The 115343-nt window shown below is 51.4% G+C and carries 101 protein-coding genes, 1 tRNA gene and 3 riboswitches (2 of these 105 cut by a window edge); of the genes, 29 read left to right on the forward strand and 73 right to left on the reverse strand.

Going from position 1 to position 115343, the window contains the following annotated elements; genetic code table 11:
• From CCY01nite_RS00230 to CCY01nite_RS00280, 11 genes are all read right to left on the reverse strand, one after another.
• Positions 1–1621 carry the 5' portion of an ABC transporter permease gene (locus tag CCY01nite_RS00230; protein WP_146857297.1) on the reverse strand. 749 nt of this gene lie to the left of the window's left edge, so only the first 1621 of its 2370 coding nucleotides appear in the window; the start codon lies at positions 1619–1621; the stop codon falls past the left edge of the window.
• 132 nt (positions 1622–1753) lie between these two features.
• Positions 1754–2158 (reverse strand): septal ring lytic transglycosylase RlpA family protein, encoded by a 405-nt coding sequence (locus CCY01nite_RS00235; RefSeq protein ID WP_222614287.1) that lies wholly within the window; start codon positions 2156–2158, stop codon positions 1754–1756.
• A 265-nt stretch (positions 2159–2423) separates the two neighbouring features.
• Positions 2424–3467: a cytochrome-c peroxidase gene (locus tag CCY01nite_RS00240; protein WP_146857299.1), complete on the reverse strand. Its 1044-nt coding sequence runs from the start codon at positions 3465–3467 to the stop codon at positions 2424–2426.
• On the reverse strand, positions 3464–4204 hold the full coding sequence (locus CCY01nite_RS00245; RefSeq protein WP_146857300.1) for an MbnP family protein: 741 nt from the start codon (positions 4202–4204) through the stop codon (positions 3464–3466). The genes CCY01nite_RS00240 and CCY01nite_RS00245 overlap by 4 nt, the downstream gene beginning before the upstream one ends.
• A gap of 86 nt (positions 4205–4290) precedes the next feature.
• On the reverse strand, positions 4291–5586 hold the full coding sequence (gene fucP / locus CCY01nite_RS00250; protein WP_146857301.1) for an L-fucose:H+ symporter permease: 1296 nt from the start codon (positions 5584–5586) through the stop codon (positions 4291–4293).
• A 31-nt stretch (positions 5587–5617) separates the two neighbouring features.
• Entirely contained in the window at positions 5618–6400 is a 783-nt protein-coding gene (locus CCY01nite_RS00255; protein WP_146857302.1) for an L-fucose dehydrogenase, read from the reverse strand.
• 9 nt (positions 6401–6409) lie between these two features.
• Positions 6410–7240 (reverse strand): amidohydrolase family protein, encoded by an 831-nt coding sequence (locus CCY01nite_RS00260; RefSeq protein WP_146857303.1) that lies wholly within the window; start codon positions 7238–7240, stop codon positions 6410–6412.
• Positions 7237–7566, reverse strand: a complete 330-nt coding sequence (locus CCY01nite_RS00265) for an L-rhamnose mutarotase (protein WP_146857304.1) — start codon at positions 7564–7566, stop codon at positions 7237–7239. The genes CCY01nite_RS00260 and CCY01nite_RS00265 overlap by 4 nt, the downstream gene beginning before the upstream one ends.
• Positions 7567–7571: 5 nt before the next feature.
• A complete protein-coding gene (locus CCY01nite_RS00270) occupies positions 7572–8426 on the reverse strand; it encodes a fumarylacetoacetate hydrolase family protein (RefSeq protein ID WP_146857305.1) in 855 nt (284 codons plus the stop codon).
• Positions 8427–8537: 111 nt separating this feature from the next.
• A complete protein-coding gene (locus CCY01nite_RS00275) occupies positions 8538–9275 on the reverse strand; it encodes a hypothetical protein (protein ID WP_146857306.1) in 738 nt (245 codons plus the stop codon).
• A complete protein-coding gene (locus tag CCY01nite_RS00280) occupies positions 9276–10058 on the reverse strand; it encodes an SDR family NAD(P)-dependent oxidoreductase (RefSeq protein WP_246129810.1) in 783 nt (260 codons plus the stop codon).
• Between the two features lie 114 nt (positions 10059–10172).
• On the opposite strand from CCY01nite_RS00280, the gene CCY01nite_RS00285 reads away from it, so the two are divergent.
• Together CCY01nite_RS00285 and CCY01nite_RS00290 are read left to right on the forward strand one after the other, a co-directional pair.
• On the forward strand, positions 10173–10847 hold the full coding sequence (locus CCY01nite_RS00285; RefSeq protein ID WP_146857307.1) for a M15 family metallopeptidase: 675 nt from the start codon (positions 10173–10175) through the stop codon (positions 10845–10847).
• A 33-nt stretch (positions 10848–10880) separates the two neighbouring features.
• A complete protein-coding gene (locus CCY01nite_RS00290; RefSeq protein WP_246129811.1) occupies positions 10881–11717 on the forward strand; it encodes a 3-keto-disaccharide hydrolase in 837 nt (278 codons plus the stop codon).
• A gap of 9 nt (positions 11718–11726) precedes the next feature.
• Here the strand turns inward: CCY01nite_RS00290 and CCY01nite_RS00295 are convergent, their stop codons facing one another.
• Positions 11727–12725, reverse strand: coding sequence for a helix-turn-helix transcriptional regulator (locus tag CCY01nite_RS00295; RefSeq protein WP_186830832.1), 999 nt, complete (start codon positions 12723–12725; stop codon positions 11727–11729).
• Between the two features lie 179 nt (positions 12726–12904).
• Between CCY01nite_RS00295 and CCY01nite_RS00300 the strand changes: the two genes are divergently transcribed.
• The 4 genes from CCY01nite_RS00300 to CCY01nite_RS00315 all read left to right on the forward strand — a co-directional run bounded on the left by CCY01nite_RS00300 (position 12905) and on the right by CCY01nite_RS00315 (position 17773).
• Positions 12905–15244: a TonB-dependent receptor gene (locus tag CCY01nite_RS00300; RefSeq protein WP_146857309.1), complete on the forward strand. Its 2340-nt coding sequence runs from the start codon at positions 12905–12907 to the stop codon at positions 15242–15244.
• Entirely contained in the window at positions 15241–15918 is a 678-nt protein-coding gene (locus CCY01nite_RS00305) for an HmuY family protein (protein WP_146857310.1), read from the forward strand. The genes CCY01nite_RS00300 and CCY01nite_RS00305 overlap by 4 nt, the downstream gene beginning before the upstream one ends.
• A gap of 81 nt (positions 15919–15999) precedes the next feature.
• On the forward strand, positions 16000–16749 hold the full coding sequence (locus CCY01nite_RS00310; protein ID WP_146857311.1) for an SGBP N-terminal domain-containing protein: 750 nt from the start codon (positions 16000–16002) through the stop codon (positions 16747–16749).
• A gap of 4 nt (positions 16750–16753) precedes the next feature.
• On the forward strand, positions 16754–17773 hold the full coding sequence (locus tag CCY01nite_RS00315) for an SGBP N-terminal domain-containing protein (protein WP_146857312.1): 1020 nt from the start codon (positions 16754–16756) through the stop codon (positions 17771–17773).
• 17 nt (positions 17774–17790) lie between these two features.
• Here the strand turns inward: CCY01nite_RS00315 and CCY01nite_RS00320 are convergent, their stop codons facing one another.
• Complete coding sequence (locus CCY01nite_RS00320) at positions 17791–18942, reverse strand: PepSY-associated TM helix domain-containing protein (protein WP_146857313.1); 1152 nt, start codon at positions 18940–18942, stop codon at positions 17791–17793.
• Positions 18942–21365 (reverse strand): TonB-dependent receptor, encoded by a 2424-nt coding sequence (locus CCY01nite_RS00325; protein ID WP_146857314.1) that lies wholly within the window; start codon positions 21363–21365, stop codon positions 18942–18944. Before CCY01nite_RS00325 ends, CCY01nite_RS00320 begins: the two co-directional genes overlap by 1 nt.
• Positions 21366–21517: 152 nt before the next feature.
• Between CCY01nite_RS00325 and CCY01nite_RS00330 the strand changes: the two genes are divergently transcribed.
• On the forward strand, positions 21518–22042 hold the full coding sequence (locus CCY01nite_RS00330; RefSeq protein WP_146857315.1) for a hypothetical protein: 525 nt from the start codon (positions 21518–21520) through the stop codon (positions 22040–22042).
• Positions 22043–22127: 85 nt separating this feature from the next.
• Here the strand turns inward: CCY01nite_RS00330 and CCY01nite_RS00335 are convergent, their stop codons facing one another.
• Genes CCY01nite_RS00335 through CCY01nite_RS00345 form a run of 3 tightly spaced genes read right to left on the reverse strand, consistent with a single transcriptional unit; the run spans position 22128 to position 27989 of the window.
• Positions 22128–23354 (reverse strand): alkaline phosphatase family protein, encoded by a 1227-nt coding sequence (locus CCY01nite_RS00335; RefSeq protein WP_146857316.1) that lies wholly within the window; start codon positions 23352–23354, stop codon positions 22128–22130.
• Between the two features lie 17 nt (positions 23355–23371).
• The gene (locus CCY01nite_RS00340; RefSeq protein ID WP_146857317.1) at positions 23372–24850 is read right to left on the reverse strand and encodes a SusD/RagB family nutrient-binding outer membrane lipoprotein; all 1479 of its coding nucleotides are present in this window, start codon (positions 24848–24850) and stop codon (positions 23372–23374) included.
• A 34-nt stretch (positions 24851–24884) separates the two neighbouring features.
• Positions 24885–27989: a SusC/RagA family TonB-linked outer membrane protein gene (locus CCY01nite_RS00345; RefSeq protein WP_222614288.1), complete on the reverse strand. Its 3105-nt coding sequence runs from the start codon at positions 27987–27989 to the stop codon at positions 24885–24887.
• Between the two features lie 356 nt (positions 27990–28345).
• Between CCY01nite_RS00345 and CCY01nite_RS00350 the strand changes: the two genes are divergently transcribed.
• Positions 28346–28978 (forward strand): TetR family transcriptional regulator C-terminal domain-containing protein, encoded by a 633-nt coding sequence (locus CCY01nite_RS00350; RefSeq protein WP_146857319.1) that lies wholly within the window; start codon positions 28346–28348, stop codon positions 28976–28978.
• On the opposite strand, the gene CCY01nite_RS00355 is transcribed toward CCY01nite_RS00350, so the two are convergent.
• From CCY01nite_RS00355 to leuC, 5 genes are all read right to left on the reverse strand, one after another.
• Positions 28929–29201, reverse strand: coding sequence for a CBU_0592 family membrane protein (locus CCY01nite_RS00355; RefSeq protein WP_146857320.1), 273 nt, complete (start codon positions 29199–29201; stop codon positions 28929–28931). The two genes, CCY01nite_RS00350 and CCY01nite_RS00355, sit on opposite strands and share 50 nt — an antisense overlap.
• A 127-nt stretch (positions 29202–29328) precedes the next feature.
• On the reverse strand, positions 29329–30834 hold the full coding sequence (locus CCY01nite_RS00360) for a 2-isopropylmalate synthase (RefSeq protein WP_146857321.1): 1506 nt from the start codon (positions 30832–30834) through the stop codon (positions 29329–29331).
• Positions 30835–30867: 33 nt separating this feature from the next.
• Entirely contained in the window at positions 30868–31947 is a 1080-nt protein-coding gene (leuB, locus tag CCY01nite_RS00365; protein ID WP_146857322.1) for a 3-isopropylmalate dehydrogenase, read from the reverse strand.
• Positions 31948–31968: 21 nt separating this feature from the next.
• A complete protein-coding gene (gene leuD, locus CCY01nite_RS00370; protein ID WP_186830833.1) occupies positions 31969–32568 on the reverse strand; it encodes a 3-isopropylmalate dehydratase small subunit in 600 nt (199 codons plus the stop codon).
• A 107-nt stretch (positions 32569–32675) separates the two neighbouring features.
• Positions 32676–34073, reverse strand: a complete 1398-nt coding sequence (leuC, locus tag CCY01nite_RS00375) for a 3-isopropylmalate dehydratase large subunit (protein WP_146857323.1) — start codon at positions 34071–34073, stop codon at positions 32676–32678.
• A 162-nt stretch (positions 34074–34235) separates the two neighbouring features.
• On the opposite strand from leuC, the gene CCY01nite_RS00380 reads away from it, so the two are divergent.
• From CCY01nite_RS00380 to CCY01nite_RS00390, 3 genes are all read left to right on the forward strand, one after another.
• Positions 34236–35789 (forward strand): hypothetical protein, encoded by a 1554-nt coding sequence (locus CCY01nite_RS00380; protein WP_146857324.1) that lies wholly within the window; start codon positions 34236–34238, stop codon positions 35787–35789.
• Between the two features lie 178 nt (positions 35790–35967).
• A riboswitch (cobalamin riboswitch) is annotated at positions 35968–36173 on the forward strand.
• A gap of 140 nt (positions 36174–36313) precedes the next feature.
• A complete protein-coding gene (locus CCY01nite_RS00385) occupies positions 36314–37288 on the forward strand; it encodes a ribonucleoside-diphosphate reductase small subunit (protein ID WP_146857325.1) in 975 nt (324 codons plus the stop codon).
• 62 nt (positions 37289–37350) lie between these two features.
• Positions 37351–39726 carry a ribonucleoside-diphosphate reductase subunit alpha gene (locus CCY01nite_RS00390; RefSeq protein WP_146857326.1) on the forward strand — a complete coding sequence of 792 codons (2376 nt, stop codon included), beginning with the start codon at positions 37351–37353 and terminating at the stop codon, positions 39724–39726.
• Between the two features lie 82 nt (positions 39727–39808).
• Here the strand turns inward: CCY01nite_RS00390 and CCY01nite_RS00395 are convergent, their stop codons facing one another.
• The 4 genes from CCY01nite_RS00395 to CCY01nite_RS00410 form a co-directional block, all read right to left on the reverse strand.
• The gene (locus CCY01nite_RS00395) at positions 39809–40402 is read right to left on the reverse strand and encodes a response regulator transcription factor (protein ID WP_146857327.1); all 594 of its coding nucleotides are present in this window, start codon (positions 40400–40402) and stop codon (positions 39809–39811) included.
• 1 nt (position 40403) lies between these two features.
• Positions 40404–41402, reverse strand: a complete 999-nt coding sequence (locus CCY01nite_RS00400; protein ID WP_186830834.1) for a sensor histidine kinase — start codon at positions 41400–41402, stop codon at positions 40404–40406.
• 352 nt (positions 41403–41754) lie between these two features.
• Positions 41755–42228, reverse strand: coding sequence for a TlpA family protein disulfide reductase (locus CCY01nite_RS00405; protein ID WP_146857329.1), 474 nt, complete (start codon positions 42226–42228; stop codon positions 41755–41757).
• A 2-nt stretch (positions 42229–42230) separates the two neighbouring features.
• Positions 42231–42824: a TrmH family RNA methyltransferase gene (locus tag CCY01nite_RS00410; RefSeq protein WP_146857330.1), complete on the reverse strand. Its 594-nt coding sequence runs from the start codon at positions 42822–42824 to the stop codon at positions 42231–42233.
• 90 nt (positions 42825–42914) lie between these two features.
• Here CCY01nite_RS00410 and CCY01nite_RS00415 point away from each other — a divergent pair, with 90 nt between their 5' ends.
• Both CCY01nite_RS00415 and CCY01nite_RS00420 read left to right on the forward strand, forming a co-directional pair.
• Positions 42915–45614, forward strand: coding sequence for an AsmA-like C-terminal region-containing protein (locus tag CCY01nite_RS00415; RefSeq protein WP_146857331.1), 2700 nt, complete (start codon positions 42915–42917; stop codon positions 45612–45614).
• Between the two features lie 70 nt (positions 45615–45684).
• Entirely contained in the window at positions 45685–46071 is a 387-nt protein-coding gene (locus CCY01nite_RS00420) for an SdpI family protein (RefSeq protein ID WP_146857332.1), read from the forward strand.
• A gap of 105 nt (positions 46072–46176) precedes the next feature.
• On the opposite strand, the gene CCY01nite_RS00425 is transcribed toward CCY01nite_RS00420, so the two are convergent.
• The 13 genes from CCY01nite_RS00425 to CCY01nite_RS00485 all read right to left on the reverse strand — a co-directional run bounded on the left by CCY01nite_RS00425 (position 46177) and on the right by CCY01nite_RS00485 (position 63481).
• The gene (locus CCY01nite_RS00425; RefSeq protein ID WP_186830835.1) at positions 46177–47109 is read right to left on the reverse strand and encodes a phosphodiester glycosidase family protein; all 933 of its coding nucleotides are present in this window, start codon (positions 47107–47109) and stop codon (positions 46177–46179) included.
• A 135-nt stretch (positions 47110–47244) separates the two neighbouring features.
• Entirely contained in the window at positions 47245–47463 is a 219-nt protein-coding gene (locus CCY01nite_RS00430; RefSeq protein WP_146857334.1) for a hypothetical protein, read from the reverse strand.
• A 113-nt stretch (positions 47464–47576) separates the two neighbouring features.
• Positions 47577–50972 (reverse strand): hypothetical protein, encoded by a 3396-nt coding sequence (locus tag CCY01nite_RS00435; protein ID WP_146857335.1) that lies wholly within the window; start codon positions 50970–50972, stop codon positions 47577–47579.
• A gap of 515 nt (positions 50973–51487) precedes the next feature.
• The gene (locus tag CCY01nite_RS00440; protein ID WP_146857336.1) at positions 51488–52420 is read right to left on the reverse strand and encodes an RHS repeat-associated core domain-containing protein; all 933 of its coding nucleotides are present in this window, start codon (positions 52418–52420) and stop codon (positions 51488–51490) included.
• A 541-nt stretch (positions 52421–52961) separates the two neighbouring features.
• Positions 52962–53426: a hypothetical protein gene (locus tag CCY01nite_RS00445; protein ID WP_146857337.1), complete on the reverse strand. Its 465-nt coding sequence runs from the start codon at positions 53424–53426 to the stop codon at positions 52962–52964.
• A gap of 32 nt (positions 53427–53458) precedes the next feature.
• Positions 53459–54298, reverse strand: a complete 840-nt coding sequence (locus tag CCY01nite_RS00450) for an RHS repeat domain-containing protein (RefSeq protein WP_262713297.1) — start codon at positions 54296–54298, stop codon at positions 53459–53461.
• An 11-nt stretch (positions 54299–54309) separates the two neighbouring features.
• Entirely contained in the window at positions 54310–54867 is a 558-nt protein-coding gene (locus CCY01nite_RS00455; RefSeq protein ID WP_146857339.1) for a hypothetical protein, read from the reverse strand.
• Between the two features lie 16 nt (positions 54868–54883).
• A complete protein-coding gene (locus tag CCY01nite_RS00460) occupies positions 54884–59443 on the reverse strand; it encodes a DUF6443 domain-containing protein (protein WP_146857340.1) in 4560 nt (1519 codons plus the stop codon).
• 636 nt (positions 59444–60079) lie between these two features.
• Positions 60080–60568 (reverse strand): DUF6984 family protein, encoded by a 489-nt coding sequence (locus CCY01nite_RS27060; RefSeq protein WP_371863609.1) that lies wholly within the window; start codon positions 60566–60568, stop codon positions 60080–60082.
• A complete protein-coding gene (locus tag CCY01nite_RS00470; protein ID WP_146857341.1) occupies positions 60555–61130 on the reverse strand; it encodes a hypothetical protein in 576 nt (191 codons plus the stop codon). Before CCY01nite_RS00470 ends, CCY01nite_RS27060 begins: the two co-directional genes overlap by 14 nt.
• Before the next feature lie 31 nt (positions 61131–61161).
• Positions 61162–61626 (reverse strand): hypothetical protein, encoded by a 465-nt coding sequence (locus tag CCY01nite_RS00475; RefSeq protein ID WP_146857342.1) that lies wholly within the window; start codon positions 61624–61626, stop codon positions 61162–61164.
• Positions 61627–61728: 102 nt separating this feature from the next.
• Positions 61729–62622 (reverse strand): lipoyl synthase, encoded by an 894-nt coding sequence (gene lipA, locus CCY01nite_RS00480; protein WP_146857343.1) that lies wholly within the window; start codon positions 62620–62622, stop codon positions 61729–61731.
• Positions 62623–62650: 28 nt separating this feature from the next.
• A complete protein-coding gene (locus tag CCY01nite_RS00485; protein ID WP_146857344.1) occupies positions 62651–63481 on the reverse strand; it encodes a hypothetical protein in 831 nt (276 codons plus the stop codon).
• Positions 63482–63645: 164 nt separating this feature from the next.
• On the opposite strand from CCY01nite_RS00485, the gene CCY01nite_RS00490 reads away from it, so the two are divergent.
• Positions 63646–64053 (forward strand): OsmC family protein, encoded by a 408-nt coding sequence (locus CCY01nite_RS00490; protein WP_146857345.1) that lies wholly within the window; start codon positions 63646–63648, stop codon positions 64051–64053.
• Here the strand turns inward: CCY01nite_RS00490 and CCY01nite_RS00495 are convergent.
• Complete coding sequence (locus CCY01nite_RS00495; RefSeq protein ID WP_146857346.1) at positions 64043–65323, reverse strand: DUF2851 family protein; 1281 nt, start codon at positions 65321–65323, stop codon at positions 64043–64045. The genes CCY01nite_RS00490 and CCY01nite_RS00495 overlap by 11 nt on opposite strands.
• A 119-nt stretch (positions 65324–65442) precedes the next feature.
• Positions 65443–65556, forward strand: a riboswitch (SAM riboswitch).
• A 145-nt stretch (positions 65557–65701) separates the two neighbouring features.
• Between CCY01nite_RS00495 and CCY01nite_RS00500 the strand changes: the two genes are divergently transcribed.
• Positions 65702–66880, forward strand: coding sequence for a trans-sulfuration enzyme family protein (locus CCY01nite_RS00500; protein ID WP_146857347.1), 1179 nt, complete (start codon positions 65702–65704; stop codon positions 66878–66880).
• Positions 66881–66882: 2 nt separating this feature from the next.
• Positions 66883–68067, forward strand: coding sequence for a homoserine dehydrogenase (locus CCY01nite_RS00505; protein ID WP_146857348.1), 1185 nt, complete (start codon positions 66883–66885; stop codon positions 68065–68067).
• A 73-nt stretch (positions 68068–68140) separates the two neighbouring features.
• Here CCY01nite_RS00505 and CCY01nite_RS00510 read toward each other — a convergent pair whose 3' ends face one another.
• The 6 genes from CCY01nite_RS00510 to CCY01nite_RS00535 all read right to left on the reverse strand — a co-directional run bounded on the left by CCY01nite_RS00510 (position 68141) and on the right by CCY01nite_RS00535 (position 72853).
• The gene (locus CCY01nite_RS00510) at positions 68141–68968 is read right to left on the reverse strand and encodes a hypothetical protein (RefSeq protein ID WP_146857349.1); all 828 of its coding nucleotides are present in this window, start codon (positions 68966–68968) and stop codon (positions 68141–68143) included.
• 19 nt (positions 68969–68987) lie between these two features.
• Complete coding sequence (locus CCY01nite_RS00515; protein ID WP_146857350.1) at positions 68988–69800, reverse strand: hypothetical protein; 813 nt, start codon at positions 69798–69800, stop codon at positions 68988–68990.
• An 81-nt stretch (positions 69801–69881) separates the two neighbouring features.
• A complete protein-coding gene (locus CCY01nite_RS00520; protein WP_146857351.1) occupies positions 69882–70451 on the reverse strand; it encodes a Maf family protein in 570 nt (189 codons plus the stop codon).
• Positions 70451–71395 (reverse strand): geranylgeranylglycerol-phosphate geranylgeranyltransferase, encoded by a 945-nt coding sequence (locus CCY01nite_RS00525; RefSeq protein ID WP_146857352.1) that lies wholly within the window; start codon positions 71393–71395, stop codon positions 70451–70453. Before CCY01nite_RS00525 ends, CCY01nite_RS00520 begins: the two co-directional genes overlap by 1 nt.
• 23 nt (positions 71396–71418) lie before the next feature.
• Positions 71419–71940 (reverse strand): KdsC family phosphatase, encoded by a 522-nt coding sequence (locus CCY01nite_RS00530; RefSeq protein WP_146857353.1) that lies wholly within the window; start codon positions 71938–71940, stop codon positions 71419–71421.
• A gap of 94 nt (positions 71941–72034) precedes the next feature.
• Positions 72035–72853 carry a Rossmann-like and DUF2520 domain-containing protein gene (locus tag CCY01nite_RS00535; protein WP_371863610.1) on the reverse strand — a complete coding sequence of 273 codons (819 nt, stop codon included), beginning with the start codon at positions 72851–72853 and terminating at the stop codon, positions 72035–72037.
• A gap of 233 nt (positions 72854–73086) precedes the next feature.
• Here CCY01nite_RS00535 and topA point away from each other — a divergent pair, with 233 nt between their 5' ends.
• From topA to CCY01nite_RS00555, 4 genes are all read left to right on the forward strand, one after another.
• Entirely contained in the window at positions 73087–75438 is a 2352-nt protein-coding gene (gene topA, locus CCY01nite_RS00540; RefSeq protein WP_146857355.1) for a type I DNA topoisomerase, read from the forward strand.
• 99 nt (positions 75439–75537) lie between these two features.
• Complete coding sequence (locus CCY01nite_RS00545) at positions 75538–76407, forward strand: transglutaminase-like domain-containing protein (protein ID WP_146857356.1); 870 nt, start codon at positions 75538–75540, stop codon at positions 76405–76407.
• Between the two features lie 42 nt (positions 76408–76449).
• Complete coding sequence (locus tag CCY01nite_RS00550; RefSeq protein WP_146857357.1) at positions 76450–76692, forward strand: DUF6364 family protein; 243 nt, start codon at positions 76450–76452, stop codon at positions 76690–76692.
• A complete protein-coding gene (locus CCY01nite_RS00555) occupies positions 76682–77107 on the forward strand; it encodes a type II toxin-antitoxin system VapC family toxin (RefSeq protein WP_146857358.1) in 426 nt (141 codons plus the stop codon). Before CCY01nite_RS00550 ends, CCY01nite_RS00555 begins: the two co-directional genes overlap by 11 nt.
• A gap of 83 nt (positions 77108–77190) precedes the next feature.
• Here CCY01nite_RS00555 and CCY01nite_RS00560 read toward each other — a convergent pair whose 3' ends face one another.
• The 3 genes from CCY01nite_RS00560 to prmA form a co-directional block, all read right to left on the reverse strand.
• Entirely contained in the window at positions 77191–77991 is an 801-nt protein-coding gene (locus CCY01nite_RS00560; RefSeq protein ID WP_146857359.1) for a M48 family metallopeptidase, read from the reverse strand.
• Between the two features lie 91 nt (positions 77992–78082).
• Positions 78083–78733 (reverse strand): glycerol-3-phosphate 1-O-acyltransferase PlsY, encoded by a 651-nt coding sequence (plsY, locus tag CCY01nite_RS00565; protein ID WP_146857360.1) that lies wholly within the window; start codon positions 78731–78733, stop codon positions 78083–78085.
• A 129-nt stretch (positions 78734–78862) separates the two neighbouring features.
• Positions 78863–79684 carry a 50S ribosomal protein L11 methyltransferase gene (gene prmA / locus CCY01nite_RS00570; protein WP_146857361.1) on the reverse strand — a complete coding sequence of 274 codons (822 nt, stop codon included), beginning with the start codon at positions 79682–79684 and terminating at the stop codon, positions 78863–78865.
• 118 nt (positions 79685–79802) lie between these two features.
• On the opposite strand from prmA, the gene CCY01nite_RS00575 reads away from it, so the two are divergent.
• Positions 79803–80378 (forward strand): hypothetical protein, encoded by a 576-nt coding sequence (locus CCY01nite_RS00575; RefSeq protein WP_146857362.1) that lies wholly within the window; start codon positions 79803–79805, stop codon positions 80376–80378.
• A 104-nt stretch (positions 80379–80482) separates the two neighbouring features.
• On the opposite strand, the gene CCY01nite_RS00580 is transcribed toward CCY01nite_RS00575, so the two are convergent.
• From CCY01nite_RS00580 to CCY01nite_RS00590, 3 genes are all read right to left on the reverse strand, one after another.
• Positions 80483–82831: a polyribonucleotide nucleotidyltransferase gene (locus tag CCY01nite_RS00580; protein WP_146857363.1), complete on the reverse strand. Its 2349-nt coding sequence runs from the start codon at positions 82829–82831 to the stop codon at positions 80483–80485.
• Positions 82832–82917: 86 nt separating this feature from the next.
• Positions 82918–83190, reverse strand: a complete 273-nt coding sequence (rpsO, locus tag CCY01nite_RS00585; RefSeq protein WP_146857364.1) for a 30S ribosomal protein S15 — start codon at positions 83188–83190, stop codon at positions 82918–82920.
• 114 nt (positions 83191–83304) lie between these two features.
• Complete coding sequence (locus CCY01nite_RS00590) at positions 83305–83997, reverse strand: cell division ATP-binding protein FtsE (RefSeq protein ID WP_146857365.1); 693 nt, start codon at positions 83995–83997, stop codon at positions 83305–83307.
• 104 nt (positions 83998–84101) lie between these two features.
• Between CCY01nite_RS00590 and CCY01nite_RS00595 the strand changes: the two genes are divergently transcribed.
• Together CCY01nite_RS00595 and CCY01nite_RS00600 are read left to right on the forward strand one after the other, a co-directional pair.
• Positions 84102–84497 carry a BlaI/MecI/CopY family transcriptional regulator gene (locus tag CCY01nite_RS00595; RefSeq protein ID WP_246129812.1) on the forward strand — a complete coding sequence of 132 codons (396 nt, stop codon included), beginning with the start codon at positions 84102–84104 and terminating at the stop codon, positions 84495–84497.
• Positions 84494–86155: a M56 family metallopeptidase gene (locus CCY01nite_RS00600; RefSeq protein ID WP_146857366.1), complete on the forward strand. Its 1662-nt coding sequence runs from the start codon at positions 84494–84496 to the stop codon at positions 86153–86155. The genes CCY01nite_RS00595 and CCY01nite_RS00600 overlap by 4 nt, the downstream gene beginning before the upstream one ends.
• Positions 86156–86248: 93 nt before the next feature.
• Here the strand turns inward: CCY01nite_RS00600 and CCY01nite_RS00605 are convergent, their stop codons facing one another.
• Positions 86249–87427: an AIR synthase related protein gene (locus tag CCY01nite_RS00605; protein WP_146857367.1), complete on the reverse strand. Its 1179-nt coding sequence runs from the start codon at positions 87425–87427 to the stop codon at positions 86249–86251.
• Positions 87428–87504: 77 nt separating this feature from the next.
• Here CCY01nite_RS00605 and CCY01nite_RS00610 point away from each other — a divergent pair, with 77 nt between their 5' ends.
• Positions 87505–88431, forward strand: coding sequence for a bifunctional riboflavin kinase/FAD synthetase (locus tag CCY01nite_RS00610; RefSeq protein WP_146857368.1), 927 nt, complete (start codon positions 87505–87507; stop codon positions 88429–88431).
• Here the strand turns inward: CCY01nite_RS00610 and holA are convergent, their stop codons facing one another.
• Together holA and CCY01nite_RS00620 are read right to left on the reverse strand one after the other, a co-directional pair.
• The gene (holA, locus tag CCY01nite_RS00615) at positions 88432–89430 is read right to left on the reverse strand and encodes a DNA polymerase III subunit delta (protein ID WP_146857369.1); all 999 of its coding nucleotides are present in this window, start codon (positions 89428–89430) and stop codon (positions 88432–88434) included.
• Positions 89431–89481: 51 nt separating this feature from the next.
• Positions 89482–90207 carry a ribonuclease H-like domain-containing protein gene (locus CCY01nite_RS00620; protein ID WP_146857370.1) on the reverse strand — a complete coding sequence of 242 codons (726 nt, stop codon included), beginning with the start codon at positions 90205–90207 and terminating at the stop codon, positions 89482–89484.
• 102 nt (positions 90208–90309) lie between these two features.
• Here CCY01nite_RS00620 and CCY01nite_RS00625 point away from each other — a divergent pair, with 102 nt between their 5' ends.
• Positions 90310–91275, forward strand: a complete 966-nt coding sequence (locus tag CCY01nite_RS00625; protein ID WP_146857371.1) for a DUF8428 domain-containing protein — start codon at positions 90310–90312, stop codon at positions 91273–91275.
• A 195-nt stretch (positions 91276–91470) separates the two neighbouring features.
• A complete protein-coding gene (locus CCY01nite_RS00630) occupies positions 91471–91860 on the forward strand; it encodes a response regulator (protein ID WP_146857372.1) in 390 nt (129 codons plus the stop codon).
• 91 nt (positions 91861–91951) lie between these two features.
• Here CCY01nite_RS00630 and CCY01nite_RS00635 read toward each other — a convergent pair whose 3' ends face one another.
• Positions 91952–93592 carry an ABC-F family ATP-binding cassette domain-containing protein gene (locus tag CCY01nite_RS00635; RefSeq protein WP_146857373.1) on the reverse strand — a complete coding sequence of 547 codons (1641 nt, stop codon included), beginning with the start codon at positions 93590–93592 and terminating at the stop codon, positions 91952–91954.
• 106 nt (positions 93593–93698) lie between these two features.
• Here CCY01nite_RS00635 and CCY01nite_RS00640 point away from each other — a divergent pair, with 106 nt between their 5' ends.
• Complete coding sequence (locus CCY01nite_RS00640; protein ID WP_146857374.1) at positions 93699–94238, forward strand: HdeD family acid-resistance protein; 540 nt, start codon at positions 93699–93701, stop codon at positions 94236–94238.
• On the opposite strand, the gene CCY01nite_RS00645 is transcribed toward CCY01nite_RS00640, so the two are convergent.
• From CCY01nite_RS00645 to CCY01nite_RS00680, 8 genes are all read right to left on the reverse strand, one after another.
• Positions 94228–96348, reverse strand: coding sequence for a S9 family peptidase (locus tag CCY01nite_RS00645; RefSeq protein ID WP_146857375.1), 2121 nt, complete (start codon positions 96346–96348; stop codon positions 94228–94230). The genes CCY01nite_RS00640 and CCY01nite_RS00645 overlap by 11 nt on opposite strands.
• A 33-nt stretch (positions 96349–96381) precedes the next feature.
• Positions 96382–97770, reverse strand: a complete 1389-nt coding sequence (locus CCY01nite_RS00650; protein WP_146857376.1) for a Gfo/Idh/MocA family protein — start codon at positions 97768–97770, stop codon at positions 96382–96384.
• A gap of 173 nt (positions 97771–97943) precedes the next feature.
• The gene (locus tag CCY01nite_RS00655; RefSeq protein ID WP_146857377.1) at positions 97944–98690 is read right to left on the reverse strand and encodes a succinate dehydrogenase/fumarate reductase iron-sulfur subunit; all 747 of its coding nucleotides are present in this window, start codon (positions 98688–98690) and stop codon (positions 97944–97946) included.
• A gap of 37 nt (positions 98691–98727) precedes the next feature.
• The gene (locus CCY01nite_RS00660; protein ID WP_146857378.1) at positions 98728–100701 is read right to left on the reverse strand and encodes a fumarate reductase/succinate dehydrogenase flavoprotein subunit; all 1974 of its coding nucleotides are present in this window, start codon (positions 100699–100701) and stop codon (positions 98728–98730) included.
• Between the two features lie 14 nt (positions 100702–100715).
• Positions 100716–101402 carry a succinate dehydrogenase cytochrome b subunit gene (locus tag CCY01nite_RS00665; protein ID WP_146857379.1) on the reverse strand — a complete coding sequence of 229 codons (687 nt, stop codon included), beginning with the start codon at positions 101400–101402 and terminating at the stop codon, positions 100716–100718.
• 105 nt (positions 101403–101507) lie between these two features.
• A complete protein-coding gene (locus CCY01nite_RS00670) occupies positions 101508–102071 on the reverse strand; it encodes a hypothetical protein (RefSeq protein WP_146857380.1) in 564 nt (187 codons plus the stop codon).
• Between the two features lie 35 nt (positions 102072–102106).
• Positions 102107–102919: an N-acetylmuramic acid 6-phosphate etherase gene (gene murQ / locus CCY01nite_RS00675; protein ID WP_146857381.1), complete on the reverse strand. Its 813-nt coding sequence runs from the start codon at positions 102917–102919 to the stop codon at positions 102107–102109.
• 8 nt (positions 102920–102927) lie between these two features.
• Positions 102928–103779, reverse strand: coding sequence for an N-acetylglucosamine kinase (locus CCY01nite_RS00680; RefSeq protein ID WP_146857382.1), 852 nt, complete (start codon positions 103777–103779; stop codon positions 102928–102930).
• A gap of 114 nt (positions 103780–103893) precedes the next feature.
• Between CCY01nite_RS00680 and CCY01nite_RS00685 the strand changes: the two genes are divergently transcribed.
• Positions 103894–105501 carry a S41 family peptidase gene (locus CCY01nite_RS00685; RefSeq protein WP_146857383.1) on the forward strand — a complete coding sequence of 536 codons (1608 nt, stop codon included), beginning with the start codon at positions 103894–103896 and terminating at the stop codon, positions 105499–105501.
• Between the two features lie 82 nt (positions 105502–105583).
• Here CCY01nite_RS00685 and CCY01nite_RS00690 read toward each other — a convergent pair whose 3' ends face one another.
• From CCY01nite_RS00690 to CCY01nite_RS00715, 6 genes are all read right to left on the reverse strand, one after another.
• Positions 105584–106036 (reverse strand): hypothetical protein, encoded by a 453-nt coding sequence (locus CCY01nite_RS00690; RefSeq protein ID WP_146857384.1) that lies wholly within the window; start codon positions 106034–106036, stop codon positions 105584–105586.
• Between the two features lie 232 nt (positions 106037–106268).
• On the reverse strand, positions 106269–106475 hold the full coding sequence (locus CCY01nite_RS00695) for a hypothetical protein (protein ID WP_146857385.1): 207 nt from the start codon (positions 106473–106475) through the stop codon (positions 106269–106271).
• A gap of 83 nt (positions 106476–106558) precedes the next feature.
• Entirely contained in the window at positions 106559–107872 is a 1314-nt protein-coding gene (der, locus tag CCY01nite_RS00700; RefSeq protein ID WP_146857386.1) for a ribosome biogenesis GTPase Der, read from the reverse strand.
• A 25-nt stretch (positions 107873–107897) separates the two neighbouring features.
• A complete protein-coding gene (era, locus tag CCY01nite_RS00705; RefSeq protein WP_146857387.1) occupies positions 107898–108770 on the reverse strand; it encodes a GTPase Era in 873 nt (290 codons plus the stop codon).
• Positions 108771–108913: 143 nt separating this feature from the next.
• Positions 108914–108985, reverse strand: a tRNA-Met gene (locus tag CCY01nite_RS00710).
• A gap of 525 nt (positions 108986–109510) precedes the next feature.
• Positions 109511–109897 carry a single-stranded DNA-binding protein gene (locus CCY01nite_RS00715; protein WP_146857388.1) on the reverse strand — a complete coding sequence of 129 codons (387 nt, stop codon included), beginning with the start codon at positions 109895–109897 and terminating at the stop codon, positions 109511–109513.
• A 184-nt stretch (positions 109898–110081) separates the two neighbouring features.
• Positions 110082–110175: riboswitch (TPP riboswitch) on the forward strand.
• A 149-nt stretch (positions 110176–110324) separates the two neighbouring features.
• On the opposite strand from CCY01nite_RS00715, the gene CCY01nite_RS00720 reads away from it, so the two are divergent.
• Positions 110325–112691: a TonB-dependent receptor gene (locus CCY01nite_RS00720; protein WP_146857389.1), complete on the forward strand. Its 2367-nt coding sequence runs from the start codon at positions 110325–110327 to the stop codon at positions 112689–112691.
• 32 nt (positions 112692–112723) lie between these two features.
• Here CCY01nite_RS00720 and argH read toward each other — a convergent pair whose 3' ends face one another.
• The 3 genes in view from argH to CCY01nite_RS00735 are tightly spaced (at most 12 nt apart) and all read right to left on the reverse strand, a layout consistent with a single transcriptional unit that may run on beyond the window.
• Positions 112724–114058 (reverse strand): argininosuccinate lyase, encoded by a 1335-nt coding sequence (gene argH, locus CCY01nite_RS00725; RefSeq protein WP_146857390.1) that lies wholly within the window; start codon positions 114056–114058, stop codon positions 112724–112726.
• Between the two features lie 12 nt (positions 114059–114070).
• Positions 114071–114652 carry a GNAT family N-acetyltransferase gene (locus tag CCY01nite_RS00730; RefSeq protein WP_146857391.1) on the reverse strand — a complete coding sequence of 194 codons (582 nt, stop codon included), beginning with the start codon at positions 114650–114652 and terminating at the stop codon, positions 114071–114073.
• Positions 114649–115343 carry the 3' portion of a M20 family metallo-hydrolase gene (locus tag CCY01nite_RS00735; protein ID WP_146857392.1) on the reverse strand. Its footprint extends 370 nt past the window's final position, so the window shows 695 of its 1065 coding nt (coding positions 371–1065); its start codon lies beyond the right edge, outside the window; its stop codon occupies positions 114649–114651. The genes CCY01nite_RS00730 and CCY01nite_RS00735 overlap by 4 nt, the downstream gene beginning before the upstream one ends.

Consider the following 115343-nt stretch of genomic DNA (forward strand, 5'->3'; position numbering starts at 1 on the left):
GGCCCTGCTTCAATCGCAGGCCAACTGTTTTTTCATAGTCCCATTCCGTCATCACCACGTCCATGGCTATATTCGCCGAAGGGTCGTACCCTTCCCAGGAAAAGCCGCCCCAGTTGTTGTTCACACCGGTCATCGGGCTGGAAGATTTGGATACCGCCTCCAGGAAGCCGGTATTCAGCAAGTCCTGCTTCAGCATGGCGTATTGTTTGATAAGGTCTGTGCTGGCGCTGATGGTGATCAGGTTATCCGGATCATATCCCACCGAACGTTCCTTCGCATGCCTGATCTGTTGAAAAACAATGACGGTACTGATGATCAGCCCCACAGACACTGCAAACTGGGAAACCACAAGCACTTTACGGAAAGCGGCGGCGCCTGTTCCCTGCCGCAATGTGCCTTTCAACACTTTTACCGGCAGGAAAGAAGACAGGTACAAGGCGGGATAGCTGCCTGCTATCAGTCCTGTAAGAATGCACACTCCCAGCACCGACGCCAGCAGCGAGAGATCGGAAAAATTGATCCTGATCGCTTCAAACCCCACATCTTTCAGGAAAGGCAGCACCACCCACATCAACACCAAAGCCAGCAGAAATGCAATGAATGCCGTGAGCATGGATTCGGTCAGGAACTGCACGATCAGCTGCGAGCGCTGCGAGCCGATCGCCTTGCGGACGCCCACTTCCCGCGCTCTTTTCCCAGAGCGGGCGGTGGACAGATTCATGAAATTGATACAGGCGATCAGCAGCACAAGGATGCCTACAATGCCAAGCAGCCGCACGTATTCGATCTTGCCGCCGACGCTTGCCCAGTTCCTGTAATCATTGTACAAATGCCAGCGCAGCAAGGGCTGCAGGAAAAGCCGCTGCCCTTTATTGTTTTCGTCCTTCTGCTCTATCAACCGCTCGATCTTCTTTGAAAAAGCTTCCATGGAAGCGCCTTCTTTCAGCTCCACCAGATTCATCAGGAAATTATTGCTCCACTGCGTTTTCGCATTTTTTACGAAATCAATGTTCAGCACCTTGAACTCGAACGGCGCGAGAAATTCGTACCCGAAAGAGAAATTGGAAGGCGCATCTGCGATAACGCCGGTTACCTGTACATTGTACTGGTTGTCTATACGGACGATCTTGCCGAGGGGGTTTTGCCCCCTGAACATGGTTGCTGCAAGGGATTGCGATAATATGATGGAGTTAGGATCGTTCAAGGCGGTTTCAATATTGCCCTGCAGCAGCGGCAGCGAGGACATTTTCAGGAAATCCGGATCTACGTATCTGCCTCTTTTGCTGTATTTGCTATCTCCGTGCATAAGGCTGTGACCGTTTCCCCAATCCATTCTCGTGGCTCTTTCCACTTCCGGATAATTGTTCTTCAGCTCGTCGTGCAAAGGCAGGGGCGTTGCCACCTGTGTGGCTTTCTCGTTGTTGAATTGGGTGTTCTTCCGCATGATGCCGATGCGTTCCGCGTGCTCGTTAAATTTGTTGAAGCTGGTTTCATGCTTCACCCACAGGCCGATGAGCAGCGCGAAGGCCATACCGGTGGACAGGCCGAAGATATTAATGAATGACAGGGTCTTGTTTTGCCGGATGGTGCGCCAGGCTATCAGAAAATAGTTTTTTAACATGTTCCGGATTTTGGTGGGCAGGTGAACAGGCTAAAAAAGGGGCCAGATTGTGACAGGACTGTAAACCATGTTTTTATACCTGAAGGATTTATTCAGATGTCCGGTTTTGGTACATGGCGTGTTCGGTTCTGGTCAGCTCGCCGCCAGATCAAAATAAGGGATGCTGTTCACGTACGCCTTCGTCACCACTTCCACGCGCACTTTTGCGAGCCCCCAGTGGATGAAGCCCAGCTTCTTCGCCGCCGCCTGCGTCAGGTCTACGATACGGCGGTTGGCGTGATGCAAACGGTCGGTGACCTTCACCACTACCCAACGGTTGTTACGGATATTGGTTACTTTGATATAGGTGCCGAGCGGCAGGGTATTATGCGCGGCCGTCATGGCGGTGTTGTCGAATATCTCACCACTGGCTGTTTTGCGGCCGTGGAACTTTTGTGCATAGTAGCTGGCGATGCCGGTTTTGGGCACCACTTTCTGTGCTACCGCCGGAGCGAGGCCCGCTGCTATTAACATCAGTGTTACTATTATTTTCTTCATGACGCCGGAGATTGACAAATACCATTCCATAAAACGTTAAAACAGCCGCTAAAGTTGTTAAATGGACTCCAAATGACGAAAGCCGGAAAAAATCCGTCAAAATAACATCAGTTGGCTCCTCTTTAGTCCATTATTTTACCCGTTTTCTCAAATGTCTTTCCTATAGCTCTCCTATACTTCTCCTTTACCTCTCCTTTACCTGAGCAAAATCATCAATATAATATCAGTAATAACATATACAAATTAAATCATGCTATTATATTGCCTAATCTTCGATGAGTATCTCGCTAAGGGACTTATTGTTGATAAAACCGGGATCGGTGAGCGTGCTGAGGAAAAAATACAGATGCCGCTTTTCATCTTCCGTGAGGGGAATGCCGTTCTGCACCAGGGGGTCGATGGTGGGGGTTTGTTCGATCCCTTCGGAATAATGGTCAAACACGTTGAAGATATCGTAAAAACGCCCGTCGTGCATATATGGCGGGCTCTTCATGATATTCCGCAGGGAGGGTACCTTGAATTTCAGGTAATCGCCGGTGTTGTTGGTGATGCGCATGCGGCCGGCATCGTTCAGCGCGGCGTTGTAAGGGAGGCCGTTATTGCGGAAGCTGCCATCGGTGAACAGCGGTTCCTTGTGGCAGGACGCGCATTTCTGCTGGAATACCTGGTAACCCTGCTCTTCTTCGTATGTAAAGGCTACGCCCGGCGCCTGCCGTTTTACGCTGTCGTATTTCGAGTGAAAGGAGTTCATGGTAACCATGAACTGTGTGAGCGCGCGGAATAACCGCTGGCTGTTGATCTCGCCTTCCCCGAACGCTGCTTTGAACATGCTGCGGTATTTCGCATCCGCATTGAGGCGGCTGATGAGCACAGCAAGGTCTTCGCCCATTTCATCAGGATCTGTAATGGGTGTGAGCGGTTGAATTTCGAGATGATTTACGCCGCCATCCCACATAAAATCCTTTTGCCAGATGAGGTTGAACAATCCGGGAACGGAACGGATGCCGGTGCGGTTGTCGATACCATGACTTAAAGGATGATCGAAATGTGCGAACGCGGCGAACTGCTGATGGCAGAACCCGCAGGAGATGGTGCTGTCGCGGGACAAACGGGGATCGTAGAACAGTCTTCTGCCGAGCGCAATGCCTTCCACCGTGAGCGGATTTTGCGAGATATCATACACCGGTTCGGGGAAGTCCGGCGGCAGCTCCAGCTGATAAGGCTGCGGTCCCGGTGAAACACCCGGGTTCCTCCGGCAGCTCCAGATCAGCAGGAAGGCACACGCAATATAGATAGCTTGTCTGATCACAAGTCGGTCACACTGGTTATGCGGAACATGTTACGGTAATTGGCGGCGATTTTCGCGGCATCTTCACCGGGTACGTGAATGGTGGAGGTGGTGGCGAATTTGATGGGGAAAGGTTGATTGAACCATGCGAGGGCATCTGCATCTATCATCAGCTGCGGCAGGCGGCCGGATTCAACGGTCAGGCTGATAGGCGCGGTAAGCAGCACTTCCTGTATGGCGCTGTTCTCTTTCCGGAATCCTCCGATATGAAAGGTCAGCCTGTTTTCCGGAGCGGTGGACGCGGGGGAATACCCTTCCAGCTTTGCCATGATGTACCCGCTGTTCCAGCTCCAGAACATGCCGTGCACTACGTCCAGCGCGCCTGTCTGCGCACCGCTCACGTTCCGGGTGCTGTCTACCCCCACGAGAAATTTCACGGCCCTATACTCCCCTTTGGGCGCGGCAAGTTTAATGACGCGGGAAGCTTCATTGGCCTGATCTACCAGGAAATACGCAGCGGGCAGTTTCACTTCGCTGTTATCCATTTTAACGAGGGAAAAATTGCTGAGGTAATATTTGAACGCGCTGATGGTAAAGTTCTCTCCTTCCGCATTCTGGTAGGTCGCCGTATTCAGCGTTAGCGGCTGGTTTCCTGCCACGTTCCGGAATTCAAGTTCCATGGTGCCCTGCTCCACCGTATCTTTTCTACAGGCAGCAAATAAAAACAGGCAGGCGGTCAGGAAATAGAGCGGTTTCATATCAGTGGTTTCTTATATGAAAGTTACAACAAAAAACGCTGTAAAACCTTGCGGCGTTACAGCGTCTGCTTTTAGAAAATATCGTTTTACTGCGCTTTCGCCAGCTTGTATCCCTTCGTGCCGAACCAGAGCACTACGGCGAAACATACCAGCGGCACGAGGTAAGCCATCTGGATGTTGGAGGCGTCGGAGATCAGCCCCATCAGCGGAGGGCATACGGCGCCCCCCACGATCGCCATGACCAGCATGGAAGAGCCCAGCTTGGTATGACCGCCGCCAAGCCCTTGCAGCCCTAAAGAAAAGATCGTCGGGAACATGATGGACATGAAGAAAGGCACCGCCAGCACGGCCCAGATCGCGACTTCTCCTTTCACCGTCATCGCAATGAGGATCAGTATCACGTTCAGCAGGGCGTACAGCGATAACAATGTAGCCGGCTTCATGAAGCGCATAAGGAAAGTGCCCACAAACCGCCCGATCATGAAACCAAGACCGGCTACTGCGCCCAGCAGATAAGCCGCTTCCTTTTCCGGCATGCCGCCGGCATATTTCGCGAAGCGGATGAAAAAGGCATTCACGCCCACCTGCGCCCCTACATAAAAGAATTGTGTAACAATGGCGGCGATCAGATGCCGGTGCCTGAAAATGCTGCCTTCATGCGCCGCGGGCTGGCCGGCGTTATCTTCTTCCTTCACGTCCGGCATCTTTGTAAAAATAAACAGCACGGCTACCAGCAACACCACGATCCCGATCACCATGTAAGGCATCTTCACTGCCGCAGCCTCTGAAGCCAGGTATTGCTGCAATTCCGCCGCGGGCATGGCGTTCAGCTGCTGCTCCGTATACTCTTTGCCGGAGAGGATGAACTTTGCGCCGATCACCGGTCCCACAAAAGCGCCCACACCGTTGAAACATTGCGCCAGGTTCAGCCGGAAAGTGGCCGTATCCGGGTTGCCGAGGATGGTCACGTACGGATTGGCGGCGGTTTCGAGGAAAGTAAGCCCGGATGCAATGATGAACAAAGCCACCAGGAAAAACATGTATTGCCCGGAATTAGCGGCGGGTATGAACAGGAACGCACCTGCCGCGTATAACAGCAAACCCAGTATGATGCCGGATTTAAAGCCAAAGCGTTTCATAATGTATCCCGCAGGCAATGCCAGCAGGAAATAAGCCAGGAACACCGCCGAATCGATGAACGACGATTGCGTGTCCGTCAACCGGCAGGCTTTTTTGAGATGCGGTATCAGGATCGGGCTGAGATTGTGCACCAACGCCCATAAAAAGAACAAGCTCGTAACGAGGATGAACGGAAATAAATACTTCCCGGCTTTACTTCCGGCGGAAGTATACGTGGTAGTGGTAGCTGCGCCGCCTGCCATGTGGAATTGCTTTATGTGAGTGATGAATGTATCAGCTGATGGAACGGTCCAGGTGTGTATAGCCGCCGTCCACATACACGATCTGGCCGGTAGTGTGCGATGAGCGGGCGGACAGCAGGAACACCGTCATGCCGGCGATCTCTTCGGACGTGGTCATTCTCTGTTCCAGCGGAATTTTTGATACGATGGATGCAAGTTTTTCCTCCGGGTTGGGCAATGACTGTATCCATGTTTCATACAGCGGCGTCCATACTTCCGCGGGGATCACCGTGTTCACCCTGATGGAAAAGGGCAGCAGCTCCACGGCCCATTCCCGTGTGAGCGCGTTGATAGCGCCTTTGGATGCGGCATAGCCGGAGGTATTGCCCTGGCCGGTAGCGGCTACTTTGGAGCCGATGTTAACGATGTTGCCTTTCGCCGCTTTCAGATGCGGCAAAGCATAATGCGCGAGGTTGTAGTAATGCGACAGGTTGTTCTGCAACGACGCCATGAACTTTTCGGGACTGCCGCTTTCCAGGCCCACGCCGTCGTTGGCGCCGGCATTGTTGACCAGTGCGTCTATCCGTCCGTATTCCTTTACCGCCGCGTCGATCACTTTTTTGCAATCTTCCACTTTTCCCAGCTCCGCCTGTACGCTGCTGGCCTTGCCGCCGGCGTTGCGTATAGCCGATACCGTTTTTTCGTTGTCCGCTTCGTTGCGGCCTGCTATCACTACAATGCCGCCTTCCGCCGCAATGAGCCTGGAAATCGCTTCCCCAATGCCTTTGGCGCCGCCGGTAACGATCACTACTTTATCCTGTAATCCGAGATCCATTTATAGAATTTATGAAAGTTTATAAAATGCCGCCGCGTTACCGCCCATGATGCGGGCCTGTTCTGCGGGCGTCAACGTCCCGATGAAATCCGTCACGATCTTTTTCATTTGCGGATAATCCGCCGCCACGAGGCATACCGGCCAGTCGGAGCCAAACATCAATCTGTCCGGCCCGAAGGCTTCCAGCGCCACTTCGAGGTACGGCGTGAAATCCGCCTGCTTCCAGTTACGTATATCCGCCTCCGTTACCATTCCGCTGAGCTTGCAGTAAACATGTTCATGCTTGCCGATGGCGCGCATATTTTCCTCCCATCCTTTCACTTCTCCTTTTTTGATATAAGGTTTGGCAAGATGATCGATCACGAGCCGTTGATATGGGAACTTTTCTACGAATTGAACAGCGGCGGGCAGTTGATATGGGTAGATGAGGATGTCGTATGTGAAATCATGCCTTGCCAGCGCTTTTACGCCTTTGCAGAAGTCCTCCCGCAGCAGGAACGCCGGATCAGGTTCGCCCTGCACGATGTGCCGGAAGCCCTTCAGCAAAGGGAATTGCGCATAGTGGTCCAGCCTTTCATCCAAACGGGCAGACCGGAGGTCCGTCCATCCCACCACACCTTTCACGAAGCTGTTCTCCGCTGCGAGCTGCAGCAGAAAATCCGTTTCGGCCTCGCTCTGGTCCGCCTGCACGGCCACGCAGCCGTCCACACCATTGGCCTGCAATACGGGCGCCAGGTCCGCTGGCAGGAAATTCCGGCGGATGGCGCTCATGTCCTCCGTGATCCAGGCGTCGCGCACGGGATCGAAAATCCAGAAATGCTGGTGTGCGTCAATTATCATAACGTAAATATCTTGTCCATTAACACCCATTTTTCACCGGGTTTGGCTACGGGGATGGCCTGCTGGTATTTCCACATCAGCGCTTCCCATTCCTGCACTTTCGGATTAGCGGCGTCCATGGCGGATTTGCGCTCAAAGGAAAAGCTGCCGTCCACTTCCATGATCATGAACATCCGGTTTCCGGCGCGGTAGATCTCCAGCGCTGTAACGCCCGCCGTGCGGATGCTTTCCTGTATCTCCGGCCACACGTTGCGGTGATACGCTTCATACTCCGCGATCAGCGCCGGATCATCTTTCAGATCGAGCGCGAGGCAATATCTTTGCATAACGGTTATTTTTGCCAGGCTACGGCGGTTTGTCTGGAAGACCCCAGCCCGTCGATACCCAATTCTATTACATCGCCGGCCTTCAGGTAAACGGGCGGGTTAAAGCCAAGGCCCACGCCTGCCGGTGTTCCGGTGGAGATCACATCGCCCGGGAGCAGGGTCATGAACTGGCTCAGGTAAGACACGATGAATGGTATTTTAAAGATCAGGTTGGAAGTATTGCCGTCCTGCATGGTCTTACCATTAACGGTCAGCCATAAACGAAGATTATCTACGTCGGCGATCTCGTCTTTCGTAGCCAGCCAGGGGCCGAGTGGCGCAAAGGTATCGTTACTCTTGCCTTTCACCCATTGCCCGCCTCTTTCCAGCTGGAATTCGCGCTCGCTGTAATCGTTGTGCAGGGCGTAACCGGCGATGTAATCCATCGCGTCTTTTTCTTCCACATAACTTGCCTTTTTACCGATCACCACGGCCAGCTCCACTTCCCAGTCGGTTTTCACGCTGTTGCGGGGGATGACGAGGTTGTCATTAGGGCCAACGAGGGAGGAAGTGGATTTAAAGAACACGATCGGTTCTTTCGGTATCTGCGCATTGGTTTCGCGGGCGTGGTCAGCGTAGTTCAGGCCGATGCAGATGATCTTGGAGGGGCGCTGCACGGGGGAGCCCAGCCTAACGCCGTCGGGTACACGTGGGGACTTTTCGCTGTTCGCTGTCCACCAGGCTGACAGGCGGGACAATCCGTCCGTTTCAAAAAAACGCTCTCCGAAGTCCTCTCCGAAGGCGCTTGCGTCAAACATGCCGGCATCTGTAATGATGCCTGGCTTTTCCTCTCCCGGTAATCCGAACCTGATAAGTTTCATTTGTAATCGTTTGTTTTTTCAGTTGCCAAATGGAGCGCCGGAGGCGGGTCATTTGTAATCGTTTGTTTTTTAAACGGTCAGACGGGCCACCGAAGCGGCCCATCCGTACCGCTATTTTGCAAATGTTTTCAACTGCCGTGCGCCAATACGTCCTTCCACCACCTTGATCTCGAAATACTCCTCCAATTCCCCGTCTATCTCCAATCCCGCAAAGCAATGATCGTCCGCAAACGCCTGAACGTAAGGTTTTGCTCCTTCCGGCACCGGCATGTTCAGCACGCGCGTTACGCCGCCGAACTCACAGTATACGTTCACTTCTTCCGGTGAATTGCCCGGTTGTATTTCCACAATGAAATCCGCTATGATCTTGCCGGACTGGAAATTCTTCCGGTACTTGAACACCCGCGGCTGATTGCGGATAGCATCGCCGAGGCCCATTACCTTTTCCATGTACTCGTAGATCTTCGCGGGAGGCGAAGGCACCCAGAGTATCTTCAGCGAGCGGCCGTCCTGGCTGCCATGATAATATCTTGTTTCCCGGTTGGCCTTGATGAAGCCGATCCACACGCTGTTCGGCGCATCCCAGAGAATGCGGTACAGCGCGGTATCTTCCAGCCCCTTCATCAAGGGCACATCGTTATATGACCTTTCATATTGCAGGGAATCCACCGTAAACGCAAAATGCACGGTAGACGTGTCTTTATCCCGTTCTGAAAATGTTACCGAAAATGTTCCCGCGGGAGTGGCCGGCGTTACCGCATCCGCTTTTGCTGAATCCTTTTTTTTGTTTTCGTTGTTGCAGGCTGCCAGCGCAGCTACTGTGGCACAGAGAAATAAGATCTTCTTCATTTAATTGTTTAGTTTGATGAAACCGCCGTCGATCGGGTAATCGCAGCCTGTAATAAAACCTGCTTCGTCCGAGCAGAGATACAGTGCAAGATAACCCACTTCTTCGGGTTTCGCCATCCTTCCTATCGGTTGCGTCCGGGAAAGTTTCTCAAACATCTCCGCTTCGCGGCCCGGATAGTTCTTTGCAATGAAGCCGTCCACAAAAGGCGTATGCACACGCGCGGGGGACACGCAGTTGCAGCGGATGTTATCGCCAAGATAATCTTTGGCGACAGACAAGGTCATCGTCAATACCGCGCCCTTGCTCATGGAATACGCAAACCGGTCCGGTATGCCCACGGTAGACGCGATGGATGCCACATTGAGGATCACACCGCCGCCCTGCTGCTTCATCTGCCCGATCACAGCATACATACAATTATAAGTGCCCTTCACGTTCACCGAGAATACCCGGTCGAAATCCGCTTCCGGCGTAGTTTCGAGCTTTCCGATATGCGCGATGCCGGCGCAGTTCACCAGTACGTCCAGCCGGCCGGAAACACCGGCGATCTTTTGCATCACAGCGCCCACACCCGCCTGGTCCGCCACATTCACCGCATGCGCAAAAGCCTTCCCGCCCGCGGCGGTAATATCGTTCACCGTACCCTGCCCTGCTTCTTCATTCAGCTCCAGCACATGCACCACCGCTCCGTTTTCCGCGAAGCAACGCGCAATAGCCTGCCCTATTCCACTGCCGGCGCCCGTTACAACGGCTACCTTTCCATCTAATCGGAACAAACTCATCTTGTTTATTTTTAAGGGTTCTAAAATACCTCATTTATCAGCCCTATTGCAATTCTTTTTTACCCGGATTTTGTACTTTCTTCACTATTTTTAGATGGATTTAACTTCTTCATTGTGAAAAACATATTCATCCTCTGGGCTTTTTGTCTGCCTACGCTGCTCTTTGCCCAGGAAATTCCCCTGAACAAATACGGCTTGCCCGTAGTGCGTTCCGTTGCGCAATACCATGCGCAGGTGCAGGCGGACAGCAACATGCAGCTGGTAAAGGTAACAGACATCGCAACGGACGTGCGGTATGCCACCGTCCATAATTTCACGAAGCAACAGCTCTATCCTTTCGCGGCGGTATGGCTGCGGCGGCCGGCCTATGAGGCGCTGCAGCGGTTGCAGGCCGTATTGAAGCCGATGGGGCTCGGGCTGAAAATATACGACGGCTACCGCCCCTACCGCGTCACGGAAAAAATGTGGGAGATCGTACCGGACGACCGGTATGCCGCCGATCCGAAGAAAGGCTCCGGGCACAACCGCGGCGTAGCCGTAGACCTCACGCTGATATATCTTAAAACGGGAAAGGAAATGCCGATGCCGACGGACTTTGATGATTTTACCGAAAAAGCGCATCATAACTATCCGGACCTGGAGGCGGAAGTGATCGAGAACAGGGAGCTGCTGCGCACGATGATGGAAGCGCACGGTTTCATTGCACTGGAAACGGAATGGTGGCACTATTACCTGGAAGACCCGGAGATATATCCGCTGATGGATATCGGGTTTGATGAATTAAACTAATTTCATAGCTTAACAGCCTAATTACAAGTCCTCATGAGAACAATGAAATTATGGCTGACAGTTAGCCTCGCCTTTATCTTCAGCGCCTGCGCCGTACAAAAACCAGGCAAACGCTGGATACAACTCTTTAACGGAAAAGACCTGAAAGACTGGGATATCAAGATCACCGGTCACGAGCTGAATGATAACAACGGCAACACTTTCCGCGTGCAGGACGGCAAGCTGGTGGTATCTTATGAAAACTACAAGGCATTCGACGAACAATACGGCCACATCTTCCACAAACGGAAATTCTCCGCTTACCTGCTGGTGATGGAATACCGTTTTGTCGGCGACCAGGTAGCAGGCGGCCCGGGCTGGGCTTTCCGCAACAGCGGCGCTATGATCCACTCGCAATCCGCCGCAACAATGGGTAAAGACCAGGATTTCCCGATCTCAATCGAAGTGCAGCTGCTCGGCGGCACGGGAAAGGGTAAACGCAGCACCGCCAACCTCTGCACACCCGGTACCAATGTAGTGATGAACGACAAGCTGATCACCGCGCATTGCATCGATTCAAAATCAAAAACCTATGACGGGGACCAGTGGGTGACCGCGGAAGTGCTGGTGCTGGGGGATTCCATCGTTAAACATATTGTGGAGAAAGATACCGTGCTGGTATACGAAAAACCCCAGATCGGCGGCGGTAATGTTTCTCATGCAGATCCTTCCCTGCTGCAGGCGGGCAAGCTGCTCAACGAAGGTTATATAGCGCTGCAAAGCGAAAGCCATCCGGTGGAATACAGGAAGGTAGCGCTCTTCGATTTGGCGCCATATATGAATGATAAGGAGAAACTGGAAAAGGTTATCAGGGACTTGCAGACGAGATAAGAATTTCCGTCAATCCCCCCGCCCCTTATTCCTCGTCAGCACATTCGGCGAAAAACCAAAATGCTTCTTGAACGCCCGGCTGAAATGCGGGATATGCTTATACCCTGTAAGGATCGATACTTCAGACACGCTCTTTCCTTCCAGCAGCATTTCCTTTGCCTGGCTCATCTTGATCTCTGACAGGTAACCGAACACCGTGTTTCCGAATACCGCTTTGAAGTGGCTTTTCAGGTAGTTCTCGTTCGTGCCTACCTGGCTGGCGAGGTCTATCAGTGAACAGGGGCTGTTAAGGTTGTTCACGATGATGTCCCGCGCATGATACATCCTTTCCACTTCTTCCTTCCGCAGCTGCCGGGCGGGGTTGTTCATCTTTTCGCCGGCGTACTGCTCGTATTGTTCCAGCTGGTAAGACAACAGCTCCACGGCCTTCGCCTTGATGTACAGCTGCTTGTAGCGGTTCTCCAGCGGGCAGTGCAGGATGTCGTAAAGAATGTTGCTGAATTTCGGCGCCAGCGGCAGGTTCTGCTTGCTCATGGGAGATGAAACGTTCTTCTCCACGCTTTCGGCGAACAGGGGGTAAAACGGATGGTCCTGCGGCAGCCATTTCGCAAACAGCTCGGGACTGAGGCCCAGCTCGAATATTTCCAGGTGCTTGTTGGGCTCCCAGCTAAGGCGTATCTGGTCTTCCCGGAAAAAAAGATAATTATATTGCTGCTGCTGAAACGTTGCGAACTCTTTTCTCCCTTCGTCGATCGTATAACTTTTGCTGCCGCTCACGGCATAGCTGAGCTGCATAAAGGGATGAATGTTGTTGATCACTACTTCTCCGCCTTCGGAGGACTGCACGTTATAATAGCCAAAGCGGATACCGTCCGGACTGCTCAGTTCATACAATGAACCATCATTACCGTTTTCATGTACGCTCCTGCGCCTTTCCAGCAGTTGCTGCCCGCTGTGATAAATATCCAGCGAACAGGTCAATGGTGATGTGGGATAAAGCTGCTTCAAAGTCATGAAATTGTAACAAAACAACAACAATATTAAATAGCAAACATTATTATGACAACTCACAAACGGAATATTTCTTACGCAATGCGGAAGAATGCCTGCCAGTAAAGGAAGTTTTTCCTTCGGAGGTTGCATTTTCTCCATTATTGGTCAGTGATTGAGCGGAATTTTGCAGCGCTATGCTGCATAAACTACTCCCGGCCTTTATATTCCTGCTCTGCTCACATATTTCCCTTGCGCAGTCCAACGCCATATTAAAAGGGACCGTAACAGAAGGGAAAACACCCGTACCGGCGGCCACCATTGCGCTGGATGCGGACTATAAAACGGTGAAGATCGTTGTAGCGGGTAATGACGGGCGTTTCGAGATACGCGGCATTCCGCCGGGCACATATACGCTGACCGCCAGCTCTATCGGGTACCAGACGTTAAGCCAGCTGATCGTGCTGAAGGCAGGGCGGGAGCAGGACATACGGCTGGAGCTGACGCCCGCCAGCCAATCACTCGAAGGCACTACGGTTACAGGGAATGTTTATAAAAAAGACGATGATATCATCGATATAAAAAAGATCGCGCAGCCGGTGACCGTCATCACGAAAAAAACCATTGCCATGCTTGGCAGCCGGCGGCTGGATGAAGTGTTGCGGGAGCAGACCGGCATGGCCATCGTGAACGATCTTGGCGCGGGCAACCGCTCTGTGGGCGTGCAAATGCAGGGATTCGGATCGGAATATATCATGATCATGCTGAACGGCCAGCCAATGAACGGCAGGTTTAACGGCAACTTCGACCTGTCGCGCATCAGCGTTTCCGATATTGAAAGAATAGAGATCATCAAAGGCGCTTCCAGCAGCCTCTACGGCTGCGAAGCGCTCGGAGGCGTGATCAACATCATCACCCGCCAGCACATCAATACCCGCCAGGGCATGGCCAACGTGCAATACGGCACCTACAACATGCTCGACGCCACGCTGGAAGGCGAAACGCCCTTCGCGGGAGATAAAGGCTCCGTGTACCTTTCCGGCAACTACTACCGCACAGACGGATTCAATGTGAACACGCCTTATCTCAAAGAAGGACAGACCGCGCCGCCTTACAACAGCCTCACCTTCCAGGGAAGAAGCAAATACCGCCTCAATGATGTGCACACAGCCAACCTGAGCGGCCGCTACTCTTCCCGGCATTCGGTGATGGACAGGAACTACAGCGCGCAACCCTTCCGCGACGTGCTGGATGAAACGGACCTCAACCTCGGCGTTTCGCTCAACAGCAATCTCCGCAACGGCATCCGTTTACTGAACAGGTATTATTTCTCCCGCTATTCTACCGACCAGGAAGCAGCCCTGCTGCAAACCGGCAAAGTGCTGCAAACGAACCGCTTTACCCAATCCGTTCACCGGCTTGAATTACAGGGTACGCGCGACTTTCTGGATAAAAAGCTGTCCCTCACCGGCGGCGCCGGCGGTGATTACCAGGGAATGGACAGCGTGGATATGTATAACTATTTCGTTTACCTGCAAGCGAATTATAAACCAGCCGAAAAGTATGAGCTGATCGCCGGCGTGCGGTACGATGGCAACAGCATCTTCGGCGGCAAGGTGAACCCTACGATCGGAGCGGCCTTTCATCCATCCCAAAAGATCAGCTTCAAATTCTCCGCCGGCAATGGCTTTAAAGCGCCCACCTTCGCGCAGCTTTACCAGATGTTCACGAATGTGTCCACCGGCTACACCGTGATCGGCGCCAATAACTTCGAAGAGAAAATAAACATATTGCAGGAAACAGGGATGATACAGCAACTGTTCGATGTCGCCGGCGACATAAAACCCCTCAAGCCGGAAACCTCCCTCTCACTCAACCTCAGCGCCACCTGGAAACCATTCACCAACACTGAATTCAGCGTGAACGGCTTCTACAACGACATTCGCAACCAGATATTCTTCCGGCCGGTAGGGCTCATGAAAAACGGCCAGCCCATTTACAGCTATTTCAATATCGAACAGGCATTCACAAAAGGCATCGAAGCCACCGTAAAATGGTCGCCGCTCAACGGCCTGAGCATCGTTTCCGGCTATCAGTACCTTGATGCCAAAGACAAAGCTTCCCTCGACGCGATCAAATCCGGCAGCCTCACCGTACGCGCAGACGGTGGATTACGTACCGCCGTAGTATCCGATTACTACAACCTCCCCAACCGCAGCCGCCACAGCGCCAACATGCAGGTATTCTATGAACATCAGCCCCTCGGTCTCGGCGTTTCGCTGCGCGGCAACTACCGCAGCAAAGCGGGCTTCATCGATCAGGACAACAACGGCTTCATCGATCCGTACGACGTATTCATCACCGGATATTTCACCGGCAGCGCATCCATCCGCAAAAACCTCTTAAAAGACCAGTTCACCGTACAATTCACGGTGGACAATGTATTCGACTATACAGATCATCTGATGCCATCTCAACCCGGCCGCATGTTCATCGCCGGACTGACCTGGCGTTTTAAACAAAACATGAAACCATGAGAAAATATTTCCTGTTACTCGCCGCCATTATACCATTTGCCGCATGTACGAAAGACAACGTGGCCCCCTCGAAGGAAGACGGCGTCAGCGTAGTGGTCTACGACCTCGCCTGCGACACCCTCGCCTCCATGGGCGATACCGAAGGAAAAGAAAAACGCCCCTTTTACACCGTGCTTTTTTCCATGACCACCCGGCAAACGCGCTTCATCAAAAATGCGGCGGACTCCGCGCAATACCTGAAGAAAGCGGACTGGGACATTGCCTTTTCCAAAGAATACAATTCCTATGTAACTGTGAACGGACAGTTTCCCGGCACACCCGGCAATGGCGGTCCCGGTAAAGGAGTAATGGTGGTAGTGGACAAACCATACGACCAGGTGACCGAAGCACCCGCGGACGCAGAATTCGACACTAACGGGAACGGTGGTACGGGATGGGATACCGGCAGCGGGTATGGATGGTTTTTCTACAGCCTGCAAAACCACATCTGCGTGCCGATCAAAAACAGGACCTTCGTGCTGCGCACGGCCACCGGCCATTACGCGAAGCTGGAGCTGCTCAATATTTACAAAGGAAATCCTGCGGTTGTGACCGATCTGTTCTGGCCCGCGCCTTATCTCACCTTCCGCTATTTTGTACAAACAGACGGGTCCAGGAATCTCCGGACGAAATAACCCGGTAACAGATCGGCTCAACACGCACAGCGCAGGCTGTGCGCACAGACTTGCTATGCCTTCAAATCAAATAAACAATTGATGAAAACAACGCTACAACTAGCTGCGCCCCTGCTTGCACTTTGCATGGGCATCTTCAGCTGTACCAAGACCGATACGGTGCCCGCGCCGCCGGAAGCCGCCAACCGCATACTGGAATTCCGGATCGTAAATGTGACCGGCGATCCCATCTACGGCGCTGTCAATGATGAGGACAGCTCCATACAGGTTTACCTGCCGTACGACAAACAGCTGGTGATCATAGAGCCGGAGATCACGGTATCCGAAGGCGCCACCGTAACGCCCGAAAGCGGCACCATGGTGGAAGACCTGCTGGATTACTTCTGGAAAGGACGCGACCTCCGCTACGTGGTGAAATCGAAAGACGGTGCAACAAGGACCTACACGCTGCATATCAGCGTGCAGCAGCCCGATCTTTACATGGAAGAGCTTTCACCGGATGCGGAGAACATCACCGGCTATGAACTGGACCTGTCCCAGATCTATACCAATATTTTCCTTGTGGCGCGAGGCAGCGGATTCTCGGAAAATCATGAACTGGTGCGGATGGTGCTAGTAAAGGACGACGGTACGGAACTGCCGCCCCTGCCAATGAGCGTCACCAATACCAATAACATTTCAGAGCTGACCGCCGTGATCTCCGCCTATCCCGGTTCGATGGACGAAACAATAGCAGCGCTGAAGACCGGCGGCCTTTACCGGCTGCGCATCTACAGCTACTCCAAAGTATCCACCATGCACCATCCCATCCGCATCACCGTAAAAAATTAAGATCATGCAACGCAAACATATTTTACTGGCATTCGCGGCGCTGTTGTTCTTCGCGGCCTGCAAAAAAGAAACGGAGCACGCGCCCTATCCCTATCACCGCATTACCAGCTTTGCGGTGCAGACGAACGGCGCGGATTCCGTGTCCGGCGCCATTACAGCAGACACCGTGATCATTTACTGGCCATATCACCTTCCCCTGCCAGAACAGGTACGGCCCAAGGTCACCGTATCGGAAAATGCAACCGTCAGTCCGGCTTCAGGAACTGCAGTCGATTTTGCCACCGGCACGAAATACACCGTCGAAGCGCAGGACGGCGGACTGAAAGATTATTTCCTGAAAGTGATCGTGCAGCAACCCGCTATTCAGCTGTACACCGGGTTCGGGCAATCGGTAGTATTCGGCAGTGACATGACTTACGATAACAGCACCACGCTCCGGTATGTCATCCGCGACAACCAGCAGACACATTATTTCCTCGTAGACGCGGAGAACAACGAAGCAGAACTGCCCGTTACCTTTTACACCGCAGGCCGTGATTCCATGATGCGCGTGAAAGTGCCCGAAAAAGGGCAGATCGCAGCCGGCCCTTACCGCATTAAGGTGACCAGCGGCACACAATCCGTCATCACAGAGAACGCCGTGCTCGGCGTGGTGAACGGCTGGGAAGACCGGCCCGTGGTGAACGAGCTTTCCGGCAGCATGACCTGGAAGCGGGGGGAGACCATCACTTTTGAAGGAACACAATTTGCGGACATGCAGGGAGCGCGGCTGTATTCGCTGCCGGACTGGTGGACGGAAACCGAGCTCGGCGCACTGGAGCTGGTGAGCGCCACCGCCACATCCGCCACTTACCGCATTCCGGATACATTGCCCACCGGCACTTATACGTTCAACGACGACGGCCCCAATACCATGCGCATACAATTACGCATCAGCGATTATTTCCCCGGATATAATCCTGTCAGTCCCAAGCCGATCTATGTAGATGTAAAAGGTTCCGACACGATCGTGGTAACCGAATGATCATAAAAATGCCCGCGTCATCCGCGGGCATTTTCCATATAGGAACGTAATACGATCCGCTTTCGCTTTACTTTCTTTTGCGTTCCGCCCTTCGCGCCTTTCAGCCAGATCAGCAAGCCGGTCACCGGCAGGGATGCCGCCAGCAGGCAGGATACCAGCGCCAGTATCTTTGTAGGCCAGCCGAATATATTGCCGGTGTGGATGGGATATATCGCGCGGCGGACTTTCATGCCCGTGCTCTGGTCTTTATACAAACGTTTCCGCAACACGTTGCCGGTACCGTTTTCGTAATATATAAAATCGACCACGTTGGTGATCTTCGCTTCGTAATTCTCCTTGGTAACGGCAACGGATAAACTGTCATTCGGCGGAAACCGGAAGGCCAGGCCCCCTTTGTACGGCAAGTCCCTGTTCACCTGCTGGTAGAGCCGTTCATAAAATCCTTCGTCCGCCGGCTGCATCACCTTATTGGCAGGCGCGGTGTAAGGCTCCATGAGCTTTCCGTCGAACAACATAAAAATGCCGTTATTGAACCATTTATAACTCCAGGTAAGCCCCGTCAGCGCAATAACAAAAATGAGCAGGTGCATGTAAAAGCCACCCACCGCATGCAGGTCCCACACGATCCGCTTAAATGATCCCGTCCATTTAATGCGGAGGCGCTGCCGGAGATACTTCCAGCGTTTCGGCCACCACAGCACAATACCACTGATCACCAGCACAAGGAAGATCAGGCAGGCAACGCCGGTAACGGCTTTGCCCGCATCACCCGCGAGCAGGTAGCGGTGCAGGCGGAGCATGATGGGGAAGAAACGTTTTTCTGCCTCCACGCCTTTTATCACTTCGCCGGTATACGGATGCACCGCAATGAGGTAGGTAACTGTTCCTTTTTTGCCGTAAAATAAAGCGGTGCGGTCCGGTGCATGCGGCTCCATTTCAAGACTGGTCAGCTTAATGGCCGGATCGAAATTCTCCGCCTGTTTCTTCAGGCTGTCTACCGGCAGGCGCGCCGCTCCGGGCGTAACGAAGTACAGCCGGTGGCTCGCCAGGTGCTCGATCTCCTTTTCGAAGACCAGCACGGCGCCGGACAGCGTGACTATCAAAACTACAAGGCCGGAGCCAAGCCCCAGCCAGAGATGTAGTTGCCGTATGATCTTTTTAGCAGTCATTAAAATGTATAAGCTACGGATGTAAGCCAGTTCCGCGGCGCCCCCGGGAACAGGCGAAGATAGTCATATCCGCCCACCCAGTGCGTTTTGTTGAGCACGTTGTTCAGGTTGAACTGTATCTGGAACTTGTCGATGCGGTAGTACACAGCGGCGTTGAGCAATTCGTAGCCGGGCAATACCTGGTCAGCATTGGAATCCATGAACCGCTGCGTCACAAAATTGCCGCCCGCCCCGAAGCCGATGCCGCGCAATACGCCGCTGCTGAAAGAGTACTTCGTCCAGAAAGAACCCTGGTGCTGCGGTGCGCCGGGGGACTGACGGCCGACTTCTTTTGGTTCATCGCTTTCCTTGATCGGCATATCATTATAGGCGTAAGCCAGTGTTACAAACCATTCCGGTGTGATCTGCCCTTTTACATCCAGCTCCACGCCTTTCGATTCCACATCGACCTCCCGCAGCTGGTCGCTTCCCGGCATACTGAGCAACATGTTCTCCTGGTAAATGCGGTACACGGAAACGGTGGCGGAGAGCCTGTTCTTGAAGAAATCGCCTTTGGCGCCCGCTTCTATCAGGCTGCTTTTAACAGGGTCAAAAGGCCCTCCCGCATCCGGATTGGTCATGTTCACCGAGGTTTGCGGATTGTATCCCTTTGAATAAGTAGCATACAGGTTGATGTCTTTCGTCAGGGAATAAACGAGGCCAAGGCGGGGAATGATGGCATCCTGCTTCACGATCTCTTCCGTTGGCTTCTCGTAGTTCAGCCAGTCGCGGTAAGCATCATACCGCAGGCCAAGCAGCGCCTGGAACCTGCCGATCGTGATCTGGTCCTGCACATACAGGCCATGCGCATTGTACAGCGTAGGATCATATGCGGCTTTAACGAAGAAGTATTTGCTCATATCATACAGCTGGTATGGACTGGCAGCTGTAAGATCGAAATGCGGCACGTTGGGCACGGGGCGGTTTTGCGCATCATACATAAAGCGCCAGGGTTCCGCCGCATTGTAAGCGCCAGCTCCTGTGTTCGTATTGTTCCGGTACCCGTTGGCAGTGAGCTGGGATGCGCCCCAGGGCGTTTTGGATTGCGCAAAGTCATATCCCGCCAGCAGCTTATGGTTCAGTGAACCCGTGTGCACATCAAATGTAAAATAGGTGGAAATATTATCGGAAACCGTGCGGCGGTTGCGGTCGAACACCTGCATTTCTACCAGCGTGGAAATCGGCTTGCCCGCGCTGTCTTTCGCGTAGGTATTGGCGCCGCGGTGCTCCAGCAGGTCTTCTTCCCAGGAAGTTTTCAGGTAAGCGACGTTGAACTGTACCGCGTCCGAGAACTTGTGCGTCAGCGATGCGGTGATCATCAGGTTATCTTCATTCAGATAATCATTCACCGCATTGATGCTTTTGGAAATGGGCGTGGAATAAATATCGTTGTTGCCGAATACGGCCTGCCCGCGGTCCAGCCGGCTCATGCTGCGGTTGTACACCACGTCCACATTCACCTGCGTTTTATCATTCGGGATAAATGAAATGGAAGGCGCCACGATGAAGTTTTTGTCGTATTGCAGATCGCGGAAGCTCTGGGAATTTTCATATCCAATGTTCATGCGGTAGAGCAGGGTTCTGGATTCATTCAGCGGCCCCGTGAAATCGGCCAGCGTGCGGAAAGTATTGTAGCTGCCCGTTGTGAAGCTGATGCTCTGCCGCGGATCTCTCAACGGTTTTTTCGTTACACGGTTGATGATGCCGCCTGGCGAGCTGTTGCCGAACAGCGCCGCAGCGGGACCTTTGATCACTTCCACCCTTTCGAGGTAATTCGTCAGCGGCTGCTTCCAGAAACCGGTGATCGTCCGGAGGCCGTTCATCAGTTGTACGGAGGAATTGTTTTGCGTGCGGAAACCACGGATCGTAAAATCATCATACGCGGTATACTGGTTCACGCCGCTCATATATTTAACCACGTCGCCGATGCGCATCGCCTGCTGATCGTACATCAGCTCCTTGGTAACGTAGCTGATGGATTGCGGTACGTCTTTCAGTGCGGTAGCTGTTTTTGTGCCGATGAAAGAGTTGGTGTTCTTGTACCCGGATTCCTTGCGGCCGGTGATCTCTACAGATTGCAGTTGCTCCGCGGAAGAAGTGAGCACAATATCCACCACCCGCGTTTCCCCCTCTTTCAGATCGATGGTGCGGGAAGCCGGTTCGTAGCCGATATAGGTAAACCGGAGCGTATATTTTCCGGGTTGAAGATCGTTCAGGTTGAATTGTCCGGACACATTGGTCACCGTATTTTTTCCTTTTCCGAGCATAACGCTTACACCCGGCACCAGGTTATTATCCTGGTCTTTCACGGTGCCTTTCACAACAGATTGACCGAAAACGCCGCCGGCGCAAAGAACCAGCAGGCCCATCATCAAGATTCGCATAAGGGAGGTAAATTTTAATTGATTCGCCCGCAAAGTTCCACACCAATTCAGGGTTTATTGTATCGTAAACGGAAAAAGGTTTACGCGAAACGGAAAAAACTGCGGTTTCCATTTATGCGTGAAAATCAAGATATTAGCGAAAAATATTTCGTATGCGGGTGGAGCACAGGCGGCTGTTCCGGTTGAACATCATTTTTAAGGCGCTGGCGGGGTACCAGGTACTGGGAGGAATGCTCGGCTTCGGTATGTTGGCGTGGTCTTACGCCGGCGCAAACCGGTTCGATCCGTTGCTGTTGCTGATAGTAGCAGTGCTGTACGGGTTCTCTGTCTGCTGCGGGGTGCTGATCCTGAAAAAACCGGTAGCGGGATTACATTATTCCTTTATACATCAATTGTTGCAGACCGTACACATCGGCTGGCACGGATATGTGTTCAAATATATTTCCGGGCTGGCGCTTTCGCTGAGCTGGTCCCCTTTCAGCGGCTCCGCTTTCTCCCTTCAGGCGGAGCTTTCCCGGTTCAATATTTCCGTTAGCGGCGCCGGCGGGGGAGCTTTCATCGGCATCAATCTGCTGGCGATCTTTCTCTCCGGCTACCTGCTGTATGTACGGGAATCTTATTCGGAAGCTTTGCTGGCAAAGGAGATCACACATATTACGGACATCAGTGAAAATTAACCCAGTAAATTATCCGCACGTTTAAAAAGAAGGAAGGCATTGCGCCCGCTGGGCGCAATGCCTTCCTTTACAATAATTCTCTCCATTACTTCACCACGATCCACCGGTTCAGAAAATTATCCGGCGTTTCAATCACCACTTTATAGAAGCCCGAAGCCCCGCCCGCATCAATAACGGCTTCCTCTTTACCAACAGGCACGGTGGCTTTCAGCACATATTGATCCCTGCCGCCTTCCTTAAACCGGTTGGCGGTGGTCAGCCATATCTTCGCATCTCCTTTCCGGCCGGTGGCCTTCCAGGTTACTTTGATCTTCCCGTTTTCCAGCCGGGCGCCGGGATGGGTGGCGGCTACAGCGCCGGTCAGCGGTATTCCGTCTACTTCCATCAGCTGCTCCCGGGGTATCTGAACGCCCAAAAAATTGGCGATGGAAGGCATAATATCCACGATACCGGGGTGGCCGGTTTTGAAATAATTGTTCAGGTGCTGCGCATTGGTAACGATCCAGGTGCTGCGCTCGCGGTCGGATTGTCCGCCGTGATGCTTGCCGGTGGCGCTGTCCCGGCCATGGTCCGTAGTGATGTAGATCACCCAGTCTTCTTTGAATTGCTTTTCCCGGTACCGGATGGCTTCCCACAGGCGGCCCATTTGCTTGTCCATCAGGTCCACGGCGCGGAAGTACTCGGGACTGTCGCCATACCGGTGGCCCATGTCATCGGTGTACTCGAGGTACACCCACGAGAGGTCCGGCGCTTCCTGCCGGATGTAGCGGGCCGCTTCGTCTGTCACCGCATCATCGATATGTTGCATGTACTCTTTTTTCCTGTCGTGCGGATATTTCACCGTATCCAGCTCAAGACCGTCAAAATGATAATCCAGCTGCAGGTTGCCGGTAGCAGGTAATCCTTCGCCGATCAGCTTGGTGCGGTTATCCAGCCAGCTGGAAAAAATGGCCGCTTTCTTTTGCGGGTATTGTTCTTTAAAGAAGCGGAAGATGGTCCAGTAATCATAGTCGGGCGCAGCAATATCATTGTCCCACACATTATGTTTGTTGACCCAGGTGCCGGTCAGCAGGCTATTATAGCCCACCGCGGAAATGGTGGGCGTTTGGGAATACCCGCCTTTCTCGCCACCCACATACGCCCGGGTATACCCGCCGGCTTTGGCGATCCTGTCCAGGTGAGGCGTGGGTTGTTTCTCGATCACATCGGCCGCAATGCCGTCTACGATCACAAATACCGCCTTCTTCGTCTTTTGCGCCTGCAATCCTGTTACACAGGAAAAACATACCGCTATTAAAAATCCTTTCTTCATCTTTCTGAATATGTTTGTTATTGTAAGATCCACATTACGCCATTGATATCATCCCCACCGGGATACTGGCTTTTCACAGCGCTTTCCACATTCACCCGGTTATTGAGAAATTCATCGTTAGGGTACATCCAGCGCTTGGGCACCACGCCGCCGTTCAGTATCCCCGACCCGGTTACGTCGAACGCCGGAAACCCGGTGCGCCGTTGTTCGTAGAACGGCTGCCAGCCGGTATTCATGAACATGCTGATATACTTCTGGGTGATGATCTGCCTGATCTCGTTGCCGGGCTGTAAAGCTACAACAGGCCGGGCAAGATAATCATTGATATCCGCCGTTTCGTAGGTATTGTTGAAATTGGAGAATTCCAGCGAAGCCCTGATGCCGTTCTCGTAGTACGTATCCGCATCACCCGTGATCCATCCGCGCACCACCGCTTCCGCCAGTATGAACTGCAACTCGGCATAGCTCATCAGTACGCTCGGCTCATTGGTGGCCTGGTAAGAATACCGGTCATTGATCTGGGAAGCATTGCCCGCTCCTCTTTTGGCGGTATTCTGGGCCAGGGAGGCGCTGCCCCGCAGACCGTCGTACGCATCAAAATCGTTTGCCGGAAGGTTGGAAGAAGGTGTTGGCTTGCCGAAAACAAACAAGCGCGGATCCTGCAGCTCCTGCAAAATATCTACAAAAGTGCTGTCCAGGTAATAATCCGTTTTCATGGAATTATTGTTGAAATAAGGATACTGGTTGCCCGTGATGTCATAGTAAGGCAGCCGCCCGTTATCCGCGTTGGATGCCAGCAAAGGATACTTGGTGGGATTGGACACGATGTCGCTGAACCGCTGTTGAATGTTTAAAGACGCCTCTCCTTCCTTCTTCGAAAGGCTCATCAATACGCGCAGGGTAAAAGAGTTGACCAGCTTTTTCCATTTTTCAATATCGCCGGCATATACCAGATCCCCCGTCACCGCCAGCTCTGCGGCCGACAAAGAGTCGCTCGCAATTTTAAGCTCGTCCAGCACGCCGCGGTAAACATCCTGCTGCCTGTCGTACGCCGGCCTGATGGCGGCAGTGTCTGTTACGTTATTAAAGCGGATGGACTGCATCATTTTGGAGTAAGGAATATCGCCAAAGGTTTGCGTCATGCCCACAATGAAATACGAGGTCAGGAATTTGCCGATATAACGGTAATTCTTCTTGCCGGTCCGGGCGGCTTCCTGTTCCATTTTTACCACCTGGCTGATGTTGCCATACCCCATGCCGCTGCGCTGCCATCCGTAGTACTGGGAATTGCTCACGCTTTGTGTATACACCAGGTACCGGGAGGCCAGCGCGGCATCTGCCGATATGGTGGAAAAAGCGGTCCTTTCAATGGCGGGCAACAACAGCGAAGGGTCTGCTATGGTAGGATTGTTCGGATTGATCTGGAAGTCCTCGAACTTTTTGCACGAAGCAAAAGCGGCGACCAGTAACAGGAACAATAATGTATGTCGTTTCATCTTGTTAACGTTTAATAAATGTGAATGCAACTGGTTAGAACTTCAGGTTGATGTTGAACCCTAAGGAGCGCATGGACGGCGTTTGCAGGTTGTCGCTTTCCGCATCAGGATCTACATTCGGGATCTTTGACAGGATGAACAGGTTGTTGCCGATCAGCGATACGGAAGCGCTGCTGAACTTTCCTTTTACCCACCGTTCAGGCAAATTATACGTTAACACCACTTCACGCATCTTCAGGTAAGTGCCGCTGTAATAGTGATAGTTGTTCAGCATGCCGCCGCTGGTGGTTTGCATGAAGCTGATGTAGTTCACGGCGGTGGTGTTGGGCGCGAACTTGCGGGTATCGGAAGTAATGTTGCCATGGGCATCATATTCCACGCTGCCCCCGGTTACCACAACACCCGGCCCGACATACGTGTTCTGGCCGGCGTTCGCATCATCGCGGTAAGAAGTAACGGTTCCTTTGGCCGTGCCGCCCCACCACATTTTCTGGTTGGTGGTAGAATAGATCAACCCGCCGAGACGGCCGTCTATAGAAAAGCTGAGCGAAAAGTCCTTGTATTTGAAGGTGTTTTGTACGCCATAGATCCAGTCCGCATCGCTATGCCCGAAATACTGGCCTATGGGGGTATAAGCCTGCATGCCATTGGAGTTGTAAATGGCCTGGCCATCTGGTGCGCGGCTTTCGGTAATGTAGATCCTGTCTGTACGCTGTCCTTCTTTCACCAGCCCGAGGTAACCATCGGAATTATCGGTAGACTCCTTCAGCCAGCGGTGGATGCTGCTGAAGTTGATCGCCGCATCCCATTTAAAGTCTTTGTTCCTGACCGGCGTTCCACTGAGCATGAACTCCCATCCTTTCCGCAGGTAAACATTCGCATTCTTCTGGATGCTGCCGTAGCCGCTGGCCTGGGAAAGGGTAACCGGCTGAAAATTGTTATAGTCCTTATTCCTGAAATAGGTCACGTCTACATTAAGTCTGTTCTGGAAGAAGCCGGCAGCTATGCCATATTCTCCTGACAGTACTGTTTCAGGTACAAGGTCCGGCGATATAAATTGACTTGGCACGCCCAGGGAAGGTACATTGTTCCACTTGGCCCCGATATTATAGGTGAAAATGTGCGCATAGGGGTTGTTATCATTGATAAAGCCGGTATTCACTTTAGCCCAGGAACCCCGTAATTTCAGGAAAGAAATCGCCTTTGGCAGGGTCAGTACATCTGAAAGCACAGCTGATACGCCGGCGGAAGGATAGAAGTAGGCGTTATTCTTGATGGGCAATGTGGAAGTTTTGTCGTACCGCCCGGTCAGCGACAGGTACAAGAAGCCAAATGTTTCAATGTCCAGCATACCATAGGCAGACGCTGTTCTGCGTTCACGCAGCAGGTTGGAACCTTTGAGGGGATTGATGGAATTGCTGATGGCATAAAACCCCGGGATCGTTAACCCGTCTGTAGTGGTGTATGCTGATTCATACCGCCTGTAGTTGTTGGCGCCGCCGGCGGTTACGTTTATTTTAAATGCCTTGCCGAACTGGTGATTGTAGTTCAGGATCAGGTCTGAATTGATATCGAAGTAATTGGCCACATCGGTGGAATAGTTGCCTCTTGAAATGTAGTCATACGCCACATAACTGTTAGGCTCGCGGAGTTCGGAATTGGTGGAATACTGGTTGAATCCGTTCCGGAACTTGACGGTAAAATTGTTGGCGATCTCGTAATCGAAAGTAACCTGTCCGAAACTGTTATTCCGCTTATAACCATTCAGCAGCTCGTTGGCCACAAAATGCGGGTTATTGTACCAGGAGAGGTTGTAGTTGCGCTGCTGCAGACCTTCGCGGCCGGGTATCCAGTAATTTTCGAGATCGCGGATATCGATGTCCGGCCCTATCCAGAGGATCAGGTTATACAGGTAGTTGGGGGGACCATATCCTACGGTGGGATAGTTATCGGAGTACTCCCGGTTGTAGGTCAGCTTCGCATCCATGGTCAGCCTGGGAGACAGCCGGTAGTTACCGCCGATAGAGAACGAAGAGTTGTTCAGCTCCGTGTTGGGCACTACCCCTTTCTGGAAAATGTGGCTGGCGGACACCCGGAAGGAACCTTTCTCGCTTCCGATGGAAGCGGACACGCTATTGGTCGATAGAAGACCGGTCCTGAAGAAATTCCGGATATTGTTGCGGCCTCTCGACACCCAGGGCGTTTTTATACGCTGGCCGGTGTTCGGGTCGATGGGACTATCGTATTGCGTAGTTTCATAAAAGCCGCTGGGCGTGGAGGGATCGCGCTGGTCCAGCTTCGGCCCCCAGATCCAGCCGCCGCCTTCTGTGCCGCCGCCGGAACCGTTCACATACGCATACTTACCTTGATCCCCGCCGCCGTATACCGTTTGCACTTCAGGGACAACGGTATAGCCGGGCTGGAACATGGTAGATGAGTTGACCTCCACAACCAGTTTTCCCCTGCCGCCTTTCTTGGTGGTGTAGAGGATAGCGCCGTTCACCCCCATAGCGCCGTACAACGCGCCGGCAGCAGTGCCTTTCAGTACGCTGATGCTTTCAATATCGTCGGCATTCAGCTTGTAAGGATCGGCATCCGGGTCGGGGATGCCATCTATTACGATCAGCGGCGATCTGCCACGGAGCGATATGCCGGGGTTACGGAAGAGGTCAGTGGTGTTGTTGATATTCAGGCCGGCCACCTTGCCCGTCAATGCGCTCAAAGCCGTGGCGGTCTTGGTTTTGGCCATCGTTTCGCCGCTCACTTCCTGCACAGCGTAACCCAGTGTTTTTTGCTGCTTTTTGATGCCGAGCGCCGTGGTCACCACCACTTCGGCCAGATCGCTGCCGCCGGGCTGCAGCTGAATGTTGATGTTCGTTCTGCCATCTACCGGCACCTGCTGGGTAACATGCCCCAGGAAAGAAAATACAAGCACAGCGTCCCTGGAAACGGAGAGGGAATACTTGCCATCCACGTTGGTGGTGGTGCCCCGGTTGGTGCCACTCACCGAGATCGATACGCCGATCAGCGGGGTATTGTCACTGGCCGAACGCACCGTGCCTGTTACGGTAACATTCGCGCCTGCTGATACGGTAACATTCTGTGCGAATGCCGCCACCTGTAACAGCAATGAAAGCATGAGTAAAAATTTTGTTTTCATAAAAATGACCTGGTTGTTAATAAATAGGATTGCTTATTAAAAAGTGGTGTTCTTTTTTGCTGGCGTAAAAATGTGTATTTAGATCAATGTATAAAAATTAATTGAACATTCATTCAATTAATTTTTATTTTCATAACGTAATCTTTACAATTAGTTAATACGGATTTTGAATGAAATGCCCTATAGGTGATGCATTCAATCATCCTTCCGTATTATGCAACCGTTTGTATTTTTTTTACCGGGAGGCTTTCATAACGGCTGGCATTTATTAAACAGACATACAACATTGAACCGGGAATACTATATTTGCCGGAAATCAGCGAACTGCATTACATATGGGAAGAAGAAGCATCAAGGAGTCCAGGCAGAAAGAAATTATTGAGGCTTTTTACACGATTGCGAAGAAAGAAGGACTTGAAAACGCCTCTATAGCCAAAACGGCTGCGCTCATCAACATCAACCCCAGCCTGGTCATCCACTACTTTAAAACCAGGGAATACCTGGTGTACGGGCTTATTGAATATATCCTTGACCAGTATTTGCTGATCTATAAAACACCCGCCGCCTACAAAGGTGATCCCCATAAAAAACTGCTGAAAGTAATAGACAATATATTCTCGCATAAATGGAACGTGCTGTTCGATGACAGTGTTGCTTACAGTTGCTATTCGCTGGTGTTCCGCGACCAGAAAGTAAAAGAGAACTACAAGGTATTGCTGGACACCCTGCGCGGGAATTTAAGAGCGCTGATAGAGGAATGTAACCAGCAGGGGGTGCTGAAGGTGAAAGATCCGGCGGCGGTGGCGGACACTATTTTTGTGATGGTGGACGGCGCTTATTATTACCTGAGCCTGGTCAGCAATAAAAAAGAGTACAAACAAAAACTGGCGCAGTACAAGGGGCTGGCTTTACAGCAACTTAATTTGGTTTCCCCTTCTTCTTCCGGGAAATCACGACAAAAGCACTGACGGCAATGAGCCCCCACACCAGGTTAACCACCACATTGGGCAGGTCCGCATAATGCAGCGCATTGGCAGTGAGTCCTATGGCGCCTACCGCATTCAGGGTATGGTAGATAAGTTGCCGGGCATTGATCTTGTTCACGCTCAGCAGAAAGTAGGCGAGCAGATAGGCAAGCGTGCCCACCCAGCCCAGCACGGGATAAATACCGTTCAACGACAATAGATACATACTACGGGTTGTTTTGGTTGGCAAATAATAGGCCCCAAGTCCGGGCGTAATATACGCAACCTTCCACAAAAAAAAAGCCGCCCCGGTCCCCCGGGGCAGCGTTCCCTTTACAAACCTTTAAAAAAAATCAGTAGATCTTGTTCAGCGCGTCCACATACGCATGCACGCTGGCATTCACGATGTCTGTGGAGTAACCGAAACCGTAGTAGGATTTCCCGTCGTGGCGCACACGCATGTTCACTTTGCTCACGTCTTCACTGCCGCCGTGCATGGCCTGGATGGAAAATTCATCGATCGTAATCTCGTCGTTGATAATATTGTGGATGGCGTTGATGGTCGCGTTCACGGGACCGTTGCCGGCGGCGCTCGCTTCTTTTTCTTCGCCGTTGATCTGCAGCTTCACGGTGGCCATCGGGCGGAGGGGATCGCCGCAAACCACCTGCAGCAGCGTTACCTTAATGCCCTTGTCGTCATAATTATTGGCAGCGCCGTCGCCCATCAAGGTTTGCAGATCGTGGTCGGTGATTTCCTTTTTACTGTCCGCCATTTCCAGGAAGCGGGTGTACACATCGTCCAGGTTGATCTTGTCGATCTTGTAGCCCAGTCTTTCGAGGTGATGCTTCAATGCGTGGCGGCCGCTGCGGGCGGTGAGGATGATGGCGTTGGATTGCAGGCCGATATCCTCGGGGTTGAGTATCTCGTAGTTCTCGCGGTGCTTCAGCACGCCGTCCTGGTGAATGCCGGAGCTGTGCGCGAAAGCGTTGCGGCCCACGATCGCCTTGTTCGGCTGTACGGGCATGCGCATCATGTTGGATACCAGGTTGCTGATCTCGTAAATGCGTTTGCTGTTGATGCCTGTCGTGTAGCCGAGGGCGTGATGCGTTTTCAGGATCATGGCCACTTCTTCCAGGGAAGTGTTGCCGGCGCGTTCACCGATGCCGTTGATCGTGCACTCCACCTGCCGTGCGCCGTTGATGATGCCGGCCATGGTGTTCGCGGTGGCGAGGCCGAGGTCATTGTGGCAATGCACGGAAATGATGGCTTTATCGATATTGGACACATGGTCCATGAGGTATTTGATCTTGGCGCCGTACTGTTCCGGGAGGCAGTAGCCGTTGGTATCGGGGATGTTCACCACGGTGGCGCCTGCCGCGATCACCGCTTCGATCATCTGCGCGAGGTATGCATTGTCCGCACGGCCCGCATCTTCCGCATAGAACTCCACATCATCCACAAACTTGCGGGCATATTTCACGGCGGAAACGGCGCGCTCCAGGATGTTCTCGCGGGTGCTGTTGAATTTGTATTTGATATGCATGTCCGACGAACCGATGCCGGTGTGGATACGCTTGCGTTTGGCATATTTCAGGGCGTCCGCGGCAGCGTCGATGTCTGCCGTGTTGGCGCGGGTGAGTGCGCAGATGACGGGCTCGGATACGGCTTTGGATATTTCGACGACGCTCTGGAAGTCGCCCGGACTGGAGATCGGGAAGCCAGCTTCGATCACATCCACGCCGAGTGCCTCCAGCTCTTTCGCCACCACGATCTTTTCTACGGTGGTCAATTGGCAGCCGGGGACCTGTTCGCCATCGCGGAGGGTCGTATCAAAAACGTAAACACGATTGTTGTCCATGGTAATGTTATTGAATTTCGAGTTAGTAGGTTATTAGTTCAGGTTTTCCAATACTTTCGCGCCCATCGCGTCCGTGCCAAGCAGTAGTTCGTTCGGCGTGTGTTTGTTGGCGATGTCCATCGTGCGGAAGCCCTGGCGCAGCGTGGCGTCTACCGCGCGGATCACGCGCTGGGACTCTTCCTTCAGTCCGAATGAAATATCCAGCAGCAGCGCGGCGGACAGGATGGAGGCCAGCGGGTTGGCGATGCCTTTGCCCGTGATGTCATGCGCGGAGCCGTGGATAGGCTCGTAAAAGCCAATGGCGTCGCCTACGGACGCGGAGGCCAGCATGCCCATGGAGCCCGCGATCTGCGAAGCCTCATCGGTGAGAATGTCGCCGAACAGGTTGCCGGTGAGCACCACGTCGAAGCGCTTCGGATCCTTGATCAGCTGCATGGCCGCGTTGTCGATGAACATATGTTCGGTTTCCACGTCCGGGTAATCTTTTGCCACTTCCTGCACCACTTCGCGCCAGAGGCGGGAAGCTTCGAGCACATTGGCTTTATCTACAGAGCAGAGCTTTTTGCGGCGCGTGCGGGCGGCTTCATACGCCTTGCGCGCGATGCGCTCCACTTCATATTTATGATAGATCATCAGGTCGGAGGCGGATGAACGGTCGTCGCTCCGCTTCTTTTCCCCGAAATACACATCGCCGGTCAGCTCACGGAAGAAAAGGATGTCCGCGCCCTGCAATATCTCCGGCTTGATGCTGGATGCATGCAACAGGTCGTCGAACAGTTTAATGGGACGAAGGTTGGCATACAGTCCCAGTTCCTTCCGTATTTTCAGCAGGCCCTGCTCCGGGCGCACTTTCAGGGTGGGATCATTGTCGTATTTCGCATGGCCGATAGCGCCGAAGAGGATGGCGTCGCTGGCGCGCGCCTTGTCCAGCGTTTCATCCGGCAGCGGGTTGCCGGTGGCCTCTATCGCCACGTGGCCCATGATGCCTTCGTCAAACGAAAAAGTGTGCTTGTAATTCGCTGCGATCGCTTCCAGTACTTTCTTTCCCCAGGCTGTAACTTCCTGCCCGATCCCGTCTCCGGGTATTACGAGTATTTTCTTTGTGACTCCCATTGATGCGTTCTGATATATTTTTTAAAAATTGAAAGGGCGTGTTGATTCATAAGCGTTGACCTCCTTGTTCAGGCTCAGCAGGTAGTCGATGTCGTCGTAGCCGTTGAGCAGGCAGGTCTTTTTATACGGGTTGATGGCGAATGCTTCTTTTTCGCCGGTGGACTGGATGCGGATGAACTGCTCTTCAAGATTTACTTCCAGTTCAGCGGCCGGATCTTTTTCCACCGCGGCGAAGATCTTCGCCAGGAATTCCTCACTGACCTGCACGGGCAGGATGAAATTGTTCAGCGCGTTGTTCTTAAAGATGTCCGCAAAGAAGCTGCTCACCACTACCTTGAAGCCGTAATCGCCAATGGCCCAGGCGGCGTGCTCGCGGGAGGAGCCGCAGCCGAAGTTCTTGCCGGCCACCAGGATGCGGCCTTTGTACAGCGGGTTGTTCAGTGCAAAGTCCGCTCTCGGGTTGCCTTCCGCGTCAAACCGCCAGTCCCGGAACAGGTTCTCGCCAAAGCCCTCGCGGGTGGTCGCTTTCAGGAAGCGGGCGGGAATGATCTGGTCTGTGTCGATGTTTTCTATGGGTACAGGTACCACGGAGGATACCAGGTTGTGAAATTTCTTGTCCACTATCAGAAAGTTAAACTTGTTATTCAAAAATTAAAGCACCGCTAGCAAATCCAGCCGGCGCAACGCCGGATGCCCCATCCGGCTGATCGGGCCGCGGCAGGGCGGTATCAGATCATCGCCCTTACATCCGTAACGCTCCCCGTGATCGCTGCTGCCGCGGCGGTAAGCGGGCTTGCCAGGAAAGTACGGGCGTTCGGTCCCTGACGGCCTTCGAAGTTGCGGTTGGAAGTGGCGATGCAGTATTTTCCGGCCGGTATCTTGTCCTCATTCATCGCCAGGCAGGCGGAACACCCCGGTTGCCGGAGCTGGAAGCCCGCTTCCTCGAATATCCTGTCGATTCCCTCTTCAATGGCCTGCGCCTCTACCTGCCGGGAGCCCGGTACGATCCATACCGTCACATCCTCCGCTTTTTTCTTTCCTTTCACAAATTCCGCCACCATGCGCAGGTCCTCGATGCGGGAGTTGGTACAGCTGCCGATGAACACGTAATCCACCTTCTTGCCCAGCAGCCGGCTCCCCGGTTCGAGGTCCATATACTGCAGGGATTTGGAGAAAGACGGCTTTTCCTTTTCTTCGATCTCGTTCAGCGCGGGGATGTGCTGCGTAATGCCCATGCCCATACCGGGATTGGTGCCGTAGGTGATCTGCGGCTCTATGTCCGCCGCATCGAACGTCAGTACTTTATCAAATTCCGCGTCGGCATCCGACTGCAATGTTTGCCAGTAAGCCAGGGCTTTGTCCCAATCCTCTCCCGCGGGCGCGAACTCCCGTCCTTTTATATAAGAGAAGGTCGTTTCGTCCGGCGCGATCAGGCCGCCCCTCGCTCCCATCTCTATGCTCATGTTACAAATGGTCATGCGCGCTTCCATGCTCAGGCTGCGGATGGCCTCGCCGGCATATTCCACGAAATAGCCGGTGGCGCCGGAAGCGGAGATCTGCGAGATGATATAGAGGATGATGTCTTTCGATACCACGCCTTTTTTCAGCTGCCCCTTCACTTCTATCTTCATTTTCTTCGGGCGGTATTGCAGGATGCATTGGGTGGCAAGCACCTGCTCCACCTCCGAGGTACCGATGCCGAAGGCGATAGCGCCGAAGGCCCCGTGGGTGGACGTGTGGCTGTCCCCGCACACGATGGTCATGCCCGGCAGGGTAATGCCCAGCTCCGGCCCTATCACGTGCACGATGCCCTGGTAGCGGTGCCCCAAACCATACAGCTCAATACCAAATTCGGTGGTGTTCTGCGTGAGCATCTCCACCTGCTTGCGGCTCAGGGCCTCCTTGATGGGGAGGTGCTGGTCGATCGTGGGAACGTTGTGGTCCGCCGTTGCCCGCGTTTTCCCCGGCCTGAATACCGGTATGTTGCGCTTCCGCAGCCCGTCGAATGCCTGCGGACTGGTCACTTCGTGAATAAAATGCGTATTGATGTACACCGCATCCGGGAACCCTTCCCTGCTCGCCACAATGTGGCTGTCCCAGATCTTGTCAAATAATGTTTTTCCCATGCGTAATTTGCTTAATTTTGTATCCCCCGTCGATTTATACCTTCAAATCTAATTGACACAATTAAACCGCAGATCGTTAAATTTGTCATTATTACGATTCGCAACTGGTATGTATAGCCAATAATTTATTGAGAATCAACAATTTACAATTTCACAACAACGATGCCCAACTCGCATAACGATGCACTATTCATACTGATAAAAACGCTCACAAAGGCCGAAAAACGTAATTTTCAACTGGCATTCAACCGGGATAATACGAAAGAGGACGTACTGTTCATACAGCTGTTTCAGACGCTGGACAAAATGAAGGACTACGATGAGGAGCAGGTGCTGAAGAAGATCCCCGCCATCAAGAAACAGCAGTTAAGCAACGTAAAGGCCCATCTTTATAAACATTTACTCACCACCCTCCGGCTGTTGTACAAAACGAAAGACCCGCTGATCGATCTCCGCGAGCAGCTGGACTATGCAAGGGTACTTTACAACAAGGGGCTGTACCATCAAAGCCTCAAGATACTCGGCAAGGCCAAGGTAAGCGCCCGCGAGCAGGAGGAGGTGATGCTGTATTTCGAGATCGTGGAGTTTGAAAAGCTCATCGAAACCCGCCATATCACCCGCAGTATCGATAACCGCGCGGACGAGCTGAGCGACGAGTCCCGCACCATCAACGAGCAGCTGAACAATGTGAGCAAGCTCTCTACCCTCGCCCTCCGCATGTACGGCATGTACCTGAAGCTCGGCCATGCGCGTGACGACAAAGACGTGCACATCCTCAAAAGCTTCTTCGATTCCAACCTGCCGGCGCAGCCGCAGCACGTGATGAGCTTTTACGAACGCAGCTATCTTTACCAGGCGTACTGCTGGTATTACTATATTTTGCAGGACTTTGTGATGTACTACCGTTACACCCAGAAGTGGGTGGACCTGTTCTCCGAATACCCTTCTCTCCGGGATTCGGACGTAGACCTGTACATCAAGGCCTTGCACAACCTGCTCACGGCGCATTTCCACACCATGAACCATGAGAAGTTCACCGAAGTGCTCTGCGAAATGGAAAGGTTCATTACAGAAAAAGAGGAAACCCTCAATGAAAACACCCGCACCTCCGCATTTGTGTACCTCTACACCGGGAAGATCAACCGTCACTTCCTGGACGGCACCTTCTCCGAAGGGCTGAGCCTGGTGGCCGAAGTGGAAGAAAGAATATCCGAGCACCAGCTGACGGTAGACCAGCACCGGGTACTCGTTTTCTATTACAAGATCGCCTGCCTCTATTTTGGCAGCGGGGACAATAACAACGCCATCGTTTACCTCAACAAGATCATCCACCTGCGGATCGGCAATTTGCGGGCGGACATCCAGTGTTTTGCGCGCATCCTTCACCTGATCGCGCACTACGAGCTGGAGAACTACAGCCTGGTGGAATACCTCATCAAATCCGTCTATCATTTCATTGCCAAGAACAAAGACCTTAGCCTGGTGATGGAAGAGATACTGAAGTTCCTGCGGAAGAACATGTACGCCCACCCGAAGGCGCTGCGCACCGCGTTCATCGAGCTGAAAGGAAGGCTGGAACAGATCGCCCGGAGCCCCTATGAGCGACGGAGTTACCTGTACCTGGACATCGTATCATGGCTGGAAAGCAAGATCGACGGCATACCGGTGCAGGAGGTGATCAGGAAGAAATTCCTCAACAAGGTGCCCCGCATATAATCATGCCAGTTTTTTGACACATTTAATATAAATTTCATACCTCCGGCGTGCAAAAAGCTGTGCAAAAGTCCGTATGTCCCACCCCTGCTATATCTGAAATTTACCCACATTCTTTATCCACACCTGTGGGGAACTTACATTTTTTTCGCCTGACGTGATCGTTACATTTGCATCAAGTTCTTGACTCCGTTGTTCTGGCTTCTTTTCCGATGTAAACGGAATATGAATTAATAGGGAATCGTGTGGAATTCACGAGCAGACGCGCTACTGTGATCCCCTATCTTTTAAGATGCCGGACTCTTCTAACGCCACTGCTCCTCCGGGAGCGGGAAGGCCCGCCCGGCAAGGGAAAGCCAGGAGACCTGCCAGCAACAACGTAACTGTCAAAACCTTCGCGACTAAGGTTATGGCGAAAGTGACCCTCACCGTATCACTCATGGAAAAGTAATCTTCCGTCCGACCGCGTCCCCGACATTGTGAACTAATGGATGGTTCCATCCTGCTAACCATATAAAAACTTTTGTATGAGTAACGAGAATGAGATTTTATTAAAGGAGAACAAAGACAGGTTCGTGCTGCTGCCGATCAATTACCCCAAGCTGTGGGAACATTACAAAAGGCATGAAGCGAGCTTCTGGACGGCGGAAGAGATCGACCTTTCCGGCGACCTGAAAGACTGGGCCGGCATGACGGACGGCGAGCGTCACTTCATTTCGCATGTACTGGCGTTTTTTGCGGCCTCCGATGGCATCGTGAACGAGAACCTGGCGGTGAACTTCATGAGCGAAGTGCAGATACCCGAAGCGCGCTGCTTCTATGGTTTCCAGATCATGATGGAGAACATTCACTCCGAAACCTACGCCCTGCTGATCGACACCTACGTAAAAGACCCCGCCGAGAAAGATCGCCTGTTCCACGCCATTGAAACAGTGCCGGCCGTGAAAAAGAAAGCGGAATGGGCTTTACGCTGGATCGAGAACGGCACCTTCGCGCAACGTCTTGTAGCATTTGCGGCGGTGGAAGGCATCTTCTTCAGCGGCAGCTTCTGCTCTATCTTCTGGCTGAAAAAACGCGGCCTCATGCCCGGCCTCACCTTCTCTAACGAGCTGATCAGCCGCGATGAGGGCCTGCATTGCGAATTTGCCTGCGAACTGTACCGCATGCTCAACGGCAAGCTCTCCGAAACAGAAGTGCACGAGATCATCACAGACGCCGTGAAGATCGAAAAGGAATTTATCACGGACGCGCTGCCCGCCGCACTGATAGGCATGAACAGCGAACTGATGAAACAGTATATCGAGTTCGTGGCGGACAGATGGATATCCGAACTGGGTTACAAGAAAGTATACAACGCCGCCAACCCCTTCGATTTCATGGAAATGATCTCCCTGCAGGGCAAGACCAACTTCTTCGAAAAACGTGTGGGCGATTACCAGAAAGCAGGCGTCATGGGCAACAAGGAAGGCAGCAACACCTTCAGCCTCGACGAAGATTTTTAACGATAACGGATAATACAAATACACCTCCATATATTTCATCACCCATTTAAATTCAACACACTATGTTCGTTATAAAAAGAGACGGAAGAAAGGAATCTGTCAAATTTGACAAGATCACGGCAAGGGTAGAGAAACTGTGTTATGGCCTGGCGCCTGATTATGTGGACTCAATAGATGTAGCGAAGAAAGTGATCCAGGGACTGTACGACGGCGTGACCACCACCGAGCTGGACAACCTGGCTGCGGAAACCGCCGCGTCCCTCACCACCAAACATCCTGACTATGCACAGCTGGCTTCCCGCATCGCGGTGAGCAACCTGCACAAGAATACCGTGAAGTCGTTTTCCAAAACGATGAAGAAGCTGTATGAATACATCGATCCGAAAACCGGCAAACCCGCCGGCCTGCTGAGCGATGAAATATGGGATATCATCCGCAAGAACGCGGACATCCTGGATTCTACCATCATCTACGACCGCGACTTCGCATTCGATTACTTCGGCTTCAAAACGCTGGAACGCTCTTACCTCCTGAAAGTGGACGGCAAGATCGCCGAACGCCCGCAGCATATGTTCATGCGCGTGGCCGTAGGCATCCACAAGGAAGATATCGACTCCGCCATCAAAACATACAACCTGATGAGCGAGCGCTGGTTCACGCATGCCACGCCTACCCTCTTCAACGCGGGTACGCCGAAGCCGCAGATGAGCAGCTGCTTCCTCCTCACCATGCAGGGCGACAGCATCGACGGCATCTACGATACCCTGAAGCAGACCGCGAAGATCTCCCAGAGCGCAGGCGGCATTGGCCTGAGCATTCATAATATCCGTGCAACCGGTTCCTACATCAGCGGCACCAACGGCACATCCAACGGCATCATCCCCATGCTGCGCGTGTTCAACGACACGGCGCGTTATGTGGACCAGGGCGGCGGCAAACGCAAAGGCGCTTTCGCCATCTACCTGGAGCCCTGGCACGCCGATGTGTTCGAATTCCTGGACCTCCGCAAGAACCACGGCAAGGAAGAACTTCGCGCCCGCGACCTGTTCTACGCCCTCTGGATGCCGGACCTGTTCATGAAGCGCGTGGAAGCCAACGGCGAATGGAGCCTGTTCTGTCCGCATGAAGCACCCGGACTGGCCGACTGCTGGGGTGAAGAATTTGAAAAGCTGTATGAGCAATACGAAAAGGAAAACCGCGCCCGCAAAACCGTGAAGGCGCAGGACCTCTGGTTCGCCATCCTGGACGCGCAGATCGAAACCGGTACGCCGTACCTGCTGTACAAGGATTCCGCCAACCGCAAATCCAACCAGCAGAACCTCGGCACCATCAAAAGTTCCAACCTCTGCACAGAGATCATTGAATATACCTCTCCCGAAGAAGTGGCCGTATGTAACCTCGCGTCACTGGCGCTGCCCCGCTTCGTGATCGACGGTAAATTCGATCATCAGAAACTCTACGAGGTAACCTACCAGGCTACGCTCAACCTGAACAAGATCATTGACGAGAACTACTACCCGGTAGAAGAAGCCCGCCGCTCCAACCTGCGCCACCGCCCGATCGGCCTCGGCGTACAGGGCCTGGCCGATGCGTTCTTCCTGCTGCGTTATCCATTCGAAAGCGAACAGGCGCAGACCCTGAACAAGGAGATCTTCGAAACGATCTACTTCGCTTCCCTGACCGCTTCCAAAGACCTCGCGAAGAAAGACGGGTACTACGAGTCATACCCCGGTTCTCCCGCTTCCAAAGGCATCCTGCAATATGATATGTGGGGCGTAACGCCGTCAGAGCGCTGGGACTGGACAGGACTGAAAGGCGAGATCAAAGAGCACGGCATCCGCAACTCCCTGCTGCTGGCGCCGATGCCCACCGCATCTACTTCCCAGATCCTCGGCAACAACGAATGCTTTGAGCCGTACACCTCCAACATCTACACCCGCCGCGTACTGAGCGGTGAGTTCGTGGTGGTGAACAAGCACCTGCTGAAAGACCTCGTGGAGCTGGGCCTGTGGGACAATGACATGAAGAACAAGATCATCGCCGCCAACGGCTCCATCCAGCAGATACCGGAAATTCCTTCCAACATCAAGGAACTCTACAAAACTGTGTGGGAGATCAAGCAGCGCACGATCATCGATATGGCGGCAGACCGCGGCGCGTACATCTGCCAGTCACAGTCACTCAACCTGTTCGTGGACACGCCGTCCGCTTCCAAACTTACTTCCATGCACTTCTACGCCTGGAAGAAAGGGCTGAAGACCGGCATGTACTACCTGCGTACACAGGCAGCGACCCAGGCCGTTCAGTTCACCGTGGAAAAACAGGGCGGGCAGAACATGGTGCCGGTGGTAGCTCCCGCGGAAGGCACGCTGGAACTTGCGGTTCCGGAAGGCGCCGTGTGCACCATGGAAGAAGGTTGTGTAACCTGCAGCGCATAATTGTCAGCTTTAGATACAGGAAGGCCTGGGCGGATATTACGCTCAGGCCTTTTTCGTTGATGGCTGGTTAATGTCGTTGACCTTATTTCAACCCCAGCTGGTAGATCAGCTGCGGGAAGTTGGCGATATTATTCCGGTGCAGCATCCGGCGGCGGTGCGTTTTTACCGTTTCTTCACTGATGAACAGTCTTTTGGCGATCTGTTTGGAAGAAAGGCCCTGCGCCACCAGCTGCACCACTTCCATCTCCCGGTCGCTCAGCTGCACTTTTCCGCTCACCGGCGCGCCCGCTGACCCTTTGTAATAGAATTTGTGGAAAGCCATCTGTACGGCCACCAGGAGCTGTGCGTCACTGAAAGGTTTTACCACGTACATCACGGGTTCCGCTGTGGCCGCGGCCTGTATGGTGGCGGCGTCCGTATAGGCGGTGAGGAAGATGACCTCGCACTGGTACAGCCTCTTCAGCTGCTTTGCCAGTTCCAGGCCATTGATCGGCCCTTTGATGTTGATGTCGCAGATCACCACATGCGGCCGCTTTTCTTCGCAAAGGTCCAGCGCGCCCGCTGCGGTAGGCGATATGCCCGCTATTTCATAATCCTCCTGTATCAGCAATTCTGCAATGCTCTCGGCTGTGATCAGCTCGTCCTCCACGATCAGGATCGTTGCGTTTGTGCTCATGTTATGTTATTACGATGCGAAATATAGTCCCCTTGTTATGCTCAACATGGAGTTGGGCATTTAATTGCAGTACCAGGGTGCGGACCAGCTTCATGCCGAAGGAACCGGGTTTCTGCAGGTCGTCCATGTCTTGCAGTCCCCTGCCGTTATCGGCTACCTGCAGTTCCAGTCCGTGACCGCGCTGTATCAGCGTGATCCTCACCTGTGGCTGTTCAATACCGGAAAAAGCATGCTTGAATGCATTGCTCACCAGTTCATTCACGATCAGCCCCAGCGGAATGGCCCTGTCGATATCCAGCAGGTCCTGCTGCAGCTGCACGTCTATTTTGATGACCTCGCTGCCATATCCGAAGCTGCCGGCCAGGGAACCCGCCAGTGAAGCCAGGTATTGCCCGATCTCCACGGCAGACACGTCCTCGTTCTGGTACAGCCCTTTGTGGATCAGCGCCATCGCCTCGATGCGGGTTCTGCTGGCTTCCAGCGAAGCCCTGGCGGCGTCATCCTCCATGCGGTTATACTGCAATGCCAGCAGGCTGGAAATAACCTGCAGGTTGTTCTTTACGCGGTGATGCAGCTCTTTCAGGATGATCTGTATCCGTTCATGCCGGTCGTTCGCCAGCGCCACGGACTGTTCCAGTTCGGCTTTCAGCAGCAGCAGGTCTTCGTTCTGCCTGCGCACCTGGTTCCTTTCGCGGATGTAGCTGCGCCGGAAAACAACGATCACAACGGTAATGAAGAATACCGTGTACAGGATACCGATACCATGGTCCAGCAGCCGCTCCACACGCGAGTGGTAAGGCACCACCCAGTCCGGGTGCAGGTATTCCAGTACCAGCAGGATGAAAATAATGGCATACAGTATACCGAACAGCAGCCACAGCTGAAAACGCGGCGGTATGACCATCTGCATGATGGTCAGCAGCATAACGATGAGGTAGATGATCGTACCGAATGACCCACCGTTTGAAAAATAAAGGAAGCACATTATTACAGCAGCCACACAGGCATACCATATTACCAGTCCGGGTGTAAAAACCCCTTTGACTCTCGTCTGGTAATAAACAATGATGGAAGCGGTACCCCCTATATAGCCCGGCCATATGGTATAAGCGTTCAAACCGATCAGGTAATTACCTGTAGAGGCCAAAAAAGCAAATAAGGTGATAACGAAACTGGTACTGTTGAAAACCTGGTGCTCAAGCGTAAATGCATGCTTACTGCCCGAAATTGCCGAAAGCAATTTTCTCATATATCTTATACAATGTATAGGAATTCTATCCGAACCTAAAGATATACAATTAATTAGGATTCCAGATCAACCGGGGCAGAATTGACACGTTTGTTGGAGAACGTCACTTCATCAGCCTGCTGACTTCTTCTTTCAACTCCGCTTCACTGATCCCGCCTTCTACAAACTTCCGGTAACCTTTGCCGGCATGAATAAAAATAGTGGCGGGAATGCTTCCTTCCCACCGCGGGTCTATGTGCGCCGCATATTTATTGGCGTTGGATTCGTCCAGCCAGTAAACGGGTGAATGTATCTTATAACGGCGGGCGAACTGACGGATTTTTTGGGGATAAGCGTCTTCCATGTCAAGACTCAGGAATATGAACTTTACTTTCTGGCCTTTCAGCAGCCTGGCCTGTTTTTCGAAATGAGGGATCTCCTTGATGCAAGGCCCGCACCAGGTAGCCCAGAGGTTCACCACCAGCGCGGTATCAGGATGATGCAGCAGCTTTTCCAGTCCGGATACCGGCACACGGGTAACTTCCTGCGACAATGCAGGAAAACTGAAAAACATCAGAAAGGGCAAAAGTTGCTTCATGCTTACAGGTCTTCTTCTTTAAATCCCCACTCTTCCAGCAACGCGGCGCGCCGCGCTTCCGGGAGATCGGGCTGGTTATAATGACCGGCGGCGTGGCGCTGGCGCATGGCTTCGTAAATGCTGACGGCGCAGGCCACGGAGATGTTAAGCGAGCGGATAATGCCCACTTGCGGAATGATAAAATTCCCGTCCGCCATCGCGCGCAGCTCCTCGCTGACGCCGCTGTGCTCATTACCGAAGATGAGCGCTACAGAACCGGTGAAATCAATATCGTAGAGGCTCACGGAATCCGAAGCCAGGTGTGTTGTATAGATCTTGTCGTATTGCTTGCGCAGCACCGCGATCATTTCCTGCGCATTCGTGTAGGCGTGCACCGTTAGCCATTTGGCGGCGCTGGACGAGCTTTTGGCGCCCCATTTTTTATGGCGCGGGATCTTCGTGGTCAGCACGTAGATATCCTGTATGCCCACAGCATCACAGGTACGCATCACCGCGGAAATATTATGAGGGTCCTCCACATTTTCCAGCACCACGGTAATGCCTGCCTGCCGCTTGTGTAGTACGGATAAGAGCCTTTCTCTACGTTCCGGTGTCATAATCTCTGTTAATTTAACGGTAAAATTAGCAGAAATTAAGTTTAGGAGGCGTGATTTACTATTTTAGCGGGAGTTTTATAAATTGCTCCTATGAACGTAAAAAAGATACTGAAAGGTATCGGGATCACCCTGGTGGTGCTCATCGCCCTCCTCATCGCGATCCCCTACCTCTTTAAAGGCCAGATCATTGCAAAGATCAAGACCGAACTGAACAAAAACCTGAATGCCAAAGTAGACTTCGAGGATGTGGACATCAGCCTTTTCCGCCGTTTCCCGCGGCTGGCCGTTGCGCTGGAAGAGCTGCAGGTGACCGGTGTGGACCACTTCAACGGGGATACGCTGGTAGCCGTGAAACGGCTCGACCTGGCGATGGACCTCATGAGCGTCATCAAAGGGGAAAAGATCGATATCTACAACATCGCGGTACAACAGCCACGTATATACGCGATTGTGGATGAAGAAGGCCGCGCCAACTGGGATATCACCAAACCCGATACCGCCGCCACGGAAGAAACGCCGGCCGATACCAGCGCCAGCGACTTTTCCTTCAGCCTCCGGCAATACAGCATCGAGAACGCCACCCTCAAGTACAGCGACCGGCAGGGGCATCTTCACCTTTCCATCGAGCAGCTCGATCATAAAGGGAAAGGGGATTTCTCGCAGGACCAGTTTGTGCTGCAAACGTCCACCACCGCGGGATCATTGAGCTTCGCCTCCGGCTTCGTTCCCTACCTGCTCAATACAAAAGCGGAGATCATCTCCGATATCAACATCGATAACAAAACCAGCACTTATTCCTTCAAAACGGACAAGATCGCCATCAACAACCTGAAGCTGTCCACCGAAGGCTTCGTGCAGTTACTGAATGACAGCAGCTATAAAATGGACATCAAATTCGATGCGCCGTCTACCGACTTCAAGGACATCCTGTCGCTGGTGCCCACCATCTTCACGCAGGATTTCGCAAAGATCAAAACAAGCGGCTCCGCCGTGCTGAATGGATTTGTGAAAGGCACCTATTCGCCGCTGCAAATGCCGGCCTATGCGGTGCATCTCGGCGTGAAGAACGGCTTTTTCCAGTACCCCGACCTGCCGAAGCCGGTGAAGAACATCCAGCTGGCGGTGAACGTTACGAATCCGGACGGCGTGCCGGACCATACGCTGGTAGACGTGCCGCAGGCGCATCTTGAAATGGATGAAAGCCCGGTAGATTTCCGGCTGATGATCAAAACGCCGGTGTCTGACCTTTACCTGGACGCCGCCGCAAAAGGCAAGCTGGACCTCAGCAAGGTTTCACAGTTCGTAAAATTCGAGAAAGGCACTTCCCTCACCGGCCTCCTGGATGCGGACCTCAAAGCCCGCGGCTATATGAGCGCCATCGAAAAGCAGCAATACGAAAGCTTTGATGCCTCCGGCAAGCTCTCCATCACCGACCTGCTGTACCGCAGCGGCGATTACCCGGACGGTGTGAAAGTTTCCACCCTGCTCATGCAGTTCAACCCGAAAAACGTGAGCGTGCCGCAGTTCAACGGCCAATACCTCGGCACCAACTTTACGGCGAACGGCGAGCTGAACAACTTCCTCGCTTACACGTTCCGCAACGAAGCGCTGCAGGGAAAGCTGAATGTGAACGCGGACCAGATCAATCTCGATAAATGGATGGCCACCGGCAGTGAACCGGCTTCCCCCGCTGCCGCGGATACCGCCGCCAGCGGGCCTTTCATCGTTCCCAACAACCTGGACTTCACCATCAACGCACAGGCAGATAAAGTGCATTACGATAAAGTAGACCTGTCGCAGCTATCCGGCTCCCTCCTGCTCCGCGATGAAACCGTTACCCTGAAAAACATCAAGGGCAACGCCCTGCAGGGCAGCATGCAGATAGACGGCACCTACTCTACGAAAGAAGACAAGGAGCATCCCGCCATCAGCCTTACTTACGATGTAAAGGAACTGGACGTGCAGCAAACCTTCAATGCCTTTAATACCGTGCAGAAACTGATGCCGATCGGCAAATTCCTCAGCGGCAAGCTCAGCTCCAAAATGAGCGTTACCGGCAAGCTGGGCGAAGACATGTCCCCCGTGCTGAACACCCTGTCCGGCGAAGGGAACCTATTGCTCATCCAGGGCTTCCTGCAGAAATTCCAGCCGCTGGACCAGCTGGCGAACCAGCTCAACGTAAATGCGCTGAAAGATATTTCTGTAAAAGACATCAAAAACTATTTCGCCTTCACGAACGGCCGCCTCAGCGTGAATCCCTTCCGCGTGAAGCTCAACAATATGAACATGCTGATCGGTGGATCACATGGCTTTGACCAGAGCCTGGACTACACCATCCAGCTGGCCCTGCCGCGCAGCCTGATGGGCAACCAGGGCAACACGCTGGTGAACAACCTCGTTAAACAGGCGAACGACAAAGGCATCCCTGTTAATGTGGGCGACAGCGTTTACCTGAACGTGCTGATGGGCGGCAACATCGCCAAGCCGTCGCTCAAAACCGATCTGAAAGAAATGGCCGGAGATGCGCTGAACAATCTTAAAAATCAGGCTACCGCGCTGGTGCAGAACAAGATCGATTCCGCGAAGAACACGATCAAGGATTCGCTGCAATCCGTGAAGAATGAAGCCGTATCCGCTGTGAAAGACGAGCTGAAAAAGCAGTTGCTTGGCGGAAAAGACAGTACCGGCTCCGGCAAACCGCTGCAGGACGCCGGTAAGGCCGCTGAAAAAACGCTGAATAATACGTTGAAGGGGCTGCTGAACCGGAAAAAAGATACCACAAAGCAGTAACGGGACGCAACAAAACATTTCCCTTGATTGTAATAATAAAAGCGTGGCATTTATCTGTCACGCTTTTATTATGATGACGAACATCCTGCATAGCCCCTTTTGCAATGCCAGCCTGCTGGCAGGATTGTTATTCCTGTTTATGGGATTCATGATCCGGAAATTCCCGCCACGCAGTATGAAAACATGGTACGGGTACCGTACCTTCTCCTCCACCATCAATCAACAGACCTGGGATGAAGGCAATCAATACGCCGCTTATGTGTCGCGCATCATGGCTTATTTCCTGGTACCGTTCGGGCTGATCTGCGGGTTTGTGTTCAGCACCCAGTCCGATGTGTTCATGTATGTGACTATTAGTCCCGTTATCTTCTGCGCATTGCTGCTGACGGGGCTTACTGAATGGCATTTGTTGCAGGTGTTCGATGAAGATGGGGAGCGGAGGAAGGGATCAGTCTGATATGCGTACGTACACATAGGAAGTGCTGGTGCCGGTGGCTTCGCTTTGGCGCCGTATGTAGTTTGAACCTGGCACTTCAATATCTGTTTAACGCAGCGATCATCTTTACTTCCGCCGGATGACCAGCACAGCGGGCACCGCACGCTGGCCGTTGGCATCGGAAGGTTTGATCGTATTCATGTGGTTGACGTAGAGGGCGGAAGAGCCGCCGCCGTCGAGGTTCAAGGCTTCTTCGCAATGCAAGTCTGTAAATATTTTCGCCATCTGCTCCAGCGTAACGCCTTCCGCTACACCTTTATTCCGCCCTTCGATCGCCAGCAGGATCAGCTTGCCATCAGCGGTATACCCCACTGCGGAGCGCGGATGACTGGCGGCAACGCCGTTCATGCGTTCTTCCTTTACTGTCACAAAAGGTTTGCCGTCCTGCACCAGTACCGGTCCGCCGCCTGCTGCTTCTTTCATTTTCCAGCGGTGCGCGCCGCGGGGGTAGCGTTTGTTTGGCTGTCGGTAGGTGGTGTCAGTTCCCTGGATGTCCGGCGTGGCGGGGGCGTCGTAGGCATAGGCTTTTTTCTTTCTACCCACGTTGTAGACCCATGCGATATCCGGTCTTCCTTTTTTATCGATGCCGAAAGCGCCGCGGGTGGTGTATATAGTTTTGTTGCGGACGTTGTGTGATGGCGGGTTTACGGCCAGCACTTTTCCGTTATGCATGACGATGTTCAGGTTGCTGTTGTCTTTAAAGGAAAAGAAGGTGGTGTTGATGACGGACAGCACAGATGGCCCGATCATGCTGTCATATTGCGCAGCGGTGTACCGTTTGCCGTTGCCAATGTGCATTTCGAATGTCAGCTGCGGGTCCTGCAGGTCCGCTTCGAGGTAGAAGGCACGGAAGGGTTTGCCGTCGAGGGAATCCGTGGTTTCGTAAACGCGGATGGAGGGCGGAAGGCCGCTGTTGTGTTTTTCGGAAGGGTGCCAGGTGAGCTGGGCGTGGGCGAAGGCTGGTGTGATAGACAACAGCAGCAAAAAGATTTTTATCATATGAATAAATAAAGAGTGTTGGGTGTAGGGCATAAAATTACATTTCCCATCTGACATTGTCAGCATTCTTCTTCCCTTTGCGACCACCTTCAATAAGAAAAAGCGCTGCACAAAGCCGAAACAATTCAGGCATGCTCAATCAGATAAAACCTCCCAATCTTTCCTGTCAATACCATATTGAATCCATACAGCATCAAAAGCATTCTCTAACGATGCATGCCAGGTGTCAAATGCCATATTCTCGTTCCGATAGTAATAGACAAAATATCCCTTTGTATCACCCTCATCAGATTCAATAACGACCCATTCTACTTCATCTCCTATATCGTTGGAAACAAATGCCCTTAAATTCATATATCTTTTATCTTAATGCAAATCAGGCTAGGATACCAGCGTTATCCTCCGGACATCCCTTCACAATTACCTGCCGCTCAGTATCCGAATAAGGGTGTGTATAATAATAACGGTTATTGAGTAATTGGTTTTTGATATTGATAATCATACACCTTTAAAACCTTTCCATTCCGATCTTTAACCAGCTTGAGGCGCCCTATGTTATCATATTCATAGTAAACAATCTGGCCCTTGGCATCTGTTTCGCTGGTTGCACCTACTATTGGCCTATAGGTATAAGTGTTTATCAGCGCACCATTAGTCCTGGGGTCTGTACGTAACGCGTTCAAAACAGAACGGAGCGTCTGATCGCTGCCCGTGGCATTATCAATTTGAGACTGCGACACAACACTACTTATTGTTGCATAGTCACTGCCTACGATTTTTGCCACAGGATATCTGCCTTTATAGGCCCACAGATAATTAATTGTCACATCATTCTCTCTTGACAAGCTTAGTATATTTCCCTTTGTATCATATTGATTGAACTTCAATTCTGTCACCAATGGATCAGATGCCCGTTTCTGAGTTTGTATTGATGAAGGCATATATAGCTCGTTAAAAGGCTGAAAATAATTCGTTCTAACCAGATTAACCTGATTAGAGTTTATTTTACTCACGACCTCTATTTCAGGCGAAATAATGTGGTTATTGATCATTCCCTGGTAGATACCGTTTGGATCCCTTCCGGTAGCAACCATTTTAGATGGTCTCGCAATAGTTTTTAAAAGTGTTTCCTCTTTGCTACTCAATGTCTCCTCCTCTTCTATCAATCTATCGCCACTGTTATATCTATAAATGCTCTTGTTTAAAATAGTATTGTATCCACCAGGGTACCTCGAATAACCAATTTCAACCAGAGAATCTAATTTTTTCCAATGACTAAACGTGATATTGCTGGTTACTATATAATTGGCAATATTTGTTCTGGGATCGGAAGAATATACATGGATAGGATGCAATAAATAAGCAGCGTAATTGTAGTATGAATTGGATAAGCCTGAATAGCTCCATTTCCTTTCGAGGTCAACAATGTAGTTATCATCTAGTTTCGTCCCATAGTACCGCTCCAGCTCCAGACCATGATCCCAGGCTGAATTTTCCAGCTCGGGCATCAAAACATCCATCTGCGGGTATAAATCAACTAATTCTCTGTAAGAATGGCTATTAAACGCCAGATTAAACTCACCGGCAATAAAGGACGTTCTGCTAGTATCTAAATACTCCGTGACATTCTTGTACGCATACGGCAATCCTCCGTATATATTTATATTGTAATTGCTGTTTGACAGTAACCGAAATATTGAGTATGGAACAAATCCTGTAAGATCACTGTATCCAGGAGGCAAACTGGGCCAAACATCAGGAATCGTATATTCGGCTTCACTATAACTCAATACAGAATAATTTTTCATTGGTACAGATACAAGGGAACTGGAATCTGTATATTTTAAGGTATCGCCTTTTTTCTCAAAAACATTATAATTGTACAACTTTACTACATCCGGGGAACTATCAGAGCTGGAGATCACCTTCTGTACCCTATGTCCCGCATATGCAGAATCAACAGCATCATAAGTAGTATCCTCTATATAATAAAGAGTAGCCCGAACGTTGGTATGTTTGCCCTGAAGCGATAGGTAGAGATTGTATTCCTCATCAGGAGTAAAGTGCAGCTTTACAGTATTTCCTGGATAAAGGTGATTATACTTTGTGGAAAAGTATGTTTGACCAAGTCTTAATTCAATTTCATTTCCGCCGTGGGGGAAATCCATTTGTCCTTCTGAATTCCAAAGCTGAACTTTAGCATAGTATTCACCCTCATCATCTCCGGGAAGGTCCCCTCCATCATAAAAACATTCAAGTAATAGTTCAACATCTCCTTCTTTCGGGAGCCACATCGTGAAGAACCATCCATCGTATGTTTCTGAATCCTCCGTGCCAAACCAATCCATATAAGAAGCATGATGTATATTCTCTACAATTGTCCTGTATTGATTTTGTTCATATATTATTGAATCTTTACCGTCCGTCGGATATATAATCCGGTTCAAAAGGCCGGTCTTACCGCTAGATGAAGGCCGACGGTCGCCAAAAGAAACAGACGATACAGGTAGTATTGAACTTAGCCCTTCTGCTGCTTGTACAGGAACCATTGTACCATTGGGCTTGGCATTATAACATCCCATGTAGTCCTGCGAAAATGAAAAACGGTGTGGCAAGGAAGAGGGAGATATGTAGTCAAACCGATACACTTGCTCAATATTTCCCTGTCCGTCGCGTATACTAAGATCCTCCAAAAAATATCTTGTTTTCAATGCATTCAGCTCCCAGGGATCATTATCACCTAAATGGAAAGACAGCTCCTGTTCAAAGGTACTCGTTGCCACAACCTCATCATACGAAAATTCCAACTCCTTCAAAACGCCCATACTGTTTGTAAGGGTTATTTTACTTAGCAGTTTCTCTCCATAAATATCATTGCGGCTTATATATTCGAAGCCTATGCTAAAGTTATCACCTACAATACTGTTTAATATCCGGGTTTTTGTACTCTTTCGACGCAGGCAAGCTAACTTCTCTGCAGCAGGGCTTAAGCCCGTAAAGTGATACCAATCAGTATATGAAAAATAGTTGAATAAAAAAGATTCAGTATAATCATATATGTATTTATACTCAGCATAGTCATAATTGAATGTAATTGTGTATCCTGTTTGCGAAACAATCTTATCGATAAACCATGCGGTTACTATTCCTCCATATCTATATGGGTTATCGATATCGCACGCGTTTTCACTATCAAACTTCGTTTCTTCTGTCTGTACATTGAAATAGTATTTAACACCATTGTTATCAGTCAGGATAAAAAGGTAGCTCGGGGATGTTTGTACTATATCTATCTTGAAACTCTTGTCATCACTCAAAAGAATGGCCGTGTCGTTTTTAATAATAAATTGACCTGAAACGCCGAATATAGAATAATTAAAAAGGTCATACTGACCATCAAATGTTGTTCCGGAAACTTCCAACTGACGTACTTTATCGTAAGTTGCCTGTGTAAAGTCCTGTGCCCCCGGGTCCCCGAATTCATATCTCGTATCACCAATACGTGATGTGGCGCGTTCATCCGGCACCCCTCTGACTGTTCTGGAAATTATTGGCGTAGTGTTTTCAGACCAGGCAATACCCACTCTGCTGCCCCAATCGTTCACCTTAATACCGGTTGAAAAGTAATGTATTGAGGGGCTGTATTCAATATCACCTTCCTTTACCTCAAAAAGGCTAATGGTCTTACTAAGACCACCAGTACTTTTTTCTACATCCATGCCTCCAAAAGCTCCCAAAGAAGCAACCATTGGAGATGGTGTCAAATTTTTCTCAACGCTTCTGGCATAATCCTGGGCAGACACCATGTTAACAATTAAAAAACAAATCAACCCAATTCCGCAAAATAATTTAATTTCTTTCATAAGTATACCGGGCTTTTTGAACAGCTATTTAGTACCTTCAGGGGGCTTAATCCTTCCAACATCTATAACTCATTCCTGAGGTGAATGAAACGTACATAACTTGGCTATTGCTACTTTTGGGAACCAAGATATATGGCTAACCAAAAGAAACCAATTATACTTATAGTTCCATATGCGAAAAAAAAAGCGCTCTTTTGTTTCCTTGACGATTCTGTATTCTTTAACCATTTGTTCTCTATTACACTAACAGAATGTTTCTCTCGATATATGTACCTTATATAGGTATAGACCTGAAATATTATGAATAAAACGATTGCTATAAGTTTATTAATTTTTTCTTTAGGATCAACTATCGATTGAATCAGCATGATTATAGTCAACACATTCATTGCTTGCAATCCCCCTATTATTGCAGAAGCAGTTGATTCAGCACTTTTTACATTATAGCGTGCATAAAATTTATAGAGAAGATAATATAAAAAATCAAAAAATAACATTAGTTACAATTTATATAGTTACGGAAGCCACCCATGTCTAAGTCGATGTTCCAAGTTGGAAAACCCTGAAATAAACGTCTTCCACGTCGAAGAAACAAAGTTTAAAGTCTTACCAGACACCTCTCCTACATAATTTGCTGCATCTCCAACGTGGTGTCCAATATTCTTTCCCGTGGTTTTTTTAACAATCGGATCTGCAAGGAAATAAACAGCACCAATCACCCAACCCACTCCAGGAATCAACGATGCTCCCCCCATAGCTGCATCTGTACCATTCTTCCAGTTCAAACCATTATTAGCGATATCTAAACCCGTCACAAGAATACCAACAACAGCTACCCTTCGACCTAGAGCATCGACAGTAAGACCTTTTACTACTTGATACTCACCCATCTTAATAACTTCATAGGTGGTTCCTGTATACATATTTACAAACGCTTGCAATCCACTAAGACCGTTTACTGTAAAATCTGTGGAAGTTGAGATTGCACCTAATGCAGTAGCTGTAGTCTCGATAACTTTTTGATATTCCTTTTGCTTTTTCTCGGTGGCATCATCTTTTTCCTTGTTCTTACTTTCTTCTGCTTCATCAGCTTTGTAAACCGTAGTTCCCATTGCTTCTATTTGTCCCATAGCATCTTCATTACTTACTTCTTTGCCGTTCTCATCAACGTACTGTCTAGTTTTCCAATCGTAAGTAAGCATTCCATCAGGATCAATAAAGCGAATCGGATTGTTAAAAGCATAATTATAAGAAGACCACCTTCTTGACATTTCAGTAAGTGGATCGACGTGATTCCACCTGCCAATCTGCGGATCGTACGTCCTCGCACCATAGTCATACCACTCCAAACCACCGCCATTATTGAACTCCTTATTCTGCAATTCCTTCCCGTTATATCCGAACTTATTCTCGGGACTATAGATCGCCTTGTTTGATATCCCGCTCATAGTGAGCCCGTACGGATAATAATGTGTCTCCTCACTGTTACACGGCTATTGTCCACCTTTTTTAAAAAAATAAGATACAGCTTCGCGCTCTCTGAATTTTACGAGATACCGAAAAGTATCTCTGACATTAGATAGAATGGAGATATTCAAAGTGTCTCCCGCTTTCAACAAATCAGGTTCTTCTATACTCTTAATTATCAAAGAATATTCAGAGCAGCCATGCCATTTAATATCATATTGGGTAACTAGCCTCCCGTTCAAATAATCAAGTTGAATAGAATCGTAAAAAATAAAGTATGAATTCTCGTTCAAAACAGTGTCTCCGTTGAAGTACTTTGCACCGGCAACTATGTTATCTCTGGGACAACTAGGCATCTTACAGGCACTACCAGCCATTGAAAGTATATAAATGACAATACAAACATGCAATTTTATCTTCCCAAATAGAGTTACATTCATTTTATCTTTTAGCTGCTTTATATAGTTACACATCTCAAAAAATGAATTTAAGTGCGTCTGAAGTTCAATTAATCAGTTTCATCTACAAGATTCCTTGTTTTACCAGATTCTTTACCTGCTGAATCCTTTCTCGAGACCAAGGGGCAACCTGTTTTTGGGTAAAATACGTCTTTCTATCTACATCGATGCGTATCATATCCACGATATATCTAGATGTAGCATCTTGAATAACCCTCACTTTCACATCCTTTCTATTGCGCTGAATTTTTCTTATTTGGTTAAAATGTAGTGTTTCTATTTCAACTATATCATTATCTTCATCCAGATGACCCTTATATAAAACATTGACAGACATTCTTAACCCATATAAGGCCACTAAAAGTAAAAAACCACCCCCTACAATGATCACTCCCCACCCCAGTCCAATCTTCACCAATAATGCAATATCTATGATGATAAAAAACAGTAGAAATAATCTAATACTACGCCAATACCGTGTTAAAAAATGTCGATTAGCTTCTTCAATCCCAAAAAGCTCTAATTTCATTGCTTCAATGGCTTTTTAAAGTTGTTACTAATTTAGTTGCCTTCTTTTTTTTCGTCTTTTTTCTGCTCAATTGCTTGATCTATCTTTATAACCACTTTTTTACCATCTTTATACGTATCAGTCGCCGTCTTCGTTTTGTCAATAGCAACTAGTGCATCAGACTGGTTTGGCTTGGCTTTTTTCAGCAAATCCTTTGTACCAGTTAATACAGTTTCCAATAATCCTCCAACATCTTGTAAAAGACCGTTTGTACTTTGTCCTGTTGCCACCTCGGTTGTTTTGTCGGCTACAAGCCCAACAGTCTCTCCCAAACCCTCAGGTATCGCTTCCACTTTTGGATTGTCTGGATTAACCGCTTGAGCTATGTCTTTTGTCAGAGTTAAACCTAGTGCCGGTATACCAAGTATTATTCCCGCGGGCCCTCCCAAAAGAATACCTGCAGTTATACCCGCATATTTGAATCCAGTAGCCGCCCCCTCTGCATAGGGTTTTATTTCTTTCAACGCTGTATTCGCGGTATTCTCGATATTCCTGGCAGTAGTTGATGTTACACCAGCCGATTGCCAAAGCTGGGCTTTTAAGTATCCGACGCTTTCAAGTCCCTCCAACTCGACATGTGCTATCACCTTGTTCTCTGAAAATGCATAAGGCGCATTATGAACATAATCACTCGCCAAAGGATCGATTTGTATAAACCGTCCTATCTGCGGATCGTGGTTTCTCCACTTAAAACCATACCAGTGCAGTCCTAACTCATCATCCAAAGGCTGTCCCTGGAACTTCTCGTTCTTGTTCTCCAGCTTGCCCGGAGCCTTGGCACTGATTCCCGCCATTGTAAGCCCGAAAGGATAATAATGCGTCTCCTCTAACACACCCTAGCATACTATCTTGAAATATTGATACGCTCCCAGATAGTGCTATCGTTAGTGATGTACTTTATAATTCCCAATTTTTCATGCCAGAATATCCTATTGGGTTCACCAGGTTTTCCATTTCGATGATAGGCATTAAACTCATAGGTATTACCCTTCTTATATTTCTCTATCGAGCCGGTCGTTAAATCCAAAATTGTTACACTGGAGTTTAGATAGTCTATCATAAGTCGCGTTTGCTTATCGGGATAGGCTTTATACATATATATCAATTTTTCCCCATCAGGCCGATACACTAAGTTCCTGTTTTTATAAGTAACTACTCCGGTATGAGGTAAATACTTATTATGTACTTCAATTGGAATATATTCAGGGTAATATATCTTCTTTCCGATGATATAAGACGTGTCAAATCTTCCGTTTGACGATTTATAAATCAAAGTATCACCAACATTGTAGATATCCAGCCAGCGAAGTTCAGCAACGGTAAAATTTGTTTTCATTGGACGACAACCAATAAAAACAAGAATAGTCAAAGTAATGAATATATTGTATAAGACTAATCTCATCTGCATTCTTTGTTTTTTATTCTATTACATTAACAGTAACGCCCTGATCCCTCCAGTATTTAACCAAGTCATCCAGCCAGGTTTCAACACTATGTCCACCTCTTCCTCCCTCATACTTCTTTCTTTGCACACCCCATTCCGTTCCCCTAATTTTCTCGTAACTGGACTTCCCAAAAAGCTTCGGCAGTAACCCTTTGGAAGAAACCTCATCACTTTCCGTAGAAAATTGTCGGCCTCTTACTCCATCTGGATGAATAATACCACCTGGCTGGTGTGGTGAAAGATAGTCGACAAACTCTATCAATCCTCCGTATGAAGAATAATTAGCAAGTGCAAATGCTATTCCGGCAGCATAAGCAGCACCCTGGCTGTGCCCAACAATCTTAATAGTTTCACCTTCACTCAATGAAATTTCTCCGGAGGTTAACTTTGAAATAAGTTCCAACCCTGCTTCCTCGCCAGATTTAAATCTTGCGGAGGCTGAAGCCTTAGGTGTAAAAGAGCCGTTGGTATAATACGAGTTTTTATCCTTGTACTCATTCATATAAGCAAGATCAACTCCATTCCAATAATCGAACTTCTTCCCTGCATTATGCGGCCCGTCTGAATAAAATCCTCTATCTGGCGCATATTGATTCGAGTTTGGAACAGTATATGTTGTTCCTGGATCAGCCCGATATCTATATTCTTTTGTTGCATCCGTTCCTCCCTTCCAATGATTAAGCATAAATCCACTTGCAAATATGAATAAGTTTCCATCAATGTCTATAGCATTAACCGGGGTATTTCCCGCATAATTATAAGGGGTTAACGCGTAATAGATGTCCGAATAATTGTCTATCACATGCCACCTCCCTATCTGCGGATCGTACATCCTTGCTTCATAGTCATACCACTCCAGGCCACTACCTCCATTCCCTGCAAACTCCTTGTTCTGCAACTCCTTGCCGTTGTACAGGTATTTGTTTTCAAGGCGGTTCGGTGCTTGGCTGCTGATCCCGCTCATGACGAGCCCAAATGGATAATAATGCGTCTCCTCCAACACCGGCCCCGTTGTATGCTGCACCACAATATTATCAAAGAACACATCCTCCACACTCTCATTACTCGTATAAACATACAAAAACCCCGTCCGTTTAATCTCGAACTGATTCGTAGCCAACGTCTGCAACTGATCAGGACTTCCCTGCACCTGCCGCACGCCGCTATTCTCATTGACCAAGTTAAACTGATCGTCAAACATTACAAAATTCAAGTACGCTCTTGGCTTGTTCGACACATTCTGGGTCGGGTCCTGATCTTTCAGTTGTTGATAGCTTGTAGCGCTAAAACTTGTTGTGATCGGGGAACCGGGGCCGGAGCCAGTTCCATGGCCATCAGGACCGGAGCCTCCACCCCCGCTGAACGCTTGCAGCAATGCGCCCAGCATGTCCGGGATCGTGGCGCTGGAAGTGCTCGTGCCTGTAGATTTGTAAAATGCTTTCGCTCCAAGTTGTATCTTATCGCCGGCCATCACCCTCAACACCAACGCCGGCCCGATCTTCTGGCCGCCGGTACCAGCATGTAATTTGGCTACATAGTCATTCGGGTTGGTCGTAGCATCAGCGGGGTAACCTACCGGTTTCGTGCTTCGTGCCGCATCAATGTTACGGTACAGCGCATTCTCCACAGGACTTGAAGCTGTTTCCATCGTAGCTGCATATACGTTTGTATCGGCATCCTCCGTCAATACCATCCGGGTATTTCCCAAATGGTCCTTTAAAAAGTAATCATAAATGTAAGCTACCGGCTGGCTTGTTTTGAACAACGTCCGAATGCGGCCTTCTTCGTGGCTGATAAACTGCAATGTGTCATTGACGTAGACCTGGCCTCCGATGTAATCTGTCACCGTTACTTTATTAGGCGTGACGGTCTGATCGGTTACCGTCTTCTTCAGTTTATTCCCTGCTGCATCATATTGATAGCTGATCGTACCTTTCCCTGTAATAGAGATCGTTTGCGGCAGGTTCAGGTGATTGTAGGCGATCGCGCTGATCTCCTTGTTCTTGTCGCTGATCATATTTCCGTTCACATCGTAGGCATAATCGATATCCGTAGTTGGTGCATTCTGATTTGATGTATTATTTGCAGCCGGTTCCTTGAAATCGCCCAACGTAGTGGTTGGGTCATTGGAGTTGTCACGCACTAACCGCAGCCGGTTACCATTGGAATAGTAACCATAAGATAGCTGATCCACGGTAGCCTTAGCTCCTGCTTTCATACCCTGTTGGGTCATGGATAAAATATTGCCATTGGCGTCATAACCAAGGTTGCTTACACTAAAGTCCACCAGGTTTTTCTGCCAGGTGGAAGTACCGGCATTAACCTGGTTGAAATCTGCATAGGTCAGCCTGTTGGCTTTGTCATAACCATAGCCATAAGCGCGTGCAATTCCATCTCCCTTGCTCTTCCACTTTGCGCCGGCAATGTTGCCATTGTACTGATTAGCAGTAAAACCATAATCATAGCTTAATTCCTGGCCGAACCAATTGGTTGTGCTGCCAGATGTATTGACATACGCTTTGTTAATTCCTTTCATCCAGCCACGAATGTTATATTCATAGGCCAGTTTTTCCATCTGTGCAGCGCCGCTGGTCACCCCGAGCCGCTTTTCCTTCAACTGTCCCATCTCATCGTAGTCCATGACCGCCACCGTTCTTTCGAGACTGGCCTGGTCGTTGAGCCGCTTTTTTACTACCCGCAGTCTGCCGGTAGCATCATAGCGGTTCATCGTCAACACCATAGTTTGTGGAGTTACGCCGCTGCGGGGATTATTGGAACGATGATAGCTGCTCAGCAACTTGCTGTTAAAGTCATACAGGTTTGTTACTACATCCCGGCCACCGGCTACGTTGTCACTGATCGTTTGAATCACCCGTCCTTTGTCATCGTAAAAGATGGTCGTGGTCAGCCACTGGTTCGTACCCAGTACTCTTACACGGGTGCCGGTCGTCAGCCCTTTGATCATCACGCTCGCAGCAGTTGCCGGTTCTGCATAAGGGTTACCGCCGGCCTGTGGTTTGCTGAGATCCCCACTTTCAATATTGTGCTTACCCGTGAACTCATATTTATCGTAGAATGTGTAGGTCAATGGTTGATAACCCGTGATATTAGGGAGTGGATTGGTCACGGTCAATAAAGTGGTCCCGCCGGTCAAAGCCGGATCAATCTCCGCCACAAATTCCGCATTGGTTTCACTTTCAAAACCGTCCTGGAAAAGAATACTATTAGTGGCCTTGTAGCTGGTAACTCCCGCCTGACGGTTACCAATGACAAGGTCTGCTGTTCCGGGGAAAGTGTAATTTACTGTTCCAGCAGCTGTAGCACTGCTCATGGCCGTCTGCAATTGATCCCTGGTAGAATTTGAAGGGTACAACGCGGTCATCACCGGGCGATTCAGTTCATCATAAAAAGTCACCAGCCATTCTTTTGTCGGCGCTTTGCCTCTCTGCACCGCGTCTTGCGTAAAAACAAGCCGGTCCCGCACATCATAGACCATCTGCACAAGGCCCGCGCCGGGCACCTTCTTCTCGATCATTCGCTTACGATGATCATATTGATACTGGAAACAAAGCTCGTCGGCGACAACAGTACTGATCACCCAACTGGTGCTGATCAGTTCAACGGCACGGGGAGGGATCACAAAACGCAAATTGCTCAGATCATCGTACACATAGTAAGTACACAGCCATCCATCATGTGCTGCACCAATAGAAGCGCTAAGCTGAACTTTCTTCAAGACCACCCTGCCATCCTTATCCTTATATTCTACTACCTGGTTGCCTGTTTCATCCAGAACGACGTTCTTATATAGCTGGCCTGCGCCATAAACACGCCCTGAAGCACTGGTCGGGATCGTACCTGTCGCAGGCATATCCCAGATCCTTACACCGTCAGCCGCAGTGTTAACAAGATATTGCGTGGCCATTGGTTTATTGCCTCCTTCCAGCGCCCAGGTGTTACCCGGAGCATAAGTTTTCAACACACGGTTTAACGGGGAAGCCTCAAATTCTGTACGGTTATAATAGATACTTTCTCCCTGCGCCCCGGGATTCAGGCTGCTATTCTGATAAAAAGCCGCCTGTCCCGTAAAGGGAGAGGTTTTAAACTTGCCGTCATTTGTATTGCCGCTCTGCTGCACATAAGGCAGATATTGAAATTGTTCCCGGCCGAAGGCATCGTAGATATGCATGCTCACGATGTCTTTACCACCAGTGACAATCGTATCAATTCCCCCGCTCATTCCTTTCGATACTGTCTGGATCGGCCGGCCCAGCCCGTCAAAGTACTGGGTGGTCTGCTTGACTTCCTTTACTGTTCGCGCAGCGGCGGTCACCACAGCAGGGTCTGTTGTTGGCATGGAAGGTTCCCAGGTACGGATATAGTTGATCGTCGGATTGGTATAAGCAGCAGGAACCGATGCTGCTGTTGCAGACGGACGACCGCTGCTGTTCGGTGCATTCTGGGCCAATGCAATCATCGTCCAACATAAAAAACAGCTTGTAAAAAATAGCCGGCCGGTAAGGGAGCTGATCATTGAAGATGAATTTTAATAGATGAATCCCGTTGTATTACAGGCCACAAACTCCAGGCTAACAACGATAACGTCAATTTCATATGGCAGGGTTACGGGTCATTAATCAAGGTATAGTATTACAGGTATCAAAATAATCAAATATTCAGAAATAAAATATTTTTTATCTCCAAAACACGGCACTTTACAGGACTGCAATAAAAAAGAAGGTGTCTCAAAAATAACTGAGGCACCTTTTTAGTTAGACTATGGTTTATTAAATTTCAGACAGAAAAGTAAATACAGTCGAAGATATTACCCAGCAGCTCCAACAATGGAGTCGTCGGAAGAAAACTCTTTTTGCAAATCCTAAGTTCATTCAGATTGGTTTCGAGAACATTCAATCTCATCTTTCGTTCTAACCTTTCTTTATTTAATTCATCCAGAATAGAATTGGGGAATCATTCACTTTGGTACGGGTTATTTCTTTTCTAATAGTTAATTTTCAGGGGAATTAAAGAAATTAATTATAAAGTTGTGAACTTATGCGCGCGATATTAAAGAAAGCACTCTGGCAATAGGTGACGGTTTCGCAATTTTGTGCACTCAGGGGGGACGGAAGAGGATGTGCGGGTGTTTTTCTGATGGCAGGGATGAGGATTAATGCCGATAAAGGCGAGGGCAAGGCCAGGGTGAAGCGGGTATGAAGCGGATTAAAGGCCGATTAAGGCGGATCCAAGGCCGATAGTATGCGAGTACGAGGCGAGTACGAGGTTTTTTTGGGAGAGATAAATTAAACATTTTTATAATATGAAAAACAGGAAGGTGAAGGAAGACCACATGGGCAATGGCCAGCTTAAACCACATATCCAATTCAAATAATTCCCCATTATTATCCAAATTTAAGGAGGCTATATCACTAACACCATCAGAATCTAAAAATTGGTATTCACTCGACCACTCTCCAAACTCTCGTTTTCCCACAGCATACCCATGACGGAATAAGGTTAGGCTTCCCATGCCACCATCTTGCATTGGCTGAACCATTAAGTCTGATTCCCAATTTGCAGGTAGTGGCTTGACTGCTCTGCATACCAAAAACTTGATAAGCCTTAGTTCTTGTGAGGATGGTTTTCTAATCGACTCCATGTATGTTTATAAATCTAAACTTGCTTATATATCCATAGAATAAATCGAAATTTTTATCTTCAATATTATACAGTAAGGTAGTGGCATTCCCTCTCTGCATAACTAAGTGCTTTCGATGCTCATTAAATGGAATAGCGTTTAAGTTATATTTTCCATTCCCTGTCTGCGCCGTCGATTCAATAAGTTCACCCAACTGATCTCTCGTTGGATTATAAACAGTATCCCGACTAATCTTGCTTTTTTCGAGATTCACTTTTATAAAAACAGTCTGCCCTTTATCATAATAAAAAGAAAAATCAGTAGACCCTATAAACTCATAAAATCTAATCTTCTTAGGTAACCTAACTTCAAAAAATTTCGGATAAATCCTCTCCGTATCCTTTGTCAATACCACATTGGATTTGTATCTAAAAACGTTACTGTCAGGATAGAATTGAAAAAAATCATTTTTAGCATATCCATTGGAATAACTTCTTACTGTATCTACATACCTGGCACAAGAACTGACAATAAATAATGATAGATATAAAGATGCCTTTATAACGCTTTTGGTTGCGCACATAATATTGAGTTATTAGTTAAACCTACAAATGCTAAATACCCTTATTCACTACTGCGCTCAGGCTAAATACATCATTGGTACAATCATACAAAAACTCAACTGTACAACCTCCACTGTTTACATAATGAAAGCCTGACCTCGTTCGTGACACATCGAACGGAATAATATTTACAAAAAAACGCCCTTCTTTTACCCGTAGTGGAACAACTCTAATCAATGTTAGTGATTTTGTTGTTTTCAATTTCTTTTGAAGTTTCTGTACATCAACTACTTCAACCCTGATGTTCTTCAACTGCTTCGGAAGACTTTCTGTTGTAATATTGTTTTCTTCAACCAGTAGTATGCCATTGTTATCCGGGAGTGAATTTGAGCAATAATGCATGAATGCCTGATAGTAGATATTGGATGAATCATGCGACTCGGTATTGCTTGCGGTTTGTCCCAATGCTATACCAGTCCATAGTAAAGATGCGATTAGAAAAAGAAGATATTTCATGTTAAGAAAGGTTGTTATCAAACCATTGATAATCCCGCAATAAAAAAGGCCACATCATACATCATATGACATGGCCGTCTAATCCTTTTTCAGGAAAAAATATTATTTCCTCCCACTAAAAATATGCTTCTCCGCATGATACGAAGACCGCACCAGCGGCCCGGCCTCCACATAATCCAGCCCCATGCCGTAACCGATCTCACGCAGTTCCGCGAACTCGTCGGGGTGCACAAAGCGCACAACGGGGAGGTGTTTGGGAGTGGGTTGGAGGTATTGCCCGAGGGTCACTACATCGCAACCATTATCGTAGAGGTCCTGCATGGCCTGCACTACTTCTTCTTTTGTTTCGCCGAGGCCGAGCATGATACCGCTTTTGGTACGCATGCCGCCTTCTTTCAGGCGGCGGATCACTTCGAGGCTGCGGTGGTATTTGGCCTGGATGCGGACCTGCTTGGTCATGCGCTCCACGGTTTCCAGGTTGTGGGATACTACTTCCGGCGCGGCTTCTATCACACGTTCCAGGTTTTCCCAGATGCCCCGGAAATCGGGGATGAGGGTTTCCATGGTGGTGTCCGGATTGAGGGCGCGTACGGCTTTGATGGTGTTGGCCCAGATGATGGAGCCGCCGTCTTTCAGCTCGTCGCGGTCAACGGAGGTGATCACGGCATGTTTTACTTTCATCAGGTAGATGGCCTCCGCCACACGTTGCGGCTCGTCCCAGTCCACCGCCTCGGGTCTGCCGGTGGCTACGGCGCAGAAGCCGCAGCTGCGGGTACATATATTGCCCAGGATCATGAAAGTGGCCGTACCGGCGCCCCAGCATTCGCCCATATTGGGACAATTGCCGCTTTCACAGATGGTGTGTAATTTATGCGTGTCTACCAGGTTCCTTACCTGTCTGTAATTCTCTCCTATCGGAAGCTTTACTCTCAGCCAGTCGGGCTTTTTCACTCTCGGCGCGGCCGGTTCGGCCGCGATTACGGGTAATTCTTGCATCGCAAATCCTTTCTTTTAAGATACAAAGTTACTTATTCCATCGTTTCCCCAACTGCAATCCTACATATGCATTGAAAAAGAAGGACTTAGCCTTCTCGTCCACCATGATTTGCACTTTTTTCGTGTAATATTCGGCGTTTACGCCCACTTCTATCGCGGAGATCACGTCATTGAACCGGGCCCAGTCGAACCGGAAGCCAACCTTGGCATGCAGGCCGGGGGTAAGCTCCACTTCGTTCCAGCCTTTGGTAAAGCCGCCGGCGCCGTATATCAGGTCGCGGTTCAGAAAGTCGTCGCGGATGTCGTCAGTGTATTTCACGGTCCGGCGCTGGTTGGGGTCGCCGGAATCATTCATCAGATCAAGATAATATGGTTTGACCAGGCCGAAAGAAACGCCGCCGTAATAAATGGCGTTCACTTCCACCCCGTTCTTGTTGCCTTTGCCGCCGATCAGGCGTTTTTGCCCGAGGCCGAGCTTGGCCTGGTAGAAGTTGTTCTGTTTACCGTATACGAAGGGGCTGCTGCTGATGCCGAAGCCCCCGCCGATAGGGATGATGCGGGAGGCGCGGTCCTGCTTTGGATGCCTCTTTTCAGAGAACTCCAGCTGGAAGTAGTTCACGATGGTGGCGTTCTTGCGGTATCCTTTTTCCAGGAAACCTGTCCATCCATCCGTATTCAGGCGTGCACCACCGGAAAATTCCCTGTTGTAAAGGTTATCTCCTTCTTCTATTTCCCTGAAAAGGGATATTCTCCTAAGCCGTTTCTGTTCCCGTTCCTCCTTTTTGGACTGCCGGTCATCCTGGGCATAGAGTGTTGTGGAAGCCAGCAAGGTCAGTAAGAGTATATGTAATTTTTTCACCGTGATGTGCGATTATATTTTTATTAAACGCCTGATTACGTTTTATGTTTTATTCCCATACAAACATACATAAATTTGTTGGGTTGTCGACCGCCACCGCCTTTGGCCATATGGGGGACGATTTACTAAAAATACATTTAATTTTACAAGCAAAACAACATACCATGCAAACAGCGGCGATCCTTTACAACGGCGAGCTTAGAACGACAGCTACACACCTCCGCTCCGGAACGGTGATAGAAACAGATGCCCCGGTAGATAATAACGGGAAAGGGGAACGCTTTTCTCCCAGTGACCTGGTGGCCACGGCTTTGGGCTCCTGCATGCTCACCATCATGGGCATCAAGGCGCGGGACAAGGGCTGGAATATCGACGGTACAAAAGTGAGCGTGGAAAAGATCATGGGCACGGAGCCCCGCCGCATCACGGGCGTGAAGATCGTGTTCGACTTCCCCGCGGGTCACGGGCTGGAGGAAAAAGACCGGAAGATCCTCGAAAATGTGGCTTACACCTGCCCGGTTGGGGAAAGCGTGCACCCGGATATTAAGCAGGATGTGACCTTTAACTGGTGATATCGTCTTCCAGCAGCCGCATACCGATGCCGCATCCGAGGCATCTTTTTTCTTCGCAATAATATTGCTTCAATTGCAGCAGCGCCTGCGAGTCCCAGGCCGAGGCCACGGGCACGAGGTCGCTCCATCCGCGGATGATCCGGTTATTCTCGGCGGGCAGCTGTTGCAGGAAATGAAGCGCGCGCTGCCTGTAAACGGCCAGCCCCATATGTTTTCCGTAGAGGTATAGCAAGGGAATGACCACATTGACGATGATGCGGAGGATGGTGCTTTTGCCGATGCCTGCGGTGCGGACGGAGGGAATGTCGAACCGGTAATGGTCTTCCCAGTAGGGGGATGGCGCGGCGTGGAACAATTGTTCTGCGGCGGAGGGGTCTTCCAGCTCCAGGAGCCGGGAAAACAGGTGCGGCGTTTGGTGCAGCAGCGCGGCAAAGCAGGCGATCCGCATGGTGGGGAACGATGAAGGCCGCATCCGCAGCCAGTTCCAGCCGTGGGCGGGCATCGGCTCAAGGCGGTATTTATGTTGCAGGAATTGATACTCCTGCTGCAATTGCCGGGGATATGCATCGCGGAACTGACCTGCCAGCATGCCGGCCTGCCCGAACAGCAGGGATTCCAGCCGGAGGAGGTGGGGGCGTTGCCGCGCCAGCAGCATGAAAGGCAGGGACAGGGCGAGCTGCAGGAAAGCTTCCGTGTTCACAGGCATCCCGAAGCCTTGCGCCATGGCGCGGAAGCACACTTCTTCCCAGTTAAAGCGGCTTTGCTGCAGCCAGTTGAACAGCAGGCCGGTTTTCCGTTCCAGGCGTTCTTCCATCAGCGCTGCTTTCCAGGGCGTCCAGGCCTGCTCCTGCAGCCGCGACAGCAGCGGGGCGCAGGGGATGAAGGCTTCGCTTTCCTTCAGGGTTTGATAGCGCTGGAGGAGGAGTTTGGGGATGCGGTGGTGCAGTTCGAGGCAGGGGGCGTCGTGCGAGGGAACGTCGTGCTCGAATACCACATGCAGGATCACGTTATCATACCGCGGGTTGCGGTGATGGCCATGCTTCCGCCAGTCGGACGTGCGGTAATGCAGCTCCACGTTCCCGGCCCACTCTACCGCACCGATGCGGATACGGGCGGCCGTGAAATCCGGACCGGCATTCCTGTTGAGCTGGCCCCTGCTGATGATGGTAAGCGGTTCTCCCGCGACAGTGGAGAGTTCCTGCTGGTTAAACAAACCGGATTGCCAGATATACTGAAGCAATTCCTCAGAAAGTAACGGGTTAACAGACATAAAATACTATTATAAAGCGTTAATAAATTACCACTATTTTTACAAAAAATCGAAATTCTGAACAGGTATTTGGAAAATTGATGTTTCTGCCATTACCTTTGCGCACAGTTCTTAAACATTACTTATCCAGAAAGGCAGAGGGTACTGGCCCTGCGAAGCCTTAGCAACCTATTCCGCCACCGGCGGAAAAAAGGTGCTAATTCCGGCCTCCGGCAACGGGGGAAAGATAAGTTGGCAGAGATTTTTACTACAGCATCATATTGCATAGGCTCTTCCAACTCCGGAAGGGCTTTTTTTATGCCTGCATTTCCCGGAAAGCGATATTTCAGAATGAATGATTATAAACGGATATTCCGTTTCGTAAAACATTGATCAACCATGAAGCCAAGCACACAATTAATCCATAGCATCCCGGTAGACGAGCTGACCGGCGCTATCTCCGTGCCCATCTACCAAACGTCCACGTTTGTGCAGGAAAGCCCGGGGATCAACAAGGGCTTCGAATTTTCCAGGGCTAACAATCCCACACGGAAAGTGCTGGAAGACCTGATCTGCGGCCTGGAAGAAGGATATGCCGGTTTTGCGTTCGCCAGCGGCATGGCGGCCATCGACGCCGTGCTCAAGCTGCTGAAGACCGGCGACGAGATCATGGCCGTGGAAGATACCTATGGCGGCATCTTTCAGATCTTCCATCACATGTTCGAGCGCTTTGGCGTAAAGGTGAATTTTGTGGATACCAGCAACATCGACAAAGTGCTGGAAAAGATCACCCCGAAGACCCGCATCATCTGGCTGGAATCCCCCACCAACCCCACATTGAAAATATCGGACATCAAGTCCATCAGCAAGATCGCGCGGCAGCACAACATCCTGCTGGTGGTGGACAACACCTTTTCCACTCCCCTGCTGCAAAAGCCGATCCCCATGGGGGCGGACATCGTGATCCACAGCGCGTCCAAATACCTGGCCGGGCATACGGACGTACTGGCGGGGCTCGTAGTGGTGAACAACAAAGCGCTGGCGGACCAGCTGAAATACAATCAGAACATTTCCGGCAGCATCCTCAGCCCGTTCGAAGCATGGCTGACCATCCGCGGCATTGAAACACTTTCCCTGCGGCTGGAAAAACAATGCGCCAACGCCATGGCGGTAGCCACCTGGCTGGCGGAGCATCCGGCGGTAGACAAAGTTTTCTATCCCGGCCTCGCCACCCACAAACATCATCACATCGCCCGCAAACAACAAAAAGGATATGGCGGCATGGTCAGCTTCACATTGAAAGACGACCTGCTCAAAAATGCGATCCGCATCGTGAACGCCACCAAGCTCTTCCGCCTCGCGGAAAGTTTCGGCGGCGTGAAAAGCATGCTCAGCCACCCGGTGACCATGACGCACCGCAATATCCCGGAGGACTTCCGCCGCAAAGCCGGCGTGCAGGATTCCTGCATCCGCCTTTCCGTAGGCATCGAAGACGCGGAAGACCTTATCAACGATCTCAAACAAGCACTGGATAAACTTAATCAGCCGATTGGCAAACAAATTACCGTACTGCAATAAATATGGAAACAAAGAACATCAATCTCGGCATCTTCGGTTTTGGCTGCGTAGGCCAGGGACTCTATGAAGTGCTGAACCGTACAAAAGGTATCAACGCAAGGATCAAAAAGATTTGCATTAAAGACCCGAACAAGCCTCGCCCGATTGACATGAGCTATTTCACAACGGATGCGGACGAGATACTGGACGACCCTACCATTGACGTGGTGGTGGAACTGATCAATGAAACAGACGCCGCGTTCAGCATCGTGAGCAAGGCGCTGAAAAACGGGAAAGCCGTGGTGAGCGCCAGCAAACGCATGATCGCGGAAAACCTGCCCGCCCTGTACCAGCTGCAGGTGGACAATAAAGTACCGTTCCTTTATGAGGCATCCAGCTGCGCGAGCATTCCCATCATCCGCAACCTGGAAGAATATTACGATAACGACCTGCTCAATGCGGTGGAAGGTATCTGTAACGGCTCTACGAACTACATCCTCACCCGCATCTTTGAAGACAACATGAGCTTCGACGAGGCGCTGAAGAAAGCGCAGGAGCTGGGCTTCGCGGAAACCGATCCTTCGCTGGACGTGGAAGGCTACGATCCCAAATTCAAGATCGTCATCCTGCTGCTGCATGCCTTCGGCACCTTCGTGCGGCCGGAAGAAGTGTTCAACTTCGGCATCAACCACCTGAATGATTTCGATATACAGTTCGCCAGGCAGCGCAACTCCACCATCAAGCTGATCGGCAACTGCCGCCGGCAGAACGGCAGCGTGAACGCTTACGTGCTGCCACACCTCGTGCGCGAGCATAACCTGCTCTACGATGTATACAACGAATACAACGGTGTACTGCTGGAAAGCGCTTTTACGGACAAACAATTCTTCGTGGGCAAGGGCGCGGGCGGCACCGCCACCGGCAGCGCCGTGCTGAGCGATATCTCCGCATTGCTGTACAACTACCGCTACGAATACAAGAAGATCAAACAATCCAACCAGCCCGCATTTACCAACGACGTGCAGTTGAAAGTATACGTGCGGTACAAAACTCCCGACCAGGTGAACCTCACGGAGTTCTACAACATTTCGGAGAAATATGAATCACCGGAATACCGCTATGTAGTAGGCACCATCAACCTGCAAAAGCTGAAAGACGCGGCATGGCTGAAGAACAAAGAAGTGAACCTGCTGGTGCTGGAACATTGATCCAGCGCATCAACGCATAAAAAAAGAGAAAGGTATCACACCTTTCTCTTTTTCACTTAATAACCAGTCTTGCCTATTTCAGATCGATATATTCAAATTTGGAAGTATACTCGCTCGTTCTGTCCGCTTCCACATCCGTTTCCTTCGTTACGGTAGACTCCAGCAAACCGTCCGTGCTGAACGTGTGCGTGTAATCAGAGCGCCAGCGCTCCTGTTCCGTTGGTTTATAGACCGTAACAGAAGAAGCGACGAGATTGGCGCTGATATGCGTCAGCTCCATGTCCGCGTACCAGAAAAGCACATCGCCGCTGGTCAGCTTGCCGAGGCCGGGCTTATCCGTGTGATAAGTATAGGTAACTTCCTCCATCAGCATGAACGTGTTGGTGCCATCGAAGTTCTGGGCATAAAGCTCATCCTTTGTGATGTTGTCGCCCGTCCACGTGAGCTTGTGATAAGAGGAGCGGTCACCCTGATTATTGATGTAATGTATCTCCGACATTTTGCCGTTGGCATACCTAATGGAATCGTAACCGCCGGGGCCGTAGCCGGTTTCATTTTCCCGGTAATACTGCAGCCTTACCACGTTGTTGCCATCATATATCAATTCGGCATAAGGACGTTTCACGCCGTCTTCAAATTCGCTCAGCCTGATGATCCTGCCGCCTTCCCAGGCGATCTCCATGGAATCCGATAAATACTCGTCGCCATCCTGGCTGTAGTCGTACAGCTTGTGAACGGTGCCGTCCGCGTTGTAAGTGAAACGAAGCGTATCGTGCGCCATCATGATGCGGGAGACCTGCCAGTTATGTTCTCCGGGGTTGTTGTCGCCACCTTTATCGTCTTTGCTGCAGGCAGTGAATAGCAGGGTCAGTACGGCAAGGCCGAGGGTTGTTTTTTTCATAGAATGCGTATGGATTTGTTTAGTTCTTTTCGATGAATGTGTAGGAATTGTGCAGGATGGTTGTTTCGTCCTCTTCCATATCCTCATCCGTTACCACCGCGGTGGACAACAGCCCTTCCGTGGTATAGGTATACTCCACGGTTCTGCGGAAAGCGAGCGCTTCCCCGGAGGCGTACCTGGCTTCCGCTTTTTCGAGCGCGTTGGCGCTGAGGAAAGTATAATCGTCCTGGTAAAAGAGAAAAGCGAAATTGCCTTTTATGCTGGCGGACAGGCCGGGCTTTTCGTTATAGGTATAGGTGATCACCAGGTCCGCTACGGGCGGGCCGGCGACAACAGAAAACTGTTCTTCCTTCACGATGTTGCCGTTCTCCCAGGTATAAACGGAGAACGAATTGCGGTAATCACCGTTGATGTGGTGGCACTCGGCGAGCTTGCCGTTATCGTACACCAGCGAATCATGATCGGTTACTGCTATTTCCGTTGCGTCTACGAAATTATAATAGTCTATCCGCACCAGCTGATCGCCGTTGTAAGTAAAAACACGGTCCAGGCGCGTGCCGCCCTCCACTTCATACAGCAGGAACCTGGCAACCTTGCCGTTAGCGTATTCCAGCCGGGTGGAATCATTCCATCCGTAGGCTTTGCCAAAGCGGGCGAACTGTTTCACCGTAGCGTCCCCATTATAAAAAAGCTGCACAGAATCTTCTTCATTGACGATACGGTCCAGCAACCATTCTTTTTCAGGAACGGTGATATCTCCCGGTGTATCTTTTTTGCTGCAGGCGGCGAAAGAGAAGGCGGCTGCCATCAGAACGAATAAGGATCTTTTCATGGTATCACAGGCATAGGTGAACGGTCAACAATTTGCTTTACGGGAACAAATATAAAAATAATTTGTTTAATGTATAAAAAATTATAACATGGAAAGACGGGCGGACACCTGGCTGATGGGCAGCCCCATCACATTGTAAAAGCATCCGTTAATGCGGTCTATCCCCACCGCGCCGATCCATTCCTGGATAGCGTAGGCGCCGGCCTTGTCAAATGGCTGGTAATGATCCACATAATAAATGATCTGCACTTCGCTCAGCGGTGAAAAATGGACTTCGGTGACCTGGGAGAAGGCTTCTTCCTTGCCGTTATAGCGGATCACCACGCCGGTGATCACCTCGTGTATCCGGCCGCTTAAAGTGGACAAAATACGGATCGCATCCGCGCGGTCTGCCGGTTTGCCGATGATATTTCCGTCCAGCACCACAATGGTGTCCGCCGCTATGATGATCTCTGATGCGTCGTACAGCTGCGCTACGGCGTCCGCTTTTTGCCGGGCGATGAACACCGGCACCTCCGCAATGGGCATGCCTTCGGGAAATGTTTCGTCCGCCTCGCTTACTTTCACTTCAAAGGGAATACCGGCCTGTTCCAGCAGCTGCCGGCGGCGGGGGGACTGCGAGGCGAGGATCACGGGTTTGCCAACGTACATTATAGCATGATTTTAAAGAAGATCATTGAAAGGATGCCGGTAAGCATCACCACTTTTATCCAGGTGCTGATCCGGTGGTAATGTTCCGGCTGATAGGCGCTCATGAAAGGTTTCTGCACGAACCAAATGAACGGAAAGAGCACGAACAGGAGAATGTATCCCGCCGCCACGTACCATCCCTTGCTGAATGTAACAATGAGGATGACCAGCAGCAGGATGGCCAGCAGGAACATCATGCCCATCGTGAAGCGTTTCGCTTTTTTCACGCCCCATACGATGGGAATCGTGCGGCAGCCGTCCTTGCTGTCCCCGATCATGTCTTCCAGGTCTTTCACGATCTCGCGGATCATGGACAGCACAAAGGCAAAGAGCGCATACACCCCGATGATCTTGATGAGCTTGCGGCCCTCGAAGGACATGATGGCTTCGAAGCTCTCATAGATCTGCCTTTCATAAAAGCCTACCACTACCACGCTCAGCGCCGTCAGCAGGGAGATCACCACATTGCCGATCAGCACCTGCCGCTTGAAGGAAGTGGAATAGAACCACAGCAGCAAGGTGCAGAACACCTGCACGAAACCAAGGTAAAACTGCCCGATCTGGAAAGCCACCAGGAACCCCATGGATACACCCGCCATATTTAATATGGTATGCCAGGCCATGGCCCAGCGGCGGTTGATGATCTTGTCCACGATCATCTTGTCCGGCTTGTTCACCAGATCGATATTGATGTCGAAATAGTCATTGATGATATATCCGCCAGCGGCCACCAAAATGGTGGATATGCAAAGCATGAGGAAATGCGGGAAAGATAACGAAGGTTCAGCCCCGCTGTTCAGCAACACCGGCTCCACCACGCAGTATTGCAAAAGGAACTGTGTGAGCGCTATGTAGATCAGGTTCGGATACCGGACCATTCTGAAAAATGCTGCCAGCAGGTTCATGTCTTGAAAATTATCAATGATGGTTATTTGGAAGGAACGCCTTCGTCCAGCAGCCAGTGACCGTTCAGCTTCAGCACTTTTTCGATCACGTCGCGCACGCAGCCCTGGCCGCCCGCAACAGGAGAAATGTACCGGGAAATGCTTTTGATCTCGGGAGCGGCGTCGGCAGGACAGGCGGCGATGCCGCACAGCTGCATGGCGCGGTGATCCGGGATGTCGTCGCCCATGAACAGCATTTGTTCCCAGAGCAGGTCATGCTCCAGGGCATAGTCTTCCAGTTTTTCCGATTTGTCGGTCACGCCGGTGAATATGTCCGTGATGCCCAGCCCGTTCAGCCGGGTGACCACGCTTTCCGAGCGGCCGCCGGAAATAACGGCGATGCGGTACCCCATTTTCACGGCCAGCTGCAGGGCATATCCGTCCCGGATGTTCATCTTGCGGCTCTGCTCCCCGCCGGGCAGCAGCTGTATAGTGCCGTCCGTCAGTACGCCGTCCACGTCGAATATGAACGTGCGGATGTGCCGGAATTGTTCCAATACGTTCATCTTTACACGCGGTTAATGTGCGCAAAAATATCTGTAAAAACGGATTTCGCCAATAATGATATTGCGAATGGATGAAGACATGCGCCGGGAAGTCTTACTCCCCCGAATGATGGAACTGGTAAATGCTTTCGGACAGCAGGGGGTATATCTGCTGCATGGCGGGGTATTGCTGCAAAATGGCAGTGTGCAGGGCCATCGTCTTTTCATCCTGCCGCAGGGCCGGCCCGGTTTGTACGCTTTCCGGCGGATATTTGTCCAGCCGCAGGAAAGTTTCCTTGATGATCGGCGTCAGCAGTGAGAAGTCGCGCCCCTCCTGCTCGCAGTAAAATTTGGCGAGGGCGATGAGGTGGTTCGTGAAATTATTGCAAAAAACGGCGGCCAGGTGCATCTGCAGCCGCTGCGCGGAGTTCATGTACGCGATGGTGGAAGAAATGCTCAGTGCCAGGGCGTGCAGCCTTTTCTGCACTTCCTCGTTCACGGCTTCCAGGAGAATGGGGATGGCGGGATAGCTTTTCACCTCCTTCCGGATGCTTTGCAGGGGGTACATCACGCCGGTGTTGGTGGTGATGCGGGAAATGGCCTCCATCGGCACCGCCCCCGCGGTATGCACCACAATGCGCCGGCCCAGGCGCAGCTGGTCGTTCAGTTCGGGGATCACGCTGTCGCTCACCGCCAGGAGGTACACATCGGCCTCCATATTTATATCCAGCAGGTCGTCCGTATATTCCCCGCCCAGCAGCTCCGCCAGCTCGCGGGCATTTTCTTTCTTACGGCTGATGACCTGCTTTACATGGTGACCGTGCAGTTTCATCAGATGCCCGAAACAGTGCGCCACATTCCCCGCCCCGATAATTACTATATCCATGGTGTATTTCTTTAAACCAGCGGTCTTGCTGCGCCAAATCCATGCCAACCGCTGTTACATGGGTTATTTTTCTCATGTAATATTAGTGAAACAAAGCTGCCTTTGCGCTAAAAGGGGATAAATAAATATATGAAAAATCACTTTCGGGCATTGCTGCCTCGAAATCAACTATTTAACAAATACTATTTTTTATATCAACCTGCTTTTATATACTTGCACAAATCGGATTTGTAACTTTTGTACAAATTTTGGCGTATTATAAGAAATAAAAGCAGGCGTTCATGGCTAAAAATCTCGTAATTGTTGAGTCTCCGGCAAAGGCAAAAACGATCGAAAAAATACTGGGTAAAGAGTTTGAGGTGAAATCATGTTTCGGCCATATCCGCGACCTTGAGAAGGACGATATGGGCATCGACATTCAAAACAACTTTAAACCCAAGTATATAATACCAGAAGACAAGGAAAAAGTTGTAAAAGAACTGAAAAAACTGGCAAAAGACACAGACGAGGTTTGGCTGGCGACGGATGAGGACCGCGAAGGGGAAGCTATTTCATGGCACCTTTGCGAAGTGCTCGGCCTGGACCCTTCCTCTACCAAACGTATTGTCTTCCACGAGATCACCAAGCCTGCCATCGAAAAAGCCGTACAAGCGCCCCGCCTGCTGGATATGAACCTGGTCAACGCGCAACAGGCGCGCCGGATACTGGACCGCATCGTGGGTTTTGAGCTTTCTCCCGTACTGTGGCGGAAAATGAGCATGCGCAACTCCCTGTCCGCCGGCCGCGTACAATCCGTGGCCGTACGCCTCATCGTGGAACGCGAGCGCGAGATCAACGCCTTCGCCGCCACCAGCAGCTTTAAAGTCGAAGCCTGGTTCCTCGCCAAAGATATCCAGGGCAAAACCCTCGCCTTCAAAGCCGAAGGCCCCACCCGCTTCAAAACAGCCGAAGACGCCGAAAAGTTCCTGCAGCAATGCATCGGCGCCGCCTATACCGTAAAAGACATCCAGGTAAAGCCGGGCAAGAAATCGCCCGCCGCACCTTTCACTACCTCCACCCTGCAGCAGGAAGCCAGCCGCAAGCTCGGCTACAGCGTGTCAAAAACCATGCTGCTGGCGCAGAAACTGTATGAAAGCGGGCAGATCACCTATATGCGTACAGACTCCGTGAACCTCTCGGAAACTGCCATGACGGACATCAGCAAAGCCATCCACACCAACTATGGCGAACGCTATTTCCAGTCCCGCAAATACAAGAACAAAAACGAAAGCGCCCAGGAAGCGCACGAGGCCATTCGTCCCACCTACATGGAAAACTCCACGGTAGACGACTCCGACCTCAAACGGCTATACGAACTGATCTGGAAACGCACCATCGCCAGCCAGATGAGCGACGCCGAACTGGAAAAGACCATCGCCAGGATCGGTATCTCCACTAATAATGAAGAGCTGACCGCCAGCGGCGAAGTGCTAAAATTCGACGGCTTCCTGAAAATATATATGGAAGGACGGGATGATGAAGATGAAGGCGATGAAGAACAGGAAGGCGTGCTGCCGCCGCTTACGGTGAAACAGCAGCTGGACCTCCGCGAGATGAAAGCCACCGAACGCTTTACCCGCCCCGCTCCCCGCTATACGGAAGCCAGCCTCGTGAAGAAGCTGGAAGAGCTGGGCATCGGCCGTCCATCTACCTACGCCCCCACCATCACCACCATCCAGAAACGCGGTTACGTGGAGAAGCGGGACAAAGAAGGCATCAAAAGGGATTTCCGCATCCTCACCCTGAAGAACGACCAGATCAACAAGGTGACCGACCAGGAAAATACCGGTGCAGAAAAAGCCAAGCTCTTCCCCACCGACCTCGGCATGCTGGTGACGGACTTCCTGAAGCAGTACTTCGACCGGGTGATGGACTACGGCTTCACCGCAAAAATTGAAGAAGAATTCGACGAAATAGCCAACGGCAAAAAGAAGTGGAACAAAATGCTCCATGACTTTTACGATCCCTTCCATCACAACGTGGAAGAAACCCTCGAAAAAGCGGAACGCGTGAAAGGCGAACGCCTGCTGGGTGAAGATCCCGCCACCGGCAAGCCCGTCACCGCCCGCATGGGCCGCTTCGGCCCGATGGTGCAGATCGGTACCGTGGAAGATGAGGAAAAGCCGCGCTTCGCCAAGCTCAAGCAAACGCAAAGCATCGAAACCATCAGCATGGAAGAAGCGATGGACCTCTTCCGCCTGCCGCGCAACCTCGGGCTTTTTGAGGGGCTGGACGTAACGGTGAACATCGGCCGCTTTGGTCCGTATGCGCAACACGACAAAAAATTCTATTCCCTCAAAAAGGAAATGGACCCTTATACCGTGGAGCTGGAAGAAGTAGCGCCGCTCATCGAAGAAAAACGCAAGGCAAAAGACGAACGCACCATTAAAATATTCGAGAAAGAAAAGATACAGGTACTGAAAGGCCCTTACGGTCCGTACCTCAAAGTGGGCCTGAAGAATTTCAGGATACCGAAAGAGAAAATAGACACCGCCGCCGACCTGACGGTGGAAGAGGCCAAAGCCATCATCGAAGAAGCAAAGGCCAATCCGCCGAAAAAGAAAGCGCCGCCAAGGAAGAAGAAAGCGGAGTGATCGTACCCGGTTGATGGTAAGGAAATTACCGCGACAATTCGTATATTGATCACAGGAAAAAGACAAAAAAAACATCAAAATCTAACCAGAGGAGGTCTTTTGAACGAAACCAGGGAAATAAACGCATTATTCCATCTGCTGGATGACCCGGACCAGGAAGTGTTTGACACCGTTGCAAACAAGATCCTGCTGTTCGGAAAGGAGATCATTCCCAACCTGGAGCATCTCTGGGAAAATACGTTCGACGAATCCATCCAGGAGCGCATTGAGCTGCTCATTCACCGGGTGCATTACCAGGACCTGCAGGAAGCCATGCGCATATGGGCCACCACCGGCACACAGGAGTTGCTGCAGGGCGCGATCCTCGCCGCCCGGTACCAGTACCCGGACCTTGCCGCCGCGCAGGTCAACACCGAGGTCGAACGCATCAAGCGCAACATATGGCTGGAGCTGAACAACTACCTCACACCGCTCGAACAGATCAATGTGCTGAACAGCATGATCTATAATTATTTCGGGCTGAAAGGGGAAGAGGTTTCCTACAACCGCAAAAACCAGTTCTTCATCAACCAGGTGATAGAAGCCAAGAAAGGCAATCCCATCACCAACGGCATCATCTACCAGGCGCTCTGCTCCATGCTGGACCTGCCGGTATATGCCGTGAACATTCCCCGCCAGTTCATCCTGGCCTATTTCGATACGTTTTACGACTTCACAGAGCCCGCCGATCCGGGGGACTACCGCATACTTTTTTTCATCGATCCCATACAGGGGCAGATCTATACGCAGCAGGACGTGGAAACCTATTTCAAAAGAGTGAACGTTCCCGCCCTGCCGGCTTACTACAAGCCGCAAAGCAATGCCCGCATCATCCAGTTCCTGCTGGAGGAGATGTCCAAATGCTTCCGGGACGAGAAAGAGTTTTACAAGAAGGATGAGTTGATCAATCTGTCACAGATACTGGAATAAGCTTTAATGCGCATAAATGAAAATAATGCGTATCTTTGCATTATGAAAACAAGATTGAACCTTACCATTGAAGAAAGCTTGCTGCAACGCATGAAAGCATATGCTTCCCGAAAGCATATCAGCTTGTCTGAGTTGGTGGAAGGGTATTTCGAAAGGATCGTGCAGCCTGTCAGGGGTAAATCTATTGTTGATGTGGTTGAAAAGATGAAAGTGCCTGATATTCCGGCGGACAGGAATCTTGTAAGTGAATATTATGAGGACCTAGATAAAAAATATGGCGTATAAGCTTTTCCTTGATGCCAATGTTATTATAGATTATATCCTCAAAAGACCCGAAGGATATACATCCGCGAAAACTATCTTTGAAAGTATCGTGAAGGGCGAACATCTTGCATATACCAGTCCTGTAGTGGTTCACATAGTGGCGCATATCTCTAAAAAAATTCTTGGCGCGAAACAAACAAGAAAAATAATCCTGGCCTTGCTGAATGATGTACAGGTGCTGGATACCCATCATGATGTTATCATCCAGGCAATGAGCGCGGGTTGGGATGACATAGAGGATGCATTACAATATTACACTGCACTTTATCACAAAACAGACATCTTCCTTTCCCGCGATGAAGGGCTGATCAAAAAAGCTATTCCTTCTCTGCCGGTCTATCAACCATCTGTATTTATAGAACAGCTTGAGAAATAAATCATAAAAAAATCCCGGTCTACCAAGGCAAACCGGGAATTATAAACCAGTCAGTTCTTTTCAGGACTATCTTGTAACATATTTTACTTCGCCCTGTAATACTTCATCGCTTCCGGCATCAGCTTTTGCAGCTGCGCAATACGGCGATCGTCGCTGGGGTGCGTGCTCAGCAGTTCCGGGGGCTTGTTGCCGCCGCCTGCGTTCGCCATGCGCGTCCAGAAGGGAACGGCTTCCTGCGGGTTGTAACCGGCCATGGCCATGAAGATCAGGCCCAAATGGTCCGCTTCCAGTTCGTTCTGCCGGCCATAGGCCATCAGTCCGAGTGGACCGCCTACGTTAAAGGCCTGCATGAAAATATTCTGTGCCTGCGGGTTCTTGTTCAACGCTACCGCACCGGCTACCTGGATGCCCTGGGCCACCAGCCCCTGGCTCATCCTTTCGTTCCCGTGCCGGGCGATCGCATGCGCGATCTCGTGCCCCATTACACAGGCCAGCGCCGTTTCGTTCTGCGTTACCGGCAGCAGACCGGTATACACTACTACTTTACCGCCAGGCATGCACCAGGCATTCACCTGTTTGTCGTTCACCAGGTTGAATTCCCATTTGTAGCTCGCCACTTCGTTGCCAAGGTTGTTCTGGGTCATGTAAGTGGTTACGGCCTGCGCAATGCGCCCGCCTACCCTTCTGACCATTTCAGCATCCTTGCTTACGCTGGGAGACACGGCTTTATTCTGGGAAAGGAAGGTTTGATATTCCTGCAGGGCCATGGATTGCATGGTGCTTTCAGGAATGAGGTTTAACTGGCTTCTGCCGGTGATAGGAACACGGGTACAGGCATAGATAAGGCCTGCGCCGGCAAAAAGGAACAATGCGACTTTTTTCATCCGTCAGGTTTTTTTAATTTTTTGCTCTCCGTTAAAATTACCACTTTCTTAACACAGTGCAATCGCTGTGCCGGATTTGAATGGGGGGAGGTTATTCTTCGTCTTCCTTGTTCTTGCGGTTCTTGAACAAGGGCACTTTGGACTCATTGCCGGTCAGCAGACGGGCGATGTTCTTCTGGTGCGTGAGCACGACCATCAGGGCTACAGCGATCGCAAAAATGCGGTAGAACAGTTCTTTTTCCCGGAAGATGAAAAGGATCAGCACGGGAAATGCGATGCTGGCAATGATGGAGCTCAATGAAACGTAACGGGTGAGGAAAAGGATCATAAGGAATACGGCCACGCAGCACAGCGCTACGAGGGGTTGAATGGCGAGCACCATGCCGAAGAGGGTGGCAATGCCCTTGCCGCCGCGGAAACCTGCCCAGATCGGGAAGATATGGCCCACTACCGCAGCGAGGCCAAGACCTATCTGCAAGTTGACAAGTTGTGTAATGTGCTCGGGTGAATCGTAAATAGGGACGAGATAGGAAAGCCTTACCGCCAGGATGCCTTTCAGCATGTCTACCACCATTACGAAAGTACCGGCTTTGGGACCGAGTACCCGGAATGTGTTGGTGGCGCCGGCGTTACCGGACCCATGCTCGCGAATGTCCATCCCGAAAACTCCTTTACTTACCCACACAGCGGTGGCAAAAGAGCCTATCAGGTAGGCACCAATTAAAAGCAATAATTCTGTCATCACAATAAGTTAGAGTGCTAAGATAGTAAATATCCTGTTAAAATGAATACAAATTTAACAGCAATTATAATACAATCTATCGTAAATCAACAATTAAAATATGTAATTTTTTTCCACATTAACCAGTCCTCAGCCGGCAGTAAAAGAAAGCGCAAGCCAATGCTCTCTTTCGGATTTACGCTCCGGGCGCAGGTTTTCACGGACGGCGGCTTTCACAATGGCTGGTTCATCTTCCTGCAATATACCACTCAAAATCAATAATCCACCCGTCCGTAATATTTTTTTCATGTTGCCCATGTTGGCGAGCAGGATATTACGGTTGATGTTGGCGAGTATAATGTCGTACGACTGTGCCGGAATATCGTTGAGGTGGTCCGCCTGCCGGAAACGGATATGCGTGGCGTTATTGGCGGCTGCGTTTTCCAGCGAGTTTTCCACCGCCCAGGTATCGATGTCGATCGCATCGGTTTCGGCGGCGCCCATTTTTTCCGCGAGGATGGCGAGAATGCCGGTGCCCGTACCGAAGTCGAATACCTTCTTTCCCGTAAAGTCCACGTCCCGCATCAGTTTGATCATGGACCAGGTGGTGGCGTGATGCCCTGTGCCAAAGGACATCTTGGGCGTGATAATGATCTCGTGCATCACCTTTCCCTGCAGCGGTTCATGAAAGCCGGCGCGGATGCCGCAGAAATCATCCACCAGCACAGGCTGAAAGCTGCTTTCCCAAACGGCGTTCCAGTTCGCCTGCGCGATAGTTTCTTTCGTATAATCAAGACCGTGAGTACGCAGTATTTCCTGCAATACCGGTTCGCTGAATATATTTTCGGGGATGTACGCCACGAGGGTATCCGTCGTTTCTTCAAAACCTTCATAACCTGCATCGGAGAGTTGGGCTACCAGGATGTCCCTCAGCTCGGAGGGGGCGGATACGGTGATCGCGATATAAGACATAGGCGCAAGATAATTACAAATTCCTCAGTGCCAATGCAAAAATGTCGATTTGAAAAATTCCTTTGTGATAAGGCTTTGCTATGTTATATTTGACATTATAATAATATAACCTTATCCTATGAAAAACCTAGCAGCCCTGGCCATTGCCCTGGTCACCGTTATTAGCGGGCAGGCCCAAAACCTCGTCAAGCCTTACGACATTCCCTTACAGGATTCCATCACTTACCAGGTACAGACCGCTGTATTTACGATCAACAGGCAGGATGTGGAAGATTATTTCACGGGCCTGGACACGATCCTCGTGCAACGGAACTATGCGAAAGACGTGTTCCGCAACATCCAGTTCGCGCATCTTTCGCAGGAAGAAGTACAGCGGCACTACGGCATGGCCCGCAAGTTCTGGGCTTCCGCCAAAGGCACGCCGCTCAGCTACAGCACTGACCGCATTGCGCTGTTCTGGTCGGAGAACGAGAACGTGTTATTGCCTTATCTCGATGAAATACTGCCGGAGCTGCTGGAATACGGCAAAGTGCAGGTAACGGACCGCAGCACGGGGAAGCGGGTACCTCAGTACCAGCTGGACTACGAGAGCGTAGACGCGCAAACCTTCAAGATATTCAAATTCGTAAAAGGCCGGATCATCTGGCGGGAAAGCGAAGTTTTCCTGGAGCAGCTGACGAGTGTGGGCATATAACTTCGTATAGCCGGAAGCGTTGGGAGTTGCTCCCGACGCCATAGCCATAAAAAAAACGCTGCGTTTCATCGCAGCGTTTGCTTTTTATAGTCGTTTCTATTGTTCTATTGTTCGTCGAACACCGGACCTTCGAACGGACCTTCGGGTTCCGCGCTCTGCGGCGGGCGGCTGCTGCCACGATCGCCTCCGCGTTCTCCACGGTCGCCGCGATCACCACGGTCACGGTCGAAACCGCCTCTTCTGTCACCACCACGACGGTCGCCGCGGTCGCCTCCCCTTCTGTCACCACGATCACCGCGTTCTCCACGGTCTTCACGCTCGGGGCGCTCCACATAACCTTCGGGTTTCGGCATCAGCACCTTGCGGCTGAGCTTGAACTTGCCGGTTTTCGGATCGGTGCCCACCAGCTTCACTTTCACTTTCTCGCCTTCGCTCAGCACGCCGTCCATATTCTCAAGACGTTTCCAGGAAACTTCGGAGATATGCAGCAGCCCCTGCTTGCCGGGGAGGAATTCCACGAACGCGCCGTAAGGCATTACGCTCTTCACGGTAGAATCGTATACTTCGCCTACTTCGGGAACGGCTACGATGCCTTTGATCCAGGCAACGGCTTTATCAAGACTTTCTTTCTGTGCGGAGAAGATGCTTACTTCACCGGTTTGTCCTACTTCTTCAATGTTGATGGTAGTACCGGTTTCGCGCTGGATCTCCTGGATCACTTTACCACCAGGCCCAATCACCGCGCCGATGTATTCGCGGTCGATGATCATTTTTTCCATGCGCGGAGCATGCGGTTTCGGTTCCGGACGGGCGCCTTCGATGCAGGCGTACATGGCTTCCAGGATGTGCAGGCGGCCGGTGCGGGCTTGTGACAGCGCTGCGCGCATCACGTCCATGCTGAGACCGTCTACTTTGATATCCATTTGCACGCCGCAGATACCATCGCGGGTGCCGGTTACTTTAAAGTCCATATCACCGAGGTGATCTTCGTCGCCGAGGATGTCGCTCAGTACGGCCCATTTGCCGTCAGCAGCGCGGGAGATAAGGCCCATTGCGATGCCGGATACGTGCTTGGGCAGGGGAACGCCTGCGTCCATCAGCGCCAGGGAGCCGGCGCAAACGGTGGCCATGGAAGAGGAACCGTTGGATTCAAGGATATCGGAAACCACACGTACCGTGTAGGCGTAGTCGTTACCCGGCATCATCTGCTTGAGGGAACGCATGGCCAGGTTACCGTGGCCCACTTCGCGGCGGCCGGGGCCGCGCATCATTTTCACCTCGCCGGTTGAGAAGGGAGGGAAATTGTAGTGGAGGATGAATTTGCTGTAGTTGGAGGTGGCGGCGCTTTCAATCAGCAGCTCATCGTCCGGTGTACCGAGGGTCACGGTGGTGAGGGATTGTGTTTCGCCGCGGGTGAACAGGGCAGATCCGTGCGGAGAAGGCAGCAGGTCCACTTCCATGTTCAGGGGGCGCACCTGGTCCAGCACGCGGCCATCGAGGCGGATGCTCTGGTCCAGGATCATGTTGCGCACGGTTTCTTTTTCCAGGTCGTGGAAATATTCACCTACCAGCGGAGCGTCTTCTTCGGTGAGTTCACCTAAAGACTCCACCAGTTCTTCTTCTATTTTCTTGAATTGTTCAGAACGTTCGTGTTTGCCGAGGGCGGATTGTGCTACTTTCAGAATGCGGTCTTTCGCAAATGCGATCACTTTCGCGTTCAGCTCTTCGTTCTGATGCGGTTTTTCGTATTCGCGTTTAGCGGGACTGCCAACTTTTTCGCGCAGCTCTTCCTGGGCTTTCACCTGTACTTTAATGGCTTCATGCGCCAGCTCGATCAGTTTCACAAGGTCTTCCTCCTGGCATTCCTTGCTCTCGCCTTCCACCATCATGATGTTCTTTGCGGTGGCGGCTACGATATAGTCCATATCGGCCGTGGCAAGCTGCGTGCGGGTGGGGTTGATGACAAACTCGCCGTTCACCCGTGCAATGCGCACTTCGGAGATGATCTCCTGGATGGGCACATCGGATACCGCGAGGGCGGCGGATGCTGCCAGGGCGGCCAGCGCGTCGGGCATTACTTCCTGGTCGGAAGAAATGAGGGTCACCAGCACCTGTACGTCACAACGGTAGTCGTCGGGGAACAGGGGGCGCAGGGCGCGGTCGATCAAGCGGGAGATCAATACTTCATAGTCGCTCAGTTTACCTTCGCGCTTGAAAAAGGAGCCGGGAATACGGCCTGCGGAAGCAAATTTCTCCTGGTAGTCAACAGTAAGGGGGAAGAAAGATTGCCCGGGCTTGGGTTTCTGGGCAGCCACAACGGTAGCCAGAATAATACAGTTTCCAAGACGCACGGTTACCGCACCATCGGCCTGGCGGGCCATCTTGCCGGTCTCAATGGTCACTTCGCGGCCTCCGCCTATATCAAATTTAACCGTAGTAGGTGTCAGATTCATACAAAAGTGAGGATTAATAAGGTATACATACAAAAAAACTATTCCCAACTCTAAAAGTTGGGAATAGCGCTATAACTAGTTTCAGATTACTTTCTGAGACCTAACTTCTCGATAAGGGCGCGATAGCCGGAGAGGTTGGTTTTGGAGAGGTAAGACAGCAAACGCTTCCGTTGTCCTACCATTTTCATCAAACCACGGTGTGTGGAGAAATCTTTCTTGTTTGCTTTCAGGTGAGCGGAAATGCTGTTGATACGCTCTGTTACCAGGGCAATCTGTGCTTCAACAGATCCGGTATTCTTCTCACTGCCACCGAATTCTTTGAAAATATTTGCTTTCTTTTCTGCTGTTAAGTAAGGCATCTTTGATAATAATAAAATTTTTACTCGCTATTTTTCCGGTGCAAAGGTAAGAAGTAATATAAGAAGTTCCAAATTCTATATTTCGCCTACCTCCTCTGAAAATCAGCCCTTTATCTATACAAAATTTATTGCGGCATTGTCGATCACCTGGCCGTTCTCCGTACGGAGCACGCGGGACGGGAATTTCTGTAACACAATGTAGTCGTGCGTTGCCATGATCAGGGCGGTGCCATCTTCCCGGCAAATGCGGAACAACAGCTGCATAATGCCGTCTGATGTCTCCGGGTCCAGGTTCCCCGTGGGCTCATCCGCCAGGATCAGCTTCGGAGAATTGAGCAGGGCCCGCGCAATGTCTACCCGCTGCTGCTCCCCGCCGGACAACTCATAGGGCATCTTGAAGCCCTTCGTGCCCAGCCCCACCTTTTCCAGCACATCGTTGATCTTGTCCTCGATCTGCTTCGGCTCCTGCCAGCCTGTAGCCTTCAGCGCAAACTTGAGATTGTCATGCACATTCCGGTCCGTCAGCAACTGGAAATCCTGGAATACCACCCCGAGGTTCCGCCGCAGGTAAGGCACCTTCTTCCAGTCCATCTTCGTGAGATCAAAACCAACCACCTGGCCGCTCCCCTCCTTCAGCTGCAAGTCGCCGTACAACGTCTTCAGCAAACTCGATTTCCCCGTTCCCGTCTTGCCGATCAGGTACACGAACTCTCCCCTGTTGACCGTAATATTCACATCAGATAAAATCAGCGAATTTCCCTGGTAGATATTCACATTCGCCAGTTGAACTATCGGTTGATCGAGCATTATTTCCTTTTTTGAAGCCCAAAAATAATTAATTACTCGTTAGCGACGGAGATTCATCTTTTAACTAAAAAAATAGTTTGAAAACTAAATAAATAGTTTTACATTTGAAATGCATCAACTACATCAAGATGAAAACGCTCACCAAAGCTGAAGAACAGATCATGCAGGTATTGTGGAAGCTCGGCCCTTCCTTCGTGAAAGACATGATCGACGAAATGCCGGAGCCGAAGCCGCATTACAACACCGTGTCTACCCTCGTGAAAATATTGGTGGACAAAGGCTTCGTCAATTTCAAGGCGTATGGCAAAAGCCATCAGTATTACGCCCTCATTTCCAAGGAAGAATACAGCCACAAAACGGTGAAAAACCTTGTGTCCGGCTACTTCGAAGGCTCCTTCAGCAATATGGTCTCCTTCTTCGTGAAAGAAAAAGACATGAGCGTGGCCGACCTCGAAGCGCTCCTGCAACAGATCAAAAACGCTAAAAACCAGGCCAAATGACTCCCTTACTCGCTTACCTCGTTAAAGTGATCATCTGCTCCGGCATCCTGTACGGCTATTATCACATGGCCCTGCGCAACAACAGGTTTCACCAGTGGAACCGCTATTATGTGCTGCTCAGCACCCTGCTCAGCCTGGTGGTGCCGCTGATCCGCATCCCCCTCTCCTTCACGCCGGAAGAAACACAGGGCATCTACGTGTATACGTCACAGGTAGTAACCCTCAGAGAACAGGTATTCACGCCTTCGGCCGCACAGCAGGCTACTTATGTGAACTGGGCGGTATGGCTGTACGGCGCCATCATTCTGTTCTGCCTGCTGCGCCTGTGCGCTGGTTATTTCAGGATACTCCGGCTGGTCTACCGCAGCCGGGTGGAATTTATCAAGCCTTACTGGCTGGTGCTTTCAGAGCAGATCGCCGCGCCTTTTTCATTCTTTAAATACATTTTCTGGAACAGCGGCATGAATGCGGACAGCACGGAAGGCCGGCAGATACTGCAGCATGAGATGGTGCACCTGCAGGAAAAACATAGTACGGACAAGCTGTTCATGGAAATCATCACCGCAATTTGCTGGATCAATCCCTTCTTCCATCTTTTCAAAAGAGAGCTGACGCTGGTGCATGAATTCATTGCGGACAAAAAAGCGGCGCAGAACGGGAACGCGGCGGATTACGCGCAGACGATCCTTTACATGGCCCTGCAATCCGGTCCCAATTTCAGCATGACCAACAGTTTTTCACAACATCCCATCAAACGCAGAATCTTTATGCTTACTACATCCCGCCAACTAAGGTTCAGTTACCTCCGCAGGCTGATGATCCTGCCCATCGCCACCATGATATTCTGTTCGCTGGCATTTGTGGTGAACGAAAACCACAGCTTCGCCAACGTCATCAACCCTGCAGACACCATTCCGCCACCGCCGCCTCCGGCGCCGTCCGCGCAGTTCAAACCGGATACATTGCCGAACAACGAGGAAGTGTTCACTTTTGTGGAACAACCACCTTCCTTTCCCGGCGGTGATCCTGCCCTCGCCAAATTCCTGAACCAGAACATCCGTTATCCGCATGCTGCCACCGAGAAAGGCAAAGGCGGCACCATCTTCGTCAGCTTCGTTGTAACGAAAGACGGCAGCGTGAAGAACGTTAAAACCGTGGGCGCTAAAAAAGGATACGGATTGGAAGAGGAAGCGGTACGGGTAGTAAAGCTGATGCCGAAATGGAAGCCCGGCAAGCAAAACAACAGGCTGGTGAACGTGCAGTTCAACCTGCCGATACGTTTTACCCTGCAGGAAGTGAAGCCTGAAAAGAAGGCGCCGAAAGTAGGTAAAGACGGCGTGTACACCTATGCGGACGTGATGCCTAAATTTCCCGGCGGCGACGAAGGGTTGGCAAGATACCTGAGCACCAATATCCGTTATCCGGCCGATGCAACAAAACTTGGTATAATGGGGAATGTACTGGTTTCCTTCACGCTGGATACAGAAGGGAATATTAAAGATGTGCGTGCGGTCAACAAACCTGTGCTTGGCAGTGGATTGGAAGAAGAAGGCATAAGAGTGGTAAAATCAATGCCTAAATGGAGGCCGGCGATGGATGGAGGAAAGACTGTGCCGATCCGCTTTGCCGTGCCGATCAGGTTCCAGCTTCAGCATTAAACCTCATCAAAATACGAAGGCCGCCGCCACTGTAATTTTTCTTTCAGCGGATAGCTGACAAAAAGAAAGTTACGGTGGCGGCGGCCTTTTCAATTATTCATATTCGAAAGTTCCAGCTTCGCTTTTCACCGTCACTTTTTTAGCGGGACTGTCCGTCACCCGCCCCACTACCTGCGCTTCTATGTTATAAGTCTGCGCAATGCGGATAATGTCTTCCGCAATATGCTCCGGCACATACAGCTCCATGCGGTGCCCCATGTTGAACACCTGGTACATTTCTTTCCAGCCGGTGCCGGATTGCTGCTGTATCAGGGAGAACAGCGGCGGTATCGGGAAAAGGTTGTCTTTTATCACGTGCAGGTTTTCGATGAAATGCAGCACCTTGGTTTGCGCACCTCCGCTGCAATGCACCATGCCGTGCACCTGCGGCCGGAATTGCTCCAGCACCTGGCGGATCACCGGCGCATAAGTGCGGGTCGGCGACAATACCAGCTTGCCGGCGGTGATATTTCCCACGCCGGGGATATCTATCATGTCCGTCAGCGCTTTGCTGCCACTGAATACCAGCTCTTTCGGAATGCCGGGGTCGTAGCTTTCAGGGAATTTTTCCGCTACGGTTTTGTTAAATACGTCGTGACGGGCGGAGGTAAGGCCGTTGCTGCCCATGCCGCCGTTATACTCCCTTTCGTAGGTAGCCTGGCCGTAAGATGCCAGTCCCACCACCACATCGCCCGCCTGGATGCGGTCGTTGGAGATCACGTCCGCGCGTTTCATGCGGCAGGTAACCGTGGAATCCACGATGATCGTACGCACCAGGTCGCCCACATCGGCGGTTTCCCCGCCGGTGGAATAGATGCCCATGCCGTAGCTGCGCAGCTCTTCCAGTATTTCTTCCGTGCCGTTGATGATCGCGGCGATCACTTCGCCGGGCACGAGGTTTTTGTTACGGCCGATCGTGGAGGAAAGGAGGATGTTATCGGTAGCGCCCACGCACAGCAAGTCGTCCGTATTCATGATGATGGCATCCTGCGCAATGCCGCGCCATACGCCCAGGTCGCCGGTCTGTTTCCAGTAAGCGTAAGCGAGGGAGGATTTGGTGCCTGCGCCGTCCGCATGCATGATATTGCACCAGTCCGCGTCACCGCCGAGGATGTCCGGGATGATCTTGCAGAAAGCGCGGGGGAATAGCCCTTTGTCGATATGCCGGATGGCATTATGCACATCTTCCTTGCCGGCTGAAACGCCTCTTTTGGCGTAAAGGTTTTGGTCCACGATGTTCCTTTGATGTTGTAATAAAGTGCAAAAGTAATAGATTTGCACGGCGTTTTTGCAAATATGATCATCTAGCCATGCAGGTTCACAGGGATTTACACCATTTACCGGATTTCCGCAATGCCGTTATCACCATCGGCACGTTCGACGGGGTGCACAGCGGCCATCAGTACATCCTGCAGCAGTTGCAGGAAGCTGCGGAAGCCTGCAACGGCGAAACGGTGATCATCACCTTTGATCCGCATCCGCGGGAAGTGCTCGCGCCGCATGACAAAAACGTGCGCCTGCTTACTACGCTGGACGAAAAGATCCGGCTGCTGGAACAACGCGGCATCCATCACCTGGTGGTAGTGCCTTTTACCAAAGCGTTCTCCGAACTGTCCGCCCGCGCCTATCTCGAAGATTTCCTGATCCGCACTTTCCGCCCGCATACCATCATCATCGGGTACGACCACCGTTTCGGGCATAACCGCGAAGGCGGGCTGGAATTGCTGGAGGCCGAACAGCAGCAGTTCGGGTTTCAGTTGCTGGAGATCCCCCCGCAGGTGGTGCACGATCTCACCGTCAGCTCCACCAAGATCCGGCAAAGCCTGCAGAACGGCGCCGTACAGCTGGCTAACGAACTGCTCGGCTATCCCTATTTCCTGAACGGAACGGTCGTGCATGGCGATAAAATGGGCCGTCAGCTGGGCTTTCCCACCGCCAATATCCACCTGAACGACGGGCGCAAGCTGATACCCGCGCAAGGCGTGTATGCGGTAACGGTAGAAACCGGCGGGCGGCGCTTCAAGGGCGCGCTTAACATCGGCACCCGGCCCACGTTCAACGGCGCCGAGCTGCGCATAGAAGTATATATCCTGGATTTTAATGAAGAGATCTATGGGGAGAACATCCGCGTGTCTTTCCTGGATTATATCCGTTCAGACAAAAAATTCGATTCTGTAGACGCATTGGTTTTACAGATGAAGGATGATGTGGAAAAAGCGCGGGTGATCGCGGGATAATTATGGCCGCAGCATCCGGAACACCAGCTCCTTCATCAGTTCCCCGTCCTCATTCCCCGCGTCGTTAATACCGATACTCCGCAGATTGTACTGATGCAGCAAAAGGATCGCCCTTTCCGTTCCTTCCGGCCCGAACTTGCGGGCAGCCGCCGTGTAATCTTTCAGGAAAAAAGGATGTACGCCCAGCGCGGCCGCCATTTCCTTTTCCCCGCCTTTCACACCGAATAACAGGCTGATCTTCGAAAAATAATTATAGAGCGCCGGGATCACCATCTGGATAGGCGCGGCTTTGGGGTTGGCGGAAAAATATCTGATGATGCGCATTACTTTCGGCATGTCCTGCTGCCCCAGCGCGTTCTGCAATTCAAAAACATTGTACTCCTTGCTGATGCCCACGTATTTTTCAATATCGTTCTCATCGATCTTCTTGCCTTCCGGCAGGTTCACCAGGAGCTTGTCTATTTCATTGGCGATGCGGGACAGGTCGTTGCCGATGTGGTCCGCCAGCAGGATGCAGGCTTTCTCCGATATGGCAAGCCCCTGGCTGCGCACGTAGGCTTCCGCCCAGGAGGGCAGCTGGTTGTCGTACAGCTTTTTGGTGGACAGCATCACGCCGCGGTCCTTGATGAGCTTCGCCATTTTGCTGCGCCCGTCTATTTTGCCCTGTTTGTGGGCCACCACAAAAACGGTGGATTCCAGCGGTTTGTCGATGTAAGCTTCCAGCTTCAGGATGTCGCGCATCGCCTGCGCTTCTTTCAGGATCACCACCTGGCGGTCCGCGAACATGGGATACCGGCGGCAGGCGTTGATAACGGTGGCCCAGTCCGTATCCTTCCCGTACAATACGGTCAGGTTAAAACCTTTGTCCGCCTCGCTGAGCAGCTGGTGCTCCGCGTACTCCACCACCTGGTCGATAAAAAAATCCTCCTCGCCTTCCAGCCAGTAGAGCGGCCGGAATTTTTGCTGTTTCCAATCCCTGATGATATCCTGGTATTCCATTTTCTAATTTATATTCGTCATCTTCCTTTTTCCATCACCGGCAGCCTTTCGTCATCTTACGATCTGCACATTTTCATTTTCCAGCAGCGGCAGGCCCTTGAACCTCAGCAGCAGCTGCCCCACCGTCAGCACATCCTTCTGGCAATACTCCACGATCCTCGGCAGGTTGCGTTCTTCCCAGTAAACTTTGCCCACCATGCCGCCGTTGATGTCGTCTTTCGGCGTAGGAATGCCCAGCACGGTAGCCAGCAGGTTCAGGGAAGCGTAATTCCTGAATTCCCCGAAACGCCATATCTGCATCGTGTCCAGCAGCGGCATTTCCCAGGGCTTGAGGTTGTGCAGGTGCATCGGCGCCGGCAAAAGCAGGCCGTTTATCAGCGTGCGGCGGCAAAGATATGGAATATCAAATTCGCGGATGTTATGCCCGGCAAACTGGAACCGGGGATATTTTGTAAAGAACTTATGCACAAGTTCGAGGAAGCCTGTTAATACTTCTTTCTCGTCATCTCCGCAAAAAGATTTGATACGTAATTGATAATGACCATTTTCCACATGAAAAAAACCCGCAGAGATGCAGACCACCTTTCCGAACTCGGCATAGAGGGCGGCTTTTTCAAAGTAATGGTCCCCCTCCTCTTCAGAATCTGGCGCAATTTTTGCATTTTTCTCCAACCAGAGAGCCTGAAGCCCGGCTGGCAGGTGATTAAAGGCAGCAGTGAGCGGGGTGGTTTCTATGTCTAACAAGAGCAATTGATCGAGGGCGACGTTATTCAGCACAGCCAAAAAGTTTAAAACTTGTAATTTAAGCAAATTTTAACGTTCTGCTTTTTTCGGAAAAATTTTACCCATATAAACAATCTAAAATAAAACGACAACATTATGACGGAAAATACTTTCAATGCTGGTACGCCCAGTAATTCCGGATCTGAAAAACCAAAAAGCAACAAAAACGGTATCATCTACGGCATCCTGATCGCCGCCCTGGTAGGTACCTGGGGGTATATGTATTACGACAAAAGCCAGTCCAGCAAGGAAATTGCCATCAAAGACAACCAGCTGGACACGCTGAACAATTCACGCAACGAACTGCAATCCGAATATGATGCCGCACGTGCGCGCCTGGACAACCTGATCTCCCAGAACAGCCGCATGGACAGCCTGGTGAAAAGTAAAGACAAGGAAATTGCCGATATGAAAAACCGTATCAGCAGCATCCTTTCCAACAGGAACGCCACGCAGGCGGAACTTGCCGAAGCGCGCAGGCTTATTGAACAGCTGAAATCCAGCACCGAGTCTTATGTAGCCACCATCGAAAGACTGGAAGGTGAAAAGCTGGTGATCACCGGCGAACGCGATTTCGCCCGCAAGGAGCGTGACTCCGTGGTAACGGTGAAAGACAGCCTCGGCAAGCAGGTGGACCTAGGTTCCGTGCTGCATGCCTCCAACATCCAGCTCTCCCCCATCAACGTACGCAAGAACGGCAAGGAAGAAGTGACTTCCAAAGCCAAACGCGCGGACATGATGCGGGTATCGTTTGATGTGGACAACCGCATTGCCACCACCGGCGACAAAGAGATCTTCGTAGCCATCACGGCGCCCGACGGTTCACCGCTGGCGGTAGAAGCCCTCGGCAGCGGCCGCTTCACACTGGAAGACGGCACCGAGAAACTCTACACCGTTAAGAAAATGGTATCTTACACCACCGGCACCAGCCAGTCCGTAAGCATGGACTGGAAGCAAAACTCCGATTTCAAACCGGGCGATTATACCGTAGAGATCTACCAGGACGGCTTCAAGATAGGTTCAGGAAAAGTGAACCTGAAAAAGGGCGGTCTTTTCAACTAAACAGGCATAGAGCAATCCAACATTCATAGTAAGAAAGGTGCGGCGAAAGCTGCGCCTTTTTTCATTTAAATATGTTATCAGGAATGTTAAAGATTGGTTATTGAATAAAAAATATATATAAAAATAAAATAAAATTAATTTTCTTTGCACCAGCATTTACAGCAGAGATGACCCTTCCTCATAATACCAAAAGACATGGCAAATACGAATAAAGTAGTTTATGTGATTGACGATGATGAGATTTTCCACTTTATTGTAAAGAAGATGTTCGGCTTACAGGGATGGGATGTGGTGGTGAATTCGTTTCTTTCCGCGGAAGATGCCATAGAAGACCTGGGGTCTTTTGCCGAGTTGCCCTGCCTGATCATCCTGGATATGAATATGCAGCGGATGAACGGATGGGATTTCATAGAAGCGTACCGCGAGCTGAAACAGCGTACGCAGCAGGATGTGCCGATCATTATGTGCTCCTCTTCCATGAATATCCAGGACATGGAAAAAGTGAAACGGACGCCGGAGCTGATGGCTTACATCACCAAGCCGCTGGATCGCTCCAAAATGAAAGTGATAGAAGAATACCTTTAGATAGATGCTGGCCCGCCAGCAGTTAGAACCCAAAAAAGTACACAATAGCAAAAGAGCGAAGACTGATCTTCGCTCTTTCCTTTTTTATCTTTTATGCAGTGACCTGCTCTCCGTACATTTCGGCGCGGAGCGTTTTCACACGCTCGTCTTCGAGGTATTCATCGAAGGTGCTCAGGCGGTCGATAATGCCGGATGGCGTGATCTCGATGATGCGGTTGGCCACGGATTGCATGAACGTATGGTCATGCGTGGTGAAGAGCACGATGCCTTTGAAGTTCACCATGCTTTCGTTGAACGACTGGATGGATTCCAGGTCCAGGTGGTTGGTGGGCTCGTCCAGGATCACCACGTTCGGGTCCTGCAGCATCATGCGGGACACCATGCAGCGTACTTTTTCGCCACCGCTCAGCACCGATGTTTTTTTCATGATCTCGTCGCCGCTGAACAGCATTTTACCGAGGAAGCCGCGCAGGAAGGGCTCATCCACATCCGTTACATGCGGCGGCACGTACTGGCGCAGCCAGTCCATCAGGTTATAATCGCTGGTGAAGAACTCGGCGTTGTCGTCGGGCAGGTACGCTTTGGTAACGGTAGTGCCCCATTCCAGCTTGCCGCTGTCCGCCTGCTGATCACCGTTGATGATGTCGAAGAAGGTGGAAAGCGCCAGGTGGTCTTTGGAGAGGAATGCGATCTTATCGCCTTTATTTACGGAGAAAGTTACGTCGCTGAACAGCTTGCGGCCGTCCACGCTTTTCTCCAGCTTTTCGATGTTGAGTATCTGGTTGCCTACTTCACGCAGCTGCTTGAAGATGATGCCGGGGTATTTGCGGCTGGACGGCTCGATGTCTTCGATGACCAGCTTCTCCAGGGCTTTCTTCCTGGAAGTGGCCTGTTTGGATTTGGAAGCGTTCGCGCTGAATCGTGCGATGAAGTCCATCAGATCTTTCCGTTTATCTTCCATCTTCTTGTTCTTGTCGCTGATCTGGCGGGCGATCAACTGGCTGGATTCATACCAGAAGGAATAGTTACCGGTGAAGATCTTGATCTTGGCGCGGTCAACGTCTGCCACGTGCGTACAAACGGCATCGAGGAAGTGACGGTCGTGGCTCACTACGATCACGATGTTCTCATAATCAGCCAGGAAGTTTTCCAGCCAGCCGATGGTCTCCACGTCCAGGTGGTTCGTGGGCTCATCCAGCAGGAGGATGTCGGGGTTGCCGAACAGCGCCTGCGCCAGCAGCACACGCACTTTCAGCGCACCGCTGAGGTCTTTCATCAGTGTACCGTGCAGCTCTTCTTTCACGCCAAGGTCGCCAAGCATTACACCGGCATCGCTTTCGGCCGTATAGCCGCCCATTTCACCGTATTCCGCTTCCAGCTCGCCTGCGCGCATGCCGTCTTCTTCCGTAAAGTCTTCCTTCGCATAGATGCTGTCCCTTTCATGCGCAATCTCCCAGAGCTTTTTATTGCCCATGAGCACGGTATTGAGCACGGTCACCTCGTCAAACTCGTAGTGGTTCTGCTTGAGCACAGACATCCGCTCGCCGGGGGTGATCTCCACGGTACCCTTGTTGGGTTCTATTTCCCCTGAAAGTATCTTGAGGAAAGTGGATTTACCTGCCCCGTTGGCGCCGATCACGCCATAGCAGTTCCCTTTGGTAAAGTTGAGGTTTACCTCGTCGAACAACACCCGTTTGCCGAAAGAAAGCGTTACGTTTTTTACACTGATCATTACTGAATCTGTTAAAATTTGAAGCCGCAAAGTTACGAAATATTAATGGTTCCGGGAACAATCTTCCGGTACCTGCTGTTATCTATACAAACAAAAAATTGATCATATGATCCAACATCTTGCCAAATACTGGTGGCTGTTTGTCCTCCGCGGCGTTATGGCTGTGATCTTCGCCATCCTGGCCTTTATCTGGCCGGCCCTCACCCTGTCCGTGCTCGTGGTCTTCCTCGGCGCCTACCTGTTCGTGGACGGGCTTTTCTCCCTGGTGCACGGCTTCCGGATCATGAAGCGGGACAGTCACTGGTGGGTGCTGGTGCTCGAAGGGCTGCTGGGGATTGCGGCGGGACTGGTAGCGCTGTTCATGCCGGGCATTACGGTTGTTTTCCTCGTGACCCTGATCGCTTTGTGGTCTGTTGTTACGGGGATACTGGAGATCGTGCTGGCGATCCGTTTGCGGAAAGAGCTGAAAAATGAATGGATGCTGGTGGTAGCAGGGATCTTCTCGATCGCTTTCGGGATCGTGCTGTTTGCCCAGCCACTGGCGGGTGTTGTAGTGATCGCGTGGTGGCTGGGGATCTATGCGTTGCTGTTTGGCTTTTTGCTGATACTGGCGGGGATGCGGCTGAAAAAGACCATTACTTCGTAATACCTTCCAGGTATAACAGGAACCCATACTGCAGGGCCACCTCTTTCAACGCCCTGAACCTCCCCGACGCCCCGCCGTGGCCTGCTTCCATGTTCGTTTCCATCAGCAGCAGGTTATCGTCCGTTTTCATCTCCCGCAATTTGGCCACCCATTTCGCCGGCTCGAAGTACTGCACCTGTGAATCATGCAGGCCGGTGGTTACCAGCATATTGGGATAGGCTTTCTGCTCCACGTTGTCGTACGGGGAGTAGGATTTCATGTATTCGTAGGAATCCTTGTTCTTCGGGTTGCCCCATTCATCAAACTCGCCCGTGGTAAGGGGAATGCTTTCGTCCAGCATGGTGGTGACCACGTCCACGAAGGGAACGGCTGCTACAATACCATGCCAGAGGTCCGGGCGCATATTCACGACAGCGCCCATCAACAGGCCGCCGGCGCTTCCGCCCAGCGCGTACAGATGTTCCTTGCTGGTATATTTTTGCTGTACCAGATATTCCGCGCAGTCGATGAAATCTGTAAAGGTGTTCTTCTTCGAAAACATCTTTCCATCCTCATACCAGTGCCTGCCCATTTCCTGCCCGCCGCGGATGTGCGCGATGGCGTAACAAAAGCCGCGGTCCAGCAGGCTGATGCGGTTGGAGTTGAACGTTGCTTCCATAGAATTGCCGTAAGAGCCGTAGCCGTACAGCAGCAGGGGTTTCTGGCCGTTCTTTTCAAATCCTTTTTTATACACCAGCGAAATGGGCACCTGCGTGCCGTCTGTGGCTTTAGCGAAAAGCCTTTCCGTTACGTATTCTTTCGGGTCGTATCCGCCGATCACCTCCTGTTGCTTCTTCAGCTCCTTTTCCTTCGTTTCCATGTTATAGTCGTAGGTGGATGATGGTGTGGTCAGCGAAGTGTAGCTGTAGCGCAATACTTTCGTGTCCATTTCAGGATTGACGGAGGAATAGGCAGTGTAGGCCGGTTCCCCGAAATCGAGGTAATGCTCCTGGTGGGTGGTGGTGTTCATCACCCTGATCTGCGTGAGGCCGTTCTTCCTTTCGCTCAGCACGAGGTAATCGTTAAACACGTCTATGCCCTGCAGCAGCACGTCTGTGCGGTGCGGCACCACTTCCTTCCAGTGTTCCTTCGAGGTTTTGTCCAGCGGGCATTCCATCAGGCGGAAATTCTTCGCGTCCAGGTTGGTGACGATGAAAAATTTGTTCCCGCGGTGATCGATGTCGTACAGCATGTCTTTTTCGCGGGGATGGAAAATTTTAAACTCGCCATCCGGCCGGTCTGCGTCCAGCACCCTGTATTCGGAGGAAAGCGTGCTGCCGCTGCCAATGACGATGTATCTTTTTGATTTTGTTTTGTAAACGTAAGTGCTGTAGGTTTCGTCCTTTTCGAAGAACACCGTTTTGTCCGTCTGCGGATCTGTGCCGAGCAGATGTTTTTCTATCCGCTCGGAACGCAGCGTAGTGGGGTTCTTCCGGGTATAGAACAAGGTCTTGTTATCGTTGGCCCAGGTGGAACCGCCCGTGGTTTCGGGGATGGCGTCGCCCAACAGCTCCCCTGTTTCCAGGTTTTTGACGTAGATGGTATATTTGCGGCGGCTCACGGTGTCTACCCCATAGGCCAGCAGCTTGTTGTCAGGGCTCACGTTCAGGCCCACGGCGCTGTAATAGGCATATCCTTTGGCCAGTTCGTTCACGTTCAGGATGATCTCTTCCACGGAAGCCTCGTTGCCCTTCTTGCGGCAATAGATGGGATATTCCTTGCCTTCCTCGTAGCGGGTGTAGTAGAAATATCCGTTCTGGAAATAGGGTACGCTTTCATCTTTTTCCTTGATGCGGCCGCGCATTTCTTCGTATAGCTTTTCCCGTAATTCCTTCACGGGCGAGAGCATGGTGTCCAGGTATTTGTTCTCGGCGGTGAGGTAGGCGATGACCTTGGGATTTTCCCTTTCGTTCAGCCAGTAGTAATTATCGATCCGGGTGTCGCCGTGGATCGTCATTTCTTTTTTGATCTTTTCGGCCACGGGAGGCGTTGCGTGTATTTGCTCCAATTGCTTGTTATTTGTGTTACAGGCTGTGATAGCCACGATGGTAAATGGGATTAATTTTTTCATAAAGCAGGATTAGGATGAATAAATTTAAGGAAATTACACGATCTTCATCCGCTCCGCATCCCAGTTGATCACCTTCTTTTTAAAGTAGCTTTCATTCACCGCCAGCGCCGGCCCAGCGGCCCGCAGGCCGAAAGTGGCGTCTTCCACCACGGGTTTGCCCGAGCGGATGGATTCAAAGAAGTTCACGAAGTGATCGTACCGGTCGTCATACCCTTCTGGCGCGCGGAAAGCGGATTCTTCGGTCTTCACTTCGGCGCGGTCCGCCGCGCTGTATTTGGCGTTGTATTGTTTTACAAATTCTTCCTGCTGCGCTTTGGTGAAGGTGTTGTAGGTATCCCATCCACCGTAGCCCGGCGCCACCGGCAGTTTATGCTGCTTTATTTTGAAATCGTTCCAGCCCAGTTCCAGTACGCCTTCCGTACCAATAAGACGGGTAAACTCCGATCCGCCGCCGCCGTCCGCGAAGTTCACGCGCAGCGTCATCTGGAAAGCGGCGTGGTCCTTCGTTTCCGGGTAATCGAAAATGGCGGTCATCAGGTCGGGTACGTCCCGGCCATCTTTCCACTGTACCAGGTTGCCGGAAGAGAAAATACGTTCGGGGCCTTTTGAGCCGATCATAAAATGGAGGCCGGTGATGAGGTGCACGAACAGGTCGCCGGGAACGCCGGTGCCATAGGCCTGGTAGTTCCGCCAGCGGAAGAACCGCACCGGGTCGAAAGGCACTTTGGGCGTATCTTTCAGGAAGGCGTCAAAATCGATGGTCTTTGGACTGGCGTCCGGCGGAATGGAATATTGCCAGGCGCCGAGTGCGCTGTGCCGGTCAATTTTCGCTTCCACCAGGTTCAGCTGCCCGATGTCTCCCGCGAGGTAACGTTTGCGCGCTTCCGCCAGCGCCACGCTGCTCACGCGCTGACTGCCTACCTGCAGCACTTTGCCGGTGCGGCGCTGCGTTTCTATCACCGCATGACCTTCTTCTATCTGCTGCACCATCGGTTTTTCACAGTACACATGCTTTCCTTTTTCCATCGCCGCAATGGCCTGCGTATCATGCCAATGGTCCGGCGTGGCGATGATCACGGCATCCACATCTTTCCGTTCCAATACTTCGCGGTAATCGCGGGTAGTAAAAATATGCTGGCCGTACACGGACTTTGCCTTTTCAAGATGGCCGGTGTACAGGTCTGCCACGGCCACCAGCTCCACGCCCGGCACTTTCAGGGCGCAGCTCACATCGCCGAAGCCCATGATGCCCATACCGATGCCGGCTATACGAATTTTATCATTGGAAGAAACAGGTTTATCCGCCTGCAACAGGTATGCTTTCTCCGGCGTGGCGGCCAGGCTGCCGAGTGGACCGGCGCCCATCAAAGCGGCGGCACTGCCCAGCTGCTTAATGAATTTCCTGCGGGAATTATCAGACATATAAAACGTTTTGATGAGAAGGTAACGTTCAACAAGTTAATAAAAAAGCGGCTGTCATTCAAAAGCCATTCCAATGCTCTTCAAATGCCATTCAAAAGCATTCAAAAAGAAAGGTTGCACCAGTTCCCTGATGCAACCTTCTTTTTTGCATTGCCTATAGTAAGTAGTACAGATTATTCGGAGCTGAGCCCTGCCACCAGTACCTCGCGGTTCAGCCGCGCGATGTTGGTGAGGGAGATGCCTTTGGGGCATTCCGCTTCGCAGGCGCCGGTGTTGGTGCAGGAACCGAATCCTTCCTTGTCCATCTGCGCCACCATGTTCAGCGCGCGTTGCTTGCGCTCGGGATGACCTTGCGGCAGCAGCGCCAGCTGGGATACCTTGGCGGAAGTGAACAGCATGGCGGAAGAGTTCTTGCAGGCGGCTACGCAGGCGCCGCAACCGATACAGGCTGCTGCTGCGAAGGCCGCATCCGCGTCGTGCTTGTCGATCGGGATGGCATTGGCGTCTACCGCGTTACCGGTGTTTACGGAGATGTAACCGCCGGCCTGGATGATGCGGTCAAAGGCGGTACGGTCTACCGTCAGGTCTTTGATCACCGGGAAAGCAGCGGCGCGCCAGGGCTCTACCACAATGGTATCGCCGTCGTTATACGCGCGCATGTGCAGCTGGCAGGTGGTGGTCTCATCCCAGGGGCCGTGCGCGCGGCCGTTGATATACATGGAGCACATGCCACAGATACCCTCACGGCAGTCGTGGTCAAATGCGATAGGATCTTTTCCTTCGTTGATCAAACGCTCATTCAACACGTCGAACACTTCCAGGAAAGACATGTCTTTGGAGACATCTGAAACCTGGTAGGTCTCAAACCGGCCTTTTTCCTGGCTGTTCTGCTGGCGCCAAACTTTTAATGTGAGCTTCATAATTATTAATCTTAATCGTGAATGGAAAGCTGGTTTATTACTTGTAGCTGCGCTGCGTAGGATGTACGATATCGAATGTCAGCGCTTCCTTGTGCAGTTCGGAGCTGCCCGGGCCTTTATATTCCCATGCCGCTACGAACGAGAAGTTGTCGTCGTTGCGTTTTGCTTCGCCTTCTTCTGTCTGTGACTCCTCGCGGAAGTGACCGCCGCAGGATTCCTTTCTTTGCAGCGCGTCTTTACACATCAGTTCGCCCAGTTCCAGGAAGTCCGCCACGCGGCCGGCTTTTTCCAGCTCGGGATTGAACTCGTGCTGTGAACCGGGGATGCGTACATTCTGCCAGAACTCGGCCCTTAACGCCTGTATTTCGCCGATCGCTTCTGTCAGTCCTTTTTCATTCCTGGCCATGCCGCATTTATCCCACATGATCTTGCCGAGCGCTTTATGGAAGTGGTCTACGGAATGCTGCCCCTTGATGCTCATCAGCTTGTCCAGCTGATCCTGCACGGCTTTCTCTGTTTCCACGAAAGCGGGGTGGTCCAGCGGGATGGGCTTGGTCTGCAGCTCGTCCGCGAGGTAGTTGCCGATGGTGTAAGGGATCACGAAGTAACCGTCTGCCAGGCCCTGCATCAATGCGGAAGCGCCGAGGCGGTTTGCGCCGTGGTCGGAGAAGTTGGCTTCGCCGAGGGCATAGAGGCCGGGAACGGTGGTCATCAGCTCATAGTCCACCCACAGGCCGCCCATGGTGTAGTGCACCGCGGGGTAAATGCGCATCGGGGTTTCGTATGGATTTTCGCCGGTGATCTTGGCATACATGTCGAACAGGTTGCCGTATTTCTCGGCTACCACGCTTTTACCGAGCTTGATGATCTCTTCCTTGCCGGCGTTATCATCACCTTTTTTGCCCGCCTCGATCTTGCCGTAGCGCAGGATGGCTTCCGCGAAATCCAGGTACACGGCCATTTTGGAGGCGCCTACGCCATAGCCTTCGTCGCATCTTTCTTTCGCTGCGCGGGAGGCCACGTCGCGGGGAACGAGGTTACCGAAGGCGGGGTATCTCCTTTCCAGGTAATAGTCCCTTTCTTCTTCGGGTATATCGGTGGCTTTGCGGTTGTCGTCTTTTTTCTTCGGCACCCAGATGCGGCCGTCGTTCCGGAGGGATTCGGACATCAGGGTGAGCTTGCTCTGGTGGTCGCCGGAAACGGGGATACAGGTCGGGTGGATCTGCGTGAAGCAGGGGTTCCCGAAGTATGCGCCGCGTTTGTGCGCCTTCCAGGCTGCCGTTACATTGGAGCCCATGGCGTTGGTGGAGAGGAAGAACACGTTGCCGTAGCCGCCGCTGCACAGCAGCACGGCATGGCCGAAGTGTCTTTCCAGTTTACCGGACACCAGGTCGCGCGCAATGATGCCGCGCGCTTTGCCGTCCACCGTTACGATGTCCAGCATTTCATGGCGGTTGTACATTTTAACGTTGCCGAGGGCTACCTGGCGCTGCAGCGCGGAGTAAGCGCCGAGCAGCAGCTGCTGGCCGGTCTGGCCCGCGGCATAAAAAGTACGTTGTACCTGTGTGCCGCCGAAAGAGCGGTTGCTCAGCAATCCGCCGTATTCACGCGCGAAGGGAACACCCTGCGCCACACACTGGTCGATGATGGAAGCGCTCACTTCCGCCAGGCGGTATACGTTGCCTTCGCGGGAGCGGTAGTCGCCACCTTTTACAGTATCGTAAAACAGACGGAACACAGAGTCACCGTCGTTCTGGTAATTCTTTGCGGCATTGATACCGCCCTGCGCTGCAATACTGTGCGCGCGGCGGGGACTGTCCTGGAAACAAAATGCTTTCACCTTGTACCCCAGCTCGGCGAGGGAAGCGGCGGCGGAAGCGCCGGCAAGACCGGTGCCTATTACGATCACTTCCAGTTTCCGTTTGTTGGCGGGATTCACCAGCTTCACGGTGCTTTTATATTTGCTCCACTTGGTTTCCAGCGGTCCGGCAGGAATTTTTGCATTCAACATATATCCTTGCTTTATCAGATTTGTTTAAGATAAATAACAACCGGGATCACTGCAAAACCAACCGGGATCAATATTCCGAAGAGATAAATACCGATGAAGTTGAGGATGCCGTTGTACTTTTTGTGGTTCAGGCCGAAGGTCTGGCAGGCGCTTTTAAAACCGTGTATCAGGTGGAAAGACAGCGCGATCATGCCGAGCACGTACAGCACCACGATCCATAACTGCGCAAAGCCGGCGTACACCACCTCGTACAGGTTGCCTACTTCCGTAACAGCGCCGTAGCTGACAGTGCCAATATCGCCATAATGCATGGCCCACCAGAACTGCGACAGGTGAATGACCAGGAAAATGAACAGGATGCTGCCCATAACAGCCATCTGGCGGCTGTACCAGGACGACGTTTTGTTCCCCGGCTTTACCGCGTACTTTACGGGCCGTGCTCTTTGGTTCTGCACCGTGAGCACAATAGCGATGATGGCATGCAGCAGGATGATGACCTTCAGGCCCCAGGCGAGGAACTGGATGAACCCGTTATGACCCATGAAAGCCGCATAGGTATTAAAGGCTTCACCTCCATCGTCTTTCAGCAAAGAGATGTTCCCGGCCAGGTGCACGATCACAAATGCGCACAGGAAAAAACCGGTAGCACCTACCAGCAACTTTTTACCAATGGAGGTATTAAAGAATTGCGACCATTTCATAAGATACGTTCTAAGCTTCCTTTAGTGTTGATGAAATAAGTGAAATGTCGGGCAAATATAAAACATGAAAAATTAACCCCAAATGATATTTATCACGAAAAAGCCCTATTCAAGACGGCGCATCATCCAGTTATCCACGAGATGAAACAGGTGCTGGGGCAGAAAAGTACGCCATTTCGGCTCATCGAACAGATGCACGTAGTGGTCCAGTCTTCCTCTCTCGAATTCTTCCCGGGTCTGTACCGGCATGTTCAGCGCTACGATCCAGCCGCCTTCATCCCGTATATCGTCCCACCACTCTTCATAATAACAATCATCGGAAGAATAAAAGTTCAGCACGTTCTCGCAGATGAGGATGAATTTGTGGATGCCATGGCTGATGAGCAGGTCGATGATGTCCCGCTTGAGCGTCATCACATTATTCTCCACAGCATCGTTCCACTCTCCTATCAGCTCGATGATGGCGTAGTTGAACTGGTAGTCGGCGAACAGGATTTTCATGTAGAGGTTCGGCGCGCCGAAGTCGTCCCACTGGGGATGGATATAATAGTTGTAAACGGTATTGCTATACTCGAACTCGCTGTATTCGCGCCCATAGAACGGCGACAGCTCATCCTCCTCCGCTGTGTACAAATGCCGCCAGTTATAAAATGGTTCTATGTCGTGCATGTCTGAATGCTTATTGGAGGCAATTTAGGATTTTTTTACTTCCGGCTTTCCACCGCCCGCTTCACGCTTCCGAACTCCAGCAGCAAGGTTTTGGCCTCTTCGTACCCGGTCAGCTGCAGTTGTTCCATGACCATTTTCACGCCGCGGTCCACCAGTTTTTCGTTGCTGAGCTGCATGTTCACCATCTTGTTGTCTTCCACTCTGCCGAGCTGGATCATAACGGCCGTGGAGATCATGTTCAGCACGAGCTTCTGGGCGGTGCCGCTTTTCATGCGGGTGCTGCCGGTCACAAATTCCGGCCCTACCACCACTTCCACGGGGAAGTCCGCATGCTCGGACACGGGCGCGCCGGGGTTACAGCTGATGCTGCCGGTGATAATGCCGTTGCTGCGGCAGGCTTGCAAGGCGCCGATCACATAAGGGGTGGTGCCGCTGGCGGCGATGCCTACGACTACGTCCTTATCGCTGATATTGCATTGCTGTAAGTCGCGCCAGCCCTGCTCGCGGTCGTCTTCCGCATTTTCAACGGCCCTGCGGATGGCGGAGTCGCCACCGGCGATGAGCCCTACCACCAGCCCCTGCGGAACGCCGTAGGTAGGCGGGCATTCGGAGGCGTCCAGGATGCCCAGGCGGCCGCTGGTGCCGGCGCCCATATAAAAAAGACGGCCGCCGGCCAGCATTTTGTCTGCTATCGCGGCGGTCAGCTTCGTGATCTGGGGAATGGCCTTCTCAACGGCCAGGGGAACGGTCTGGTCTTCTTTGTTGATATTGGTCAGCACTTCCTGGATGCTCATTTTTTCCAGGTGGTGATAATGGCTTGCCTGCTCTGTTACTTTTGTGAACGTCATAGTTTTTTTTATTCTTCCTTGTGAAATTGAATCAGCCCATCCATGGGATTTTTCAGCACTTTGCCGAGCTGCAGCTCATAGAGATCGCACAGCTCTTCCAGGATGTCGCGGAAATGCCAGGCCACGCTTCCGGTGAAGTGCAGCGGCACCGTCCAGCTTTCGCTGTATTTGTAAATATGGCTGAAGAAAAACTCGTTCAGCCCGTCTTCCAGGATGTTTTCGATCATGTAGTGATCGCGGTTCTCGGAGAGGAAAGGCGTGAAAGAGGCCAGGTAACGGTTGGGCAGGGGCTTGCGGTATACGTTTTCCAGTATCTGGTCTTTGTTCACTTTGAACTTTTCCTCGAAGCGGAAACGCATCTCATCGTCGAAAGTATGGTAAAGATAATACTGCACCACCTTTTTGCCGAGGAAAGCGCCGCTGCCCTCATCGCCCAGGATGAAGCCCAGGCCCGGATTGTTTTTAACAATATCCTTCCCGTCATAATAACAGGAGTTGGAGCCGGTTCCCAGGATGCTCGCCACGCCGGGCTCGCTGCCGCAAAGCGCGCGGGCGGCCGCCATCAGGTCGTGATTGACCGAAATAACCGCTTCCGGCCAGACTTTCTGCAGGCTGTTTTTCACCAGGGCCACATTCTGCTCGTTGCCGCAGCCCGTGCCGTAGAAGAACACTTCATCCGGCCGGGCTTCCCCCAGTTGCGGTAACAGTTCCGCCCGTACGATCTCCTCTATCTGGAGACCGCTCAGGAAATAAGGGCTCATTCCCTGGGTGGAAAATGCATTCCCGTTCTTACCGCTCATCAGGCGCCATTCCGCTTTTGTTGACCCACTATCCGCTACCAGCTTTACTTTCGAAGGCATGACCGATCGTTTATGAAATTAAAGATTAGATGTAATTGTTTTGCTTCCGAATATGCTATTTTTGTCCACAAGTTAAGCAAAAGGGGTATTCCCGTCAACGTTTTAAATATTCATATGTCCGAGAACAGGAAGCTAAAAGTGTTTTTGCCCTTGTTATTCGCCCTCGTACTTGCGCTGGGCATGTACCTGGGGCACAAGATGCCGGCCGCGCGCAACAGCGATTCGGTCATCTTTTTCAATAACAAAAGAGGATCGCTGCAGGAAGTAATGGACCTGCTGAAATATAAATATGTGGATACGCTGGACCTTTCTGATGCGCAGGAAGAAGCGATCGAAGGGTTGCTTTCTCACCTGGACCCGCACTCCATCTACATCCCGCCCGCCAATGTGCAGGAAGTGAATGAAGACCTGGACGGGAACTTTGAAGGCATCGGCGTGGAATTCAACATCATCCGCGATACCGTGAACATCCTCAGCGTGATCGCCGGCGGCCCTTCCGATGCGGCGGGCGTGCTGACGGGCGACAAAATACTGGCCGTGAACGACAGCATCAAAGTGGCCGGCACGAGCATTACGGCAGACAAGATCCGCAAACTGCTGCGCGGCCCGCGCAACTCTACCGTGAAAACCCGGATGCTGCGCGGCAACAAGGAGCTGGACGTGACCATCAAAAGAGGCGTTATTCCCCTGTACAGTATCGACGCGAGCTATATGGCCGCTCCGGGCATCGGCTACGTGAAGCTCAGCAAATTCTCCGCCACCACCTATACGGAATTTATGGAAGCGCTGCGCAAGCTGCAAAAACTTGGCATGACCAAGCTGGTGCTCGACCTCCGGCAGAATGGCGGCGGGCTGCTGGACGCGGCCGTTCGCGTGGCGGACGAGCTGCTGCCGGACAACGAGCTGATCGTATATACACAGGGAAAGAGCTACCCGCGGCAGGATTATAAGTCCACCCGCCCGGGGCTTTTTGAAAAAGGCGCCCTCACCGTGCTGCTGGACGAAGGTTCCGCTTCCGCCAGTGAAGTGCTGGCAGGCGCCATACAGGACCACGACCGCGGCGAGATCATCGGGCGGCGCAGCTTCGGGAAGGGCCTCGTGCAGGAACCTTTCGACCTGAGCAACGGCGGCACCCTCCGCCTCACCATCGCCAGGTATTACCTCCCTTCCGGCAGAAGCATCCAGAAAAGCTACCAGAACGGCCGCGAAGCATATGAAGAAGACATTGCCAACCGCTACTCCCATGGCGAGTTCCTGAGCCGCGACAGCATTCATCCGCTCGATACCATGCCTTACAAGACGGACAAAGGACGGATCGTTTACGGCGGCGGGGGTATTATGCCGGACGTATTCATTCCTTTTGATACCACCCGGTATTCCGTGTTGCTAACGGACCTGTATACACGTAATGTGTTCGGTGATTTTATTTACCAGTATTACACCGCGCATGCGGGTGATTTCTCAAAATACAAGGACGCTGTTACTTTCAACGAACAGTTCCGCACAGATGATGCATTGCTGCAGGCGTTCAGGGCGCATGCCGTTCGCGCGGGCGTGCAGATGGACAGGATGAGCGAAAAGGACGCGGCCGAGATCAGAATCCGGCTGAAAGCCCTGCTGGCCAGGCAACTATGGCGCAGCGAAGGGTTTTACATGGTGATCAACGAAAGCGATCCGGTGATACTCCGGGCAGTGGATGCGCTGGAAAAAACGAACGATTGATAATATTATAAAGACATGCTGAAAGGGCTGACCATCGCCGGTCGGCCCTTGTTCATTTTGTAATCTCCGGAAGGCGCTTCATCTACTTCCCGTTTTCCTCCTTCCAGCTTTCCGCACGCCCCTCTGGATCATAATACATAATTCCAAAACAGATCACCACCCAGTAACTCACCACCGCGATCATCACAAACGTATCCATCAGGCTCCAGTCGCTGAAAGCCATGATAATGCCGAAAGGCAGCAACGTCAATACGGAAGCTACCGGCAGCAGCCAGCGCCGCAGCATCTTCCCTTCCGCGCCGCGCATGATCAAAAAGTGCGTAGCCAGGCATAGCAGGAACCAGCTTGGCAAAGAAAACAGGAAACCGACGAAGAACATGGGAAAGATCAGCACCCATCCGGCGGAGATCATGCTGGTAGGGCCGTCGCTGATGCCCGTCTGCTCATAAAAATAATTCAGGGAAACAGCAAGTAAAGGCGCCACACCCACGGCGGTAAACCATACGCGGGTAGCAAACCACATGGCTTGTGACATAGGTATTGAGGTTTTAGGTTCACAGGTATTGGTCATGCACTGATATATTCAAAAATAATAATTATATCGTGCCGAAAAATGACATGAATGTGGGGTTCGGGGACCGTGCGGGAATAAAAAAAATCCTCCCGAGGTATGACAAGAAGCAGGAGAAGGTGCCCTGGAACTGTCAGGAATAAAAAAATCCTCCCCCGTTGCCAGGAGAGGACGTATACTTTCTTTGTCAGCTATCTTAGTGCTGGTGAGCAGCGCTGTCAGCAGGTGCAGCAGCAGCGGAATCAGCAGGAGCAACAGCAGAAGAATCTGCGGGAGCAGCTTCAGGAGCAGCTTCGGTTGCAGGAGCAGCTTCAGTAGCTGTAGAATCATTAGTTGTAGAAGTTGCGCTGTTGCAAGCTACGAACATACCGGTAGCGATAGCTAAAACGAATAATTTTTTCATGTTGATGTGATGTTTTTGAATCGCCGCAAAATTATCCAAAAATCTTCAAATACAAAATTATTTTTTATATAAAATGTATTGATCTACTTCTTTCTGAAGTAAATTCTGACCGGAACGCCCTGAAAGTTAAAGTTTTCGCGGAGTTTGTTCTCCAGGTAATTCCTGTAGGGCGTTTTGATATCGTCCGGCAGGTTGGCGAAGAACGCGAACGCGGGCGTATGGGTGGGCAGCTGCGTTACATATTTGATCTTGATGGCCGTTCCTCTCACTACGGGCGGGCGGTATGCCTCGATGGCCTTCAGCATCACTTCGTTCAGCCTGGCCGTCTGCACCTTGCGCTGGCGGTTCTCGTATACTTCCAGCGCTACTTCCACCGCCTTGAAGATCCTTTGCTTTTCGATCACGGCGCCGAAAATGATGGGCACGTCCGTGAACGGTGCGATCCTGTTTTTCAGCTCTTTTTCGTAATCGCGGGCGGTGTTCGTTTCCTTGTCCACCAGGTCCCATTTGTTCACGAAGATCACAACGCCCTTGCCTTTGCGGGCTGCCAGGCTGAAGATGCTGAGATCCTGCGCCGTGATGCCCTTTTCGGCGTCCAGCAGCAGCAGGCAAACGTCCGCTTCGTCCAGCGCTTTGATGGCGCGGATCACGGAATAAAATTCCAGGTCCTCATGCACTTTGGCTTTGCGGCGGATACCGGCCGTATCGATGAGGATGAAATCCTTCTGGAAAAGCTTGTAACGGGTATGGATGGTATCGCGGGTGGTGCCGGCGATGTCTGATACAATGTTCCGCTCCTCCCCGATCAGTGCGTTCAGCAGGGAGGATTTACCCACGTTCGGCTGGCCGATGATGGCGATCTTTGGAATATTTTCTTCTCCGGGTGTGGCCACTTCGTCTTCCGGGATCAGCGCCACAACCTCGTCCAGCAACTCGCCGGTGCCGCTGCCTGACATGGAAGACAGGAAATGTATATGCTCGAAGCCGAGGCTGTAAAATTCCGCGGCCTCCATCTGGCGTTCGTGGTTATCTACCTTGTTCACCACCAGGTACACCGGTTTGCTGGAGCGGCGCAGCAGGTCCGCCACGTCTGCGTCCAGGTCCGTAATACCGGTGGTCACATCGCACATGAAGATGAGCACGTTGGCTTCTTCCATGGCGATCTTTACCTGTTTGCGGATCTCCCGTTCGAACACGTCTTCGCTTTTGGCAACGAAGCCGCCGGTATCGATCACATTGAAGGTTTTGCCGTTCCAATCGGCAATGCCGTACTGCCGGTCGCGGGTAACGCCGCTCACGTCGTCTACAATGGCCTTCCGCTGCTCAAGCAGGCGGTTGAACAGCGTAGATTTTCCCACATTGGGGCGCCCCACAATTGCTACTGTAAAACCAGGCATGTTATCAGTGTTTTTAAAATTGTCTTTAAATCAGCCCGTATTCCTTCAGGTACAGGTCGTTATCCCGCCATTTGTCGCGCACCTTCACGTGCAGTTCCAGGAATACCTTGCGGTCCAGGAACTTCTCAATGTCTACCCGCGCACGGGAGCCGATCTCGCGGATGGACTTCCCTTTTTCACCGAGGATAATGCCTTTCTGGGTTTCGCGGGTCACCACAATGTCCGCCGAGATCTTGGTAAGCGTATGCTTCTCCTGGAACTGTGTGACCACTACGGCCGTATGGTACGGGATCTCTTCTTCGAAGAGATGGAATATCTTTTCACGGATGATCTCCGCCACAAAAAAGCGTGTAGACCTGTCCGTTAGCGTGTCTTCCGGGTAGAAGGGCTCGCTTTCGGGCAGCAGGCTGACGATCTTTTCTAACAGCGTATTCAGTCCTTTTTTCTGCAGGGCGGAAATAGCCACTACGTCGCTGGCTTTACCCCAGGCCCGGCAGCGTTCCAGCAGCTTTTCAAGGTCTGCTTTCTCCAGCGTGTCCATTTTGTTCACTACCAGCAGGCTGGTGGCTTTGAGCTTCAGGGAGCCGAACAGTTCCAGGCATTCTTCCACATTATCACGTGCATCCATCAGCAGCAGCGCTACGTCCGCATCTTCCAGCGCGGAGCGCACGGCGCCCATCATTTTCTCATGCAGCTTGTACTTCGGGTCTATGATGCCGGGCGTATCCGAGAACACGATCTGGTAGTCCTTTTCCGTGAGGATGCCGGTGATGCGGTGGCGCGTGGTCTGCACCTTTGGCGACACAATGGCGAGCTTCTCGCCCAACAGTGCGTTGAGCAAAGTGCTTTTCCCTGCATTGGGCTTACCAAAGATGTTGACGAAACCGGCGCGGTGCATACGATCGTGTTTTTATATGGCTGTTTCAGCACATGGGTGCAAAGGTAGTACAAATAAAAAAAGCCGAATTAACTTCGGCTTTTTACTTTTTTTAAGAAGGATGTCCGCTCTTGTTTGCAAAGAAGGATGCCACTTCTCTTCTGTAGCGAGGAGAGGATTCGAACCCCTGACCTTCGGGTTATGAGCCCGACGAGCTACCTCTGCTCTACCTCGCAATGTGGGTGCAAAGGTAGGGGAAAAATTAACGCAACCAAATCTTTTTCAGAATTTTACAACTCTTTTTTTCAGCGTGCTATTGGAAAGCGGCTACAGTAAAGGATTTCGGAGGAATAGAAAATTTCGCGCCGCTGGAAATGTTAAAACTGCCGTTGTGGGCAGCCAAACTAATACAGCACCCGGAAGCGGAAAAGATTGCGGGCAACCCACCGCTGGTCCGCCGAAAAAACGACGGCCACGTCCTGCTACAACTGACCGTTGGCCGAACAAAAATCCGATAGTATCTCTACTTCCGATGCATAGTCCCTACCGTCCTTCCAAACAGCTGAACAAGGCACAAAAATTCCGGCGGCCACCAGCCGTCAGGCAAATAATGCCCAAACGTTTCAGCTGAACAAGGCACAAAAATTCCGGCGGCGATCAGCCGTCAGGCAAATAATGCCGCAAATGTTTCAGCTGAACAAGGCGCAAAAATTCCGGCGGCTATCAGCCACCGGAATACGCCTCCAAAAGCAAACTGTCCCTTAAAACGGTAATTCCTCCGTCGGCTCCGGCGCCGGCGTTTCCGCGGCCGCGTTCTTTCCATCCGCCGCTTTCGGCCCGCCCGGCAGCAGCTTCACCTGCGTAACCCGCACTTTCAGCGCGGCGGCAGGCGTACCGTCGCTGGCCTTGTACAAATCGATATAAGGCGTTCCCTCCACGTACACCAGGGTCCCCTGCAACAGGTACGGGCCAATGGCATTCGGCGCCCACATGGCGCAGTCCGCCCACACAGTGCGCTCCTTCTGCATGCCCTGCGCATTTTTGTACCGCTCGTTATGCGCTACGGTGAAATTCAGAACGGCCTTCCCGTTCACATCGTTCTCCACGGCATTTTTGCCAACGTGGCCAATGATTTGAAGTTTGATCATCAGATAATGATTGTTTGGTCAACAAATAAATCCCTCAAAAATGATCTCTGCTATTATTCAAAATTGTGGAGAAGTATATAACGGGGTAACAGCAATGAAGTTAGCAAAAAAACCGGTACGGAAAAAAAATTCACCATAATTCCGCAAGGCATTCTACCTTTGCAGCGGAAACCGGATTTATTCCCTTTTCACCTCGGGGTGCCTTACTATCAGGCTGAGATCATACCCGTTGAACCTGGACCAGGTAATGCTGGTTAGGAAAGGTAAGTGATGTTCTCCTTACCTGTTATGGCGATAGTTGACAGTGCCGCATACGTGCAGCGCTGTTGTAACGGCATGTATAACACACACATGTAAATACAGGAAATACGATGAAGCCCGGCATAACACATGTATATGCCAGGCGCATCTGACTAAACATTAACAGATGAAACAAATGATGCTTTTAGCGCTGCTCGGCCTGTCCGTACTGGCCCAGGCGCAAACAGTGATCACCGGTACCGTGACGGACAAAACATCCGGGCAGCCGCTGCAGGGCGCCACCATTTCCCTCTCCACCGGCGGCAGCACTTATACCAATGCAAAAGGACAATACCGCCTTACCGCCACTGCAAACGGCGCTTTTACCATACAGGCGAGCTTCCTCGGGTACCGGACCATCCGGGAAACGGCCAGCGGCAAAACGCAATATGACTTCGCACTGGAAGAAACCGGCCTGTTCGTGAAACCAGTAGAGATCGCCAGCCTCCGCGCGGGCAGGGATGCTCCCTTCACCCGGTCGGACCTGAACAAGGAAGCCATCGCGCAACAAAACCTCGGGCAGGACCTGCCGCTGCTGCTGAACCAGCTGCCTTCCGTGGTCACCAATTCCGATGCCGGCGCGGGCGTAGGCTACACCGGCCTTCGTGTACGCGGCTCCGATATCACGCGCATTAATGTGACCGTCAACGGTATTCCCGTGAACGACGCGGAATCGCAAGGCACTTTCTTCGTGAACATGCCGGACTTCGCCTCCTCCGTCAACAGTATCCAGCTGCAACGCGGCGTGGGCACATCCACCAACGGCGCCGGCGCTTTCGGCGCTTCCCTCAACCTCAGCACCAACGAATACCGCGAAAACGCATACGGGGAGATCGACAACAGCTACGGCTCCTTCGATACCTGGAAACATACCGTGAAAGCAGGCAGCGGCCTCATCAACGGGCATTTCACCATCGATGCGCGCCTTTCGAAAATATCTTCCAACGGGTACATCGACAGGGCGTCTTCCGACCTCCGCTCCTTTTACACTTCCGCCGCCTATATCTCCGGCAAAACGGCCATCCGCCTGAACGTATTCTCCGGCAAGGAAAAAACCTACCAGGCATGGAACGGCGTGGATTCCGCCACGCTTCACACCAACCGCACCTACAATCCCAGCGGCGCCAACAAACCCGGCGCACCCTACGATAACGAAACCGACAATTACCAGCAGGACCACTACCAGCTGTTCCTCAACCAGTCCATCAACAACCAGCTCAACTTCAACATCGGCCTGCATTACACCCGCGGCCGCGGTTATTACGAGAATTACCGCGACGGGGAAAGCTATGCGGACTTCGGCGTGGAAGATCCCGTGTACAACGGCGCTCCCGTCACTACCACCGACCTCATCCGCCAGCTGTGGCTGGACAACCACTTCTATGGCGGCGTGTTCTCGCTGAACCACGACACGGGCAAACTTAACTGGAGCCTGGGCGGCGCGCTGAACCGCTACGACGGCGGCCATTACGGTAAAGTGATCTGGGCGCAGAACGGCGGGTTCGATAAAGACCACCGCTGGTACGACCTGGATGCTTTCAAAACAGATGCGAACATCTACTGGAAAGGAGAACTAACGGTAACGGATAAACTTAAATTATTTGCCGATGTGCAATACCGCCGCGTGAACTACGAGCTGAACGGCTTCCGCAACAACCCGGACATCCGCCGGCACGAGCGCTATAATTTCATCAATCCCAAAGGCGGCCTCAGCTTCCGGCTGAATGAGCAGCAGCATGTTTACGCCTCCTACGCCATCGGCAACAAGGAGCCGAACCGCGATGACTTTGAAGCGGCGCTGGAAGAAACGCCGAAGCACGAAACGCTGCGCAACCTCGAAGCCGGTTATGTGCTGCAAAGCCCGAAAGCCGGACTGCAGGCGAACGTGTACTACATGAACTATCGTAACCAACTGGTGCTGACAGGCAGGATCAACGACGTTGGCGCCTATGCCAGAACCAATATCCCGAAAAGCTACCGCCTGGGCATTGAGCTGGATGGGCATTACAACGTGCTTCCCCGGCTCACCCTCGCGGCGAACATCGCGCTCAGCCGCAACCGCATCGATGCGTTCACGGAGTATCTCGACGACTGGGATAACGGCGGGCAGAAAGCGGTGGAACACAAGAATACGGACATCTCCTTCTCCCCTGATCTGATCGCGGGGTATACCGTAAGTTACCGGCCGCTGAACGGCCTTGTGCTGGACTGGGTGGGGAAATACGTGAGCCGGCAGTACCTGGACAATACATCGGACGACCGGCGCAGCCTCGATGCTTTTATCGTGAACGACGTGCGCATCAACTATACAGTGCCGCAGCAGTTCTTCCGCTCACTGGGCCTGCAGCTTATGCTGAACAATATCTTTGCTGAAAAGTACGAACCGAACGGTTATACTTATGGCTACCTGGAAAACGGTACCGTGAAACGAGATAACTACTATTTTCCGATGGCCGGATTCAATTTCATGGCCGGTGTAAAGATCGGGTTATAAAGCAAAAGCCTCCGGTGTTCCGGAGGCTTTTTTTATGTCTTTACCAGCGCTTCAATTGCCTGATGCACTTTATCAAACGGAAAGCCCTGCAACACTTTTTCCATCTGCGCTTTCACCGCCTCATTCCCCGGGTTGCCGATACTTCCTTCATGCGTATGCCGCAGATCGGTATCCGGTTTGAAATTTCCTTTTTCGATATCAAGCCCTACCTGCTTGTACGCCTCGCGGAAGGGCGTGCCTTCCAGTACCAGGCGATTCACTACCTCCACGCTGAACAGGTATTGGTATTTTTCATCTTTCAGGATGTTTTCTTTAATGCGGATGTTTTCCAGCATCAGGCGGCTCATCTGTAAACAGTTGCGCAGCGTGGTGAATGCGGGGAAAAGGTTTTCCTTCAGTAGCTGCAGATCGCGGTGGTAGCCGGAAGGCAGGTTCACCGTCATCATGGCTATTTCATTGGGCAGCGCCTGCAGCTTGTTGCAATGTGAACGGATGAGTTCCCATACATCCGGATTCTTTTTATGCGGCATGATGCTGGAACCGGTGGTCAGCTCATCGGGGAAGCTGATGAAGCCGAAGTTCTGGTTCATGAACAGGCAGGCGTCCATCGCCATGCGGGAAAGCGTGGCGGCGATGCCGGCGAGGGCAAAGGCTACCAGCTTTTCGGTCTTTCCGCGGCCCATTTGCGCGTACACCACGTTGTAGTTGAGCGTTTCAAATCCCAGCAGCTCCGTTGTCATTGTACGGTTGAGCGGGAACGACGAGCCGTAACCGGCGGCGGAGCCGAGAGGGTTTTTATTCACTACTTTGTAAGCGCCCTGCAGCATTACGAGATCATCCACCAGGCTCTCTGCATACGCGCCGAACCACAGCCCGAAGGAAGAAGGCATGGCGATCTGCAGATGCGTGTAGCCGGGCAGGAGATGATTTTTGTATTGCCCGCTCTGCGACTGCAGCAGGTCGAACAGCGTTTTTGTTTCGTGTACGATGGATTCGAGTTCGCTGCGCAGGAAGAGTTTCAGGTCTACCAGCACCTGGTCGTTGCGGGAACGGCCGCTGTGGATCTTCTTGCCGGATTCTCCCAGCCGGCGCGTCAGCAGCAGTTCCACCTGCGAATGGATATCTTCCACGCCATCTTCCAGCACAAAATCGCCCGCGGCTATTTCGCGGTATATGTTCTTCAGTTCTTTTTGCAGAACGGTCAGTTCTTCTTTTGTCAGCAGGCCGATAGACTCCAGCATGGTGATGTGCGCCAGCGACCCCTGCACATCGAAGGGCGCGAGGTAAGCGTCCATTTCACGGTCGCGGCCCACGGTGAATTGCTCTACCGCCGCCAGTGATGCTTTATCTTTTTGCCAAAGTTTCATGTCCTTCCAATTTTAAAAATCATACTTACCAAAAACCCGCTCCTTCACCTCCGGCCATTCTTCGATCAGCATCGAAAAATAAACCGTATTCCGCAACCGGCCATTCCAGTCAATCATATGATGCCGCAAAATGCCTTCCTCCTTACACCCGATACCCAGTATCGCATTCCGCGATTTTTCATTCCGTTCATTCGTTTTCAGCTCCACCCTGTTCAGTCCCATTACTTCAAACGCATGCTGCAGCATGGCGTATTTCACGGCGCGGTTAAGACCGGTGCGCTGCAGCTCCGGGTGTATCCAGGTATACCCGATCTCCGTTCGTTTATGCTGCGGCGTTATAGCCGCGAAACGGGTGCTGCCGGCCACGCGGCCGCTATGCTTGTCGATGATCACAAAAGGAATGGAAAGCCCCTGCTCCCGCTCCTTCAGCGCCACCTGGATGTATTTTTCCAGCTCTTCCCGGTTCCGGATACATTGCGAGGTGATCTCCCACAAAGAGGGCTCCAACGCCACTTCCAGCAGCGCATCCAAATCGGACGCCTGCAGCGGGCGCAGTAACACACGCTTGTTTTCCAGTACCGGTTCGAGGTTCATATTAATCCGGATAACAGTTTAATATAAGTATCAATGCCCTGGCGGATCTCCTCAAGATACACAAATTCGTCCGCTGTATGCGAGCGGGCGGAATCACCGGGACCTACTTTTACGGAGGTAGCCGGTATCAATGCCTGGTCTGATGTGGTGGGCGAGCCGTACAGCTGTTTGCCCAGGCGCAGACCGGCTTGTACCAGCGGATGATCTTTCGGGATGAAGGAAGGCCGCATGCGCATGGAGCGCGGCTTCACCTCGCATTGCACATGTGAACGGATGATTTCCAGCATCTCTTCAAGCGTATACTGGTCTGTTGCCCGCACGTCCACCACAAAGGAACATTCTGCGGGCACCACGTTGTGCGCTTTGTTGGAGGTCTGCACCACCGTCACGCTCATTTTCACCGGTCCCAGCGCTTCGGAGACCTTCGGGAACCGGAAGGTCCGGAACCAGTTGATATCATCCATCGCTTTATACAATGCATTTTCTCCTTCGTCCCGCGCCGCATGCCCGGCCCTGCCGTGCGCCACGCAATCCAGCACCATCAATCCTTTCTCGGCAATGGCCAGATCCGTTTTCGTAGGCTCGCCCACAATCGCCAGCGCGGGCGGCGGCAATACGTGCAGAATACTTTCGATGCCGTTCACACCGCTGATCTCTTCCTCCGCCGTAATGGCTACCACAATGTTATACG

This window comes from Chitinophaga cymbidii, assembly GCF_007992715.1.
GTDB lineage: Bacteria > Bacteroidota > Bacteroidia > Chitinophagales > Chitinophagaceae > Chitinophaga > Chitinophaga cymbidii.

What these genes read in the sequence shown, in the direction of transcription:
- CCY01nite_RS00235 (WP_222614287.1), bottom strand. Translation starts at nt 2,158, where the DNA reads ATGAAGAAAATAATAGTAACACTGATGTTAATAGCAGCGGGCCTCGCT.
- CCY01nite_RS00245 (WP_146857300.1), bottom strand. Translation starts at nt 4,204, where the DNA reads ATGAAACCGCTCTATTTCCTGACCGCCTGCCTGTTTTTATTTGCTGCC.
- fucP (WP_146857301.1), bottom strand. Translation starts at nt 5,586, where the DNA reads ATGGCAGGCGGCGCAGCTACCACTACCACGTATACTTCCGCCGGAAGT.
- CCY01nite_RS00255 (WP_146857302.1), bottom strand. Translation starts at nt 6,400, where the DNA reads ATGGATCTCGGATTACAGGATAAAGTAGTGATCGTTACCGGCGGCGCC.
- CCY01nite_RS00260 (WP_146857303.1), bottom strand. Translation starts at nt 7,240, where the DNA reads ATGATAATTGACGCACACCAGCATTTCTGGATTTTCGATCCCGTGCGC.
- CCY01nite_RS00265 (WP_146857304.1), bottom strand. Translation starts at nt 7,566, where the DNA reads ATGCAAAGATATTGCCTCGCGCTCGATCTGAAAGATGATCCGGCGCTG.
- CCY01nite_RS00270 (WP_146857305.1), bottom strand. Translation starts at nt 8,426, where the DNA reads ATGAAACTTATCAGGTTCGGATTACCGGGAGAGGAAAAGCCAGGCATC.
- CCY01nite_RS00275 (WP_146857306.1), bottom strand. Translation starts at nt 9,275, where the DNA reads ATGAAGAAGATCTTATTTCTCTGTGCCACAGTAGCTGCGCTGGCAGCC.
- CCY01nite_RS00280 (WP_246129810.1), bottom strand. Translation starts at nt 10,058, where the DNA reads ATGAGTTTGTTCCGATTAGATGGAAAGGTAGCCGTTGTAACGGGCGCC.
- CCY01nite_RS00290 (WP_246129811.1), top strand. Translation starts at nt 10,881, where the DNA reads ATGAGAACAATGAAATTATGGCTGACAGTTAGCCTCGCCTTTATCTTC.
- CCY01nite_RS00300 (WP_146857309.1), top strand. Translation starts at nt 12,905, where the DNA reads ATGCTGCATAAACTACTCCCGGCCTTTATATTCCTGCTCTGCTCACAT.
- CCY01nite_RS00305 (WP_146857310.1), top strand. Translation starts at nt 15,241, where the DNA reads ATGAGAAAATATTTCCTGTTACTCGCCGCCATTATACCATTTGCCGCA.
- CCY01nite_RS00310 (WP_146857311.1), top strand. Translation starts at nt 16,000, where the DNA reads ATGAAAACAACGCTACAACTAGCTGCGCCCCTGCTTGCACTTTGCATG.
- CCY01nite_RS00315 (WP_146857312.1), top strand. Translation starts at nt 16,754, where the DNA reads ATGCAACGCAAACATATTTTACTGGCATTCGCGGCGCTGTTGTTCTTC.
- CCY01nite_RS00320 (WP_146857313.1), bottom strand. Translation starts at nt 18,942, where the DNA reads ATGACTGCTAAAAAGATCATACGGCAACTACATCTCTGGCTGGGGCTT.
- CCY01nite_RS00325 (WP_146857314.1), bottom strand. Translation starts at nt 21,365, where the DNA reads ATGCGAATCTTGATGATGGGCCTGCTGGTTCTTTGCGCCGGCGGCGTT.
- CCY01nite_RS00330 (WP_146857315.1), top strand. Translation starts at nt 21,518, where the DNA reads ATGCGGGTGGAGCACAGGCGGCTGTTCCGGTTGAACATCATTTTTAAG.
- CCY01nite_RS00335 (WP_146857316.1), bottom strand. Translation starts at nt 23,354, where the DNA reads ATGAAGAAAGGATTTTTAATAGCGGTATGTTTTTCCTGTGTAACAGGA.
- CCY01nite_RS00340 (WP_146857317.1), bottom strand. Translation starts at nt 24,850, where the DNA reads ATGAAACGACATACATTATTGTTCCTGTTACTGGTCGCCGCTTTTGCT.
- CCY01nite_RS00345 (WP_222614288.1), bottom strand. Translation starts at nt 27,989, where the DNA reads ATGCTTTCATTGCTGTTACAGGTGGCGGCATTCGCACAGAATGTTACC.
- CCY01nite_RS00350 (WP_146857319.1), top strand. Translation starts at nt 28,346, where the DNA reads ATGGGAAGAAGAAGCATCAAGGAGTCCAGGCAGAAAGAAATTATTGAG.
- CCY01nite_RS00355 (WP_146857320.1), bottom strand. Translation starts at nt 29,201, where the DNA reads ATGTATCTATTGTCGTTGAACGGTATTTATCCCGTGCTGGGCTGGGTG.
- CCY01nite_RS00360 (WP_146857321.1), bottom strand. Translation starts at nt 30,834, where the DNA reads ATGGACAACAATCGTGTTTACGTTTTTGATACGACCCTCCGCGATGGC.
- leuB (WP_146857322.1), bottom strand. Translation starts at nt 31,947, where the DNA reads ATGGGAGTCACAAAGAAAATACTCGTAATACCCGGAGACGGGATCGGG.
- leuC (WP_146857323.1), bottom strand. Translation starts at nt 34,073, where the DNA reads ATGGGAAAAACATTATTTGACAAGATCTGGGACAGCCACATTGTGGCG.
- CCY01nite_RS00380 (WP_146857324.1), top strand. Translation starts at nt 34,236, where the DNA reads ATGCCCAACTCGCATAACGATGCACTATTCATACTGATAAAAACGCTC.
- CCY01nite_RS00385 (WP_146857325.1), top strand. Translation starts at nt 36,314, where the DNA reads ATGAGTAACGAGAATGAGATTTTATTAAAGGAGAACAAAGACAGGTTC.
- CCY01nite_RS00390 (WP_146857326.1), top strand. Translation starts at nt 37,351, where the DNA reads ATGTTCGTTATAAAAAGAGACGGAAGAAAGGAATCTGTCAAATTTGAC.
- CCY01nite_RS00395 (WP_146857327.1), bottom strand. Translation starts at nt 40,402, where the DNA reads ATGAGCACAAACGCAACGATCCTGATCGTGGAGGACGAGCTGATCACA.
- CCY01nite_RS00405 (WP_146857329.1), bottom strand. Translation starts at nt 42,228, where the DNA reads ATGAAGCAACTTTTGCCCTTTCTGATGTTTTTCAGTTTTCCTGCATTG.
- CCY01nite_RS00410 (WP_146857330.1), bottom strand. Translation starts at nt 42,824, where the DNA reads ATGACACCGGAACGTAGAGAAAGGCTCTTATCCGTACTACACAAGCGG.
- CCY01nite_RS00415 (WP_146857331.1), top strand. Translation starts at nt 42,915, where the DNA reads ATGAACGTAAAAAAGATACTGAAAGGTATCGGGATCACCCTGGTGGTG.
- CCY01nite_RS00420 (WP_146857332.1), top strand. Translation starts at nt 45,685, where the DNA reads ATGATGACGAACATCCTGCATAGCCCCTTTTGCAATGCCAGCCTGCTG.
- CCY01nite_RS00425 (WP_186830835.1), bottom strand. Translation starts at nt 47,109, where the DNA reads ATGATAAAAATCTTTTTGCTGCTGTTGTCTATCACACCAGCCTTCGCC.
- CCY01nite_RS00430 (WP_146857334.1), bottom strand. Translation starts at nt 47,463, where the DNA reads ATGAATTTAAGGGCATTTGTTTCCAACGATATAGGAGATGAAGTAGAA.
- CCY01nite_RS00435 (WP_146857335.1), bottom strand. Translation starts at nt 50,972, where the DNA reads ATGAAAGAAATTAAATTATTTTGCGGAATTGGGTTGATTTGTTTTTTA.
- CCY01nite_RS00440 (WP_146857336.1), bottom strand. Translation starts at nt 52,420, where the DNA reads ATGAGCGGGATATCAAACAAGGCGATCTATAGTCCCGAGAATAAGTTC.
- CCY01nite_RS00445 (WP_146857337.1), bottom strand. Translation starts at nt 53,426, where the DNA reads ATGAAATTAGAGCTTTTTGGGATTGAAGAAGCTAATCGACATTTTTTA.
- CCY01nite_RS00455 (WP_146857339.1), bottom strand. Translation starts at nt 54,867, where the DNA reads ATGAGATTAGTCTTATACAATATATTCATTACTTTGACTATTCTTGTT.
- CCY01nite_RS00460 (WP_146857340.1), bottom strand. Translation starts at nt 59,443, where the DNA reads ATGATCAGCTCCCTTACCGGCCGGCTATTTTTTACAAGCTGTTTTTTA.
- CCY01nite_RS27060 (WP_371863609.1), bottom strand. Translation starts at nt 60,568, where the DNA reads ATGGAGTCGATTAGAAAACCATCCTCACAAGAACTAAGGCTTATCAAG.
- CCY01nite_RS00470 (WP_146857341.1), bottom strand. Translation starts at nt 61,130, where the DNA reads ATGTGCGCAACCAAAAGCGTTATAAAGGCATCTTTATATCTATCATTA.
- CCY01nite_RS00475 (WP_146857342.1), bottom strand. Translation starts at nt 61,626, where the DNA reads ATGAAATATCTTCTTTTTCTAATCGCATCTTTACTATGGACTGGTATA.
- lipA (WP_146857343.1), bottom strand. Translation starts at nt 62,622, where the DNA reads ATGCAAGAATTACCCGTAATCGCGGCCGAACCGGCCGCGCCGAGAGTG.
- CCY01nite_RS00490 (WP_146857345.1), top strand. Translation starts at nt 63,646, where the DNA reads ATGCAAACAGCGGCGATCCTTTACAACGGCGAGCTTAGAACGACAGCT.
- CCY01nite_RS00495 (WP_146857346.1), bottom strand. Translation starts at nt 65,323, where the DNA reads ATGTCTGTTAACCCGTTACTTTCTGAGGAATTGCTTCAGTATATCTGG.
- CCY01nite_RS00500 (WP_146857347.1), top strand. Translation starts at nt 65,702, where the DNA reads ATGAAGCCAAGCACACAATTAATCCATAGCATCCCGGTAGACGAGCTG.
- CCY01nite_RS00505 (WP_146857348.1), top strand. Translation starts at nt 66,883, where the DNA reads ATGGAAACAAAGAACATCAATCTCGGCATCTTCGGTTTTGGCTGCGTA.
- CCY01nite_RS00510 (WP_146857349.1), bottom strand. Translation starts at nt 68,968, where the DNA reads ATGAAAAAAACAACCCTCGGCCTTGCCGTACTGACCCTGCTATTCACT.
- CCY01nite_RS00515 (WP_146857350.1), bottom strand. Translation starts at nt 69,800, where the DNA reads ATGAAAAGATCCTTATTCGTTCTGATGGCAGCCGCCTTCTCTTTCGCC.
- CCY01nite_RS00520 (WP_146857351.1), bottom strand. Translation starts at nt 70,451, where the DNA reads ATGTACGTTGGCAAACCCGTGATCCTCGCCTCGCAGTCCCCCCGCCGC.
- CCY01nite_RS00525 (WP_146857352.1), bottom strand. Translation starts at nt 71,395, where the DNA reads ATGAACCTGCTGGCAGCATTTTTCAGAATGGTCCGGTATCCGAACCTG.
- CCY01nite_RS00530 (WP_146857353.1), bottom strand. Translation starts at nt 71,940, where the DNA reads ATGAACGTATTGGAACAATTCCGGCACATCCGCACGTTCATATTCGAC.
- topA (WP_146857355.1), top strand. Translation starts at nt 73,087, where the DNA reads ATGGCTAAAAATCTCGTAATTGTTGAGTCTCCGGCAAAGGCAAAAACG.
- CCY01nite_RS00550 (WP_146857357.1), top strand. Translation starts at nt 76,450, where the DNA reads ATGAAAACAAGATTGAACCTTACCATTGAAGAAAGCTTGCTGCAACGC.
- CCY01nite_RS00555 (WP_146857358.1), top strand. Translation starts at nt 76,682, where the DNA reads ATGGCGTATAAGCTTTTCCTTGATGCCAATGTTATTATAGATTATATC.
- CCY01nite_RS00560 (WP_146857359.1), bottom strand. Translation starts at nt 77,991, where the DNA reads ATGAAAAAAGTCGCATTGTTCCTTTTTGCCGGCGCAGGCCTTATCTAT.
- plsY (WP_146857360.1), bottom strand. Translation starts at nt 78,733, where the DNA reads ATGACAGAATTATTGCTTTTAATTGGTGCCTACCTGATAGGCTCTTTT.
- prmA (WP_146857361.1), bottom strand. Translation starts at nt 79,684, where the DNA reads ATGTCTTATATCGCGATCACCGTATCCGCCCCCTCCGAGCTGAGGGAC.
- CCY01nite_RS00575 (WP_146857362.1), top strand. Translation starts at nt 79,803, where the DNA reads ATGAAAAACCTAGCAGCCCTGGCCATTGCCCTGGTCACCGTTATTAGC.
- CCY01nite_RS00580 (WP_146857363.1), bottom strand. Translation starts at nt 82,831, where the DNA reads ATGAATCTGACACCTACTACGGTTAAATTTGATATAGGCGGAGGCCGC.
- rpsO (WP_146857364.1), bottom strand. Translation starts at nt 83,190, where the DNA reads ATGCCTTACTTAACAGCAGAAAAGAAAGCAAATATTTTCAAAGAATTC.
- CCY01nite_RS00590 (WP_146857365.1), bottom strand. Translation starts at nt 83,997, where the DNA reads ATGCTCGATCAACCGATAGTTCAACTGGCGAATGTGAATATCTACCAG.
- CCY01nite_RS00600 (WP_146857366.1), top strand. Translation starts at nt 84,494, where the DNA reads ATGACTCCCTTACTCGCTTACCTCGTTAAAGTGATCATCTGCTCCGGC.
- CCY01nite_RS00610 (WP_146857368.1), top strand. Translation starts at nt 87,505, where the DNA reads ATGCAGGTTCACAGGGATTTACACCATTTACCGGATTTCCGCAATGCC.
- holA (WP_146857369.1), bottom strand. Translation starts at nt 89,430, where the DNA reads ATGGAATACCAGGATATCATCAGGGATTGGAAACAGCAAAAATTCCGG.
- CCY01nite_RS00625 (WP_146857371.1), top strand. Translation starts at nt 90,310, where the DNA reads ATGACGGAAAATACTTTCAATGCTGGTACGCCCAGTAATTCCGGATCT.
- CCY01nite_RS00630 (WP_146857372.1), top strand. Translation starts at nt 91,471, where the DNA reads ATGGCAAATACGAATAAAGTAGTTTATGTGATTGACGATGATGAGATT.
- CCY01nite_RS00635 (WP_146857373.1), bottom strand. Translation starts at nt 93,592, where the DNA reads ATGATCAGTGTAAAAAACGTAACGCTTTCTTTCGGCAAACGGGTGTTG.
- CCY01nite_RS00640 (WP_146857374.1), top strand. Translation starts at nt 93,699, where the DNA reads ATGATCCAACATCTTGCCAAATACTGGTGGCTGTTTGTCCTCCGCGGC.
- CCY01nite_RS00645 (WP_146857375.1), bottom strand. Translation starts at nt 96,348, where the DNA reads ATGAAAAAATTAATCCCATTTACCATCGTGGCTATCACAGCCTGTAAC.
- CCY01nite_RS00650 (WP_146857376.1), bottom strand. Translation starts at nt 97,770, where the DNA reads ATGTCTGATAATTCCCGCAGGAAATTCATTAAGCAGCTGGGCAGTGCC.
- CCY01nite_RS00655 (WP_146857377.1), bottom strand. Translation starts at nt 98,690, where the DNA reads ATGAAGCTCACATTAAAAGTTTGGCGCCAGCAGAACAGCCAGGAAAAA.
- CCY01nite_RS00660 (WP_146857378.1), bottom strand. Translation starts at nt 100,701, where the DNA reads ATGTTGAATGCAAAAATTCCTGCCGGACCGCTGGAAACCAAGTGGAGC.
- CCY01nite_RS00665 (WP_146857379.1), bottom strand. Translation starts at nt 101,402, where the DNA reads ATGAAATGGTCGCAATTCTTTAATACCTCCATTGGTAAAAAGTTGCTG.
- CCY01nite_RS00670 (WP_146857380.1), bottom strand. Translation starts at nt 102,071, where the DNA reads ATGCACGACATAGAACCATTTTATAACTGGCGGCATTTGTACACAGCG.
- murQ (WP_146857381.1), bottom strand. Translation starts at nt 102,919, where the DNA reads ATGACGTTCACAAAAGTAACAGAGCAGGCAAGCCATTATCACCACCTG.
- CCY01nite_RS00680 (WP_146857382.1), bottom strand. Translation starts at nt 103,779, where the DNA reads ATGCCTTCGAAAGTAAAGCTGGTAGCGGATAGTGGGTCAACAAAAGCG.
- CCY01nite_RS00685 (WP_146857383.1), top strand. Translation starts at nt 103,894, where the DNA reads ATGTCCGAGAACAGGAAGCTAAAAGTGTTTTTGCCCTTGTTATTCGCC.
- CCY01nite_RS00690 (WP_146857384.1), bottom strand. Translation starts at nt 106,036, where the DNA reads ATGTCACAAGCCATGTGGTTTGCTACCCGCGTATGGTTTACCGCCGTG.
- CCY01nite_RS00695 (WP_146857385.1), bottom strand. Translation starts at nt 106,475, where the DNA reads ATGAAAAAATTATTCGTTTTAGCTATCGCTACCGGTATGTTCGTAGCT.
- der (WP_146857386.1), bottom strand. Translation starts at nt 107,872, where the DNA reads ATGCCTGGTTTTACAGTAGCAATTGTGGGGCGCCCCAATGTGGGAAAA.
- era (WP_146857387.1), bottom strand. Translation starts at nt 108,770, where the DNA reads ATGCACCGCGCCGGTTTCGTCAACATCTTTGGTAAGCCCAATGCAGGG.
- CCY01nite_RS00715 (WP_146857388.1), bottom strand. Translation starts at nt 109,897, where the DNA reads ATGATCAAACTTCAAATCATTGGCCACGTTGGCAAAAATGCCGTGGAG.
- CCY01nite_RS00720 (WP_146857389.1), top strand. Translation starts at nt 110,325, where the DNA reads ATGAAACAAATGATGCTTTTAGCGCTGCTCGGCCTGTCCGTACTGGCC.
- argH (WP_146857390.1), bottom strand. Translation starts at nt 114,058, where the DNA reads ATGAAACTTTGGCAAAAAGATAAAGCATCACTGGCGGCGGTAGAGCAA.
- CCY01nite_RS00730 (WP_146857391.1), bottom strand. Translation starts at nt 114,652, where the DNA reads ATGAACCTCGAACCGGTACTGGAAAACAAGCGTGTGTTACTGCGCCCG.